Source organism: Bacillus mycoides, from assembly GCF_018742245.1.
GTDB lineage: Bacteria > Bacillota > Bacilli > Bacillales > Bacillaceae_G > Bacillus_A > Bacillus_A cereus_U.
The window spans coordinates 3,186,298-3,301,640 of sequence record NZ_CP036132.1; the positions used below are offsets into that span (position 1 = coordinate 3,186,298).

Consider the following 115,343-nt stretch of genomic DNA (forward strand, 5'->3'; position numbering starts at 1 on the left):
TCATTTGACCCATTTTATTTCTTCCTCTCTTTCATCATATCTACAAGATTACAAAAGATGAAATTATACTTATACTATTCACTTCAGATTAAAATATAATCACCTTAGATACAGTAATCTTATTATATATATCTTTCAATTTCCTTTCGTAAATGTTACAAAAGTCTTTCAACCGACTCATTTTTTTCTGATGTAACAGGAAGAGTAAACCAAAATTCACATCCCTGTTTCCCATCTTGGCGGTCCCGAACACCAATTTGTCCTTTATGCAGTTCAACTAGCGATTTTGCAATAGCTAAACCAAGCCCAGAGCCTCCAGATTGTGAACTTCTTGATGGATCCGTTCTAAAAAAACGGTCAAATATACGCAATTGATCATCTGGAGAAATCCCTTCCCCTTCATCACACAAAGTGAATTGAACTTGCTGCTTCTGTTTATTTTCCTCTACAATTAATTCGATTGTTCCACATGTAGGAGAGTGCCGAATCGCGTTATGCAACAAATTATTGATAACTCGTGCTATTTTACATGGCATAATCCAAATTCGTGGTAATGTCTCAGAAACATGCAATTGCAAATCAATCTCTTTATCTTGCAATAAGATATCATGTGAATCTATTACTTTTAATAGAATGCTATCTACATGTATTAAACTTGGATGAAAAACTTCTTGTCCAAGTTCTAACTTAGAAAGGTCAAATAAATCATTAATTAATCCACTTAATCGTTGTATATCATTTAGGATTGTCTTTAAATATTGTTGTTTCATATCAGGGTCTTCTATTAATCCATCTTGTAACGCTTCTACCATCAATTGTATGCTAGCCATAGGAGTTCGTAAGTCGTGGGAAATATTCGCAATCAGCTCTGTACGTGCTTTTTCTCCTTTTTCTAACTTAGCAAAGCTTTCGTCTAGTTTTTTGGCCATTTCTTGAAAAGCTTCTGCTAATTCTTTAAATTCTTCCGGTTCTTTTCCTATTATGTACATCGTTCCAAATTGTCTATCACTAAATTGTTTGGTTAAGGCAATTAAATTTTGAATAGACCTCATTATAGGACGTGTCATTAACCAGTAAATAATCGTAGAAATAATCATTGCTACAATTACTATTACTATTAATAATCGTGTCTGTTCTGGTCTAAGTAGCATTTGCCTTTCACTGTACCATATAGAAATCACCATGATACCCGTGCTTAATAGATTCATCAATAACAGTTGATATCGTAACTTCATTTATCGTTTCCTCCATCTGGTTCAAAACAATAACCGATGCCCCAAACCGTATGAACCCAACGATTCTTTGTTGTATGTTTCTCCAATTTCTCACGTAAACGACTCATTAATACAGTTACTGCATTTGTGCAACCTTCATACTCAAATCCCCAAATTTGTTCAAGAAGTTGAGACCGTGAAAACACCTGTTTAGGATGTTTTGCCATGAGATAAAGCACCTCAAACTCTTTCACCGTTAGCTCTATTTCATATTGACAAACAAATACACGTCTTTTCGTTGGATCAATGTTCAAATCTAGAAACTCTATCATTCCTGATTCAGGCTCTATTCCTTGAGGTGTTACTTGATTTCCTCTTCTTAGTATAATTTGTACCCTTAATACTAATTCACGAGGCGAAAAGGGTTTTGTTACATAATCATCTGCCCCCATTGTTAATCCTAAAATCCGCTCCCTTTCTTCTCCTCTCGCGGTTAACATAATAATAGGTACATTGGAATGTTGGCGAATTTCCTCACATAGTTCCCAACCATCTTTTTCTGGCATCATCAAATCTAAAATAATTAGATCTGGTTGAAATTGTTGAAATATATTCCATCCTTCTGCTCCATTCACAGCAGTGTATACCTCATACCCTTCCCTTTCTAAGTACCGTTTACATATCTCCCGTATATTATCTTCATCTTCTATAATTGCAATTCTTGTTTTCATACATTAAATCTCCTCTGTTCCTTCATCAATGGCGAATGATATAAAATCAATATTCTTAAGTTCATATTAGTTTATATACATTACATTTTTCTTTCAAAAATATAACAAAACTCTTTCACAGCCATCATAAAAAATTATCACTCAAGTAAAAAAGTTTCTTTTTCTATAGCTGAGAAAAAGAAACTTTTCACTTTAAAGATATACATGTGACTTAACCTAAATGGTATTTAGAGCAACCTTCTTTTCTCTAAATTAATTTTTCATCTCCCGTTACATTATGAATCTAACCTTTTAAGTGACTTTTGAAAGGAGCCTCTTACTTCTATGCATAAAATATAACGTCTACTGAAACTAGGAGTTGTACTTCAAATTCAAGTTACATTATCTCTATTAAATCCAGTTTTCTTTGCCTGATCAAATCACTTCAGACCACCTATATTTCTACAAGATAATCGTCTGATTTTTCATTTTCAGAGATTTATTTGCTAGTTATGATTACATGCTATTTGGACTAACATCACCAACTGAGTCACCGTTATAAATTGGGAAAAACAGAGTAACAGTAGTTCCTTTCCCAACTTGGCTTTTTATACTTATTTTCCCACCATGACTTTCAATAATTCGATAACTCATCATGAGCCCAACACCCGTCCCTTTTTCTTTTGTACTATAAAAAGGTTCACCTAGTCTTTTAATTCTTTCTGAAGGAATACCTACTCCTTTATCTAAAATACAAATCTTAACCTCGGTACTATTATGTTTTTTCACATTAATGATGATTTCTTGACCATTTTTTATAGCCTCAATAGAATTTTGTAAAATACTATAGAAAACTTGTTTTAATTGAATTTCGCAACACTCAATCAATAAGTTTTCAACATCCATGTTCAATGCAATACGAATATTCTTCATAATTGCTTGTGTACTTATTAAGTCGACTACATTATCTAATATAGTACAAAGGTTTTTCGGTTCAAATACTGTAGCATTCGGTTTTGCAATAGATAAAAATTCTTGAATAATTTTTTCAATACTACTGATTTCAGAAAGTATTAGGCTTAAATATTCTTTATCCTTTCCTACTTCCTGCTGCAATAATTGCATGAAGCCTTTAATTACTGTTAATGGGTTACGAACTTTATGAGCGACCCCAGCTGCCAATTGCCCTACTGCATTAAGGGTATCTGATTTCTTTAATAATTCCGTCGTTATTGTACGCTCTGTAATATCACGTACAATAATCATAATTTCATCCTCAAAAAGCGGTAAAAGTCTTGCTTCAAAATAATAAATTTCATCATCTAGTTGTAGAGAATAATCTATTAATACAGGAGCGGATGAAGTTTTTATTTGATTAATAGCCTTCTCAAATTGCTTTATGATAGGAACCGGTAATATCTCTTGGAATTTCTTCCCTATAAATTCTTCAATTGGAACATAAAATTTGGATACAGAATTAACTTTACAATCCTTAATGGTCCCATCAAGTTCTGACAAAAAATACAAATCAGGAATTGCTTTAAAAATTAATTCTAGTTCAGTCGAGGTTTGTTTAAGTTTCTCTTCCATCCTCTTACGCTTAGTAATATCAATTCCAATTGCTCCGAAACTCCATCCTAAAGTTGGAATACTATGTAATATATTGGACCACATAATAGTTTTTATCTCACCATTTTTACATGTGATATCCATCTCCCAATCTCTAAAATCGTGACGATTAGGTCTATGAGGATGTAGCAATTTCATCGCTTTTGGATTGTTAATTATTTCATCTGCATTATATCCAGTTACTAATTCACATTCCCGATTCCACATAATAATATTTCCTTTTTCATCAATAGCATTAATCATAATCGGCATATTTTGTAATATACTACCTAAACAATTTTCCTCATGATTTGTTATCGCATTCATTTGTGAATCTTTTTCATGAATTTTTTTAAGGTGTAATTGTTGTGTTGCCATCTCTTCAATTAGATTTGCAATGCATTTAAAATGTGTTATATGAGAATCCGCAATAACCTCTTTATTACTACTTGTTCCTATAACAAAGGTTGCTATATGCTCCTGCTCAATAATGATCGGAATATGCATTTCTTGGGACGATTGGATTTTTGGATTATGAAAAAAAGGGTCACCTTTGGAAAATATAACATTTTGATTATTATCAAGGAGACAGAATGGAACTTTAGTTAAATTATAAAATTGCTCTGTTATATTCTTAAACTCGTTTATATTTATAAGATCTTTAAGTGTGTATTTCATTATTTAACCCATCTCCTTTATATTTACTATATCTTTAAGACTCCCAATATAAATTTTCCAACTAGAAACAATAAACAATTCCCTATTACAATGATGGATTCGTTCTGAAATACCCTAGGATCAACCGCATACTTGTATAGAGTAATAATACAAAGGTTTAAACTATAAAAAGGGCCGCAAAGCTTTCTTGTTTCACCTAAATAAAAATCAATTGTATTTCTTTCTGAATTAACGGCACGCTATAAGTAAATCTATTATCTTCTTACTTTTATATAAACTATTTAATTCTAAATCATACTGATAAACCTAGTTTATAATCATTGTACAAACAAAAAATAATCTATATTTCCCTATTACCTTTACTACGTCGCTTACCGCTAACAACATATTACTTAGCTGATAGTATGAGCATTTTCAAACTTGATAAATTCCTTATACCAGCTAAAGTTTTTTATTATCTCATCCGTTGACGGGCGAATAGGACTCCACCTAAAATCAACATCACCATACCTGCAATAATAGAAATCATCTCCATTGATGTTCCGCCTGTTTTAGGAAGCCATGCTGACGTCTTATTATTTTCTTTAGTAGGCGCAACCTCTGTATTAATCTTTGAAGCTGTATTTTCTTTTGTTGGTGGAACTTCTGTATCAACCTTTGGAGGTGCATTTTCTATAGGATCAACAACTGTTCCATCTTTTATTTTTATATTCGTAATGTCGTAACCTTTCACCTCGGATTTATATCCATCTACTGGTTGTTCTTCCACTTCATACTTGTAGGCCTTACCTTCTACATCGTATGCCGCTAAATCTTTAAATGCATACTTCCAGTTATTTGCTTCACTTACTTCTTGTGTCGCAATCACTTGACCATTTTGTAATAAATCTACTTTGATTGTTTTCGGACGATCTGTTGCGTTATCATCTTTCCACGTCTTTGTTCCTTCTACTTCTGTTTGACCTACTTTTGTATTCGTGATGTCATAACCTTTTACTTCTAATTTGTATCCGTCTACTGGCTGTTCTTTCACTTCATACTTGTATGCTTTTCCTTCGGCATCGTATGCCGCTAAATCTTTAAATGCATACTTCCAATCGCTTGCTGCACTTACTTCTTGTGTCGCAATCACTTGGCCATTTTGTAGTAAGTCTACTTTGATTGTTTTCGGACGATCCGTTGCTTTGTTATCTTTCCACGTCTTCGTTCCTTCTACTTTCGTTTCGCCTACTTTTGTATTTGTAATGTCATAACCTTTTACTTCGGATTTGTATCCGTCTACTGCTTGTTCGTTCACTTCATACTTGTACGCTTTTCCTTCCGCATCGTATGCCGCTAAGTCTTTAAATGCATACTTCCAATCGCTTGCTGCACTTACTTCTTGTGTCGTAATCACTTGGCCATTTTGTAGTAAGTCTACTTTGATTGTTTTCGGACGATCTGTTGCGTTATCATCTTTCCACGTTTTTGTTCCTTCTACTTTTGTTTGACCTACTTTTGTATTCGTGATGTCATAACCTTTTACTTCTGATTTGTATCCGTCTACCAATTGTTCTTTCACTTCATACTTGTATGCTTTTCCTTCGGCATCATATGCGGCTAAGTCTTTAAACGCATACTTCCAGTTATTCGCTTCACTTACTTCTTGTGTCGCAATCACTTGGCCATTTTGTAGTAAGTCTACTTTGATTGTTTTCGGACGATCCATTGCTTTGTTATCTTTCCACGTCTTCGTTCCTTCTACTTTCGTTTCGCCTACTTTTGTATTTGTAATGTCATAACCTTTTACTTCGGATTTATATCCATCTACCGGTTGTTCTTTCACTTCATACTTGTATGCCTTACCTTCTACATCGTATGCCGCTAAATCTTTGAATTCATATTTCCAACCTGTTGCTTCACTTACTTCTTGCTTTGTGATGACCTGACCGTTTTGTAGTAAGTCTACTTTGATTGTTTTCGGACGATCTGTTGCGTTATCATCTTCCCACGTTTTTGTTCCTTCTACTTTTGTTTGACCTACTTTTGTATTTGTGATGTCATAACCTTTTACTTCGGATTTGTATCCGTCTACTGCTTGTTCTTTCACTTCATACTTGTACGCTTTTCCTTCCGCATCGTATGCCGCTAAGTCTTTAAATGCATACTTCCAGTCGCTCGCTTCACTTACTTCTTGTGTCGCAATCACTTGGCCATTTTGTAGTAAGTCTACTTTAATCATTGACGGACGATTTGGTGCGTTATCATCTTTCCACGTCTTTGTTCCTTCTACTTTTGTTTGACCTACTTTTGTATTTGTGATGTCATAACCTTTTACTTCGGATTTGTATCCGTCTACTGGTTGTTCTTTCACTGTATAGATGTAAGCTACTCCGTTTGTATCGTATGCTTGCAGTTTTTCAAATGTATACTTCCAGTTTGTTTCTGCTGTTACTTCTTTTGTGTCTACTACTTTACCATTTTGTAGTAATTCTACTTTTACTACGCTTGGTCGATTTGTTGCGTTGTTATCTTTCCAAGTTTTCGTTCCTTCTACTTTCGTTTCGCCTACTTTTGTATTCGTGATGTCATAACCTTTTACTTCGGATTTGTATCCGTCTACTAGCTGTTCTTTCACCGTATAAATGTAAGCTACTCCGTTTGTATCGTATGCTTGGAGTTTTTCAAATGCATACTTCCAGTTTGTTCCCGCTGTTACTTCTTTTGTGTCTACTACTTTACCATTTTGTAGTAAATCTACTTTTACTACGCTTGGTCGATTTGTTGCGTTGTTATCTTTCCACGTCTTCGTTCCTTCTACTTTCGTTTCGCCTACTTTTGTATTCGTGATGTCATAACCTTTTACTTCGGATTTGTATCCGTCTACTAGCTGTTCTTTCACCGTATAAATGTAAGCTACTCCGTTTGTATCGTATGCTTGGAGTTTTTCAAATGCATACTTCCAGTTTGTTCCCGCTGTTACTTCTTTTGTGTCTACTACTTTACCATTTTGTAGTAAATCTACTTTTACTACGCTTGGTCGATTTGTTGCGTTGTTATCTTTCCACGTCTTCGTTCCTTCTACTTTCGTTTCGCCTACTTTTGTATTCGTGATGTCATAACCGCTTACGCTAGATTTATATCCCGCAATCGATTGTTCTTTCACTTCATATTGATAAGCTACTCCATTCGCATCGTATGCTTCCAAATCTGCAAATATATATTTCCAACCCATTACTGCTAGTACGTCTTGTGTTTTGAATACCTTACCGTTTTGTAGTAAGTTTACTTTGATCATTGCTGGACGGTCTGTTGCATTTCCGTCTTTCCATGTCTTCATTCCTTCTACTGTCAATTTTGCTACTTTTGTATTTGTAATGTTGTAGCCATTTACTTCCGATTTATAGCCCGCTACTGGATGCTCTTTTACTGTGTAAGTATAAGGAACACCATTCGCATCATATCGTGCCAAGTCTGCAAATGTATAATTCCAATTTGTTTCCGCTGTTACATCTTGTGTTTGAATTACGTTATCATTTTGTAATAAATCTACTTTGATTGTTGTTGGTCGATCTGATGCATTGTTGTCATTCCAAGTTTTCGTTCCTGCTACTGTTGTTTTCGCATCTTTCGTATTCGTGATGTCATAACCTTTTACTTCAGATTTATATCCATCTACCGGTTGTTCTTTCACTTCATACTTATACGCTACTCCATTCGCATCATATGCCGCTAAATCTTTGAATGTATATTTCCAACCTGTTGCTTCACTTACTTCTTGCGTTGTGATGATCTGACCATCTTGTAATAAGTCTACTTTGATCATTGACGGACGATCCGTCGCATCGCCATCTTTCCACATCTTTGTTCCTTCTACTTTTGTTTGCGCTACTTTTGTATTCGTGATGTCATAACCTTTTACTTCAGATTTATATCCATCTACCGGTTGTTCTTTCACTTCATACTTATACGCTACTCCATTCGCATCATATGCCGCTAAATCTTTGAATGTATATTTCCAACCTGTTGCTTCACTTACTTCTTGCGTTGTGATGATCTGACCATCTTGTAATAAGTCTACTTTGATCATTGACGGACGATCCGTCGCATCGCCATCTTTCCACATCTTTGTTCCTTCTACTTTTGTTTGCGCTACTTTTGTATTCGTGATGTCATAACCTTTTACTTCAGATTTATATCCATCTACCGGTTGTTCTTTCACTTCATACTTATACGCTACTCCATTCGCATCATATGCCGCTAAATCTTTGAATGTATATTTCCAACCTGTTGCTTCACTTACTTCTTGCGTTGTGATGATCTGACCATCTTGTAATAAGTCTACTTTGATCATTGACGGACGATCCGTCGCATCGCCATCTTTCCACATCTTTGTTCCTTCTACTTTTGTTTGCGCTACTTTTGTATTCGTGATGTCATAACCTTTTACTTCAGATTTATATCCATCTACCGGTTGTTCTTTCACTTCATACTTATACGCTACTCCATTCGCATCATATGCCGCTAAATCTTTAAAGGTATATTTCCACCCTGTTGCTTCACTTACTTCTTCTGTTTTGATGACCTGATCATTTTGTAGTAAGTCTACTTTGATTGTTGTTGGTCGATCTGATGCGTTGTTGTCATTCCAAGTTTTCGTTCCTGCAATGAATGTAGTTTTCACCTTATTTGGAATTGGTAACTTAACTCCATTTACAGAACCGGATTTAACTTCAAAACTTATTTTTTCTTGAGGATCGAAATCAACATAGTCTGGCGCTGAAACTTCTTGCACATAATATTTACCTGGCTGTAAATTAAGGATTTCAATTATCCCTTTTTCATTTGTTTTATGTTCATTTCCAACTTGCTCACCTGACTCTTTATACAACTTAAACGAAACATTCGGGATTACTTTTTCTTCATTTCCTGCAAGATGCTTAACAATTCTTAGCGTCCCTTTTGAAGGTAACTCACCTTCAGCACCACCGCCAGCTGCCATGTTTTCGACTTGATAACTACCTGATTCAGAAACTGGATCTTTATACATAACTTGGTAACCAATCGTATAATCATTCTTAAAGAATTCTTGCTTCTTTCCAGCTTCCGTTATAGTAGATGTATAAGAAATCGAAAAAGCGGCAAGACGTGCTTTATCCCTATAAAGCAAAACTTTAAATGCAGTATCGCTAGTAAATGTAATCTTTCCATAACCTTTAGATTCAAAGTCTTGTAGTGATAAACTTTGTCGGCCTAGATAATTATCAACACTTATCCTGAAACTATCTTTATTAAGTATTTGACCTTCTTGCAAACTATCAGACACAACAATATCACGGCTTAACTCTTCTTTATTTAAGTTTATGTTCAAGAACCAACGTACTTCATTGTCCTTACCTGAGAGCATATCACCAGTTTTATAAAAAAACGGCTGCTTTCCAGGATCTGTACCACCGCCACCACTTGGGCCGGTAATCGTTACAGTTTGCTTGTCTAAATTTGTACCTAAATTTGTTTCAAACTCTTTCTTTTCACCCGTTCCTGCATTAGTAGCTTGTACTCTAAAGTTTAAATACCCTCTAATATTTTGATGTATATCTGCTTTATCATTAAATGTACATACCACCGTACCTGAAGTTACTTTACAAGTACCATAATCACCTAAATCAAACGTTGTATTCAAGCCGTTTAATTCTGGGGGTAGTGCTAATGTTAGTGTGTCTCCAGGTTGCAGCTTAATTCCGTTTTTTTCACTGAAGTTTACAGTTATTTTAGTCAGTTCTCCGCTCTGAAGATCTGATTTATCCAACTTAAAACTATCCACAAGTCCTATTGTATTTAACTCTTTTGCACTCGCAATTATAGGCGCCAAACTCTGACCTATAGTCAACATAAAAAGCATTAAAATTAAAAAAACCGAAGTTATTCTTTTTATCATGTCATTCTCCCATCAATTATTATTAGATGGCTTCTAATATGACTATGACTTAATAGGTTGATGGCATTTCTGCTCTTTCAACTGTTATAAACTTAAAAACTTGAAAATTGATTGCTATAAGCCTTCATTTTTCTAATGCAATATTCTCTTTACTAATTTTAATATTTACAAACTAAGCAATTACTGATAACGTTGTAATCAGAATCATTACACTATTTCATCATCCCTATCAAATCTCGAAATCTTATGTTGTATCATATCTGCCATCTTAAAATGAGCATAAATCTCTGATTAATAATGTTTTCATTTAAATGCCATTGATTTACTCATACTATTCCTCTTCATTTATAGATTCATAACATGAGTATGTCCAAGTTTGATACCGCATTTTTAATGATTCACAATTTTTATTTACCAAAATCTTTTGCCCCCTCCTAAAGGCATTTTTCATGCTCTCCTCCGTAATATAAGACTATTTTGATAACAAAAATAGATTTTGTAACTTTTGTAACTGATTTTGTAATTAATGAAACCAAACATAAACCAAACGAAAACGAAACATAAACCAAATATAAACCAAGCATAAACCAAACATAAACCAAACATAAACCAAACATAAACCAAACATAAACCAAACATAAACCAAACATAGAACAAACACAGGCCAATACCAGGTTTTAGATAAAATCTTATATCCCCCCACATGGCAACTATATTCACAATTTATTGTAGATGATAAAAAACAGTTGCTAAAAAATCTCTTGTTTAATAAATAAAATTTGTAAAACTGTAGTACTGAAAATTATCAGCACGAATGATAATTTTTATAAAAAAGAGAGTCTCATTTTTCAATGAGACTCTCTTTTTTATATATTTAAACAGAATTTTCAGCTCTATCATTCAAAATAAATACTCGAGTGAAAACCACCATAATTACTACAATAACTAAAAAATATAGGGGCATGACTACTAAGGAACCTGTATGCAGCTGGCTCATTCCCCAAATTGTCAGCGTGACTATTATATAGTACCCTAAGCTAAATAATGCGCCTGCTGTACCAATGACATTTTGAAAATCTACTAATGCTAGACTGAGACAGTTAGGTAACGCTATCCCAATTCCTAATAGCAATATAAACATCGCTACTAAAAATCCAATCATATATATTATGTTGGGATTTGATCCAACATAAGTAATAACAGATAAAATGACTGCTCCCCCTGTCATTACAATACAACCTATATATATGATTTTCTCCGGTTTATAAATAGGCAGTAACCGTTTTGAAACTTTCGCTCCAATAATAGAAGCAGACGCAACTACAATTCCTAGAAATCCGTACATACTAGGTGATAACTGAAAGTATTCAATAAAGATAAACGGCGCTTCTGCGTAGTAGCTAAATAAAACACCATTCGCTCCTCCAATTAATAGACCGTATGTTACTACTTTCGGATTTGTAATTAATCTTTTTAACACTGAAAAGACATTTATTTTATTCGCTACTGAGTCCATTTTTGTTTCCGGAAGAGAAACAAAAGTATACAGAAAAATCCCCACACTCATAACAACTAAACTTAAAAATACTATTTTAAATCCAAACATTTGATCCAGAAAGCCCCCAATTAGCGGACCTATCGCTGGTGTAAAAGCAATGACTGCCGAAATTTGAGCGAACATAACATGACGTTTATGCCCTTCTACACTTTCACGAAGAATCGTTTGTGTCACAACTGAGCCAGCACTTGCTCCAAACGCTTGAATAAAACGACTTAACAATAAAAATTCAATGGAACTTGCAATATAGCATAAGAAACTTCCAGCGCCATATACTACAATTCCAAGTAGCATCGCCCGGCGACGACCAATTATATCTGATAACCATCCAATAAAAAATACACCTAAAGCAAATCCAGCAAAATAAACACTAAGCGTTAACTGCACCTCATTATTACTTACATGTAGCGCCTTTGAAATGTCTGGTAAAGACGGTGTGTAAATTGTTTCACTAATTTGCGGAAATGCCACAAGAATAATCATTAACCACAGTGATGGTACTGAGACTTTTTTCATTTTTCATACCCTCCTATAACTTTGAAAATCTCAGAAATGAATAGACTTTCCTTAGCTACGGAACAGGAGGGGCCATTATAGAAATTCGATCATAAAACAACAAAGAAAACACCTCAATTACGCATGTTAATACTTATAGGAGGGTAATATTAACATTGATTTTACAATATAGTCTTTCAATTATATGATAGGTTGTATTTGTTTTCTAGTGTTCATGATCTGAATATTTGTTAGTACACGAATGTCCTTTCAATTCTCTCGGAAAATTAATACGATTTAAAAAGCGCAACTAAACAACTGAAACGCCCCTTCAATTGTTAAAATCAGTCTCACAATTGAAGGGGCGTTTTTTTATTGCTAAATTTTCACTGATTGTTCTTTTTGATAGATAATTTCACCATCAATAATTGTTGTTTCTACTTTTAAATCTTTAATTTGGTTTGGATTGACACTTAAAATGCTGTCATTTAATATAACTAAATCCGCCAACTTTCCGGCCTCTATGCTTCCTTTTATCTCTTCTTCAAAACTCGCATAAGCACCATTCCATGTGTATAGTTTAATAGCTTCCATTACGCTTATAGATTGATTAGCACCAACCTCTATTCCAGACTTGGTTTTTCTATTGACAGCAACATGAATTCCTAATAAAGGATTATAGTCAGTAACTGGTGCATCCGATCCACCTGCTGCAATGATGCCACGATCAATAAAATCACGAGCAGCGTACATGTGATTCACACGATCACCATAGTGCTCTACATATATCTCTCCGAATTCATATGGAAATGGAGGATTTGGAATAGGAATCATCTCAAGTTTTTTCATTCTCTCTTGTAAATCTGGTGAAGAAATTCCCGCGTGCTCGATTCGATGACGGTGATTTTTTCTTGGTGATTCCTCTAGCGCCCTTTCTACACAATTTAAATACATTTCAATAGCTTTATCGCCTTGTGCATGTACAGTGATTTGATAACCTTTTTTATGCGCTTCACCTAAAACCCGGTAAATTTCTTCCTCACTATAATAAAGAATGCCATAATTGGTAGGGTCACTCGAGTACGACTTACGGGTTGCAATTGTAGGCCCGGTGCTACTTCCATCTGTAAACAATTTAGCTGGTCCGACTTTGAATCTCTCATCTCCGGTACCAGTTACCACACCAGCTTCGACCATTTTATTAACAAATTCATGGGAGTTATTTATTTGGCATATCATTGCATATATTCGGACACGAATATCCCTACTCTTCACAGCTTGTTGTAGTAAACGATAACTCTCAGCTCCATCTCCACCTGCGTCATGTATACTTGTTATGCCCGCTGCAACGAAATGATCTGATGCAATTTTCACAGCCTTCATCATTTCACTTTCTGTATAACTTGCAACCTCGCTCATCCTCATATTTGCTGCTTCAATTAACTTTCCTGTAAGCCTACCTGCCTGATTCTTTTCAATAACCCCCCCACTCGTGTTCGGTGTGTTCTCGTTAATTTGCGCAATTTCTAATGCTTTGCTGTTCACCACGCTTATGTGGTGGCAAGTACGGGTTACAATAATAGGGTGTTCAACTGAAATTTCATCCAGCTCAGTAATTGTTGGATAACGCTTTTCCTTCACAGCGGTTTCATTAAAGCCCCAAGCACGTATCCATTCACCTTTTGGCGTTTCTAATGCCTTCTTTTTCAGACCATCTAACAAAGCCTCGATAGAATCAATATGTTCAGCTTTACAACTGACAGCCAACTGATTTAGTCCATGAGAAATGATGTGAAGATGGGAATCAATGAATCCAGGAAGAAGCGTTTTTCCTTGCAGGTCAATTACATCCGTTTTTTCTCCTATAAAACTCTTAACCTCCTGATTTGAGCCAACAACTACGATGCGATTATCTTTTATTGCTACAGCTTCGACCACTGTATTCTTTTTGTCTACTGTAATAACTTCTCCATTTATCAATACAACATCAGCTTTCATAAACTCAACCCTTTCGGAATTATTCTTTTCGAGTAATTCATTCAGTATTTAAAGTTATATCTCTCAATAGGCTCTTCCGCTTTTCAACAAGATTTCTCAATAATTAATTAAAGTTGAGCTAAAGTGAAACTTTAATCAGTGGGGGGGGTTTCATCCCCCACTGATTATTAGCCCTCACCAATCGGGTTTTTACGGGCAGTTGATCTCCCACCTAACTTCTTTGCTCCAGCCGCATTTTGAGGTGGGAGTCTTACTGCCCGTTAATGCGGGATAAACATTCTTTCATTGTTTTGACGATAAAAGTAAAGTCTTCCTCTGTGATGCTTAATGGAGGCGCAAGCTGCAAAATATTATTGTAACCTGCAACAGTGTCACCATTTTTACCAATAATTAGACCTTTTTCTTTACAAGCATTGATGACTTTGTTCATCTTTTCAATGGAAGCTGGTTCTTTTGTTTGCTTATCTTCCACTAATTCAATCCCTAAAAGAAGGCCTTTTCCACGAACATCTCCTACGTTTGGATGCTCTTTTACATCCTCTAGTTCATATAACAGTCGTTCACCCAATTCTTTGGAACGTTCAATGAGTTTCTCATTCTCCATAATTTCTAAATTCTTCAAAGCTAAAGCGCAAGCAGCAGGATTTCCTCCGAACGTATTTACATGGCGAAAGCGATCATAATCATCACTGCCTACGAATGCCTCATAAACCTCTCGTCTAACCGCTGTTGCTGACAAAGGAAGATACGCACTTGTAATACCTTTTGCCATTGTAATGATATCTGGTTTGACGCCATAATTCATAAATCCAAACGGCTTCCCCGTCCGGCCAAATCCACATATAACTTCATCACAAATGAGCAACGCACCGTGCTTCTCGCAAATTTCTTTTACTTTTTCCATATATCCATCAGGAGGCATTAAAATTCCGCCCCCGGTAATAATTGGCTCCATAATCACGCCGGCTACTGTTTGGCTTAACTCCCATGTCATGACACGATCGATTTCATCAGCACTTGCCAGTGTATGAACATCATCTGGATTTCGATACGTATCCGGCGGTGCTACATGCAAGAATCCTTGCCCGAGTGGTTCATATTTATACTTTCGCTGTGCTTGACCTGTTGCTGCAAGAGCCCCCATTGTGTTACCGTGGTAAGCACGATAGCGTGAAATAAACTTATAGCGTCCATGATCACCTTTTTGTTGATGATATTGACGAGCAATTTTAAACGCTGTTTCATTTGCTTCCGATCCACTGTTAGAAAAGAAAATGACGTATTCGTCACCAAGCCATTCATTCAATTTTTCTGCTAATTTAATAGCGGGAACATGACTTTGTGTCAGAGGGAAATACGGCATTTCTTCAAGCTGTTCAAAAGCCGCTCTTGCAAGCTCTTTTCGGCCATACCCAACATTCACGCACCAAAGACCGGACATACCGTCTAAATAACGGTTTCCATCAATATCCGTCACCCATGCCCCTTCTGCTTTTGTAATAATTAAATTCGTTGGACTAGGGGCTGCTCCTCTCATTGCGTGCCAAAGGTACTTTTCATCTGTTTTTTTCAAACTTTGTGTTTGCTCTGTCGCTTGCACAATCACCAACTCCATTCTATCTTTTTATGATTTCATATCATTCTTTCAATAACGAGCCGTAAGCATTTTCTTGCGAGTATAGAATTCTACGCCATCTTTTCCATTTGCATGAAGATCACCATAGAAGGATTTCTTATAACCTGAGAATGGGAAGAATGCCATTGGAGCGGGAACTCCAAGATTAACCCCAAGCATACCTGCATCAATTTCTTCACGGAATTCACGAATAGCTTTAGCGCTATTTGTGTACAGGCATGCACCATTTGCGAATGGTGATGCATTAGCAACACGAATCGCTTCCATTAAGTCTTTTACGCGTACAATAGAAAGAACCGGTGCGAAGATTTCATCTTGCCAAATTTTCATTTCCTGTGTCACATTGTCAAAAATCGTTGGGCCAACAAAATAACCTTGGCTGTTTGCTGCATCGTCTTCACGTCCGTCACGAATAAGTGTCGCTCCCTGCTCTACACCGGATTGAATGTATCCGAGTGTCCGCTCTTTATGTCCTTCACGAATAACAGGACCAAGGAAAACACCTTCTTCCAGGCCATTACCAATCGTAATTGCATTAGCCTCTTGAAGCAGTCTATTAACGAGCTCATCTGCAACGTCTTCTTCCACGACAATAACAGCCGCAGCCATGCATCGTTCACCAGCTGAACCGAAAGCAGCATTTATAATTTCTTTCACTGTAGAACTAAGGTCCGCATCTTTTAATACGATCGAATGATTTTTTGCCCCTGCAAGAGCTTGTACACGTTTGCCGTTAGCTGCTGCTGTTTTATATATATACTCAGCCACAGGTTGGGAACCAACGAAAGATACAGCCTTCACATCCTCATTGTCAAGAATGCCGTTAACGACGTCATGTGCACCATGCACAATATTTAGTACTCCATCTGGAAGACCTGCTTCTTTAAACAGTTCAGCTATGCGATTAGCCAATAGCGGTGTTCTTTCAGATGGTTTTAATACAAACGTATTTCCGCATGCAATCGCGAGTGGAAACATCCAGCATGGCACCATCATCGGAAAGTTAAATGGCGTTATTCCTGCGATTACTCCGATCGGGTAACGATACATCCCTGATTCAACACCGGTAGCAATATCGGGAAGTTGTTCTCCCATCATTAAAGTGGGTGCGCCTGCGGCAAATTCGACACATTCAATCCCCCGCTGTACTTCACCGTATGCTTCTTGATAACTTTTTCCGTTTTCCAAGGTTACGAGTTTAGCTAACTCTTCCCAGTTTTCAATCAATAGCTGTTGATAGCGAAATAGAATCCGAGCACGCCGAGGAACAGCGATCTTTCTCCATGTTTTGAATGCTTCTTTAGCAGTTGCTACAGCTCTATCTAAATCTTCTTTAGTCGAAAGCGGCACACGGGCAATAATCTCTCCTGTTGCTGGATTTGGTACATCTTCAACCTGTTTACTTGTGGATTCTATCCATTGTCCACCAATATAATTTTTCAGCGTTTGTACATTTTTCATTACTACCATGGTGAAGCCTCCTATTTTAAGATAACCGTCCTATGTATTTATTACACTCACAAAAGAAAGCGTATTCATTTGACGTTATGTAAGCTTATTTGCATACATTTCTTCAAGATTACTAATTTTAATTTCTTATCTATTGAATACGCAGGAGCAGTCATCTGCTTAGCATTTGTCCACTCCCCAGTTCACATTATTTTAGATTAATCTCATGGTTCATCTTATAATTCTTTTTCAGAAATACTGGGCAATCCCATTCACAAACAAGATCCTTAGCTAAGGAAACGACCCAGTCCTTTGTAATATGATACTTTTTTCCATCAACAGTAATAAACACTTCACCGTCTGTCACATAGAAAACTTCCTGTTCTTCTACATGCCACGTTCCTTTATTCGGTTCGCCTACCCACGGTTCCCATGTGTAAGCACCTAGTTGCTCTGCTTCTTCTGCTGTAAGTTTTTTCGCAAAAAACATGATGATCCTCTCTCTTTCGTATTGGTAATTTTGAAGGAATAAGTCTATAAATCTACTGCCTTAACATTTGTATTTTTTAAACGTTTAAACTCTTTTTTCATAAAGTATATGGCAATGAGAACACCTGGAATTTCTGCAGCAGGAGCAGCGTACCATACACCTTCTACACCCCAGTATTTCGGGAAAATAAATAGAAACGGTAACATGAACAACAATATTTTGCTTACACTAATAAACGTTGCGGACCAATTTCTCTCTTGTGATTCAAAATAACCAGAGATAAGCAAACTAACTGCACTAAGCGTAAACAAACAATTGAATATAACTGTCGTCCAAATACCCAGTTTCTGTAATTCAGGATTACCACCGGAAAAAAATGCCACAATTGGATCTGCAAAAATGATTAGTATTGCTGTCACGATTACAAAGAAGGAAACCGTAAAAATGAGTCCCATCTTAATTGCTTGTTTCACACGATCAAGGTTGCCCGCACCGTAATTATAACTAATAATCGGTTGAAGTCCTGTCATCCCACCGAGCGCTGCTAAGGCGAGGAGATTTGTAATGTAACCGTTTTGAATTGTGAAAGCTGCAACGTGCAAACCACCACCGTAGCTTTGCAGTAAGTTGTTGGTGAAAATAATTGCAATAAACATCATGAACTGACTCGAGAAAGATGCAAAGCCCGTCCAAACCACTTCACCAATCTTCTTGAGATTAATCATCATATCTTTCATTTTCGGCTTAAGTTTTGTTTTACCAAACCAGAAATAAAAGATTAGGAGAGCAGGAATCGATTGCGAAATCGTATTAGCCCATGAAGAACCCATCATCCCCATGTCATACTTCACTACCATAATCCATTCCATAGTCCCAGCAACCACCGCTGCGACTAACCAACTGTTCATTGATAATATAGGTTTTTCATCGATATTAGCTAAAATACTTAATACAACGGCCAATATCGTTAATGGCAACGAAATCCATAGCAGTCGGCTATATTGCACCGCATATGGAAGCGCTTCATCACTTGCTCCGAATAAAATCATAATATCATTTTCAAAGATCAATCCAAGTATGGCTAACAAAGTGGAAAGGAAAAGAGTAAACCATAAAGTTTGTCCCATAATACCTCTAGCTTCCTCTATCTTGCCTTTTCCAAGCCGAAGTGAAATGACCGCTCCTGCTCCCACACCTAAAAGAACACCAATCATACGGGTAATAACCATGACCGTAAATCCAATTCCGATCCCTTCGACTTCCAGCTCCTGAAAGCCACTGACGAAATAGCCATCAACAACCGATACAACTCCTAGAATTACGTTAGCCATAATTCCCGCCAAAGCAAACCGTAAATATAGTAACGGAATACTTTTGGTTCCTAGCACTGAATCATCCACCGGCTTATTCATTACTTCTGGTTGCTCTATTTTTGATGACGGACCGTTGTCCACTATTTTCATGAGCATATCCCCTTATAAATAATTTATATAGCACGTTTTGCTCAATTAATTCGCATACCAACCTACAGGATTGGCATGCTGGTGGATATTGATTTGCTTCGTTTCCATAAAATGCTCTAGCCCAACAGTACCTAACGCTCTGCCGATTCCACTTTGCTTATATCCGCCCCAAGGGCCTTCAACATAAGCGAGATGATAACTATTAATCCAAGTAATTCCCGCACGCAGTTTACTAATAACACGTTTTGCTCGGTCCATATCTTCAGTAAATACAGCACCGGCTAATCCATAAATGGAATCATTCGCTTTTCGGATGGCATCTTCCTCATCTTTAAATTTCTGTACAACAAGGACTGGACCAAAGATCTCTTCCTTAACAATACACATATTCGCATTTACATCAGCAAAGATTGTTGGTGCAATGAAAAATCCTCGATCAAGCCCATTTTCTGTTAAGCGCTTACCACCACAAACTAACTTTGCCCCTTCTTCGATTCCACTCTTTATATAATGTAAAACTTCATTCATATGAGACTCGTTTGTGAGGGCTCCCATTTCGATGTTCTCGCTTTCTCCGTTGCCAACTACAATTTTGCTCGCACGCTCGGCCAATCTTTCAACAAACTTATCGTAAATGGTCTCTTGTACAAACAAACGGGATGCAGCTGAACAAACTTGCCCAGCATTGTGGAAAATACCAAACATCGCATTATCGACTGCGGTTTCAAAATCCACATCGTCGAACACAATAAGTGGAGATTTACCACCTAGTTCAAGTGTGATTTTTTTCATATTTCCCGCAGCTGCGCGCATAATACTTTGACCTGTTTTTGTTCCACCGGTAAAGGCAACTTTGTCAACATCATGGCTCTCTGCAAGCTCATTCCCAACCTTTGAACCAGGTCCCAATACCAAGTTTGCCACTCCGTCCGGAAGTCCAACCTCTTCGATAATTCCAAACAATTTGAATACGCTTACAGGAGTGACGTCAGCAGGCTTAATTACAATTGTATTCCCCGCGGCAAGTGCAGGAGCAATTTGCCAAACAGCTAACATAAGCGGAAAGTTCCAAGGTACAATAAGTCCACAAACACCAATCGGTTCATGAATAATAATTGTTTCCGAAGCATCCTCGCGAGTGTAAGATTCCTTTTTCATACCTTTGATCAAGTCAGCATAATAGCGGAAGCATTGAATCGACACCGGAATATCCACATGGGTTGTTGCACGGATTACCTTACCGTTATTTGCAGTTTCCAAACGGGCAATTTCAGCTGTCTTCTCTTCAAGACGGTCTGCAATCTTATATAGATAGTCAGCTCTTTCATCAGCCGATAAATCCGACCAGATTCCGCTGTCAAATGCGTTACGAGCCGCCTTAATTGCTATCTTCGCATCATCTGCTGATCCATGAGCAGACGTTGCGATAACCTCTCCGGTTGCAGGATTGATAATGTTTCTTCTAGCACCTGATAATGCTTCTACCCATTTCCCGTCAATGAACATGTTAATTTCCATAAACACCTCTCCTTTACGCGATAATATCTACCAGTTTGAAACCAATATGTGCTATATTGACCAGCATCGTTTTCTGATTATAGAATGGAAATGATTTGAGGCGTTCCTTTTCAAATCGGTATCCACCTGCACTCCCCGTAACGATCCATTGTGCCAATAACTTACCAAACAATGTCGAGAGAGACGCGCCATGGCCCGTATAACCCGTTGCGAAATATGCGCCTTCTTTGGATCTACCGATAACCGGGAACGTATCAATTGTAACCCCGATAAATCCACCCCACATGTAATCAATCTTGCTTCCTTCTAGTTTTGGCATTATTTTAACCATAGCATCGTAAACATTTTGATAAACAGCATCACCTAAGTTTGGACGAATATCGCCACCGCCAAATATGATCCGATTATCTGGTGTGCGCCTGAAATAGTAAAGGAAACTGCTTGTATCAAAAACCATGCGATCTTTAGGAATGACGGCATTCACCAGTGATTCTGGAAGCTGTTCAGTAGCAATAATACGTGCCGAAATTGGCAGTACGCCTTTATTCAGTTCAGCCATGATTTTTCCAGAGTAACCATCTGTAGCCACAATAATGTCTTTCGCAGTAACAGCACCTTTTTCTGTTACAACTTTTACACTATTTCGGCCGTACTCAATAGATAGTGCTTTCGAATGCTCAAAGATTTTTGCGCCGATCGATTTAGCTGCTTCTCCCAAACCAATTGCATAGTTCAGTGGTTGGAATGAGTAACTCGAGTTGTCGACTAAACAGCCATAATAATGCGGAGAATCAATCTCTTGATGCAACTGACTTCGATTAAGTACGCTTGATTCGTATCCAAAATTTTTGTTTAAGTATTCACTTTCATGTTTCAATCCTTCAAAATGCTTGGCTTTGTAAGCCGCCACAATGTGACCTGTCTTTCTGAAGTTACAGTTGATTTGATGCTCGTCGATAATGTTTTTCACTAATTCAACACTAAGCAGAGAAAGATCGTTAAGCTGCCTCGCCTCTTCGGCACCATACTTCTTGGCAAGCTCCTGCATCGTTGACTTATAGCCCGGCAATACCATCCCGCCGTTGCGACCGCTTGCGCCATATCCGATTGTTTCCTGCTCAAGGACAATGACACTCTTCCCTAACTTTTGCAAATGATATGCAGAAGAAAGACCTGTGAAACCTGCGCCAATAATGACAACATCCGCCTCTTCATTTCCTTCAAGAGGTTTTCCTTTGTCATAGCTGTTTGCAGTCGCTGTCCATAGTGAGAGAGTATCCATATGATCCATCTTATCCATAGCTAATCCTTCTCCTTTCGTGACATGTATGTTACAATACAGTCAAAAATATTCACAATATTCACACTTATTGAATTAATAATATGACTTGGAGTTTCCTCCAAGTCAATAGCCATTTGAGAGTTTTTTGAAGTCATTTTGCGAAAAAAATGGAGTAACTCCACTTTTTTCATTGGGGGGACATCTATGAAAATTGGTACATTTGCGAAGCTTTTTCATGTTACGACTGATACCGTTCGTTATTACATTGAACTAGGATTATTAATACCAGACAAAAAAAACACCCAGTATCAAATGAACCAATTGTGTTTCGACGACATGGCTTTTATTACTGAGCTGAAAAAATTTCATTTTTCATTGATAGAAATCCAACGAATTTTATCATATCGGCGTGTCACAAACTTCTCAGACCATGAGGATATCGACTACTACAACAACTTGCTCATTGATAAAAAGGACGAGCTAACCAAGAAAAAAGAAGACATATCAAAAGCTATCCAATTGATTGAAAAAGCAGCTCAAACTAGCTCACCTTCATCCAAAGAAGAGAATATTACAGGAATTCCGCTTGACTTTGTAAATTTGCTCTATTGTCCGAAGTGCCGCATTCCACTTGAAATGGAAGATGTAACGATTAAAAAAGTTTACATTCACACGGGGCGTTTAACTTGTACCTGTGGATACGAGGCAGCTATCGAAGAGGGTATTATCATTACCGCGAATTTGTACGAGACGTCTCCTTATCCATCTTATTTTTACGATAAAGAAACGATTAAAGAGATCAATCCCAAAATGATTAACTTATTTGAAAAAATTAATTTTCAGTTTCAAAAAGTTCTACAAAATATAGATTTGAAAAACAAATTAATTGTGGAAACAAACGTTGACGCTTTTGTGTCACTACCCAAATATATCGATGTTCTTGAAACAAGCGCGTCCTATGTATTCAGTGGCTATTCACTTGCGATGCTCAAGAAGGTTAGAAACAGAATTGAGCGTATGAATCCGAAGCCACGCGTCCTTTATATTTTGAATTCCGATTTAAATCTACCATTGAAACCGCTTAGCATCGATGTTTTTGTGGATAGTTTTTCAGTAACTGATTTTTCACTGCTCAATCCGCAGTTCCCAATTCACGTTCTAAAAAACTATTTACATAACAGTTCAACAATTGTCGGCGGATACTCATATTATGATAGTTCGGCCAAATCCTTGAAAAACATTTCAGCCTTATATCCAAATTCTCACGAACATATTTTACATCCAAAATACTTAGAAGAAAATTTATCAGGCCACGAATTTCAAATCACGCAAAGTGAAAATATCGGTTACTGTACAGATCCAGGACCTTATTTCGATTATCATGTAAGAGACGAAAAATTCCACATGCTCATGTATTTGGCTAGTACGAAACAATAGCACAAAAAAGCGCCATCACAAGTGACGGCGCTTTTTATATGTAAGAGATACTAGAAGATATCCTTCTAGCCTACTCCCATTTATAAGTCCAAAATTGTTCAAGTTGCAGCCATTTTAATGTTGCTGCATCTTTGTTTTTTATTTTTGCATGTGTTTCTTCAAGCATTGCTTCTGTTTGTGAACGATGCGCGCCTAGTGCAGCTAATTTATGTTCAAATACTTCACTAATATTATTTACAACATCCGGCTCACCGAGTACTGCTTCGCGATTTCTCGTAATCGCAACTGCATGAATGACTGGACGCTCTTCTTTTGGCATACGTGATACAGCGCGAACTACAGCACGGCCAAATGCATCATGATCTGGATGTACGCCGTGTTCTGGATAAAATGTAATAATTCGAGATGGATTTACTTCTTGAATAATCGCTTCAATTTTATCTGCAACAAAATCAACATCTTCAAATTCTAACGTTTTATCATGGAAACCAAGCATTCTTAAATCTTGAATCCCCATCGCTTCACATGCATCTTTTAATTCTTTTTCACGGATATTTGGAATCGTTTCACGGTTAGCGAATACATTTTTCCCCATGTTACGTCCCATTTGTCCAAGAGTACCGCATGCATATGTTACAGGTACTCCTTGATCTGTTAATAAGCGAATTGTTCCTCCCGCAGCAAATGCTTCATCATCTGGATGCGGAAATACAACAAGTACATGTCTCTCCATAAGTTTCCCTCCTTCTTACTTAAATGGCGTTAAGCTTAACTCAAGCGCTACCGCTAAGCGTCCTTGATTATCATGACCTGCTAGTAATAAACGCTCTTTATCGTCTACTTCCCAGTGCGTAATGCCTTCTGCATATACCCAGCCATGATCCATTTTCAAACCAACTCGGTATGGGTTGGTTCCAGTTATTTTCCCGCGTTCAAAACGGATAATTGCATTTCGAATGAATGCTCCAACTGTCATCAACTTTTCATTAAAGTGTGACGCATACGCTCCGTTTGTTGTTTCTAAATGAATATATACATCTTTATTTACAAAACGTTCAATTTCATTTTGAATAAGAGAACTATCTTTTACTATTTCCATCGGAATTCACCTCTTTAAACCATTTTACGCAAAAATAATGTAAATTGCTATCTCTATATTAGAGGACAACGCTCACTTTTCCTAATAATTTGCACTGTGTTTTTTATATTTTTTATATGATATGTAAAAATCACATTTTTTCCTTCACTTTGTTAAATAGTTTTCTTTCTTTTTTGAATTTGCTACAATATATTTTATCCCGTGTTAATGTAGCGAGATACATTTCGACAATTGAATACATACTTTAAAGAAGGTGACATGCTTGGAACATTCAGCACATGAAGTAGCAAATTGGCAATATTATTTTGCAATTGCCGTATTTTTAGTCACGTACGGTTTTATTATTTCTGAGAAATTGAATCGTGCTGTAATCGCATTATTCGGTGCTGCTATTATGATTATTTTTGGAATTGTAGATTTACATACTGCTTTCACATCACATATTCAATGGGAAACGATCACCCTTTTAATTGGGATGATGATTCTCGTACATATTACGAGTCAATCGGGCGTATTTGAATTTGTAGCTATTAAAGCAGCAAAAGCAGCTGGCGGAAAACCAATCCGCATTTTATTATTACTATCCCTATTAACCGCTGTCGGTTCTGCATTTTTGGACAACGTAACAACCGTATTATTAATCGTACCTGTTACACTATCCATTACACGTATTTTAAAAGTAAATCCTGTTCCTTATTTAATTTCAGAAGTACTATTTTCAAATATAGGCGGAACAGCAACACTAATCGGTGATCCGCCTAACATTATGATTGGATCGGCTAATAAGCATTTAGACTTTAATGCCTTTTTACTTAACTTAGCTCCAATTGTACTTATCATCGCTATCGTTACATTAGGCATTATTTACTTCATGTATCGTAACAAACTAAAAACAACAACTGAGCAAATTAAAATACTGATGGCATTAAATGAAAAAGATTATATTAAAGATCAAAGCCTCCTTTTAAAATCGATTACAATTTTAGGACTAACTATTTTAGGCTTTGTACTTCATTCTATTATTCATGTAGACGCTGCCGTTATTGCGATGACAGGTGCTACACTTCTTATGTTAATTGGCGTGAAAGAACATGATATTGAAGATGTATTTGCCCACGTTGAATGGGTAACCATTTTCTTCTTCGCTGGACTATTCGTTCTCGTTGGCGGGTTAATTGATATCGGACTTATTTCTTCACTCGCAAAAGAAGTAATCGACGTAACAAATGGCGACATCGGTTTCGCTGCTATACTTATCTTATGGGTATCTGGCATCGCATCTGCGACAATCGACAATATCCCATTTGTCGCAACGATGATCCCGCTTATTCAAGATTTAGCTACAGGACTCGGACTATCTGTCGATTCCCCGCAAATCGAAGTACTATGGTGGGCGTTATCTCTTGGAGCTTGCTTAGGAGGAAACGGAACGTTAATTGGAGCATCAGCAAACGTAGTCGTTGCTGGTATTGCAAAACGTGAAGGACATGGATTCTCTTATATGGACTTCTTAAAAATCGGTTTCCCCTTAACGATTATCGCATTATTATTATCACACGCTTATATATATTTACGTTACTTAATGTAAAAATTGTAGTGCATGAAATTATATCGGCGATTTTTAAAATATATCGATCGTTTTTCCGAATATATCAGCGATTTTCTAAATATATCGGCGATTCGATAACGAATATCGACTTACCGACAAATAACGACAGTAAAAAAGGTATGCAGCACTACGCCGCATACCTTTTTTCATCACCAAAATATACCTATAATTGCTAATCCACCTAAAATCATACCACCAATTTGTCCGATGATTGTTGGTGATAATTGAACACCTTTTCTCACTTCAACAACCGGTCTTTCGTGCCTTAGTTGCTGCACTTCACTTTGAAGTTGGTGTACACTTCCGTGCAATTCTTTAATTAGTTCTTTTAATTCAGCGACCTCTTCGTTTACTGGCTTACTTTTTTCTAAGTTCATTTTTCATAACTCCTTATAAATTCAATCAGCACACTGTAAAATTTCGCCAATTACCGCTATATCTCCTGCATACTACATATATAATATGGAATGTACTTTTATTAACAAGACCCTTTTAAGAACAAATTTAGATATTTTAGAAAGACAACTTTCATTAGTCCTTTATTTATAAGACTAATGTATTCAACAATTCTATTCTTTATAGTTTCTTTTTCATACAAAAAGCTTCACTAAAATTTAGCAGGTGTACCTTGATGAAAATACATTTGCCATCTTCCTTCTCTAAATTTCCATATCGAACTACGTAACGAGTGTTGATTATTTATTTCATTGAATATTCGATAAGTAGTTAATGCTACATCTTTGGATAATGGATGTACTTCAAAATCACTCAAAGTCATTTTTACCACACCAATTCCATTTTTATCGATATCCTCATTTTTATATAAAACTTTACCAGAACTTCCAAACTCAAAAAAATCAGCGGCAAGTATCTTTTTAAGCTCCTTTTGCGATGTGCGAACCCCTGGTTTAAGTAATCGTTCCTCTAGCTGATATAAACACTCTCTTAATGAAGATAAACCTTCCATTAGTACACTCCTTCGCTTATTATTACTTGAATATTACAACTTTTCTTCCTACACTACACAATTATTCTGTATGTTTTTGCTAGTTCTGCAGCTCTATCCATTCATCCCGCAATATCCCCATAATCATTCGATCAAAACACTTTCCATCTCGCTGAACTACTTCTCTCATACACCCTTCCATCTGAAAACCCATCTTTTTATACAACGCAATGGCAGCTTTATTATAAGAAATAACATCGAGGCCAACGCGGTGTAAATTCATTTCATAGAACGCATACTTTAAAATAAGATGCAACGCTTCTCTCCCATATCCTTTTCCTCTATCATTTGCATCGCCTATACCAATTGCTAATAAACCTGTTCTGTTATTCCACTCTATGCCGTGAATTGCAACAAAACCAATTAAGCGATCATCTTGAACTGTTCTTAACATGAAAGAAACACTATTGGATCTCCGTCCCTTTAATAGCCCATCACTCGCTATTTCATGTAACGATTGCGGGAATGCTAAGTCTGTATCTACATTTCTTAAATATTCACTATCCTCTTGCCACTTAGCCATCACTTCAGCATCTGCTTCTCTAATAGCTGATAATTTAATAGTTTTATTTTGAAAAAGATTCATCGTCATTTCAAACTCCCCCTTTATTTAAATAGCGGGGACAATTATTCTAGCCTATTTATCCCCTTGTCCTTTGAACTGTTGTATAAACGGGATACTTACAATAAGCGCTGACATTGGCACATCTCCTCTTCGCTAAATTAACTTCATTGTATAATTTTTTGTTTATTCAAACAATAAAAAATACAAAAAGACCCTCCAAATTTAGAGGTCCTTTCCTAAGAGCAAAACTGTATTATTTCGTAAACATTTTCTCCGCTTCATCCATTGCCATTTTGTTACCTAAAGCAGAATAGTCAAGCCATGGTTGGTCATTAATAATGTATACATGCTTGCCTTTAACAGCTTTTAAATCTTTCCAAATTGGTGTTTCTTGTAGTTGTTTAAATGCTTCTTTCGCTTTATCATCCCTATTTACGACAACAAAAATAGCATCTGCATCAAAGTCAGGTAATACTTCTTGTGAAATGACTTCGAAAGGACGGTTTCCATCAATTTTCTCTACACCATTTGCAGGTTGTAATCCTAAGTCTTGGAACAAAATTGGTCCCATCGGTCTTTTCGTACTAAATACACGTAATTCTTTTGCAGTCACGCGAATTGCCATTGTTTTTTCGTTATTACCTAGCTCTTTATCTATTAAACTTTTCACTCGTTTTGATTGTTCTTCATAGTCTTGAATATATTTATCCGCTTCTTTCTCACGGTTTACAAGTTTACCTACTTCTTTTAAATGATCTCTCCACGTACCTTCATCTAAATTGAAAGAATGTGTTGTTGCAATTTTTTCGTATTTCGCTAAATCTTTGCCAGCATATTTTTCATCAACATAAATTTCAGTTGGCTTTAATTGAAGTAACGCTTCCATGTTTGGATCTGTTGCAACGCCAAGTTTCTTCGTATCTTTCAGCTGTTCTTTTGCGTGTGGTAAGAAATCCTTTAAATCTCCGCCAATAACAGAACCTACTGGTGTAATTCCTAATGCAAGTAAATCATTTGTTAAGTGAATAGACATTGAAGCAATTTTTGGGTCATTACTTTTTTCCGTTTTTTTAGTTGCCTCTTCATTAGGTTTCGATTGACCACATGCTGCTAATACTAAAATACACATAATGCTAAATAAAATGGAAAGTTTCTTTTTCATATGTTCTCCTCTTTGAAGTATTTATTTTGTTTTTGTAAGTAAATAAAGAAAATACGGCGCTCCTAAAGCCGCTACTACTACGCCAGCCGGAATAGAGTTTGGCTCGAATACAGAACGACCTATCGTATCTGCGAGTACTAAAATAATCATTCCAATAATGCCAGCTAACGGAAGGAAGTGCTGATATATACTACCTACTAACTTCCTTGCAATATGCGGAGAAACTAAGCCGATAAAGCCAATTCCCCCTGCCATTGATACACTTGCACAAGACAATCCTACCGCTGTAGCTAAAAGCAGTAACCGTTCTTTTTGAACAGATACACCAAGTCCTGCTGCTACACTATCACCTAGTGACAGTGCATTTAACGTTTTAGATTTCAGCCATGCGTACGGAGTTAGTATCAAAATCCAAGGTAATAATGCTAGGACATGAATCCAATCTCTTCCCCACACGTTACCAACTAACCATCTAGAAGCGAATGTATACGTCTCATCATTTAACTTGAGCGAGAAAAATAATGAAAGTGCACTAAAACCAGCTGAAACTGCAATACCAACCAGAATAAGTCTAATGGGAAGTAAACCTTTTGACCGATCACTCGCAAGCAGAACAATAAGAAATGCAGCTAACACTCCTCCGCCAAATGTAAATAATGGTATTAAAATCGATGCACTCTCGTTAATAGAATGAAAGAGAGTAACGAATACAATAAGCCCGAAAGATGCACCCGAATGCAGTCCAAGAATCCCCGGGTCAGCCAGCGCGTTACGAGATAATCCTTGCAAAATCGCACCGGAAACCCCAAGGCCAATGCCAGCTAACATTGTGATTATAATTCTTGGCATACGATAATCGTATAGCACGGTTGCACTCTCAAAATCACCATAACCAAAAAGCGTTTGAATCACTTTGAGCGGTGCAATGCTCAGTGTACCTGTATTTAAACTAATTAAAATTACAGCGATACTTATACATCCGAAAATTGTAGTTATAGTAATAGCTCTCTTTTTATCCGTTTTAAAAAGATCCTTCACTTATAACTCACTCCCAACTTTACGTGCTATATAAAGGAAGAACGGAACTCCAACAAGAGCTACCATAATTCCTATCGCAAGTTCTTTAGGAGGATTTACTGTTCTTGCCCCTAAATCAGCTAATACCAATAACATAGCTCCTAATAATGCTGACATAGGAATAATAAGCCGATAATTAACACCTACTAATTTTCTAGCGATGTGCGGAATGACAAGTCCTACAAATCCAATGGAACCAACAGCTGAAACAGACACACCTGCAAGAATGACTACTATAATCATCCCAAGTATTCTCGTTCGGTTCGTTTTCACACCTAAATTCGTAGCAACATCATCCCCCATTGATATGAGTGAAATAGATCGCCCTAGCACTGTCGCAAAAACAATCGTTATGAGAATAATAGGCACTAAAAGTTTCAAGTGTTCCCACTTAACCCCCGCAACACCACCAGCAAACCAAAACGCTAAATCTTGGCTTAAATCATAATAAATTGCAATACCTGAACTTAATGAGTGTAAAAGCGCTGCCATAACTGCTCCAGCAATCGTTAACCTCATCGGTGTTAACCCTCCTGATGTTGCCGATCCGATAATAAAAATGAGTACGGTACTTAAAACTGCTCCAATAAAGGAAACAATCATTAAGTAGGAATACGGCATATGCGGGAAAAAAGCAAAACTAAGTGCTACTACAAACATCGCACCTGCATTTATTCCGAGCACACCTGCATCAGCTAAAGGATTTCGTGTTACTCCTTGCATAACAGCACCAGCAACTGCAAAAGCAGCCCCTACAACTGCCGCTCCAATTACCCTTGGGAGCCTTAATTCATAAATAATTTGATGCTGCGTTAATTTCGGATTGTAATCAAAAACCGCTGCCCACACCGTTTGCAAATGAATATCCTTTGCACCGAATGCAACAGCTAAAAATATAGACCCCATTAAGCATAAAATTGTTAAGCTCATGAAAGAAATGAACTTAATATGTATCCAGCGATTATTTCCAGCATGTACAGTCGACTTATGTAACATGTTTCATTTCATCCTTTTTATGCAGTTTTTTTATAATTATTTTTTATTTATAATCATTATTGATAATAATTATCATTTTCATTTAGATATTATATCCTCACTTTTTTTAAATAGCAAACTATTTTTTTACTTTGTTACAATATTAAAATGGTTATTACAATTCCCTTCTAAAACTTACAAATACATACAAAGTATTGCGATGTTATATTTTTAAATTTATAGTATACTGAGTTATTATTTCGATTTTTCAAATAAATACATTGAAGGTGAAACGATGTTTTATATAAAACAACTACTCTATTTCACTTACGAACAAGCATTATCTTGTTTGTTCCCAGTCATTATTTTTTTAACACTAGCCCTTTCAAAAATCATTTCTATCCCAGGATTATATCGCTATGATTTCATACTCATCGTATGTCTTCTTATGCAATATATAATGTATAAAACGGGACTTGAAACGAAAGACGAATTAAAAGTAATTACTGTTTTTCACCTTATCGGACTTCTACTAGAAATATATAAAGTACATTTTGGATCATGGAGTTATCCTGAGGAGGCGTATTCAAAAGTTTTAGGTGTTCCGCTATACAGTGGTTTTATGTACGCAAGCGTCGCAAGTTACATATGCCAAGCGTGGAGAAGATTACATTTACAAATGTATCATTGGCCTAAAGCCATTTTTGCCGTGCCGCTAGGAGCTATGATTTACTTCAATTTTTTTACACATCATTTTCTATATGACTTTAGATGGGTATTAACTTTACTTTTATTCATTGTTTTCTTTCGCACATTTGTGGAATTTTCATTACAAGGCGTTACATATAAAATGCCCCTCGTACTCTCATTTTTCCTTATCGGATTCTTTATTTGGATTGCAGAAAACATCGCAACATTTTTCGGAGCATGGCAATATCCAAATCAACGGGAAACATGGAACCTCGTTCACCTAAGCAAAATTAGCTCATGGTTTTTACTCGTTGTCATTAGCATTATGATTGTTACACAACTCAAACATTTGAAGGGGTCGAAAGGATAATAGGGCATTTTTGGATGTATATGAATATCATGTACATCCAAAAATCTGAACACATCCGTTTTCTCAAATGTAACAATAAGGAAAAATACTATTGCAGAAACAAAAATAAAACATCTATACTTTAGGGAGTGAAATTATGGTAAGTGTTCACGATAATATCATTGTTTCGTACCAAGTTAATCTTGAGAAAGAAGAAATTCATATACACACCCTTACTGAATCAGGAAGGAATGTAAATATAATTTTTTCTGGTGTCTTAGCACACTTTTTTGAAACTCATCTAAGTTCTAGCATTATTTTTAATATAGACGAGGGTCGACTTCTAGATTTTTTTCAAGAGAATAAGAAATTATTAGAGGAACAAAAAAACTATTGTTGGCCAATGCTTTATGATAATATTACAGAATTAGAGGAAACATTGATAAAAGAGAATTATGTTTATTACAACATTTGTGCATCTTATGGTCTAAGTGGTTGGGTGTTAGCTAAGAAACTTGAGATATTAGACTCTAATTAAGTTAATATTAGTCTTAACTACCCTTTCAATAACCATTATGTAAATACATATTAGAAACAACTAATCTTCTCTACTTGCTCAATAAAAAAACGAAATCCAATTAGGATTTCGTTTTTTAGCTTTTTCAAATCTATAGAGCTTTAATAATACGTTCCATCGCCTTCATTTGACCAATATGATCTGCTTCATGATAAAGCATCATACCGTAAAGCTCCCCTACTGTTTCCAATCCTAAGAATGGCTCTGGAAGTTTATTTTCAAATGCTTCTGCTGGAATTTCATTAATGCGCTTCGCTTGCTCTTGTAACTGAGACTTTAACACTTCTAATGATGGCCCTTCTGTTTCCCATTTAGATGGTCTTGATCCATATCCAAACATACCTGGATATTCACTTGGTAAATGTTTAAATTCTCTTCCAAACATGAAAGTCTCTGCTGCAGATAACACGTGACCGATATGCCAGCGGATTGTGTTATTAAAGCCCTCCGGCTGCTTATCCGCAGTTTTGTCATCTAAAGTTTCCATAAAGTTAAGTAATGCTCCACGCGTTATTTCAAATTGTTTTAAACCAACTATTCTATTCATTTTATCGTCCCCTTTTTTATGTACAATTTATTATGAGCTAAAAATGTTCAACTTATTAAAGTTTCACCTTGTTTAATCTATCAGAAACAATTAAAAAATACATCTAATATGCTTACTGAAAACAATAAAAAAGGACCTCTCCTCATAAATATAGAAATACTTACTGCACAAATATTACAGTAAACAAAAGAGGAGTGTATTTGCATGTTAGATGTTTTAAGACACCAATATAATCTTATTAGCTCTACAAGAGAAAACCTATTTACGTTTTTGGAAGAACTCCCACTAGAAAAATTACATAGCACAGTGCCGAATTTCGGAAGTGGCAGCATTATAAAAACCCATATTCATGTAGCCGATTGCTATCGATACTGGCTTGGAACATTCGCATTTAACCAAAAACGAGCAGATTTTTCATTTGCTAGCGATTATGAAATTGAACATGCAGATGTCGAAAAAGTTCGTGCTAGATTTAAGTTAGTAGATGAAGTTGTCCAACGTTTTCTAGATGAATACAATGACCGGTGGCTCGAAAATATAGCAAATGAAGTGAAATGGCAAAAAGAACCTTGGAGCACAACTCCGCTATGGCTTTTAACCCATACGGAGACTCATGAGTTTCATCATAAAGGACAAATTGTATCTATGGCTCGCCACCTTGGATATACTCCTCCTGATACAGACCTTAGTTGATTCGCTTTTTCAATTATTATGGCCATACTTAAAAGTGATTATAAAAATATACTATAAAGAACCGATACTTGTTTCATCCAAGTATCGGTTCCCTATATACAAAAGTGCTATTCTTCTTACATATAAAACAAATATTTCTCCACTTAATCCCTCGCAAAAAACTCCCTCGTTACATCAATAAATTGTTGCAGTGGCGATGTCATCCATTTATCTTTATGCCAAGCAATTTGCGTATAAATCGGGGGAATTGTTTCTTTTAAAACTAACTCCTTTACTGTACCTTCTCGTATATCTTTTTCTACTACTATAGCTGGTAACACGGCTACACCTAAATCTGCAATAACACATTGTTTAATTGCCTCTACGCTAACAAACTCAATCTTATTTGCCGGATATACGTCTTCCGCACGAAATAACTCTTCGAATAAAGTCCGATACGAGCAACCGAGTTCTGTTAGTAAAAGTGTTTCACTCTCTAAATCTTTTATAGAAACGGAAGATTGTTCAAGTAAACGATGCGTAGGAGCAGCTACTACTTTTAATTCTTCTTTCATAAGTGGCTCTACATGTAAAACGTCTTCTGTTTTACATTCGTCTAAAATAAATACAAGGTCTACTTTCCCCTCCATCAATTGTTCCTTCGCATCTTTATTGGAATGCGCTGGTTTAAATATAAGTTTTATTTGGGGAAATTGCGCTTTAAACCTTTTTAATATGGAAGGGAGCCTGTATGTACATTGACTTTCTTGCGCACCAATTATTAACGTACCTGCTATTTCCTCATCATCTTTCACAGCCATTTTCGCTTCGTTACTGAGCGCAATCATCTTATCGGCATATAGTTGAAACTTTCTTCCTGCTTCAGTTAAGAAAAGGCGTTTTCCCAATCTCTCAAATAACGGCGTACCAAGCTCAGTTTCTAACGTTTTAATTTGCGCTGTTACGCTCGATTGGGCAAAGTTTAATTTCTTCGCAGTTTGGGTAAAGTTCAAAGTCTCTGCCGCTACTTTAAATGTAATTAATTGTTTTATCTCCATTTGCTATTCCCCCTTTTCAATCGACATTTTCGATTGATTCCATCGAAATAATCTTCTTTTTCTATTGATATTTGTATTGTATGATAAAGAACATCTACAAACAATATAAATGGAGGTATTCCATATGAAAGCACTTTGTTTCGAACAGTTTGGAAATGCTGATGTACTACAATATAAAGAAATAGCTGATCCAATCATAAATCCAAATGAAATTCTTGTTCGCATGCAAGCAATTGGTTTAAATTTCGCTGATATTTATAGACGCCGCGGCGATTATCATCTCGCTGGTAATCCGCCTTATATATTAGGTTATGAAGGGGCTGGTATTGTTGAAAAAGTAGGAGCTGACGTTACTACTATCAATCCTGGAGATCGCATTGCATTTGCTGACGTTCCATTTGCAAATGCAGAATTAGTTGCCGTTCCATCTGAAAAAGCAATTCCACTTCCAGATTCTATTTCTTTTGAAACAGCCGCTTCTATCTTATTACAAGGATTAACAGCACATTATTTAACGAAAGATAGCTATCAAATAAAACAAGGTGATATAGCTTTAGTACATGCCGCAGCTGGTGGTGTTGGTCAGCTTCTCATCCAAATGATTAAACTACAGGGCGGAACAGTAATCGGTCTTACGTCATCAAAAGAAAAAGCACAGATAGCAGCGTTAGCCGGTGCCGATCACGTATTTTTATATAGCGAAGCATGGCATACGAATGTACTTGAAATGACTAATGATGCTGGCGTAAATGTTGTGTATGAATCAGTAGGTTCTACATTAGAAGAAAGCTTTAAAGCGACTAAAATTGGTGGTACTGTCGTATTTTACGGAATGGCCGGTGGTAATCCTGCGCCAGTTGATCCACGTATGCTTATGGATACTTCGAAAACTTTAACTGGCGGAGACCTTTGGAATGTACTTATATCTTACGAAGAGCGAAAAGAACGTTCCTCTCAACTATTCGAATGGATTGCGAATGGAAAATTAAACATCGCGAGTCCTACTACATTCTCTTTACAAGATGGTGCTCTTGCACATGAATTATTAGAGAGCCGAAAAAGTACTGGGAAGATTTTATTAATCCCATGATTCATCTAACTAAAACAGGAAGCTAGATTTTGCTAGCTTCCTGTTCTTATTTCTATTTGAGATATTATTATATTTCCACACTTTCTTTTCCTTTTTCAACATAACTCATATCCCCAACCGATTCGACTGTATACTTCCCATCTTCATATAAAACTTTCGTTACACTTGCATTTTCCACTCCAAGTTTTGTTTTACTACGATCCAGCATTTCTATTAATGCAGTAATCAGAAGTCCATGAGCTACAACTAAAACGTTGCCTCCACCATTTTCAGCAGCTTCTTCACTAATCCTATTAATTTCTTTTTTTATACGAGTAGAAAATACTGCCCAACCTTCTGCCTGTTTTGTAGGGTCTGCTGCTCTAATCAGATTAATAACTTCTTCAATAGAATACTTCATGAGTTCGTCTGGTGATGTAACACCTGCAGCTTTTCCGATAGCATCCCACATAATTTCAACTTTTTCGCCTTCAAAAGTGCCAAAGTTCAATTCACGTAAATCTTTTCTTGTCTCAAGTTTTAACTTTGATTGCTCATTATATTTTAATACTAAATTAGCAGTTTCAATCGCTCGACCGCTATCACTACTATATACACTAGTAAAATGAGTATCTTTTAATCCCATTCCTAGATTCGCGGCAACTTCAACACCTTTTTCTACTAACGGAGAATCCGCCCAACCTTGCACGCGATGATTCGCATTTAATATTGTTTTACCGTGTCTTGTAACATATAACGTAACTAATTTCCCATTACTATCTGTTTCTCGCGTCTTCATCATATTCTCTCCCTTTACATTTCTATATCAATCTTATCATCTCAATTATCCATCGCGCAAAATATACGTAAGTAGATCTGCTTACTAAAAAACGCTATCTTTCTGTACATCCCTACAAAAAGATAGCATTTTTTATGATTACATTTCTTAATCGGTACTTTTATTCAGAAAAAGCTTCCGAATACTGAACAACCCCTTCAACACCTTGAAGAGCATTCTCTCTAAGTTCCATCACCATAAACACTTCATCTGGCACTTCACATGGTGCTTTTATATTCCAATCACTTGCTTTCTTAAAACCCAATTTCGGATAGTACTCTGGATGCCCTAATACTACAACTGATCCATATCCAAGTTCTTTCGCTTTTTCTAGCGCCGCTACGATAAGTTTGCCACCAATTCCTTTTTTCTGATGGCCTGGAGCAACTGATACTGGTGCCAGTGCTAATGAATCTACAGTAGTCCCGTCTTGTTCTATTGTAATTTTGGATAACATAATGTGCCCGACTATTTCCTCATCTACCGCAACGATTGATAACGCTGGAACAAATGCGTCACATTCTCTAATACGTTTTACAAGTTCATGTTCTTTTTTATCACTAAATTCTTCATGTAAAAATGCTTGTTGTACAACTTCTTCTGTTTTTCTATAATCGTTTTTTTGTTCTTGTCTGATCGTTACCATTTTAACTTATCCTCTATTCTTTCTAATTTCTTTTTCAATTTTACGAAGCGCTTTTTTCGATCCGCGCTCAATATCGTGTTGCATTTTTCTTTCTTTATAATCGACAAATAGTGTATTTAAATCATATCCTTCTGGGTATAATTCTTTCGCCGCTACCTCTAAAGTAATACGTTTTACATTCACTTCAACGAATTCACCGTTATAATATACAACGACATTATAGAAATTATCTTTTTCCTTATAGATGATACCAAAATCATCATGATCCAATAAATTCACACGGTCACCGATTTTATATTCATAGTCATTTTCTCTTTTTTCTTGCACGAATTTCGGTTTTCTAATTTTACTTTCATTCACTTTTTCTATAGCGTATTCTTTATTTCCCATATACCCTTTCGCTCTTTGCAGTACATGTTCTTTTACATTCATTTTATTTGCAATCCAAAGTGCATTACTTTCACCAGATTTACCGATTACTAACTTATAAAGCGGTTCTAACGTTTCACTATTAAACTGCATTGCCGCATTCATAAAATCACCATGCATTTCTGAAAACCGTTTAATTTCTCCGTAATGCGTACTCGCAATTGTAATACATCCCGTTAGATAAAATTCTTCTAAAATAGATATCGCAAGCGCCGCACCTTCATTTGGTTCTGTGCCGCTTCCTATTTCGTCAAATAGTAGTAACGTATTATTATTTGACATCCTCATAATTTCAGACAGATTTTTCATATGAGATGAAAATGTACTTAGTGCATTTTCAATACTTTGATTATCACCTATATCTACAAACACATTTTCGAAAATAGCAATTTCCGTTTCTTTATCTCCAGCGATGTGCAAGCCAGACATTGTCGCTAATGTTAAAAGTCCAATTGTTTTTAACACAATCGTTTTCCCGCCCGCATTCGGTCCTGTAATAATTAAACTACGGTACTCTTGACCGATTTCAAAATTTAACGGTACAACTTGCCCTGTTAAAAGCGGATGCTTACAATTCACTAAATGAATGTGACCATGATCGTTTAACTTCGGTTCTATTCCATCGATACTTTTACTAAACTTCGCTTTCGCAAATACCATGTCATATTGACTAATCAGTTCCATATTAATTTTTATATGATAAATATTTTCTAATATCATTCCTGATAAAGTCGCTAAAATTTGATACTCTTCCATCGCTTCTTCTGCTTTCCAACTTGCTAGTTCCGCATTTAATTTTGTAACCGTATGTGGTTCTATAAATACAGTAGAACCTTTTGCAGATGCTTCAACAATACTTCCTGCAACTTGATTTTTATAGGTAGATTTGATTGGAATCGTATATCGATCATCCTTTTTACTAATAAAGAATTCCTGAATATACTTCTTATTTGCACTACTATTTAAAAACTTCGTTAAACGTTCTTTTATTTTTCCATCTACAGAATCAATGTTATTTCGAATTCGTTTTAACTCTTTACTAGCCGCTGCATCAATGCTATTTCCTTTAATTGAAAAGTTAATTTCCTCTTCAATACTTTTAAATTCAGTCATTGAATTTGCATAAGAAGCTAATACTGGCGCAAAAAATTCTTTATCTAGCATAAACTTTTTAATCTTTCGACACCCACGTAAAAAGTCTGAAACGCTCACTAACTCTGCTGGATCTAAAATCATCCCTTTTTCTAATTTTTGAATTGTACTAGCGATATTGGATATTCCGAAAAAAGGCACATGCCCTTCTGCATCTACTATAGCTCGTGCTTCTGTCGTTTCATTTAAGCGATTTCTCACTACTTTTATACTCGTACTCGGCTCTAATTTATTTAATAATTCCTTACCTAAACCACTTACACAATAAGATTTCACTATTTCCATTAATTCGTTATATTGTAACTTTTCAAAAGTCATCGTATTCATTTTGTTTCTCCTCACTATGATTGATTTCTATCATCAATGAAGATACCTACTCATTAGATTCCAATGAATTCTATATTATTTAATTACCATTTTTATACATTAAAAATATATACAAAAAAGCTGCGGGGATACCGCAGCTTTTACATTTACAAGGCAAGTGTAATAACGTATAAGGAAATAAGCCATCTAAAAAGCATATGGCAATCCCTATTATTACAAGCTTTATAAAGTATTGTAGGTATCTTCATAGGTTTCGAAATAAATCCATGACAAAATTAGGGGTATGATGTACATAAAAATCCCCTGGTCTTATCCGATTTATTTCATTAAATTTTTCCTATTTAGTACCTACCGCACTCACAAAAAGCACCTCTCATTAATTTATATTTTAGTCATTGAAATCTAATTTATTGAAATCATCATACTATATGTTTTACAAGAAGTAAAGGTGTCATACTTTAATAACTATGCAGAATGTAAAAAAGAAGAGGAAAACTTATATTTCAGTCTGCCCCTTCTTTTTCATCACAAATTTACTGCTGAATATATATTGAAACAGAGCCTCCATTTACATGGAACTGCCCCCATCCATCTTTATTAATTGTTACAGTATTTGTTTGATTACCCGTAATATCGTACCATACTTCCCCAGCGTTATTCTTTCCAACATCCATCCACTTTGATCCTCCTGGTCCGTCTGAGAGTAATGTCGCTAAACCAGAATTGGCATGTACACCATCACCTTCTCTTGTCCAGCCAATCACATCTGGATGGTCTAAATAATCACGCTGCGTACCATATGCAAAGTTTTTTCGTGCCGTCAAAATCGGATCAATTTTATCTTTTAACGCTGGAATTTCATAACTACTCTTTCCGCTTGTCCCATAGTAATCACCATAAAAAACTGAAGGATAGCCCTCTGCACGTGTTAAAATAAATGCATATGCCAACGGTTTAAACCACGGACTTACTACAGATTCCAATGACTGCCCAGGCTGTGAATCATGATTCTCAACGAGAGTAACTGCGAGTGCAGGGTGATTTTTCATTACTGTCCCATTTAAAATATTTCTCATATCATAATTCCCATTTCCTGTTGAAGCATAATGAAAATTGTAATGAAGCGGTGCATCAAATACAGATTGATTATAATTGACTTTCGCCAAATAATTGTTTAAAGTCTGGATGTCATTTTGCCAATATTCAGCTACTGTAAACATTTCTTTCCCTGTTTGCTGTCTGACATGATTTACCCAATCGCGTAAATATTCATGATCAATATGTTTAACAGCATCTAAACGAAAGCCATCTAAATTTAATTCATTCGCATACCACGTTCCCCAATTTTTCATCTCCTTCACAACATCAGGATGATCAAAATCAAGATCTGCATACATCAAATAATCATAATTCCCATTCTCGCTAGACACTTCCCAGTCCCACACTTTACCTATACCCCTAAATTTATAAATTCGATTTAATTTCCTTCCTTCATCCCAATCCGTTCCGTCAAAATGATACCATTTCCATTTGAAATTAGAATAAGAATCTCCGCGTCCTGGAAAGTTAAACCCCGTCCATGCATTAATTTCATAATCACCTGACACTTCAATATTTCGATTGTTTCGGTCTACCTCTACAGCTGTTACGGTTTCAGTATAATCAGCCCCACCTTTATGGTTCATAACTACATCACCATACACATCTATGCTTTGCTTATGTAAAGCTTCAATTGCAGATTTCAACTGTGCTTTTGTCCCATATTTCGTCCGCACCGTTCCTTTTTGATTGAATTCCCCCAAATCATATAAATCATACGCTCCATATCCTACATCATTTTGTGAAGTCCCTTTATATGCAGGTGGTATCCATACAGATGTAATTCCTTTATGGGCTAAATTTTCAGCATCAGAACGCAAACGATTCCAATGATTCCCATCATTCGGAGCGTACCACTCAAAATACTGCATTAATGTTCCATTGTTTATCGTTGCTGCTTCCGCCTTATTCCCCTCATATATATTAGGAAAAAGTAAAATAAACAATAAACAGACTACCATAATCCTTTTCAACATATTTACACCATCCCCTTCAAGAAAACGTTTGCATAATTTATTAAAATTATTATAATATTCGTTCTACAGTTAGTAAAGTAGTAATCTTTTAATCTCTCACATTATTTTTCATGTAACTTCACATATTCCACAAGTATCTCAACATAGTTTAAAATTCACATCTTACTCAATTTTGTTTACAATTTACTTATAAAAGCATAACGGAGGGATTTCAATGACAAACTTTCAAAAACAATTTTTCGCACGATTAAATATAAAGAATAAAGAAATAGTTTCTTTTAAAGATTTACCTAGTATTATGTATGCAATGTCACAATCTGTCCCTTTTGAAAACTTAAATATTCTCGAAAACAACTTTACAGAAATATCAAAAGAAAATCTTGAGCAGAAAATTTTATTAAACAACCGTGGCGGCCTTTGTTATGAACTCAATCCGACTATGTATTACTTCCTTAAAGACTCTAAATTCGATGTTCATCTCGTTTCAGGAACAGTTTATAACAATGCAAACTCTATATGGGCTGTGGATTCTGGACATATCGCAACAGTTTTAAAATATCATAATGAACTTTACTTAATTGAAGTTGGATTCGGATCATACTTACCTCTTGCACCTGTCCCTTTCTCAGGTGAAGTCGTTCACTCCGTAACAGGAGATTATCGTATTCGCAAAGAAACGACTGAAAAAGGCAATTATATTTTAGAAATGCGTAAAAATAATGAGTTTCTAGATCAATCTTCTACTAATGATTGGACAGTAGGTTATGCATTTCACTTGGAAGAAGTAAATGTGGAAAAAGCAAATGCAGCACAAAAAATTATCGTTGAACATGAGGGTTCCCCTTTTAATAAAGTACCTCTTACTGTAAAACTGACTGAAAATGGGCATGCCTCTTTAACGAAAGATAACCTTACAATAGCGAAAAACGGTAAAAAAACGAAAGAAACAGTTACAGAAGAGCAATATAAAAATCTTTTACATTCAACGTTTGGCATTACATTAAACTTTTAAAGCCTCGCCATTTCCGGCAAGGCTTTTTATTTTCCAGCAGGGATTTTTTGCAATTTGTTGTATTTCATAGTTATATAGGAACATAACTACATATTTAGAAAGGAAATGATTATGACAGAACTTAAAGATCGACTACAAGTAGCTGATAAAGAAAAATGGAATTTAACGGACATTTACCATACAATTGAAGATTGGGAAAGCGACTTTCATAAAATTGAAGTATTAACGAATGAACTACACAAGTTTAACGGAAATATTCACGATGGCAATAGTTTATTAGCTTATTTAACAAAGAGTGAAGAAATATCTAGCATAATATCTTTAATGTTCGCTTATGCAAGACTACAATCTGATCTTGATACACGCGATACTGACGCTCAATCCCTTGTCGATAAAGTATCACAATTACACGTGAAAGTAAGTGCGGCTAAATCTTTCTTTTCCCCATTCTTGCTTAGTGTAGATGAAAACACATTACATTCTTACATAGAAGAAACAGAAGGCTTACACTATTATAAAGAAGACTTATTTGAGCTATACCGTTATAAAAAACACGTTTTGAATAAAGACCAAGAAGAGATTTTATCACAAATGGGTGAAGCACTCTCCTCCCCGCAGCATACATTTGGCATGTTAAATAATGCAGATATAATTTTTGGTGAAGTGACTACTGATGATGGAGAAAAAGTAAACTTAACACGTGGAATGTATTCAAAGTTAATAGAAGATGAGAATCGTGAGAAACGTAAAGAAGCTTATAAAGCTTATTACAAGCCATATGTTCAGTTGAAAAACTCTATTGCTTCTACTTTATCTGCAGCTATTAAAAATAATGTTACTGTTTCAAAGCTAAGAAAATATCCATCTGCTTTAGAAAAATCGTTATTTGGCGACATGGTTCCGAAAGAAGTATATGAAAATTTAATCGATACGACGAAAAAAAACATTCAATCATTACATACGTATAATGAACTTAGAAAAGAAAAATTAAATGTAGATGAACTAAGACAATACGACTTGAGTGTTGATTTAGTAAAAGGTGTAAAACAAGACATTCCATACGACGAAGCATTTGATATAATGATCGCGTCACTAGCTCCTTTAGGTGAAGAATATATCGAAACATTAAAAAGCTTTAAAGATAAACGCTATATAGACGTGAGAGAAACACCAGGAAAACGTTCTGGCGCTTATAATTTTGGTGTATACGGTGTTCATCCTTTCATTCTTTTAAATCATCACGATGATTTAAATAGCCTTTTCACTCTTACTCATGAATGCGGTCACGGTATGCATACGCATTATTCACACGGATACCAACCAAGAATTTCTGCACACTACACTATCTTTGTTGCAGAAGTCGCTTCTACCGTAAATGAAGTGTTATTAATTCACTATTTATTAAAAGAAGCGAAAGAAACGAACGTACGTAATCATTTAATTAACTACTTTATCGATAGCTTTAAAGGTACCTTCTTTACACAAATCATGTTTGCAGAATTTGAAAAAACTACACATGAAATGGCCGAGCAAGGTAAACCATTAAATGCCCAAGTCTTTAGCGAAATTTATGAAAAGTTATTTAGAGAATATAATGGAGACTCCATCGTATTTGACGAAGAAGTAAAATATGGCTGGTCTAGAATCCCTCATTTCTACCGTCCATTTTACGTTTACAAATACGCAACGGGCTTCGCCTCTGCAATCCAAATCGCCGATAAATTATTAAGCGGCGACCCAAATGCCCAGAAAAACTATATTGAATTCCTTAAAGGTGGAAGTTCTGACTATCCATTAAACCTACTGAAAAAAGCTGGTGTTGATTTAACTACACCAGCACCGATTGAAAGTGCGTTGAATCGTTTTGCTCAACTTGTTGAAGAGTTTTCAGCATTATAGAAAGAAGCATGCAGACTTATGCTCTGCATGCTTCTTTCATTTAAATCACTTTATTCTAAATGCTGCTGCGTCACACAATGAATCATACCACCATACGCATACAATTCATTTACATAAACACCAACAACTCTTCTACCTGGAAATTGCCCTTCAATAATTTGAAGCCCTAACTTATCATGTTCATCACCGTATATAGGAACCAATACAACTTCATTGCCAATATAAAAATTCAAATACGAACCTTTACAGTCTGCCTCTTTTACCACTTTTCTTGTTACAGGTACTGGGATGAGTTGAAATGGATTTCCATCTATATTTCTCGCTTGTCGCAATTCTTGATAATGCTTTTCGTGCGCCTCCAAAAGGTACGACTCTCCTTCCCCAAAAGGATCATATTCATAAAGAATCGTATTTTCATTTACAAAACGCGCTGCCCCATCAATATGGTAATCCGTATCTTCATCATAATTATCCTCACCGCGAATACCAGTTATCCATATGAAATTCGTTACTCCCAAGTACTTCGTTAACTCCATTTCAATCTCTTCCTGACTTAGTGTGGGATTTCGATTTTCATTTATAATAGAAGTTTTTGCCGCCATTAAGGTTCCATTTCCGTTTATCTCTATTCCTCCACCTTCTAGACAGACACTTGATTCAACTTTTGGAATGCTATACATTTCACTTATTTTCTCTGGAATAACAGCGTCTTTTTCATGCGGGTATTTATTCCCCCAACCATTGAAAATCCAATGTGTTAATGAAAAATCCCCTTCCTTATTTTTCACAAAAATAGGCCCATTATCTCTGATCCAAATATCATCAGTTTCTTGAATTAAGAAATCAATTTTAACCATATTCACTTTCGCTTCAATTAACTTCGATTGGACATGCACTTTTTCTTCTTCATCATATACAACAATATGCACATTTTCTCCGTAATGAAGCTCCTTTGCCATCGTTACCCAAATATCATCCAACTTAGCTCTGTAACCTTCACCTCTATGGGTTCTGTCATGAGGCCATTGGAGCCATGTCCCCTCATGTTTTCCCCACTCGGCAGGCATATAAAACAAACTATTTTCCATATTTCTCATACGTGTTCACCCCTTCTTCGAATGTAAGTTCAGTCTAAACTTTGACATCGTGTTAAGGTCAACAGAAATATATTCATTTACTTGTGGCAACCAAATAAGATTACTCGCTATTTCTCCTTGTGATACACTACTTCTCCTTGTAAAACCGTCACTAAAACTTTCGCATTCGGAATCTTATCGGCACTCATTTTAGTAATATCTTCATTTAGTAATACCATATCAGCTGATTTCCCTACTTCAATCGAGCCAGTAATGTTATCAAGACCTAATGCTTTGGCTGGCTTAATTGTATAAGCATCAATAGCTGCATGTACATCGGATAAGCCTTTCTCACCAATGCTTAATGCATTCGAAATAGTCACAAGTGGATTTAGTTCATTTACATCCCAATCACTACTAAGCGATACATTTGCTCCTGTTTTCCAAATTCGTCCTAACGGCATAATTCGTTTCATCTGTTGATCTGAAAAATACGTACTTGCCCAGCTTTGTTTTGGATCTTCCGCAAAATCATGACCTACTTGAAAATCAGCGCTAATACCTAATTTAGTAAAACGTTTTATATCACTATCTTCTACCATCTCCACATGCGTGAGCGTATAAGGCTGATTTGCCCCTTCTTTTTTCGCTGCTTCAATTGCATTTAAACTTTCTCTTACCCCGCCGTCTCCAATCGCGTGGATTAATGCACCGTAACCAATTTTATTAAGTTCAGTCAACCACCACTTCATCTTTTCTTCTGGAATATAGTTCAAACCATATGGAGTCCCTTGAAACCACTCAAATTTATATTTTTCTAGTATTTTAGCTGTGCTGTTAATACTAATTCCATCACTATACATTTTCACTTGATTAATAAGCATTCGAGATGATACATCATCACGCTTAATTTTTTTGAAATACTCCATTTGTTCTGCTTCATTTAAATTCGGATACACCCACGGACGAAGTACTACTCGTGACGTTAGCTTTTTCTCATCATTTACTTTATTCCAAACATCTAACCAGCCTCGCTTCCAATAGAGACGTCCATCACCGACTGTAGTAATACCATTCTTCGCAACCTCATCTAATCCGTCCAACAAACCTTCATAGTTTTTTTCAAAGAGGTTCGGCTGGGAATTCCATGCTTTTTCCATCACGATATCTCCAGCTGTATCATAAAGAATCCCAAACGGTTCTCCTGTCTCTGGATCTCGAATGATTCTTCCGCCTTGCGGATCTTTCGTATCTTTATTTATCCCAGCTAACTCCAATGCTTTCGAGTTAACCCATACAGAATGAGAGGTTCTTTCCATAATTAATACTGGATTATTAGGAAATAACTCATTTAGAACTTGTAATGGAGTTTGTTGTTCTGATTTTTCGTCCATATCTTTTAACAGCTCTTCTAAACTAAATCCAGTTCCGCTTATCCATTCCCCTGTCTTTACATCTTTTTTACACGCTTTTAAATACGAGCGTTGTTCTTGCAGCGAAGCATCTGGTGATACACTACAATTCCCTGCTGCTGGTGATTTCGCTTCAAATATATGATTATGATTGTCCACAAAACCAGGGAGGATAAAACGCCCTTGTAAATCCACCACTTTCGTATCTTCATTTATAAATTCCTCTACATCCTTGTTTGAACCAACAAATGTAATTTTCCCTTCTTTAACGGCTACAGCCTCTAGGATGTCTTGCTTTCCATTTGAAGTATAGATTGTACCATTTTTAAATACTACATTCTTCGGCAACTGATTAGGTAGAACAGAGCTACCATTCTCACCTTCTCCTACTTCAGGAGTACACGCTGAGATCCATATCATACTAAGAATTAGACAAATAAGTAAGATTTTTCTTTTCATATTCTTTCCCCTTTTTATTATGATAAATTGCTTACATATATAGAATAAGGATTGACATAATGTTAATGTCAATCCTTATTCTCATTCTATTTTCGTAACTAAAAAACAAATTTGTGTCACATACTCCTCTACTAAACAATCACATTCAGGTCCTTTTATATAGACCTCATATGGCGCATTATTTATTACATAACCATTTCTTTCAACCCATTCTTCTAACGCTATATAAGCGTAACCTATATAGTCATAACTACCATAATGCATAGTAGTAACGATTTGATGCCCATTTAGCTTGTTTACTTCGCACTCTTGTAATACGCCTTTATTATCCTCAGCCATAATCGGAATTCTTAATTCAATATCGCTGTGATTTGGAATATACTCTTCATCATAAAAAACTGTGGATGGAGAACCGACTATTCGTAAGCTGTTTTTTTGTACTTTTTCATATAAGGAATAAAAATAATCATCCATATCATCTATATCTATTTGCAGTCTTTGAGCAATTACCGTCATTTCATTTCTCATTCCAATTAATATATCGTAACTTCTATGACGAGCAATATTTAAACCATTATTCATACTTACCATTTCATTCATTTCTGAAATAACCTGTAAATTTTGTTTCACCTCATGAGACAACTCTATAATTTGCGATTGCATATGTGTAATAAATGAATCTTGATCTGATGATTTAAGAATTGTTTTAATTTTCGGTAAAGGGAATTTGTACTCCCTTAGCTTTTTAATTTTCAACGCTATTTCAAGCTGCCCTTGCTCATAATATCTATATCCATTTACCGGATTCACATATGCTGGTTTCAATATTTCCTCTTTATCATAATGCCTTAACATTCGTGTACTCATTTTACAAATCCGTGAAAATTCAGTAATTGTATACATATAAATACCCCTTGAATACATTTTCTTATATATAAGCTTATTTATTAAAACCAATCAAATATTTTTCTGATTGAAGAACCTTCACTCTGATCGTTCAGTCTTTTCATTTTTGAAGGTAACAAATGACTAGGACAATACCACGTTAAACAATTCATCGCGCCTCCCATTGTCGATATTTCTCCTACATGAATTTGAATAGCTTGTTTCTCAGTACACTGTTGAATATATCGTAAAACTTCCTCATCTTTAGCTAATCCAAACTTAGGAACGTAAAGCGTATCACATGTTTCTAACATATTTATATACAAACCTTTTGCCGATGCTATTTCTTGATCATATTGTCCTTTCTCTGTATATGATGAAGGAACAACTATAAATTCAGCTTCTGGCATTTGCTCTTGAATAATTTCTTGAACATTATATCTAAATTCATGATCCCCTAAAAAGTCACTAATAAACATTGTATGTTCATCAATAAATTTAACCATTCCGTCTGCGTGTGCAAGTACATCTCCCTCTTCAGCAGGAATAATAATAACCCGACTCACATCTAAATCCCATTCCAGTTGCTCTATAATTTCTTCTTCCGTCCAATCATAATTATCATCAAATATGCGTTCCGTTAATATTACAGTATCTTTTTTATTCCAAATAAAATTTCCACCGTCTAATATCAATGGAGATGTCACATATTCAAAGTCGTTCTTTTTCAACCATTTATTAAATTGTTGATCTAAATATCGCCCTTGATCTTTAGGTAAGTAATTTGGTTGATATTTAAATTTAACTAGATGATTTGTTACAACTGGTGCAACATCTCTTAGCCAAATATCATCATACTCAAAAAAGCTTGTATGAAAGTCTTGCTCTTCAACAGATAAAGATATAAGTTGATCGGTAAATGCTTTGTTTTCGTTTAAATATTCATTAAAATAAATCAAGTCTTCATAAAATGGTCGATAATATTCATTCGATTTATCTGGTATTGCAGTAAAAATAATTCCATTATGTTTTTGTTCCATATTATTTACCTCGCTTTTTAATAATGATTGAATAACTGTTTTCAATACGCCAACTATTCCCCAATTCATTTCTCTTTTCATTACAATTTTTAAAACGTGCACATTTCATGAATGGATTATAGCACGGAGAAATATTATATATTTATATAAAAAATATAAAGCCGTCGTTAAGCCGTAAACTGACTCTTGACAAGATTTTTAAATTTTAATCGTCGTACACAATGAAGAATTAGATGATTTTTTTATCAAGATTCAAATCCATTACTTCTGATAGAGCGTTTTGATTATATAAATTCACTAAATGCGTTTCTACCCCTATACAAATTGCTTCAAGCGGAAGATCGTTTGGATCCTGACCAAATGGATCCTCAATTTCAACCCCTATTGCTTCAATCCCTATAAATGCAAAACTTATAAACGTAGTTGCAAGTACTGTAAACCATCCAAGACTATCAACAAGACCAATCGATAAAGTCCCGCAAAATATGAGCAGTAAAATTTTAATATGAGCAAAATATGCAAAAGGAATAGGCGTTGTTTTGATACGATCACATCCACCCACAGCCGTAAGCAGAGTATTCAAATCAGCTTCCATATTAATTATTGCATTTGGATGAATTTGACCCGTTTTCAAACCTTTTGATAGTATAGTTTTTAACATGAAAACTATACTAATCGGTAAATGAATAGACTTAGCCAAGATTTCTCGTTCCTTCTCAGAACAAATATCAAACAAAGATTTTATTTCAGATAAATCTTTTTCATCTCTCAAATGTCCTTTCGCTAACCTTGGAAAAGCAATTAATAAATGTAAAAATTTTAGTTTTTCCTTATCCGTATTTTCCTCTTCAGACTCCCAATAACATAAAAAACTAACTGCTAAATTTCTAGTACAAGCACCAATCGTGCCAAATAACTTTCTACCTTCCCAATATCTATCATACGCAGTGTTAGTACGAAAAACTAACAGTAGACCTAAAGCCCCTCCAACAATTACCCAAGGAGTTTGATTAATTTTTATTTCTACATAATAATAATTAATCACAGTTACTATCGTTGAAACGCATATATATAATAAAATTTGCGGGAAAATATCTCTTATAACTGTCCCCTTTAATGTAAATATTTGATGTAAACTATTTTGATTATTGTAATGTACCATATTTACAAAAGCCTCTTCCCTTTTTAACTTTTTATCCTTTAAAATTATGAAAGTATACAATTAAATAGTAGAATCATAAACCCTATTATTATGAAACTAGTTAAAATTATTTCTTTCAATACCGTTACTCCTTTTTTACCAAAAGATAAAACATCTTTTTTTGATTTAAACAACTAATGTTCACTCTTCTAAATCACGACGCATTATTTTAGAATTTGCAATAAATAAAGCACTAATTAATACAAGAATCGCGCAAGCATATAACAATGAATCCATTGGACTATCATGGTCTATAATAATTAGACGAACAATAGCCGTAATACCTATATATATAAAATAGCGTAATGGAAAATGAAAGTTCATTTGAAAATACTTTATAATCATTACGATGAATTCAAAATATAAAAAGAATACGACGATACTATCAATCAAATGATAACTAGATTCCTCACTATTTAATTTAAGTTCTTGTATAAATTGAATAACTTCTTTCATCAGAAACACACTTAGAACAATCCCTAAGCAAATCAAAGCAACATTTAAAATGTACTGTAGAACGATAGGGAACAACGAAAAAACTCTTTTTATATTCTTTAACACAAACATTTTTCTCCTTTTCCATATAAAACAATAATGACAATATACTTTTATTTAATCATCATTATATTAAAATTATGCATTACAATCTTATTACAGATGTTAAAACAAGACAAAATAAGTAAAGATAGCATTTCACCTATTTTGTCTATAAAGCAACATAACGAAACTATAATCGACTACTTCAATTGAATCGGTTGTTGCTGTGTAACACAATGAATCATTCCGCCATTTTTATAAAGTTCTCTCACGTCAATTCCCACTACTTTGCGATCTGGGTATAACTTCTGAATCGTATCGTTTGCGATTTTATCATTTGGATCATTATAGTTAGGCACCAATACAACTTTATTTCCAATATAATAATTGATATACGATCCTTTATAATCGAGAGTTTTTCCACCTTCTAAAGTAACTTTATCTTTACTAAGCGGTAAGTATTCATACTTATATTTCTGTCCTGAAGCATTTTTTGCATCTAACAATTTATCCATATCTTTGTTTGACAAGCCCCATTCAGCCAAGTCATCTTCTTTCATCGTTACAATGGTAGATTTATCATGGAATTTAGCAAATCCATCAATATGAAAATCAGTAATATCTAAATTAGGCACTCCATCTAACCAAATAAAGTTTGTCACCCCAAGGTCACTTATATATTTTTCAATTTCCTCTTCTGATAAATCAGGATTTCTATTTTTATTCGTTACTGCACTTCGAGTTAATAAAGCAGTCCCATTGCTGTCTAATTCAATTGCGCCACCTTCAAGGACAAATTTCCCCCAATCAATTCTTTCAATCCCTAATTGTTTACTAACATTCTCACGTATACGGGCATCATTTTTATAAGGAGTTTTCTTCCCCCAACCATTAAATGCTGGATCTAATATTTTTAGATTTTTATTATTGTCATAAACAAAAATTGGTCCACTATCTCTTGCCCATACATCATCAGTAGGAGCGATAAAGAAATCAATTTTCTCCATATTTAGCCCTTTATCTATTAAAAGCTTATTGATTCGCTCTTTCTCCTCCTCATCGTATGCAACAATGTGGACTTTTTCACCCTCAGTTAAAGCACTTGCCATCTTAATCCAAATAGGTTCAACTTCCTGCTTATACTCTTGACCATATGTGTATTCATGTGGCCATTGTAGCCATGTACCTTCATGTTTATCTTTTTCATCCGGCATCGTATATTTTCCAACTTTTTTCTGTACCTCTACCTTTTCACTCTCTTTTCCTTTTGCATTTTCATTACCCCCTTCAAAAGAACACCCACTAATAATCGTTGTAGCTAATGTAGCTATTAAACAAAACTTTACTACTTTTTTCATTTTGCAACCTCCTGTTCATGTCTACAATAATGTAAGGCTTAACATAGTGTGAAGCTCAAGCTTTTTCATCAATGTAAAAATTCCCAATTATTCTTCCGCATAATAATCACATAAGTTCAATACAAATAGATGACATTCACAAAACTCATTCCCTATATTTAACATTAATATCATTTAACTTCCTTCATAAATTTATTCTAATATTAATCCCCTCTCATACCTGCTTGTTCACTAAATAAAACATTACTAAATAAAAAAATCGGTATTGATAATTTCATATCAATACCGATTTTTAAATAATTATTTTCCTTCTATTAAATCTTTCGCCATCTTTCTAAACTCCTGATTAAATGTATCGTTCATTCCATTTTGTACGTTAGAGAAAAGAATTACAAAAATTCGTTTATCTCCATTAAAATTATTAAATGTGTTCCATCCAGCTAATACTCCATGATTATGATTATAATCTGCATTAATGTAGAAACTAAATCCATACTTTCTAGCGGGCGATACAGTAAACATATCTGATAAACTTTGTTTAGAAAGCAATTTACCATCTATAATTGCCTCATCTAACCTTTTCATATCTTCAACAGTTGTATACATTTCACCACAACCATATAGCCAACTCATTCTTAAACGAGGCGTAGCTATTAACTCATTATCTTTTTTCGTATATCCTTCTGCTAAAAACATATCTCCTGGGAAAGTGGCACCCATCCCAGATTCATGCATTCCAACAGGAGTAAAAATGTTTTCTTTCACATAGTCAGCAAGTGGTTCATTTGTTATCTTTTCTACAATATATGCAAGCACCATATAATTATAATCTGTATATCTCCATCCCGTTCCTGCAGGAAATTCAAGCTTTTGAGATCCAATCCATGTTACTAACTTTAAACGTGATGCCGCATCAACTCTACCTTGTCCCTGCTCTGGCAATCCAGAAGTATGTGTTAACAAATTTCTTAACGTAATATTTTTATCTGCCGGGAATGACGGAATATATTTATTCACATTATCTTCTATATTCAATTTCCCTTTTTCTCTTAGCTGTAATATAGATATTGCAACTACTGTTTTTGTTATGGAACCGATGCGATATTTTGTTCTTGGCGTTGTTAAAATTTTATCTTTTACATTCGCATACCCGTATCCTTTTCGTAAAACCACATTATCTTTATCCGCCACGAGAACCGTTCCGTTAAACCCTTTATCTTTTAAATACTGATCTAGTTTCGCTGCCGCAACCTCATAACGTTTTTGTTGATTTACATCAACTTTTGGTTTATCATTTTCAACCTTATTCTTAGAATCTGAAAATGCCCTCAAATTATATTTCTTATCTTTATTTGCATATATTAGTGCAGCGACACTCCCACAAAAAATAGCAAAAATAAAAAAAACAATTAACCATTTCTTAAACATATAGGAACCCTCTTTTATCTAATCTCACTTTATACTTTTCCATTCTATTCTATATCTTTTAAATTTCAAACATTTTATAATCTATCTATCATTCATCATATTACACTAGATTCCTTTTTCTCACACTCAAATTTTGACTACTCTCTATTGTATTTCTTTTTTGTAAAATTTCCACCTTACAATCGGATGCATCCAACTTAAATTTCAATTTCTTATGTAACATTCGTTATACATTAGCCAGAATGGAGGTGTTAATTTGAAAAAGACCGATAAACGCAATCGTTTAGACGATATGATGTTTCATTATCGGGTAACAAAAAATATAGTTATAATTGAATATTATAGAAAATAGATTATGATTTTAAAAGGAAATGACGTTGAAAAATTTTTAAACAAAATAACTCGGGCAAATAATGAAAAAGAAAAACAACTTATTATGGCTAAAATTACAGGTAACTTCAAAAGAGGAAATGAACGTTAATGAAAACAAATCTCATTTATAACTTGATTATACAGCATTTAAAAAAGAAATGTCACTCCCACGACATTTCTTTAGATTTTCTTCATAAAAGATTTACATTTTTAATATTCGTTTACTTTTACATAAACTCACCGCTGAAACGCTTAGTAATGCAGCTATACCCACCCATGCATATGTGTAGCCTTTTCCATCTACTATATAACCAAACAAAGCAGGTGCAAAGATAATAGCAATTTGATTTAATGTAAGCGCAAAACCCACTGTCATCCCTACTGATTCCTCACTTGCAGACTCAGCAACTTCGACCATAAAAAGACTAAACCAACCAATCGCAAATGTAATTGAAGCTAAGAAGAGTTTTGATTTTACAACAATTAATAGTTTACTGTTTGTATGCAAAAGTTTAGGAGCCGGCCGGCAATATAGAGTATAAAAAAACATTTACCCCAAAACATAGCCTGTATTCCTTATACATTTGATACAAACTTTGATGGTGAATTTGTTATTAATAGATATAATTGGATGGAAAATAAAAAAAGTCGTTCTATGATTTTGGAGAGTACTTAAGAAATGTTTGCTACGGCCAAAAAGGTGGTATTGAGCCACCTGAGAAAGAGATTGAAGGATTAGAAAAATACGTATCATATTACCGACATCTTGCATAATATTTTTCAACATAAAAAAATATCGGGAAGCCAATATAAAGGCTTCCCGAACATTCTAATGATGCATAAATAACACTAAAATCACTTTTCCTTTTTCATTTCCCCACATTTCAGCAAAGAAAAGATACTCTTTTGGGAAATCTTCTAAAGATACTGGTTCATCAGTAAGGCAAATATTATAGTGATATTTTGTATCCCATTCTCCCCTCACATCATCTATTGATTCACGCTCTAAATTACTTTTTTGATCGTCAAAATAATGAGATATAAACACTTCTTCTATTCCACCGTTAAAAACCATTTGTTGCAGTTCTTCTAACGTAGGATTATTAGGATACACTTTATTTGAAACTACTATTTCATTGTTGTATAATCGCTTACTTTCATTGTCTATAAAATAACCTTTTCTTCTCATAACGCTCAGCCCTTTATGTGTAATATAACAAACAATATATTATCATATAGATAGATTACGCTCCAAATTACTTTTATCCTTTAGTACATCTACAAGTCACTTAATTTATGTGTGTATTAAAGGATAAAAAAAAGGGCCTATTTCACTTTGAACTATTCTCTGATGTAGACATCAAAAATAATAAAAACATTATAAGCGGTCGTAACCCTATAAATTATACAAGGTTACGACCGTTTATTTTATTATTAAATGGCTATCCTTTACCCTCCGCAGACAACGCATTGTTAAATCATTTTCTACCTTTTAACTCCATTAATTACAATATAAAAATATTTTTCTATTACCCATAATAAATACTCCATAATTTTCAATACGTAAAAATTGATTCGTCTCGATTTTCTTTCTCAATATTCGTTTTTGTTTATGAAACCAAGCGGAGATCAATTACGTATAATTGCAAACTATATTGAATCTGGACAAATCAAACCTATAATCGATCGTATTTTCCCTTTTGAAGATACTCAAAAAGCAATGGAATATTCAGAGTCTGGAAGAGCAAAAGGAAAGATAATTGTAAAAATCAAATAATAACAAAACTCCATTTTAATCAATCTTTATAAAAATGGAGTTTTTGTATTTGCTGTTAAATAGACACAATGCACTGAAGTCCTTACAATAGATTGCAAGGGGAAATAATAAATTATACTTTTAGTTAACTTTACAAAGAATACATACGTACAAATACATATTCAAAATACAAAAAAGGAGGAGATAAAATGACTAAAAATAAGGAAGCTGGTTGGAATTTAGAAACTAGTTATGCTACATTACCACAATCATTTTATACAGAAATCCCCCCAACTCCTGTACACTCACCGGAGTTAATTAAACTAAATAATTCTTTAGCAATATCTCTTGGCTTTAATCCTGAGGAATTAAAAAAGGACGCTGAAATTGCCATTTTAGCTGGTAACGCAATTCCAGAAGGAGCTCATCCACTCGCTCAAGCGTATGCTGGACACCAATTTGGTCATTTCAACATGTTAGGAGATGGTCGTGCCCTTTTAATTGGAGAACAAATCACCCCTTCAGGCGAACGGTTTGATATTCAATTGAAAGGTTCCGGCCCAACTCCATATTCGCGCCGCGGTGATGGCCGTGCTGCACTCGGTCCGATGCTACGTGAATATATTATTAGCGAAGCGATGTACGCGCTTGATATTCCAACTACTCGCAGTTTAGCAGTAGTCTTAACGGGCGAACCAATCTATCGCGAAACAAAGCTACCTGGAGCTATTTTAACAAGGATTGCAAGCAGTCATATACGCGTTGGAACATTCCAATACGCTGCAGCTCGCGGCTCAATCGAGGATCTCAAAGCGTTAGCTGACTATACGATAAAAAGACATTATCCAGAAATTGAATCTACTGAAAATCCATACGTTTCATTACTACAAGAAGTTATTAAGAAACAAGCCAGCCTCATCGCCAAATGGCAACTCGTCGGCTTCATTCACGGCGTAATGAATACTGACAATATAACGATTAGCGGTGAAACGATTGATTACGGTCCTTGTGCCTTTATGGATAGTTATGACCAAGGAACAGTATTTAGCTCTATTGACACCCAAGGCCGTTATGCATATGGAAATCAACCCTATATGGCTGCATGGGACCTTGCACGATTAGCTGAATCTTTAATGCCAATTCTACACGAAGATGAAGAAGCAGCGCTAAAGATTGCACAAGATGAAATTTCGAAGTTTAGCGTGCAGTACGAAAACAATTGGTTCCTCGGAATGAAGAAGAAATTAGGACTATTTAGCAATGAAGAGCAAGATCAATCACTTATTGAGAAACTTTTAAAAGCAATGGAAAAATATAAAGCAGATTATACAAATACATTCCGTGCATTAACTGACACTACATTAGAAAATGCACCTTTATTTGAAAGTCCTGAATTTAAAGAATGGTACGAGCTATGGCAATCTCGGTTAGAAAGACAAAAAGAATCACAAGATGATGCCTACAAGTTGATGAAAAATAACAACCCAGTAATCATCCCTCGAAACCACAGAGTAGAAGAAGCACTAGAAGCAGCTGTTAAAGATGGAGACTATAGCGTAATGGAGAAACTTCTTCAAGCTTTAGCAAATCCTTATGAATATTCTCAAGAACAAGCGGATTACTGCACGCCTCCTGTGCCGTCTAATCGCCCTTATCGTACTTTTTGTGGGACATGATTGTTTAATACTTTTTTAAAAGGTGTGTTCATACAAATTGTGTGAACACACCTTTTTTATACACTTCCCTTTCAAAAAGATGCACTGAAGCACCCTTTAGCTACCCTTACTGTATTCCACTCCCTGCTTCCTTAAACTAAATATCAAAACTATCTTTATTCCAATTTATTTAATAGTAAATCTACTAAACAAATATTGAGAAATATAAAACTCCATTTCTAAATATTGTTATTTTTGATAATATATTTTATAAGAATATTCAAAAAGTGAGGGGATTTTATGAACGTTCAACTACAAGGTAATGAACAAGTTACAAAACTATTTAATGATTGGTATTTAGCTATATTACAACATCAAACTGTCCATGCAACAAAACTAAAAAAAGAGATTGAGGATAGAATATCTGGTTCAGAAGAAGATACAAACCTGCAATTATATTATTCACTTTTTAACTTTAGATATACTGTTTTAATAGATGGTTTAAATATCAATAAAGATGCTTTTAATAAAATTGATTCTTTCCCAATACCAGAAAATAATTTTCTTTCCTATTATTATAATTTCTTCAAAGCTATTCATAACACGATTATTGCAGACTATAATGAAGCTAAAAAACACTTTGAGAAAGCTGAAAAACTTATAAAATATGTACCTGAAGAATTAGAGCTTGCTGAGTTTAATTATCGCATCTCTTCTTTTTATTACCAAATATACAAACCACTTACAGCTATTAACCACATACAACAAGCAAAAAAACTATTCTCTAAACATACCGGGTATGAAATTAACTTAGCTGCGTGCGACAATGTTTTTGGACTATCTTGTCTAGATTTAAGACAATTTGAACAAGCTGAAGAAAGCTTCAATTCCGCTATCGATTTCTTGAAAAAGAGAGGAGAAAAATCATTACTTTTACGTACTAGAAATAATATTGGCTTGCTATACGCAAATCAAAATCTTTCCTCTTTAGCAATTCGCCATCTATCCGAAGTTACTGAGAGCATGCCAAACCATTTTAAAGCCCTTTATCTCCAAGCAGATGAATATGTAAAATTAAGTGACATAAAATCTGCATCGCAACTAATTGAAAAAGGTTTATCTGTTTGTAACGAATTAGAAATTAAAGAATATCAATATCGTTTTAAAATCTTAGAAGAGCTTAGTAAAGAATCAAATTTAATTAAACTAGAAAAAGTAATTTTAGAAGGGATTTCTTATTTTGAAAAAGAAGAATTATGGGAGTGTATTGAAGAGTACACTGAACGAATAGCAAATAAATTTTATGCAGAAGAGAATCATGCCAAAGCAAGTAAATATTATAATTTAAGTAATCAGGCACGCAAAAAATCATTAGCTAAAGGGGCGCTAAAATAATGAAAAAGATTGGTTTAACACTATCGTCGGTAGCATTAACACTAATTTTGAGTTTTGGATTCAGCCATAATCTAAAAGATGCTGCATTAAACAAAGGTGATACTTGGTCTCCAGCATACGAGTTAACCATCAAATAATTATAAAAAAGTCGTGCTAATTTTTGAAGTGACCCCCGAAAGTTAGACAGGTCGTTTCATTAGGCAGCTTCTAGGGTATGAGCCCGGTATTGTACCGGGCTCATACCCTTTAATTTTGCCTTAATTCTTTTATGATTATAGTATTCTATATACTTTGCTAATTCTTGTTTGAAATGTGTTATACTTTCAAATTCTTTTCGATACAGAAATTCTGATTTCATGATACCAAAGAAATTTTCAATAACGGCATTGTCATAACAGTTTCCTTTGCGAGACATACTTTGAGTAATGCCACAGTTCTTAAGAGAATGACGGTATTGTTTCATTTGATAGTGCCAACCTTGATCAGAATGAATGAGGAGTTTATCCTGATCTGTTATACGTTCAAAAGCTTGATCTAACATCGTTGAAACAAGGGAATAGGTCGGTCTTGAACCAATTGTATAGGTAATAATTTCACTATTAAACAAATCCAACATTGGTGATAAGTATAACTTCTCCCCAAATAACTTAAACTCCGTAATATCTGTAACCCACTTTTCATTTGGTTTTACAGCTTGGAAGTTGCGATTTAAAATATTTGGCGCAATTTTCCCAACTGTCCCTTTGTAAGAGCGATATTTTTTCATACGAACAAGACATTTTAACCCTAATTCTTTCATAAGGCGATACACTTTTTTATGATTTACTTTGTGTCCACGATTCATAAGTTCATCACGAATACGACGATACCCATAACACCCATCGTGTTCATTATAAATAGCTTGAATCAGTTCTTTTACTTCTGCATTTGGATCAGGACGATTGAACTGTTTCATCCAGTAATAGTACGTACTACGTGGAATGTTTGCGAGTTGAAGTAACTCCTTGACAGGAAATTCATGCCTTAACTCATAGATTACTTGCGCTTTGTCTTGTTTGGTGATTTTTCCTTGTTTTGAACTAAGGCATTCAACTTTTTTAAATATGCATTTTCCATCCGTAAACGCTCATTTTCGGCTTGTAGTGCTTCTATTGAACCTTCTACTACTGGTTTTATTTTTTTATCTTTCATGGTTGGACGCCCCTTTTTCTTTGATTGTAGGGCATCCAATCCTCCTGTTTCATAGGCTATTTTCCATTTCCGAAGTGTTTCATAAGACGGAATATTGAAAAGCGCCGCTGTTTCTCTGATAGATGTCCCGTGTTCATTCATATAATAAAGTACATCTAGTTTATACTGAGCTGAGTATAATGTATAGCACTTGTCAAAGGCCCTTTCACCTGAAGATTCATATCGTCTAATCCACTCACGAATTAAAACAGGAGTAACTCCTATAGATTTAGCAATTGTTTTTCCACTCTCTGAACCATCTAAATATCGTTTCACCGCTTGGATTTTTTCTTTTGAAGAAAATTTAGCCATAAAAAATGCACCTCCAATTGTTAGACCGTGTCTAACAATTGGGGTGCACTTCATTTTAGCACGACTTTTTTATAATTATTTGATTTACCGAGCACACTCTATATGTAATCGTTAACCCTCATTATTATACAACTGCTCCTTCATCCATCTCGCAATCCCCCTGCTCCCCTCACTACCAACTTTCTCAAGTTCTTCTACAACTAATTTTCTTCTTTCCATAGAATGATTTTGACTTAACTTCGCTTTTCCTTCTATTTTATTTATCTTTATTTTAAACCCAACTATTCCCCTACTTAATCCTTCCATATAATTCGGATCTACATCATTCAGTGAGTAGGCGCTTTTTGGATTTTCATATTTATGTACTAAATCTTGAAGTGAATCTATTAATTCCTGTTCATCTTCAACGATTTCTAACTCTCCATATACATGCAACGCAACATAGTTCCATGTTGGTACTGCTTTATTTGTTTCATACCATGACGGAGAGATGTAACTATGTGGCCCTTGAAAAACAGCTAACACTTGTTGATTTTCACTATCTTTCCATTGCTCATTTGGACGTGCAAAATGCCCGGATAAAGTAAGTGTTTCCCTATTTAACAATAACGGTAAATGCGTTGCGTACGGTGCTCCGTTATGTTGAGAAAATAAAGTTGCAAAGCTATTTTGTTCAATAATTTCGTACTTCTTCTCTTCATCTTGTATAGTGAAATGTTTTGGTATGTACATAAGCTCCCTCTTTTCTTATCTTCTTATTTCCCATTATATTTACGAGATTTATTATTTGGCAGGGACAGATTGTAATTGTTTTATAAGGTCAGTTCATATAGTAAAACCTCTTCTTCAAAAATAATAGGTGGCATTATATGATTTCTGCCACCTTAGTCTATTTTCTTATTGATACAAACTCCCTTATTCAACTATCCTTCATAGCTTTTTCTAATACATATTCAATGAATTCCGTTTTACCTAAGCTATAACTTGAGCGATTTTCCGCCGTTTCTACTAACTCTTTCTTTAACTTCCCATATTCAATAACAACGTTTGGATTTCCACGAAGATAATCACGAAACGCCACATGTCTTCTTAACTCGTCACTATTCTTATCACATACATATAAATGATGTTCCATCCAAATTGAATTCTTCCCATCCCTTGGAACATATTGATCCTTTCTTCCAAAAGCCTCTCTCCCTTTAGAACTCCACTCTTCCTGATGAAAATATCCTATCTTTTCAAATCTCTTTATTACTTTAGGAAAAACATCATAATCTTCTATTACAACATCGACATCTAATATCGGTTTAGAAGCAAGACCTTTAACAGATGTACTCCCAACATGCTCTATAGAAAAAATAAGTTCTCCCATTACGTTATTAATCAACGTCTGTAATTTACAAAATTCACTTTCCCATTGTGTATTATATTTCTCAACAGTAATAAATTGTTTCAATTGACCCATCCTTCTCAAATCACTTTTATAACCTCTGAATATGAGTATCCTTAAAATCAGTCTCATACTTCAATCCATACCCAAGCATTCGATCCATCCCAATATGTGCTGTCCATATTAAACCAACCATTAAAATCGTATCCATTTTTAAATAGACCCCTATTAAAACAAGTAATATTGATATGATATATGTGTGAAATAGATTATAAATTTGTGCACCGACACGTTTGTTAATAGCGTACGCCACCATCGCTAAATCAGGCGCAAAAAGTAATACGATAAATAATAACCAACTAAATCCACATAATGCATATATATAAACCGCAGCTAATAAGACGACCAATCCTTCAAAGTGTATAATTCGTTTCTCCAAACTCCATCATTCCTTATCTTTTAACTTAAAAATTTTATTCGGATTTAAAATATTTTGCGGATCAAGAGCTTTCTTTATTTTTTCCATTACTAAAAGCGCAGCCCCATGTTCTTCTTCTTGATACTTCTGCTTCCCTATTCCAACGCCGTGCTCTCCTGTGCACGTTCCGCCACGCTTAAGAGCATACAGTACAATACTTTCGTTTATTTCGTCCCCTTTTTTCACTTCATCTTTATCGTTTGGATTAATCATTAAGAGCACATGGAAATTCCCGTCTCCTACATGGCCAAGAATACCACCAACAAGACCAACTTTATCTAATGTCTCTTTCGCATGCTGTATTGCACCAGCTAATTCTGAAATTGGTACACAAACATCCGTACTCATTAGCTTTTTACCAGGATAACTATGAACGTAAGAATATGCTAAGTTATGTCTTGCATCCCATAATTTATTTCTTGCCGCAGTTTCAGTTTCAAAAGCGACTTCTTTACATTTATGATCAAAAACAATTTCCTTCGTAAACTCGATATCTTGCGTTAGCCCTGCTTCATTTCCGTGAAACTCTAAAAACAGTGTTGGTTCTTCTCTGTAATTTGTTTCATTATAATGATTTACTTGTTTCATAGATAGTTCATCAACGAGCTCTATTCTCGCAATTGGAATACCAGCTTGCAGTATATTAATAACAGCTTCTACTGCATCATTTATAGTTGGAAACGATGCTCTCGCAGCCATAACATGTTCTGGTATGCCGTATACTTTTACTGTTAGCTCTGTAAAGCATCCAAGCGTACCTTCTGATCCTACGAAAATACCATTTAAATGATAACCTGATGATGACTTCGCCGCTAAATTGCCAGTATGTATCACTTGTCCATCAGCAAGTACCACTTCTAAATCACGAACTTGATCACGCATTACGCCATACTTAACCGCTGTCGTTCCGCTTGCATTCGTAGCAGCCATCCCTCCTAACGTTGCATCTGCGCCTGGATCTACACTAAAAAATAGACCATACTTTTTCAATTCTTTATTGAGCTGAGAACGAGTCACTCCTGGTTGTACTTTCACAAGAAAATCTTTCTCTCTTATTTCAAGTATTTTGTTCATTAATGAAAAATCAACCGTAATCCCCTTTTCATACGGAATTATATGGCCCTCTAAACTGGAGCCTACTCCAAATGGAACGACAGCCTTTCCATGCAGACTCGCTACTTTCATAATCTCGCTAACTTCTTCAGCCGTTTTTGGATACACAACTACATCCGGCAAACTACTAGTATGGTAAGATTCATCTTTACTATGTAACTCTCTTACTGTCTTATTAACCACTACTTGATCTTCAGGAAGTATATCCTTTAATTCATTTACTAAACGTTCAATTGTTATTTCCATTACGTACTCTCCTTTTATATTATTTACGCCGCATTAATTATACCATTTTTATACAAAATAATCAGAATAGTAAGATTAATGTAATTCTATATATAAAAAAGAACTTGCAGTATTCCCTACAAGTTCTTTTTTATAAAACTACATTTTAGACGATTTCTTCAACAAAATCATAAACCAAACTAAAGTAAATGCCATCATAGAATGAGAGAACCCTACAATATAAGTTAACCCTTTAAAGTCCGCTCCATTTAGTTGAAGAAGTCCTCTCGCTGCCAACGAACCTAACATTAAAGTTAATGCGATATTATGTAAAATAAACCAGTTATTAAATCCTTTCACTTCATGAAAAGCGAATACTTTTGCTAATCCTAAAGCAATTAAAAAGAAGAAAAAGCCAAGTACTAACGTATGCGTATGCAACAGATTTAATAGTGTAGAGCCTAAAATCCCTTTATATTTCCCATACTCCCTAGCAAATATTCCTGACAATAAACCGATAATTAAATACGTAAACGATGCATTATATAATTTCTTCATTATGTACCTCCTTAAGTAGAATGTGTAGTGTGTCATATTTAGTAATAATGATAGTTATATAGTAAAAACTCCTAGTTTCCTAGGAGTCATTGTATATGCATCTCACTCTTTCCAGTTAATCCTAATTATAAAATATTCTTCTATGCAAAACAATCGAACTTTATGTGAACAAGTAACTCTCAATAAAAATAACTTGCACTTTTATTTTGCACAATCCATACTAATTGTTATAACTTTTAAAGGGGGTGCGATAGATTGATAGTTCTTGAAACTGAACGACTCACTCTTCGCTGGTTTGATATAAAGGACGCTCCATTTATTCTCGAATTAGTAAACGATCCTGCATGGATTCAGTTTATCGGTGATAAAGGGGTTAAAAACTTAGAAGATGCAAAAAATTACATCTTAAATGGACCCGTCGATATGTATAATAAAACGGGCTTTGGTCTTTACTTAGTGGAACGAAAAGAAGATCTTACTCCACTTGGTATGTGTGGTCTTATTAAAAGAGATTCATTAGAAGACGTTGATATCGGCTTCGCCTTTTTAGAAAAATTCCGTTCAAAAGGATATGGCTATGAATCAGCTGCTGCGGTAATCGAATACGGTGTACAAAAACTAGGAATGAAACGAATTGTAGCAATTACTTCTATAGATAACACTGTTTCAGGAAAGCTTTTAGAAAAAGTAGGATTACGATTCGAGAAAATAATTTCAGACTCAGAAGAAGATCTAAAATTATTTGGGTATAACGCATAATAAAAAAGTGTCGCCATTCATGGCGACCCTTTTACTATTTCACTTCTACCGTATAATTCCCTGTTCCCCCGCCGTACTGATATACATGTAAATAATACTTCCCTGGATGCGTATAGTAACTACCTACTAACTTATTTCCTTGTTGCTGAGCATACGTAACATAATTATTTAAATCTGCTTCTGAATAAAGAACCCAGTTTACCCCAATATTATTTTCCTTCGTTACGTTAATTTGAAGGTTTTTCGCAGTTTCTACATTTATTTCAAAGTAATCACTTGTATCACCGTTCCCTAAACTTGCACGTAACAATTGATTTAACTGTAGTTTATTCGCTGTTTTAAATGAATTATTCGACTCTTTTTCTACACTGTTATCTTCTTTCTTTTGAATAGTTACACTCGTTGTATTCGTATTAGCTGCTCCTTTATCGTCTGTTACTGTTAATTTCGCTGTATACGTTCCTTCTTTTGTATATACGTGAGTTGGATTTTGTTCACTACTTACAGTATCATCGCCAAACTCCCATTTATAAGAAGCAATTTTTCCATCTTCATCTTTTGACCCATCGCTTTTAAACGAGATTGCTTCATTCACATTTCCGCTATACGGACCATTTATTACCGCAACTGGTGCTTTATTCACTGCACCTTCTTCTGTATTAATACCATGGAACACAACGTCATACTCAAATTGCCCTGATGCATTTACACGGTAATTCACAAAGTAAGCTGTTACTGTTTTATAGCCTGTCCATTCTTTTGCACTTAAACGTTTTAACGTATCATTAACGTTTTGCGTAATTGTTTTCCAGTCTTCATTTTCTCCTTTTGCAGCAGTACCTGTATGCGTTCCTTGCAGTGTAAATGTATTAAAGAACTGTGATTTATTTTTCTTTACTGATACATTACTTAATTTTGCTTCCGCTGTAATTTCTGCGGCAATATCTGAAACTGGTTTCGGTGCATGAGTTGCTAAATAATCATCTGATACTAATGGGATATTATATTTCTCACGATTGTCTACTAACATTTGCATATAGTCTTGATACTCTTTATTTAAATTCGCATCTTTACTTAAAGCAGAGCGGTATGCATCATATGCTGTCACATCATTTTTCCTAATAAGATCATGAATTTTGTCAAACATATCATATCTCTTATTGTACATATATGATTGTAAAGCGAATGAATAATTATAGAAATCCCACGTTCCATACTTTGCATTTAACGTTCGCTCTGCCGTATAACGTTCTGCTGGATTTGAAGATAGTCCTCCTATAATGCTCTTTCTCGGTACAACATTATCCGTTCTCGTTGCCCCTGCAAAGAACTCAGCATTCCCTTCTTCAAACCAAGATAATCTCTCATTTTCATATAATTTACCTTGTCCCCAAAGTCCTGGCACTTCATATCTACCTTGTAAGTAATGCGTGAACTCATGTCGGAATAATTCTTCTAAACTATAAATACTTTCCTGCGGTGTACGTTCATAAGTAAAGAACGTTCCTGTTCCTTCTATATAAATACCACCATTATTTGTTTCATATCCGTATAATTGACGATTAAATTGATATTCAGCTGGGCTATTATAAATAACCATCGTCAACACATCATCAGGATTTCCTTTTTCTAGCGGCTGGTCACTTTCAACTGTACGATGAAATTGTGCCTTTACTTCTTTCGCTGCCCAATATAGACGTTTTACTTTTTCCTCAGTCACTTTATCTCCAGCTTTTAAAACAATTGCTCCATCATCGAATGTATACGTTTTTGGCAAATACTTTTTCTTACCATCTTCTCGTATTTGATCTAAATCAACAACGTTACCATTTGCATCTTTCCCGCCATAATTCGTCGTAATTTGCTCAGCTGCTACGAAATATTGCTCCCCTAAATACGGATAGACTTTCATCGCATCTGTTACAACTTGCAATCCTTTCGTCCCTGTACTATGGAACGTACCGAGTCTGCCTGTATAATAAATGCCATTATTAATAAGCCATCCGTTTTTCGCTGTAACTGTTCCTATTAACGCAAATCTACTTAACTCATTAATATAACTATCTATTTTTTGATACCACATTGTATCTTTCGGTGCTTTATTCGTATCGTACAAATACGACTGAATATCATAATCTACACCTTGCATAATATCGTATACTGCATTACCTGCTGAACGATTATCTATAAATGTAGAAAGATTATCATTATATTGTTTGAAAATGTTCGCAACCGATGAAATCGTTTCCGCATCACTAGAAGCATTTCCTATTAATTTTCCATATGATGATACAACTTTATTTTGTTCTAACGTACCGAGTTTGAAATTTGGGTTTTGGGAAATCGATTTTAATGCAGGTAAGCACTTGTCATGATAGCTTCGTTCATTAAGTTTACTTAGTTCTGTATGATAAAACCCTAAATAAAACCCAGAGCGCAATACCTCTACTAATGTTTCAATCCCTTTTGAATCATCCTTCGTATAAGCTTGTCCTTGCTGCTTCAATTTATCAATAATCGCCTGCATCCTACTATCATTTTGATAGAATGCAAGGCTGTCCTTATTAAACTGAAATAGCCCTGTAATTTGTTCCCAATCAATTGTTACAAGTAAATCTACCAACGCCTGATTGCTTAATTGATTTAATTCAGCAATTGTATAAGTTTTCGCTACAGCTAATTGCTTACTTTCCTTTTTTACTTCAGGCGGTCTTTGCGATAAATCAGCAAATTGTAGCCTTTTCTCAAAAGATTTATTTTCTAGCACTTTCGATGAATGAGCTAATTCTTGCAGTGGCAACTGTACACCAACCGGCTCCATTTTGAGCACATTCCGATAAGAAACTTGCTCTCCCTTAGTATCCTCCGCCAATATGTTCCCCGGAAAACTACTTAACATTAAACTAGCAAAACTTACCCCTACTAACACTTTTTTTGAATAACCTTTCATGTTCTCCCCTACCTTACATTTTTTTAATGTCCCGCTTCGTTATTTTACTATTCTGACTATTTATTATGTATTGAGAAAGGTAAGGAAAACTCTTACAATTTTAGCTATTCAAAGGAAATTTTATTATTGACTTCCTGTGCGATTTATGTCAAAAAAGGATAAAAAATAGCGAAATTTATACTATTTTTATCCCTCTTTTTCACTATTATGATTTTAACTTTATAAACGTAAATTCTGGTAACGATTGTATATGCTGAATGAAGGTATTTTTTTCTTTTGCTGATATATTTTTTAGTTACATTCCTACTTTATAGATTACTCTTTCCTCGTTTAATCGAATTTCCCTTTCAATACCGATCATCGCTCCTAATAAACCAGCAACACCGATTCGTATAATTAGATCAATATGTAAGCTCACGAGCACTTCCCCCTTTCATTCATTATAGAGAGATAAAACAAAAATTATCACATGCATCTATCCATCAAAATAAAAGCATTTCATTAAAATACATTTAATATCCCTATAGATTTATGTTAATATTTTAAATATTAACATAAATAAAATCACCTACTTTTCATACGAAAATCTTTAAACTTTAACGTGTAACTTATTTTCAGTTGAATACGGCATATGAAATGGGGTTGAGAAATTTATAAATCACTTTCTTTTTATACTGAAATTTTGTTGAAATAAAATATAAATAAAGGGAGCCTACAAACGATGAATGTATCTTTAATTACACCTACTACCGATTTACAAGAAGAATACTTAGATTTTTATAACGAATGGAAAAATAGCGGTGAAACGATGATTCCGTGGGTTATCTCAAAAGATCCTTCTAATTTCACGGCAATGATTCAAGAATTACACGAGGCACATAACGGAATAAATATACCTAAAACTTGGGTACCAGATTCTACTTATTGGCTCGTTACAAATGAAAATAAAATTTTGGGAGCAGTTAATATTCGTCATAGTTTGACGGAGCATTTATTTAATGCTGGCGGCCATATCGGTTATGGCATTCGCCCTTCTGAAAGAAGAAAAGGATATGCTACGAAGCTACTCGAGTTGTCATTAGAAAAAACGAAGCAATTAAGCATTACGAAAGCACTTGTCGTTTGCGATGAAGTGAATACAGCTTCAGAGAAAACGATTTTACATAACGGCGGTCTCCGTGATGAAGATTTCACTGAAGAAGATGGTAATGTTGTGAGAAGGTATTGGATTGAGCTCTAAATAATCAAAAACAAGCCAGAAAGTGATTACACACTTTCTGGCTTGTTTTATCCCGCTATTCGCCAGGCAGTATAACTCCCACCTCAAAATTCGGCTGGAACAAAGAAGTTAGGTGGGAGATTAACTGCCCATAAACGCCCGATTGGTGAAGACTAATAATCAGTGGGGGATGAACAAAACCCCCACTGATTAAAGTTTCACTTTATACTACTTCTATTTCAAACTGCACTGTAATACCACTCGGATCTACTACCGTAAATCCATTTGTAGTTTCATTTATCTCATGTTGTTTTTCTATTAATCTTTCTTTTACTTCATTTAAAGCTTCTTTATGAGGTAGTACAATCGTATATACTTTTAGTCCCGTTGCATGTGCTGGTGGATGCGGGTTATTTACCCCGTTCCACGTATTTGCACCGATATGGTGATGATACCCTCCTGCCGAAATGAATAAGCAATCATCTTCACGCTGTTGTACTTCAAAACCTACTGTATCTACATAAAACTCATGTGACTTCTCGACATCAGCTATTCGTAAATGTACGTGTCCAACCACAGTGTCAGCAGGTAAACCATCAAACTCATAATCAACGAGCGTTGCTAGTTCTTTTAAATCAAGTGGCGTACTTCCTCCTGGCCCTTCTCCCCACTGATCTCGAGGACGGTCCGCATAAATCTCAATACCGTTCCCCTCTAAATCTTGTAAATAAAACGCTTCACTATACGTATGATCACTTGCACTATTAAACCTTGAAATTGGTAAAATTTCATTTGAATATGTATAACGTCCTTCTTGTTCAGCTGGACTATCAATTACGTTCTTATTACGAATCACCCCAAATAGTGCCGAAGCAAAAGCCTCACGAGTCGGAACTAAAAAGGCTACATGATATATACCCGTCGTACGTGGTTCTTGAAGCGCTGCATCTTCTAACTTCTCAAGTACAAGTAGCGTATTCTCACCACCTTTTCCTGCTAAATATGCTTTATTCCCCTCTTGCTTAATTACTTCTAGCCCTACTACATTCTCATAAAAAGCAATTTGACTCTCTAAATCTTTTACTTTAAATGCAACATGACCAATACGTGTTTTTGGATGAATTTGTACCATGACTAACTTCCTCTCCAGTTTCCTTTAGTTTTTTATATAAGTTGATAGGCAATAGCCCTATTCAACGAATACACCTTAATTTTGTTTTTTTGTAGCATCAACTTTTAGCCATTTTTTCGATATTTCGCTTAATGTTCCATCTTGTTCTAATTCTTTTAGTGACTTATTTATATCTTCTAACTTTTCACTCTTTTTTGCAAATGGAAATGCGATCTCTCCCCATTCAAGTGGACCAAATCCCACTTTCACATTATCTAGTTTCGCCTTCGTGATTGTTGTTTCCACTTGAACTTTATCATTATAATAAGCATCGACACGCCCCAGCCCTACTTCATTCAATTCCGCTGTTGGATCTTCTGAGAACGTTTTAATTGTAAAGGCATTATCTTTGTTTAATGCTTTTAACTCTTGTTCTCCTGCTGTGCCAAGCCCAACTCCTACCGTCTTTCCTTTTAAATCTTCTAGCGACTTAATTGTTTTATTATCTTTCTTCACCGCGAAAATAGAGCCTGAATACACATATGGAATTGAAAAGTCATATTTCTTTTTTCTTTCCGGAGAAACTGATAGTTCATTTGCAATCGTATCAATACGGCCTGAATCTAATAAACCGAATAATCCTTCAAAATCAGAAACATTCCATTCCACTTTATATCCAGCCTTTTTAGCAGCTGCTTCAATAATTTCAGCGTCAAACCCTTTTACTTTCTCACCTTCTTTAAATATAAATGGGCTACGACCTGCAGAGGTCCCAACTTTCACTACTTTTTCATCTGTCTTTTTACTTGCTGTATCCAAACCACAAGCAGACAAAACTCCAACTGATACTGTTAATGCTAATGTTAGTAATAATGATGATTTCCTCATAACCCTTCCTCCTAAATAACGAAATGATTGCCTTCTTCAGAAGCATTTAATTGTCTTAAAAACTTTTTCGTACGTTCATTTTGTGGGTTTCGGAAAATCTCTTCTGGTGTTCCCTGCTCTACGATAATTCCATCAGCCATAAATATAATACGATCCGCCACCTCTTTTGCAAAATTCATTTCATGTGTAACAATAACCATCGTTATATGTTGTCTTGCCAAATCTTTAATAACTAGCAATACCTCATTCACTAATTCTGGATCAAGCGCTGAAGTCGGTTCATCAAACAATAATACAGCTGGATTTAAAGCCATTGCCCTAGCAATCCCTATCCTTTGCTGTTGCCCACCTGATAACATTGTCGGATAAAAATTTTCTTTATCAGTTAAGCCTACTTGTTTTAATATTTCTCTCGCTATTCTCTTTGCCTCTTCGTCACTCTTTTTCTGCACAACCGTTAATGGTGTTGTAATATTTTGCAATGCTGTTTTATTTTTAAATAAATTATAGTTTTGAAAAACCATTGCTGTTTTTTTGCGTAATTTTATTATTTCTTTTTGATAAAGTTTTTTCGTATGAATCTCTAAATCTTCAATTCTAATACTGCCATCATCCGGTTGTTCTAATAAATTTAAACATCGTAGTAATGTCGATTTCCCTGAACCAGAAGGTCCAATAATTACTACCACTTCCCCTTTTTTGACAGTAAGTGAGATTCCTTTCAGCACTTCATTATGTTTGTAAGACTTATACAAATCTTTTAGCTCAATCACATATATCACCTCATTTCTCTTATAAATACGGTGCATCAAGTTTCTTCTCCAACTTTTTCTGCCCCCAGCTGATTACGATTGTAATAATCCAATACACAATCGCTACCGCTAAATAACTTTCCATATAACGATACGATTGCGCAGCTAGCATTTTCGCTTGTGCTAATATTTCAGCCACTCCAAGTGCAAAAGATAACGAAGATTCTTTTAACAATCCAACAAAATTATTTCCAAGTGCCGGCACTGCTACACGAATAGCCTGCGGAAAGATAATTTGTCGCATCGCTTGTGCCTTTGTCATTCCAACTGATAAACAAGCATCCATTTGTCCTGATTCTACAGCATTTAATGAACCTCGAATGATTTCTGACAAATAAGCAGCATTATTTAAACTGAGACCAATTAAAGTTGCTTGCATAGCTGTAAGCACTGTAAAAGTCGGGAAAATTTGTGGCAATCCGAAATACAGCACAAACAATTGAACTAATAACGGTGTTCCTCTAAAGAAAGAAATATACACCCTGACAATTGGATATAAAAATTTCGTTTTATTTTTTGTAATGATTGCCAAGCCCACTCCTATAACGAAAGAAATAATCATGGAAACAACAGTAATCCCTAAAGTTATGTATACATATTTAAATAATTGCGGAAAACTTTCTAAAAAATACGTTACATCAAATTTCACCCTATCCCCCCCTCTCTAAACAAAAAACTCTTCTTACACATATAAGAAGAGTTGAATGTTAATCCATTTCCCTTCATCTCCCAAACGCCTTTTACGTTTGCTGGAATTAGCACAGTGCTTTTTTAGCCTGTTGCTGAGATTTCACCGGGCCAGTCCCTCCACCTCTCTTGATAAGAAAACTAATAAATTTTTCCATTTATTTAGTTGTTATTATGAAGAATACAGCTAAATTAAAACAATGTCAATAGGAAAACTAAGAATTAAATCCCACTCTTCTTCGGAATTACTATTCTTAATAAACTATACACAAAAAGCCATTATTTCTATCAAACTTAGAAATAATGGCTTCATTTTTATTTTTATAGCTTATAATATTTATTTCATCTTATGTACTTCTGCAACTAACTTTCCGCCCTGAATGCCCATATAAAGCTTAACAGGAGCATCATTCGTATTTTCAAACACTAAATCTAAATATGGGTATGCAATTGTAGCATCTCTTCCCTGCGGGACATAACCTACTGTTTTAGAATGTGTAGTTCTCTCTACCATTTTTAAACCAGCTTGATCTGCTGCATTGTATAGAGTTGATGATGTTTGACAAACGCCACCACCATAACCATCTACTAATTTACCATCTACAATTTCTTTACCTAATTGATATCCTTTATCTGGCGTTGTATCACCGATTAATGCATTAAAAGAGAAACTGTCTCCTTTTGCTAATACAACTCCATTTATGCTCGCTGCTGACAAACGAATATTCTCAATACGGCCACCTGCTGAGCCACCTAAATTCGTTTCATATCTACCAATTACCGTGCCACTTCCTTGCGCATCACTTAATGTTGCGGTAGGCTTTTTCTCAACGATAGGTAACTGATATGAAGAATCCCACATACCTACATTTAATAATTTGTCTACTAATTCTTTTTCCATTAATTCATAAGAAGGCTTTCCTTCTTGCCATGATCCATCAGGCGCTATACGTGAAGGGACCATCTTTTTGTCAACGCTTTTCCCAACTTCACCAGCAACCTTCGTTACCGATTTTTTGAATTTCGCCTCATCTTCAAAATAACCTAAGCTCGATAAGTCTATTTTCTTCACTTCAGTACCAGTACGCCCGTCCACTAAGCTAATTGAATCCTGTACATCAGCCTTGGCCTCTACAACGTTCCCACCAAAATCACTTACTAATGCCACATCACTTACTTTTGTTCCACAACCACTTACTACAGCTACACATAGCACCCCTACTAATATACCCTTTATTTTTCGGAACAATATACTCTCTCCTTTTCCCCAACATTATTTCTTATGTATTATTTCATTTTTATGTATGTTTTGTTACAATCATTTTACAATATATTTAGAAAATGTTACAAGTTATTTTTTACTCTATTAAAATTACTCTTTTCTTTTGTAAATGTCTATACATATTTATATAAATTTTTGAGTTTGATAAGATTGTAACTTTTATGTAACCTATCTCTATCCAGTATATACCATTCAACAGATGAAATACAAATGTAAAACCCTTTCATTTCACCTCTCTAGTCACCTACATACTTCAAAAACCGTAATACCACTTTCTCATATGTGATCATTATTAAACAACTTAAACCGAGCTTTTATAGGTAAAAACAATCATTCACTTCAGCGTATATAGGTATTTGCCGTGCCACTACTCCGCTTTCGCACATACATTATGATGAATTCAACCCACCTTTAAGAAATGGAGGAGTTTTTATGTATCCCTACAATCCTTATGATCCATATAACCAATATGATTACCAACCCCAGTATGATTTACAAGCACAATACCAACAATATATAGATCAAGCAGAGCAAGTTAATCCATATGATCCAAATAGACAATTTCAACTTCCAATCTCTTTTCCTGGCACCGGAAACCGTCAACTAGAACGACGAGTAAATGAGCTTGAGCAAAGAGTACGTCAACTAGAAAACACAGTTGAGCGTCATACTCGTAGACTAAACCGCTTAAATCAGCGTTTACGTACAGTAGAAAATAGACTAAACATTCCATTTTCAGCATTAGAAGACGGATTTTAATTTCGAAAATAACAAATATATAAGGAAGGGACTCCCCCTTCCTTATATAAATTGACGAAAGTTTTTTCCATCTCTATACTGATAAGAGTTAATGAAATGAAACAAGGTGATAAATATGGATTTTGAAATAAATTTTCTTTCCTTTTATGTAGTACAAGTTGAAGGAAAAGGTGAAGCAGTTGATAAACGCTATAAACATTTTCAAACATTAGACGCTGAAGAGTATGAAGATAGCTCTTTAAAAGAATTTTTGAATGGTGAATTATTAAAAATTTCAAAGCGAAAAGTAGAACGTCACGCAAAAACAGAACAAGCCCCAACAAAGATTGGTCGCTTTATTGTAGAAGAAGGGCACGAACTCGATTCAAACCCTCATTACAACTTATTTAATCGTATTCGTTTTGCAGAAACAAAAGAAAACTTCAAAGATATGAGCGAACCTCTCGTTTATACATACCTTGACACAAGCGCTGTACGTGGTGGTGTATTTTTAATCGCTCAAGCAAAACTACGCAAATACTTTGATGATCCATTCGTATTCGTAATGAAATGTGACTTCGAACCAAAGGTTGCTTCCATTTCTGATGAATCAACGCTTATTCGTAACGTTGAAATGGCCATCACAACAAAGAATATGAAATCTATCCAATATCCATACATGCCTGAAGAAGGTATGGTGGAGCCTGGTGAACTAAAAATACACCAAGCATCACATGCCCGCTACTTTGAGGACTTCTTAAAATTCGTCGAGTACGAGCGCTCTATGCCTGAAATTATGAAAACACAAGTAATGGACATGGTATACGATCAAATTGAAGATGTATTTGAAGAAGGTACTGAAGAACGCGAACAATTCGACCAAGCAATGGAAGTTTGGGCTGCCAGTCCAAAACGTGAAATTATGGAACAGTTTTCAACAGAAGAAGTAATGGAAGCTACTGCTCAAATCGTCGAGCACGCCCCTGAAGTGGAATTAAAGCTAAAAGCAGATCATATCTCTGTGAAGGCTTTGCTGGCTGATTTCGGAGACCTAATACATATCGCAAAGGTAAACGACCGATATGTATTAATGATTGAAGCAGACACACTTACGTTCGAAAAAGGATTCTCTCCTATCGAATTCCTGAAGCCAGATGAACTGCAAGATGTGATTGAGCGGATTGAGAATAAGCAGCAGTATAGTTATGGCTCCGGAGAAATCGAATAGAATAATGTAAAAAAGACAATGACGGGTTAAATTCCATCATTGTCTTTTTATTATCGAAAACATACGCTGTAACGTGTCCGTCTTGTATATCTGTTAATGTTATATTGTATGATCCAGCATTTTTTCAAATGAAACATCATCTCTCAATGGATACGAATCTTTTAAACCACTGTCATGTATAATAAACACTTCATCTCAAAAACTGCTAATTTTTAATGATTGTACGGCATTCCGCAAGAACAACGATGCGAACCGAATAATAAGTTATAAGAAGCAGGAAATTCTTGATTTACACGTTGTACTTCTCGTGCAAATTCTTCGTCGTCTTTTGGTACTCGGAAGAGCGCATCTGCTTTTTCTTGTGTATCTATATTGGCTCCAGGCGGCACAAACCTGTTCGTCGAAACACGTACTCCGTTCGTTACTACTGCATTGTATGAAATAAATGTTCCTTCCCCAATAATCGCATTATACACAATTGATTTAAAACCAACGAACACCTTATTTCCTATATAACAAGGACCGTGAATGAGAGCGCCATGCGTAACACTTACTTCGTTCCCAATATAGATTGAATACTCTTTATCACCATCAGAAACATATTTATTCAATAAACCATGTAAGATAACTCCGTCTTGCAGATTTGTGTTTGAACTAATATAAAATGGAGTTCCTTCATCCGCACGAATACTTACATTAGGAGCTACATATACATTATCTTTAATTCTCACATCGCCTATCACACTAGAAAATGGACTTATAAAAGCTGTTTTATCAATTGTTGAATCGGATTAAATGAGGTGATAGGATTGGGGCTGATGAAGGGAGCAAACGAATAATGGTGACTACTACAATTTCTTTCCGTCAAGAAAACATCTCCTTTAAAATCATATATACAGTATTTTATGTACGCCCTACTATTTTGGAGACAAGTTGTTAAAAGATTAATACAGTGTTATAGGGAATTGCTGGCGGATTCGCTTACGTTTGAGAAGGGGTTCTCTCCGATTGAGTTTTTGAAGTCGGATGAGCTGCAGGACGTGATTGAGCGGACTGAGAAGAAGCAGGGATACTAATATGTTTGTGTACTTCAAAGAAACAAGCTATCATTTTATAGATTTAATTTTACCATTCACTACTTTCCTCCCCTCTAAACCCATATACATAAGATGCTATATCTATTTGGGAGGTGTAGGGGTTGTTCTTAAATCAAAATCCACAGCTTGCTTCTTATGAAATAGGAGATTGGTCATATGGTGACCTTAATGTTCGTACTTGGGGGGAAGGAGCTTCGCTTAAATTAGGTAAGTTCTGTTCCATAGCCGACCATGTAACAGTCTTTTTAGGTGGCGAACACAGAACAGATTGGATTAGTACCTATCCATTTAATGTGATAGTTCCCGAGGGTGCGGGGTTTAGCGGTCATCCGAAAACTAAGGGAGATGTAATCATTGGTCATGACGTTTGGATAGGCAGTGGCGCTATGATTATGTCTGGAGTCAAAGTCGGAAACGGAGCTGTTATTGGCGCAAGAAGCGTTGTAACACGAGATATCCCGCCGTATGGAATAGTAGCAGGTAATCCAGCAAAGTTGGTTCGGTATCGTTTCTCACCAGAAGTGATTGAAGAACTTCAACAAATTTCTTGGTGGGACTGGGATATATCTACTATCACGGCGTCTTTACATTTTCTTCTTTCAGATAATGTCAGTGAGTTTATTCGAGAATATAAAGAATAATTAACTCACTTAAAAAGTAAATACTAAAAAACTCCTATATCTATAAATGGAATAGGAGTTTTTACATTTCTCACTAATAAATTCTCCTCATAACAAGTACTAGCCTTAGCTACCTTAATACATTTACGTTACCTTTCCCTCTTCCTGCACCTTCTCCATCTCAGCCAAATACCTAATCTGCCTTTCTGCCTTTCTCACCGCAGTAGGAAAGTGTTTTTTCAAAAGTTCTACTGCAGATTCACTTATATAATATCTTTCCGTTATACTTTCCCACGTGTCACTACTTTCAAATGCACTCCATACAAAAGGACGCTCTGTATTTTTTCTCAGTTCTTTAAACACCCATTTTCGCATCCTTTTTTTCGCTTTTTCTGTTAGTTTTCCGTTCTTTACAAGTTCAAGCTCACCATGTCTCTTGTATCGCTTGTTAATATCTCTCTCGCCACATACTTTCAGAAAGATATTTGCTGTATTCTCAGCATCTGCGAAAGCACGATGTTGCCTACCTTCCCATGTTAAACCGAGCTGCTCCACTGCAAATTGTAAACTTGGTGTATGCTCAAATAATTCTTCATATGCCTGGAAAACAAATTTTTGCACATCAAATCTGCTCTCTTTGTCCATACATGGGCATTCTACACCGTGTAATGTACAATCATGAGAAAGAAAATGATAATCTTCTTTTCCCCATGAAATAAATATAGAATCTTCTCCAATGAACTGAATAAATTTCTCTATAATTTGAGGGAATTTCTCCGCACCAATTAAATCTTTCTTTGTAATTCCAGTTAATTTTGTTGTATGACGAGTTAATGGGGCACTTGGTTTTACTAACTCTGAAAATTCTCCAATAACCTTCATTGTACTCACATCTATTTTTATAGCTCCAATATCAACTATTTCTGACGGATCTTCTGATTTATACGGCCTAAAATTCCTTTCAATATCAAACACAATAAAATGTGTAGCGTTTTTCAATTTGTATACCTCTTTCTAATTCCTATTAATATGAAAAGCCTACTTAACAGCTTCACTTTATTTTCAGTATCTATTTATACATGCAGTTTATACATTTAATACATTTAATACATTTAATACATTTAAATATAAATCGAAAATTCAGTCTTATTATTACATGTAAATAGGAGGACCTTCAATAAAAACGCAAAAAAAAAGAAGGGCAAGCCCTTCTTTTTTCATAATTACTTCTTGTTTACGTTTGTAGCTTGAGGTCCACGGTTACCTTGTTCTACTTCGAAAGTAACTTCTTGACCTTCTTCTAAAGATTTGAAGCCGTCGCCTTGGATAGCTGAGAAATGAACGAATACGTCTTCTCCGCCTTCAACCTCGATGAAACCGAAACCTTTTTCTGCGTTAAACCATTTTACTTTACCGTTTTGCATTTAAAAAATCCTCCTACAATGTACCTATATGTACATATTCATTTTCAACCACTTTACAATAATACCTCATATATTAAAAAACTGCAACCCCCGAGGAGATTTAACATTGCTATCCTCCTCGGAAGTTACAGCTCATTTAAATCTCTATATTATTAAAAGTAAAATGGTTTAAAGTAACTATATCATATCAATATAATAAAAGTAAAGTTTTTTTTAGCTATACAGCTTTTTTCTTCCACTGCATCGCTTTTAATTCACCTGATCCAGCTACAACATAGCCTTCTTTTTCATTAACAATGCGCCAGCCATGCCCTTTAACCGAATCACATACTGTAACAATTCCTTCTTCAAGAAGCACACGGCAAACAGTGCTAATTCCCGCTTTATTTTGCGTTGACGTTGTATATAACACATGCTGATCTACACTTAAGTCTAAATAGCTACTAGCTTTTTGTTCACTTTGACATGTATGCCAAAATATTTTATCACTTTCGATGCTCTCATCTATTTTGCAAAAAGAAATATTCCCGCTAATTCCCCTGCACGATCCACTTGCCGCTACTAAATAGGAATTATGTATAGTCAACGCAGAAATCATCTGATTCATCGCTATTTTAATCCTTTTTAATTTACGTGTCTCTAAATCAAAAAGCCAAACACCACCATATTTAGTATGTATTTTCGTACCGATAAATAAGTAATGTTTATATAAAAATAATGATCGAATGGATGGTGCCTCACTACCGTAATTAAGAAATGGCTGAATAGTCTCCCATGTGGAACCAAAATTATTAGAATGATACAGTGTTTTATCTCCATGAGCAATTACTGTTCCATTCTCATTACTACATACATTCCAGCTCGTTGCTTTCGTTGGAAAGCGCTGGATCGTCCACGTTTCTCCACCATTCATACTACGAATAAAAACTCCTTCGTCTCCTACTCCATAAACTACGTTACCTTCACTATGTAAATCTCGAATTCGTTTTTGGAAACCAGTTAAAGCCTGTTTCCATTCTCCATCTTTTTCAATGAATAAACCATTATATGTAGTAGCTAACAAAAGCTTTCCATCTCTTAACTTTGTAATAGCAGTTGCACTTAACATTGTTTCCACGTTGACACTCCCATTCCTAGAACTTCTCGGCAAAAGCAATTGCAAAATCACTGCATTTTTCAACGTCTTCTTTGTCTTCTGGAGCTAATTCAATTTTCAATCCTTCTTGTACAAGTTCTGCCCCGCATTTTACAAGACGTTCTTCAAATATCGTTACCGCTTCACAAAACAGTTCATACGCCGTATCACCTGATCCAAAAACAGCCACTTTTTTACCCGTTAAATCTATATTTTCTAACTCATCATGGAAATCTTCCGCTTCAAATGGTAATTCACCATCACCCCACGTATAAGATCCTAAAATGATTCCATCATAAGCTAATAATTCTTCAGCATCCATACCTTCCATCTCTTGCAATACTACTTCATGATCAAAGGCATCTAAACTTACTTTAATTAAATCAGCAATACTCTCTGTATTCCCTGACATACTTGCATACGCTATTAAAATTTTCGCCACTTTGACATCCCCCTTTTACAATAAATGATTCTCATTCTCATTATATTAATAATGAGAATCAATTTCAATTATATTTTTTGTTATTTTATTTAATTCCATAAAAAAAGAACAGATGACTATACAATCATCCGTTCTTTTTTATTACTTTTTAAAAATACCAAATGGTTTTCCAACTGGTAATACAACTTTTTCGAAGTGTGTATTTAACACAGCTGCTGCTGAACCATAGAAAGATAATAATGAAATACATAGTTCAGAATACGCTGCTAAATTATGCATTGCATGTGGCATAACACCTAAAGTACTTAATGAAAGACCGATAAATAAGAAATCAATAAGGACGAAAATCATAAATAATACTTTGTGTGTTTCCATTGCACCAATTGTCATAAAGATCGTAAAAATCAAGTATCCGATAAAGGCTACACCAAGCTGTTTTGAATCTGCAGTTTGGGCTAATTTTTCGCCAAATACTCCAAGTTGAATTAACCAAGTCATTCCAACACCTAACCAAAATAGGCCGTACGCACCAAATGCTGTTGTACCGAACGTATTGTTATGCTTTGCATCGTGAATGCATGCAAAGATTTGTGCAAACCCTCCTAAAAAGATTGCCCATGGTAATACAAGTGAAACGCCATCTGTTAAGCCTAATTTTTGAGATGATGCTACAAGTGTTACCATCGCTAATCCAAAGAGACCGATTCCAGATGGATCTGCTGTTGTCATTTTCACATGATGTGTAGTAGTTTGATTGCTCATATAAACCTCCTGATTATAAACATACTCGAATACAATACTTAAATCAGAAGGCTATGTCAATGGTTTTTTTTGTATGTTGTCAGACCTTATTCCCTATAATAATTGAATACATTTTTTGCCACATCATACGGTTTTATATTTACATTTAGCAACTCATTTATCGGCATCCATAAAGGTATATAACTCCCTCTACCTTTCAACTCGAACTCATCGCCTTTACCACTTCCGAAAACTCCACCTGTAGTATGGGCATTATAATAATACTCCGTACCTTTATACTCCACCATTACAATCAAATGCTCCACTTGTATATGTACCCCTAATTCTTCATAAACCTCTCGCTTCTTTGCTTCTTCAGGTGTTTCTCCTTCTTCAATTCCCCCGCCTGGAAAAACAAAATACACCTCACCTTCTCGAACACGTTTTATAAGAGCGATTTTACCGTCCTGTACAATAATAGCTGCACCGCGATTTCTTCTCACTTTATTACCTCAACACCAATCGCAACTGTTCCCCATTCTTTTTCTTGTTCTTTCGTATAGATTTTGTATGTACTTTCTAACATTTCCTCTAAGCTAACATTTTCACGGTCAAATAATTTTTTATCAATTTGTTCGTACATTTCCTTAAAACTCTCGTATCGCTTTACCTCTGTTACCTTTACAATAATTGTTTCTGCCGTCATAAGGTTGGTAAATACAATTTCATCACCATGTTTTATTTGTTGACGCTTTTTATCATACAATCTAACTTCAAATACTTTTTTACCCGAATAAATAGATTGAAAAGGCTCATTATATAGTCCCATTTTATGTCTCATATTTCCCACTCCCTGTCGTTAGTTTAACATGAAGAAGTTATTATACTATTTTCTTCCTTCACAAGAACTTGTATATTTTTGTTTCATACAGGAATATTCATCTTCCTTCCCCCTTCCATATCCATTACTTACTTGAGAAAGAATGCCAAATAATCATGTTATGTTTAAATCAAAAACCTGAATACGCCCAATATGATATTGATGATTATACTTATAGCAAAGTAGGCTCTACTATTTTTTCGTGGAATGATGAAACGAAATTAAAAATAGGTAAATTTTATTCATTATCTACTGTCCAACAAGATCAATGATTTTTTGATCCTCCCGAAAAAGAATCTTCATGAACAATAAAGTGAAACTTTAATCAGCGTGGTCCATCCCCCACTGATTATTAGCTCACACCAATTTGGCTTTTACGGACAGCCCGACTCCCACCTAACTTCTTTTCTTTACAGCCGCATTTTTGGGTGGAAATCTTACTGCCCGTAAATAGTGAGATAAACATAAAAAGAGCATCCTACTCTTTCTTGCAAGATGCTCTTTTTGTATTTATTTTTTATTTATCCGAAAGTGATTACATGGAGAACATTTAAAAGGAATTTTTTCTAAACAATTAAAGTTAGTTGCGCAAATTTGTTCTAGTGTTGGAACAAATGGAATAACAACCATGTTACTCTCTATTATTTGTGTAACAGGTGGTAATACTGTACCTATTTGATATTCAAAACGAATATTTGCTGTATTAATATAATTACCTGAACCAATTGGTGCTTGCTCGACTGCTACTTGAAATGAAACTGTGCGTGCTTCACCAGGATTTAAATTACCTATAATAAATCCTATTGCAGGGCTTACATTTGGCACTGTCGCACCATCGACCACAACACTTCCAGGGACAAATCGAACACTACTATCTAGCATATCTTGAAAACGAATATTTTGTATTGTTGTATCCCCCGTATTTGTAATAACGGTCGTAAACGTAATGACATCTCCTATCGTTGCCGTTTGAAGATCTGCCCTTTTTACAACTGTCGTCGAGACGTTCGGCGTAATAAATGGGATAACAACTGTGTTGCTATCACCTTCAACTAATACTGGCGGCTGATTCGGATTTACAGTTGCAAGCCCATTTGCTGTAGCAGTATTTGTAACTAAGTTATTTATTTGCCCTCCTGTTATTACAACTTGGAAATTAATAATCGCTGCATCATTTGGCTGAAAATCTCCTAACAGGATACCAGTATTCGGATTCGCAAATGGAAAAGGCACATCGTTTACTGTTACCGTCCCATTTATAAACAAAGTATTAGGATCAATAATATCTTTTAAAACAACATTTGTTACAGGAACTGTACTATCATTTATAACGGCAATTCCATACGTGACAACATCTCCTACCATTGCTACTTCAAAATCTGCTCCTTTTGCAACAAATAATATTGCAGTATTTACCGTTACAATAACTGTATTACTCGTGTCCATCACTGTAATTGGCGGCTCTCCTGGTACTAAAATATATTCTGCCAATGCCCCAGCAACGTTCACTACTGTACCACCATCTGGAAAACTTGTAATCGTAGCTTCATATGTTACAATCGCCGTTTCACCAACTGGAATGTCTAAAATCGTAAATCCAACCTGTGGATTCACTCCCGGACGCGCTACTCCATTTACCGTTACACTATTTGGTACAAAAACAGCTTCCGGAGATAAAACATCGATAAATTGAACATTCCTTGCATCGGCCGTGCCAATATTTAATATGCGAACACTGTACGTTACCGTTTCTCCTACTCCAACAATTGAATTATCTACTTCTTTTAGCATATCTAAGCTGCCTCGATTTACCGGCGTTACTGTCGTATTACTTGAATTCGTAATTGTAAACGGCGGTTCTCCTGGAATCAATTCGAAATCACCAGTTACTCTCGCTGTATTCATAATACTACTAGAAGGAGGGACTGTAATAACATTTACTTCAAATGTTATTACTATGCTATCTCCTACTGCAAGATCAGGTAATGAAAAGCCTACAAAAGGATCTAAACCTACTTGTGGAATCCCATTTATCTGTACACTTCCTGGAACGAATTCTAAACTAGGTGATGGAACATCAATAAACTGAACATTTATCGCTGTTACCGTTCCCGTATTTATAACTTGCACACTATAAGTTAACGTATCTCCTAATCGCGTCGCTTCTTTATTTACAGTTTTTATAACACTGAATCTACCTCTATTTACCCTTGTTATTGTCGTATTACTCGGCTCTGTTACTACAACTGGTGGTTCTCCTGGTACTAAAGTAAAGCTTCCAGTTATATTTGCAACGTTCGTAATTGTTCCTGATGACGGGATGGTTGTAACTGTCGCTTGAAACGTCACTATAGTCGTATTGCCAACAAGTATATCACCCATTCCAAACCCAGTAATCGGATTCAAACCAGGTTGCGGAGTTCCATTTACCGTTACACTATTTGGTACAAATGACGCTCCCGCTGAAATCGTATCAATAAACTGAACATTGTTAGCTGTTACTGTTCCTGTATTCGTTATTTGCACTGTATACGTTAATACATCTCCAACTAAGGTAGCGGCTCTATTGGCTTGTTTAATAACATTAAAGCGTCCTCTATTTACAGTTGTGAGCGTTGTGTTACTTGGCTGATTTACTACAACTGGTGGTTCTCCTGGTACTAATATAAAACTTCCCGTAGCATTTGCCGTATTTGCAATTGTTCCGTTTGACGGAACACTAACAACCGTTACTTGGAATGTTACTTCTACACTTTCACCTGGATTTATATCTGGAAGCGGGAATCCATTATTAGGATTGAATCCAGGTTGTAACACACCACCTATCGTTACACTGTTCAGTACGAATGTTATAGAGGATGGTAATACATCACTATATTGAACATTCGTCGCTGGCACTGTTCCCGTATTTTGAACTACTGTTGTATATGTGATTGTATCGCCTACTGCAACAATCGGTTGACTTACTGATTTTAAAACATTCAAACCAGATTCATTTATTTTCGTTAATGTCGTGTTACTTGTCGTCGTCTCAGTAATAGGCGGTTCTGTTTCACTTACCGCAAACGTAGCCGTAACGTCCACAAAGTTAACAACTGTACCACCTTCTGGTATGCTCGTTACCATCTCCTGATATGTGACAAGTACAAAATCACCTACAGGTATATCTGGAACTGTAAAACCGATGAAAGGATCTAATCCCGGTTCTGGTACTCCATTTATGCTCACACTTCCCGGGACAAATGTTACACCAGAAGAAGTAGTATCGATAAATTGAACATTTGTCGCTGCCACTGTTCCAAAATTAAAGATCAATACATCATACGTTAAAATTTCTCCTACAGTCGCTACTTCTTTATCTACTAGTTTTAATGGGAAAATAGACGCTATATTAATTGTCGTAACGACTAAATTTGTTAATATCGTTTGCGTAATCGGTGGTTCCTGTGGATTCGGTTGTGAAGTAAATGTAACATCCGCATCGTTTAATATAACTTCATTATCTGGAATCTCTGTAATCGTCACTTGGAATGTCACCGTAATACTTCCACCAGCATTTAATAACGGAATAACTGTAAAGCCTATTTCTGGATTTAAACCAAGTTGCTGTATTCCACCTATCGTTACACTATTTTCAACAAATGTCGTTCCTTCTGGAATGACATCTTGGAAGAGCACATCTGTAACAGGTATAATTCCTACATTCGTAATTAGCACGCTATACGTTAATACATCTCCAACGGCTCCAGTTGCAACGTCAACTGTTTTTGTTGCTGTTACTTCACCCGGAGGAGGTAACGGTATCGTAACTACTGTTGTATTACTTGAATTTGTCGTTGTTACAGGTGGTTGTAAAGGGTTTAACAAGAAAGTGGCTGTAGCAGATGCTGTGTTTACTACCGCTCCACGTGTAGACGGCGCAACTACTGTCACTTGGAACGTAACCGTCAATGATGTTCCAGCTGCAATATTAGGAAGCGCAAAACCTACATTTGGATCAAATCCAGGTTGAGAAGTTCCATTTATCGTTACACTATTTGCGACAAATGTTGTTTCTGGAGCAACTGTATCAATGAAGGAAACATTCGTTGCTATAACTGTTCCGTTATTTCGAATGACAACAGAATACGTGTAAGTTTCTCCAAGTGCTGCTTGTTGTACAGATGCAGATTTTTGTATATTTAACTGTGCTGTATTTACTTGTGTCACTACAAAATTACTATTCGTAACAGTCGTTATAGGAGGACCTGCTGGATTTATAAGAAAACTTGCCGTCACGTTTGATTGATTCCTTATATTTCCACCACTTGGAACACTAGTCACTGTAACTTGAAACGTAATTGTAACGGTTTGCCCAACTGGAATATTCGAAACTGGAAAACCTACCGCAGGGTCTGCTCCTTGCTGAACAACACCATTTATCGTTACACTATTCGCGACAAATGCAGCTCCGGCAGGTATCGGATCTTGAAAAATAATATTTGCTGCAGGAACAGTTCCTGTATTTTGAATACGAATCGTATATGTTAACGTATCTCCTACACCTGCTTGCGGCGTATTTACACTCTTCATTACATTAATTGAACCTACATTTACTCGTGTCACAACGATATTACTAATCGTTACAATTGTAATCGGTGGCTGCAATGGACTTACTTGAAAATCAGCAGTTACATTTGCATTATTCGGAAGTACCCTGTTCGCTGGCACACTTGTGATTAACACTTGGAAAGTGACAGTTACCATCCCTCCTACTGGAATATTAGCAAGTGGAAATCCAGTTGTTGGGTTTAAACCTGGTTGAGAGATCCCGTTTATTGTTACACTATTCGCAACAAACGTTGTACCAGCTGGAATTGGATCAAGGAATGATACATTTGTCGCTGCTACTGTTCCACTATTTTGTATACGAACTGTATACGTTAACGTATCTCCTAAACCCGCCTCAGTAGCGCTTACACTCTTCATTACATTTAACCCTGAAGAATTCACGACTGTCATAACAGTATTACTCGGCACCGTCACAGTAATTGGTGGCTCTGTTGGATTTACAAGAAAATCTCCGGTGACATTCGCATTATTTACAACATTATTTCCCATCGGGGTTTCATCAATTAATACTTCAAATGTAACAGTCACACTCTCACCAGTAGGCAAATCATTTAATGTAAATCCGAATTCCGGATCTGCCCCTTCTTGTAAAACTCCATTAACAAATACACTATTTTCAATAAATAACGTCCCTTGCGGAATGGCATCTTGGAAAAATACATTTGTAGCTGGCACACTTCCTGCATTTATTATTTCAACTGTATATACTAAAATATCCCCTACAGTTGCAACACCAGTATTCACAGATTTTATAACTTCAAAGCTCCCTGTTTGTACAGCCGTATTCACGACGTTACTCGGAACAGTAATAGTAACCGGTGGTTCATTCGGATCCACTTGAAAATTCGCGGATACAGTTGCACTATTTAAAATATCTTCATTTGGCGGATCCTGCTCAATTAATACATCAAATGTAACTACAACTGTCTGAGCCGCAGGGATATTCGGAAGAGAAAATCCCGAATTCGGATTCAGTCCACTTTGCAGTGCTCCATTAATCGTTACAGAGTTGGCAACGAAAGAAACGGCTGAAGAAGTAGTATCTTGGAAAAACACATTTGTTAACGGAACGTTACCTGTATTTTGGACGGCAATCGTGTATGTTAAAGTATCCCCTACTGCCGCTTGAGTTGTATTTACTTCTTTTATTACATTTAAACCGCCTGTATTAATTTGCGTTACAACTGTATTCGTTTGTCTATTAATCGTTATTGGTGGCTGATTCGGGTTTACGATGAAATTAGCAGATACATTCCCACGATTTGCAACGGTACCACCTGAAGGTGCTGATACAACTCGTACTTGAAATGTCACCGTCCTACTTCCGCCAGGAGATATATTAGCTACTGCAAACCCCGTCGCCGGATTTGCCCCGGGTTGCGAAACTCCGTCTACAGTTACACTATTTGCGATAAAAGTCGTTCCAGTTGGGATTGGATCTTGAAAAATAACGTTCGTCGCAAGTACATTTCCTGTATTTTCAATTGTAACGGTGTACGTAAGAACGTCGTTAACCGTCGCAAAAGCTTTATCCACTGTTTTTCTCGTTCTTATATCAGCTATATTTATTGTAGTAAACACTGTATTACTTGTCGCTTGACCTGAAACTGGTTGTTGACCAGGCACTGGGGTAAAGTTAAATGTTACACTCGCACGATTTGGAATTGGATTTACAAGAGGATTTGATGTTACTCGAACTTGAAAACGCACTATAGTCGTTTGCGAAGCATTAATACTTCCGATATTAATACTACTTGCTGGATTTGCTCCTGGACGCGCTACTCCATTTACCGTAACACTATTTGCGACAAATGTTGTTCCAGCAGGGATACTATCAACAAAAATCACATTATTTGCAGCGACATTCCCATTATTCGTCACATTAACTGTGTACGTTAATACATCATTAAGTGCTGCCGTCTGTAAATCTACAGATTTTTGCAAACTTACATTTGCGCGATTTACCGTCGTCTGTACTGTATTTGAAGAAGCTGTACTTGTGATAGGAGGACTTCCAACAAAAGGACGGAATTGGTATGACACCATTGCACGATTTGAAATTGGATTGGGATTCGGGAATGACGTAACTCTCACTTGAAATGCAACAACTCTTTGAGCATTATTCGGTATCGTTCCTAAATTAATCCCACTAGCTGGATTGGCGCTCGGCTGAGTTACTCCACCTACTGTTACACTACCAGCTATAAATGTTGTTCCGTTCGGAATACTATCTTGTAATACAACGTTTTCTGCACTTCCTGTTCCTGTATTCGGAACAGGAATCGTATAAGTGAGAATATCTCCTATACCTGCAACTGTTTTATCAACAGATTTAACAGGATTTATAATTGGCCCTGTCGCATCAATTTGAACACCAAAGCCAGCTGCAGCATATCCATCTCCATTTGTAACGAAGCGAACAGTTGCTGACGTTTGATTATTTACTAAGGATGACGAAGCATCTACATTCGTAATATCCCATCCTTGTCTTCGGACTGCTAAAGCTATCCCTAACGGCTGATTCAAATTTCCAAAGGTGCCAGTTGTATCTAAATTCCCACTATCATTACAAATTTGTGACTGAAAGAAATTATTTGCGGGATTTCTCGGTCCGAATAAAGCAACTGTAGCATTCGCATTCGGTCCAAAGCGAAGTTGATCTCCAACAATGTTAGAATCACCTTCTTGAGCAGTTACAAGTACTCTTCCTGTAACAGAACCTGTAGATGGAGTTGCGAAACCTGAAATAGTAGCATCAACTGGTGGTGATGAAGCATCAATAATTTCTTGACCTGCATACACAGATAAATTCCGAAGTGGTAAACTCGCATTTTGATAAACAACTTCAAGAGTCCAACCTACCGAACGACTAATTGATGTCTCAGCGGATGTTCTTGTAGCTGGTACGCCCCCCGTTATATATGGACCTGCCCCACCCGCATTAACAAGACTTGTCACATTAGCAGAGCGAACGTAATAAAATTGACTTCCAACAGAACCTTGCTGTGCAGTTGCAGGATCTGGCGTAACTGAAAAGGTCCCTACGGGTGTTCTAAAGGTGATATTATCATTTAAAAATGCAGTAACATCCTCAGTATCAGTCTGGTATGTGCCGGCCCACACAAGTTCTGCGTATAAAACATTACTCCCTGCTGGAAGGTTTAAAATTGCACTTGAAGAATTTAACCGCCAATCATTCGTCGTTCCTACTGGGAACCCCGGAACTTGAAGTGATGTATTTACTGTAGTAAACACATTAATCGTACCGAAGTTATTGCCCGGCGCAGGCGAGGTCGGGCTTAATCCTAATGTGTTCCCAGTGAACGTGACGGCACCAGTTACAGTTGTTGTAAAACGGTTCATAAAAGGCACATAATCATCTCATTTCATCTATAGTAAAAAGTGCTCTATACTATAAATGTAGACAACCTATGCAATGTACGTTGTCCAACAAAATTCCGCACATACGAGAGGGGTTTGTAAAATTATGCGCTATGTAATCGTAACAGGAACTTCACAAGGTTTAGGTGAGGCAATCGCCGTGCAATTGTTAGAAGAAAATACAACCGTTATCTCTATTTCTAGAAGAGAAAATAAACAGCTTGTAAAACTCGCAGAGCAAAACGACAGCAATTGTATTTTCCATTCCATAGATCTTCAAGATGTACATAATTTAGAAACTCATTTTAACGAAGTCTTTTCATCTATTCAAAAAGACAATGTCTCATCGATTCATTTAGTTAATAATGCAGGAACACTTGCACCAATGAAACCTATTGAAAAGTCAGAAAGTGAACAATTCATTATGAACGTTCATATTAATTTAATCGCACCAATGATCCTTACTTCCACTTTCATGAAACATACGAAAGACTGGAAAGTAGAAAAACGCATTATAAATATTTCATCTGGGGCAGGAAAAAATCCTTATTTTGGATGGGGAGCTTATTGTACAACGAAAGCTGGTGTAAATATGTTTACACAATGCGTAGCTACTGAAGAAGTAGAGAAAGAATATCCTGTAAAAACTGTCGCTTTCGCACCGGGTGTTGTTGATACAAATATGCAAGCACAAATTCGTGAAACAAATAAGGAAGACTTTATTAATTTAGAACGCTTCATCTCATTAAAAGAAGAAGGAAAACTGTTATCACCTGAATATGTTGCGAAAGCTATTCGTAACTTATTAGAGACTGAAGACTTTCCGCAAGGCGAGGTTATTCGAATTGATGAATAACAAAAAGGCACGCTAAATTAGCGCGCCTTTTTGTTCTATTCCTCTAAAAATATAAGTACCGACTCCATAATCTTCTCATAACCAATTTCTTGATAGATTTTATTAGATGTTGGATTGGCTAGATCAGTATATAATGTCGTTGTTTTGTAGCCTTCATCTAACATACGTTGACTAAGTCCGGCTACACAAATAGATGCATATCCTTTTTTTCGTTCTTCTTTCGGCGTATAAACGAAATTGACTGTTATATTATTTGTAGTCGGTCTCGTTTTTGCAGCTACAGAGACTAGTTTTCCGCCCACCTCCAGACCAAATAGACGGTTAGTAGTTATTAGTGTATATGCAGTTTGTTTTGCTTCTTCTTTCGTAGTAGGAAGCTTCACATCTTCACAAAATTGATATATCCACTGTTCGATTAATGGCAGCTCATCACTATTTACTGCTCGAAAAATTCCATCTCCGCTCCACTTCTTCTTTACTTGTTTTAATTCATATACACCTTGTTCCATTCCAAGTGTAGTTTTTTTCTGTTCTAATATCGCAATCTCTTCAGCTAATTTCTGTACGATTTTTTTATTACCAATCAATCCAGGAATATCTGGATATACATTCGTTAATTGCTTTGCAAGTTCCACTATAGCCCCTTCCGAAATTTCAGATGTAGCTACAATAACTTGTTTCTCCACTGTTTGAAGAAATACAATCGTAACTTCTTCCCCTTGTTTCGCTGCCGCCATAAACATCGGCTCTTCAGCAACTTGTAATACACCTAATAGCAAATTATTCTCCTGCTCATTCTTTTCTAAAAACGGTATAACATCCTCTTTAAAATGAATAACATTTTCATATACTTGTAATTGAATCATCGACAATCTCTTCCCTCAATTTATATTTAAATAAAGTATTGGCGATTAATTCATTAAATCCTTCTTTTACGATTCAATAATATTTGAAACTAATGTGTTCAAATCATTTTCAGCATGCAACACTCTCTTCTTTTCCTTCTCAAATAGCTCCTCTTCTTTTCGAAACGATTCTTTACGTTTATTAATCATACGCTCCATCTCTTTTTTACTCGGTCCACCATATACATTTCTTTTTTGAATAAAAGCTTCTGGTGATATGATTTCTTTCCACTCTTCTTCTAATAAATTTACTTTCAAATTTTCTTGTAAGTATACATTTATGTCTTTGAAATTTAATTCATGTAACTCCTTTTTCTGCTCCAATGACATATTCGCAATCGCACTTGCTGCATGATGTGCATGCCGAAATGGTATTTCATAGTTTTTTGTTAAAACATCTGCGAAATCTGTAATCGTAATCGCGTGTTTATATGAACGACTTTTTAACGTTTCCTCTTCTACTTTCATCGTTCGAATAACTGCGTTCATAATACAAAAAACACGAATCGCCTTTTCGATTCCTTTATATAAATACGGCTGCAAGTCATCCTCCGTATCGACAATATCGCCAAATGGTGTATTATGAATCATTTGAAATACAGTAAATGCTTCCCCTAAAGCACTACTCGTAATAGCACGGGCATGTTCAATTGAAACAGGATTTCGTTTTTGCGGCATAATACTACTTATTTGCACATATGGCTTTGCTACAGTAATCCCATCATATTCTTTCGTCGCTAATAGTAAAAAATCATGAATCCATCTACTCGTATTCGTCATAATAACCATTAGTAACGAGCTAACTTCTAATAAATAGTCCGCTCCAGCAACAGCGTCATATGAGTTCTCAATTACATTTGTAAACCCAAGTAACTGCGCAACTCGTTCTCTCTTAATAGGAAAACTTGTTGTAGAAAGGGCAGCTGCCCCCATTGGAGAATGATTTAAAAGATGATACGCTTTTTTCATTCTTTCTAAATCTCGTTGCATCGTATCGTAAATTGCTAAAACATAATGACCAAATGTTGTCGGCTGCGCCGGTTGTGTATGTGTATACGCGGGCATAATTGTTTCCATATGTTCACCGGCAAGCTCCAGCATACTTTCTTGCAGCAATAAATGATGTTCCATTAACCGTAATACAAATTGCCGTAAACTCATGCGATACATCGTTACACCCATATCATTTCTACTTCTACCGATATGCATATTACTTACAAATTCACACTTTGCTTCTTGAGAAAGCAAATGTTCAACTAAGAAAAAAAGATCTTCATGTTGCTCTGTATATAGCAACTTCTCCTTTGGAATCCCCTCTACTTTTTTAAGTGCGGTTAATATAACTTTCGCTTCTTCTCTTTTCATCAACTTTTCTTCAGTTAACATAGTAATATGTGCCCTATGCACTTGAAACATATCTTTTAATAAATAATTACGCTGAAAATTAAATACGTGCTGTAATACACAATCTACATATGTTTTCCCAGGGAAATCAGCGCCTTCCTTCTTAATAAACTCTTCTTTACTCTGTTTCATCACCTTTTCCCCTTTCGCCTAAGTGTTACTACCCATCATACCCAGGGATGGTGAAAAAGTGCTTGTACATAAAAATAAACTCGGCGCTCATAGCACCGAGTTTACTTAATAAAAGTCGCATCATACTTATCACTTTGCAACACTTGGAAGTGTAGATTTGCTAAATGTTTACGTATTTCAGCACTGTCATCTTCATTTAAATTATTTGCCAAGAAAACAATTTCTGTACAGTTTCCGCGTTTATCCATTGCATAAACTGCTTTTGTTACCGTCCATGGTGTATAACCATTCTTTTGCCCGGCATGCCTGAATGTTTTACGATATTTCTTTGCACTCATATCTGTTTCGACGATATTCGCCCACACTTTTTCTTCCGCTTCTGTAAGACCACCTTGATGATTTGCCTTTTGAAGCAGTACCATATAATCGTTAGCGGAAGCAGCCGGCAATCTATCCGACCAAATTTTGTCGTAACGTTCCTCTAAATACAGAGGAATTTCCTTCTGTAATAATGGTCCCTTCTTTTTTAAGCGTTCATGAATAATCATAGCATATTCACGATATTGCTCTTGAGACATTTCTTTTAACTTTTTCTCTATTTTATATTTTGGAACATGTAATTCTTTATGCAAATATCCCGGAATGTATAAAGATGAAACGATCGGAAATAGCGGTTGATGTGCAGGAAGCGCTAAACTTTGTAAATTCCGATTAATATTGTCTAATCCTAATACCTCCATTAAATATTCAGTATTTGCATTAGAACTAAACTTAACCATTCCTTTTGCAACTTCTTCTAAAGAAACCGCTCCTTCAGTTATCTTTTCTTTTTTTTGCAAATAATTTTGCCATCTATCTTGTGCACCACCATCTGTACTCGGCACATAATAACGATTCACATCATTAATTGAAACGAAACTAGACGGATCGATTTTCCCCTCTGTAACTTGTTTCGTATATTCAAGCGCCACAATTAACTTCATCGTACTAGCAACTGGCAATACAACATCTGGATTTACAGAATACACAACTTTATCATTTCTCTTTACTAGAAGAGCGCTATTTTTTTCATTTTTATGCTCTTCAATAAAGGATGCGATGTACTGCGCATCATCATTATTTGAACTCCACACTTTTTTCACTAAAAAGTTACCCGATATCAGCAAAACAAAAATACCCACAATCACTGCGCATACTATAGTTTTTTTCAAGTAAAATTCCTCTCCTATTGTGTAACTCTTCTCTATTTATCTCTTAAAAACAAAATAATGGAGATGACTATTTAAATAATCATCTCCATTATTTTAACTTGTATGTTCCTATTATGTCTACGTCATAATTTTCACAAAATCCTCAAGAAACTTTTTATAATGTAATGACCAACCAATTCTCACCCAATTTTTCAATGCTTTCGCTTCAGGCTGCGGGCGAAAATCAGCGATACTTTCCCCTTTCGCAACTCCAATCGTATCAACATCAACACGGCGATACACGTAATCTAAAAGAGATGGATTTGCCGCTACCATCATCGTAACTACATCGTGCACTGGACTCCCTGTTATTTTTGGATTCAGGTTTTTATAAGCTTTATAATAATAATTGAAAATCGGTTCTATTAATTTCTTGAAATTCGTTTTAGAATGTTTCGTAATGTATTTCACCATTTCCGGTGTAATAATCGCTTCTGAAGTAACGTTAAGCGGTATTAATGTCACATTTTTTGCATTTTGCATAACTAATTGTGATGCAATTGGGTCTCCATGAAAATTTGCTTCCGCGACTGGAGTAACATTTCCAGGCATTAAAAAAGCACCGCCCATTATATAATATTCTTTCACATACTTCATCATCGGTTTCTCCAAAATAAATGCTGTCGCTAATGTTGTTGATCGACCAGCATCAACAATAATTAGTTCGCCCTTATATTTTTCAATGATATCGAAAAATGCACAAAATGATTTTATATTTGGAGAAAAGGCTTTCGGAGGCTTAATTGGTCCTAAGCCATCTGCACCGTGAATCTCCGGATAATACGTCACAAAATCTCCGGATAAAGGAATTTTCGCACCATTAATAACAGGTATATCTTCTCGCCCTGCTAACTGTAATAAATATGCCGCATTACTCGTCGCCTTTTCTTGTGTTACATTCCCATATCCCGTTACTACTCCAACAATATCAATATCAGGATGCAACAATCCATACATAATTGCTAAAGAGTCATCAATTCCTGGGTCTCCTAAAAATAATATTTTTTTCATAGACCTCAACTCCATCCCATCAATTGTTATTACTTTATGAATGTATGGCGGAATACAGACTGAAAAAGAAAATTTTGTATAAACAAAAAACGTAGGAACTTCGCATTAGAAGTCCCTACGTTTTTCTATATTTTTATGCTACTTTTTTCATCGTAAACATACTACCAATTATATACGCAATAAATGCAAAGCAAATCGGAAAAACAACTGTATGTATACCGAATGGATTAGGATAGCAAAGGTGAATAAACATATAGGAACCTACTCCAACTAAAATAGATGCGAGAGCTCCAGTTGCATTTCCCTTTTTCCAATATAACCCTAACACAATCGGCCAAATGAACGCTGCTTCTAAACCACCGAAAGAAAATAAATTTAACCAAATTAAAAAATCTGGTGGTTTAATAGCCGCTGCATAAACAAGCAGTCCTACGATACCAGTAATCCACAGACTTCCTTTTTTTATCGTACTAGCCGCTGCATCTTTATTTATGTAGTTCACATATATATCTTTAATAATTGACGAACTTACAAGTAATAATAATGAGTTCACAGTAGACATTATCGCTGCCATTGGTGCAGCTAAGAAAACTCCAGCTAACCAAGGTGGCAACACCTCCATCGCGAGTAGCGGCATTACTTTATCTGGTACCGTTATGCCTGGAAGGACTACTCTTGCAAACACACCTGTTAAATGCATACCAATCATAATTGTACCGACGACAACCGTTCCAATGATTAATGCTTGGTGCATAGCTTTTGAATTTTTATAAGACATAGCACGCACACTAATTTGCGGTAATCCAACGACACCAATTCCAATTAAAATCCAAAATGATGTGACATATGATTTCGTTAAACTTCCATCCGCTCCGAACGGTGTTATTAAATTCGGATTAATTTGAATAAGTTCCTGCATAATCTTTTCAACTCCGCCACCAGCAATGACAGTAGCAATTAAAATGATTGTTGTTCCGGCTAACATAATGATTCCTAATAACGTATCTGATAAAGCGACTGCACGAAATCCACCAATTAACACATACACAAGTACAGAAAATGTAAATAAAAATAGTGCCGTTGTGTAGGAAAGTCCTGTTAGCGACTCAATTAATCGTCCGCCGCCAACCCACTGGGCTACTGTTGCTGAGAACAAAAAGATTATAATACATAACGCAGAAAGAACAACTACCGCTTTATTATTGTATCTGCCCTTTAAATAATCAATAAGCGTAATTGCTTCCATCTTCCTAGCGATAATAGCAAACTTTTTACCGATAACCGTTAAAACGATATATCCTGTTACAACTTGAATCGCTGATAACAGCACCCATCCAAGACCTATATTGTAAGCAATACCAGGCCCGCCGATAAAGCTACTTGCACTACCGTACGTAGCAATCATCGTCATAGCTAATAATAAACCACCAAGTTCACGCCCACCAAGAAAATATTCTTGTAAAAATTTATTATTAGCGGTTGCTTGTACACGTCTTGATGCATATACACCAATTAAAAACACAACGATAAAAGAAATTATCATTGGGATTATTACATACCAATTCATCTATCATTCCTCACTTTTTTCTTCCTCATCGAGTGAAATATCTTGAAATAAAAAACGAACAACTAAAATAAGCAAAATAACCATTACGATAAATCCAACGATACAGCTATAAAAAAACCATGCTGGAAAACCTAATACATATGTATATTCACTCGGATCCTTACTTCCAAGCCCATAAGCAAATCCATACCATATTATAAAATTAATAATAGCTAATCCAAGACCAATTAACGCTTCTCTATGGGCAACTCGAAAGCGCGGATCATCATGATAATTCTTCATTTTCTCCCTCCTCTCACGATGTATAATTGTACCACTGTTTTTCTAGTTTTTCCTACTAGAAAACAAAAACGCGCAGGATTTTTTGTAATTATATAGAATACAATGTTTCATTACATATTTTTTACAATTGTAACGAAAATGAAATTTGAATTTTCAGCATTTTTTATTTATGATTTTAAGTAGAGGCTTTTCATCTAGTTCCCACATCCTTGATTTCGGAATAAACGCTGTCTCGTACTGCGTTTAAATTATATTTTCAAGGGGGTTATACAATGAGTCAACTAGCTGTAAATCTTCATGAAAAGGTAGAGAAATTTCTTCAAGGCACAAAGAAACTATATGTGAACGGAGCGTTCATTGAAAGCGCTTCCGGAAAAACTTTTAAAACTCCTAATCCAGCAACTGGTGAAACACTCGCTATCGTTGCTGAAGCTGGTCGCGAAGACATTCATAAAGCTGTTGTAGCTGCTCGAATGGCTTTCGATGAAGGTCCTTGGTCACGCATGAGCACTGCTGAACGAAGCCGTCTTATGTACAAACTTGCTGATTTAATGGAAGAGCATAAAGAAGAGCTGGCACAGCTTGAAACGTTAGATAACGGAAAGCCAATCCGCGAAACTTTAGCAGCAGACGTTCCTCTTGCAATTGAACATATGCGCTATTATGCTGGCTGGGCTACAAAAATCGTTGGACAAACAATCCCTGTTTCTGGTGAATATTTTAACTATACACGCCATGAAGCTGTTGGTGTTGTCGGTCAAATTATCCCATGGAACTTCCCACTTCTTATGGCAATGTGGAAAATGGGTGCAGCCCTTGCAACAGGATGTACAATCGTTTTAAAACCTGCAGAACAAACTCCACTATCCGCTCTATACTTAGCTGAATTAATTGAAGAAGCTGGATTCCCGAAAGGCGTTATTAACATCGTTCCTGGATTCGGTGAAACAGCTGGACAAGCTCTCGTTAATCATCCACTCGTAGATAAAATTGCATTTACAGGCTCTACTCCAGTCGGCAAACAAATTATGAGACAAGCATCTGAATCGTTAAAACGCGTTACATTAGAGCTTGGTGGTAAGTCGCCAAACATTATTTTACCAGACGCTGACTTATCTCGAGCGATTCCTGCTGCCCTGTCTGGTGTTATGTTTAACCAAGGACAAGTGTGCTGTGCTGGGTCACGCTTATTTATTCCGAAGAAAATGTACGATAATGTCATGGCTGATCTCGTTCTATATTCAAAAAAATTAAATCAAGGCGCTGGTCTAAATCCAGAGACTACAATCGGACCTCTCGTTTCTGAAGAACAGCAAAAACGTGTAATGGGCTATATTGAAAAAGGCATTGCAGAAGGTGCTGAAGTACTTTGCGGAGGAAACAAACCATTCGATCAAGGTTACTTCGTTTCTCCTACAGTATTCGCTGATGTAAATGATGAGATGACAATCGCTAAAGAAGAAATTTTTGGTCCAGTTATTTCTGCATTACCGTTTAACGATATTGATGAAGTAATTGATCGTGCGAATAAATCACAATTCGGCTTAGCGGCTGGTGTATGGACAGAAAACGTAAAAACTGCACATTATATTGCAAGCAAAGTACGTGCAGGTACAGTATGGGTAAACTGTTATAACGTCTTTGATGCAGCATCTCCATTTGGAGGATTTAAACAATCTGGCCTTGGCCGCGAAATGGGATCTTACGCGCTGAACAACTATACAGAAGTGAAGAGCGTTTGGATTAACTTAAATTAACGAGAAAGAACCTGACCCTACTCGGTCAGGTTCTTTTCATTATGTATTCACTTACACTTGCAACCCACCGCTCACATTTAATACCTCTCCTGTAATGTAAGACGCATACTCTGATGCTAAAAAGGCAGCTGCGTTTGCAATATCTTCCGGTGTTCCGATTCTTCCAACTGGAATCGCTCCAACCATTTTCTCTTTTACTTTATCCGGTATTGTTTTTGTCATATCAGTATCCATAAACCCTGGACAAATCGCATTACACGTAATACCAAAACTTCCCACCTCTTTCGCTGCTGTTTTTGTTAAGCCTACAACCCCTGCCTTTGTAGCCGCATAATTTGCTTGTCCAATATTTCCTTCCCTACTAATAGAAGAAATATTAATAATCCGTCCATATTGTTGTTGTCTCATATAAAGAAGTGCTGGCTGCATACAATAAAAAACGCCAGTTAAGTTCACTTGTAATACTTGTTCCCAAGCAGACTTCTCCATCTTATGTAACATTGCATCTTTTGTAATCCCAGCGTTATTCACTAAAATATGTAATGTACCAAATTTTTGCACCGCATATTCAATTAACGACTTCGCTTCATTTTGATTACTCACATCACATCGATATAAGCTCACATCATACCCTTCATCTGATAATTCACGTGTCGTTTCTTGTAGCTTCTCTTCATTTACATCACTAATTAATACTTTAGCCCCTAGTTTTGCAAAAACTCGTGCAATTTCTTTTCCAATCCCCTGCGCAGCACCCGTTACAACAGCTGTTTTCCCATTCAACAAGTCCATCCCTATCCCCCATTTCTATTAGTTATATTGTATATTTCGGCTCTATGCTTTCCAAATCCTCTTTGTATAAAAAAGTCTATTTGTGTCAAACTAACTTTGCAACGCCGCATAAAGTGAAACTTTAATCAGTAGGGAGTTTGTTCATCCCCCACTGATTATTAGCCCTCACCAATCGGGTATTTACGGGCAGTTAATCTCCCACCTAGCTTCTTTGTTCCATCTGAATTTTGAGGTGGGAGTTTTACTACCCGTTTATGCGGGATAAAACACAAGGAGATTGTGTCGAATGAAAAAAAAGAATGTAAATCGAAACAAAACTGCCGATGGCATTGATGTTGAGTTCGCTCGCGAACTCGCTGACCACAATGACTTAGAAGCAAACGCACGTGCAAATGCCGCTGATGCACGTCAAAAACGCCAATCAACAGAAAAATAAGGCACTACAACGTTCCTTATTCTTTTCAACAGGGACCTACTACCCATCAAAATAAACCGAGAGTATCTCTCGGTTTATTTTCTATATTTCTTTACGTAGTGCGCTAAAGCAAGTAACGGATATATATGCCCATAACTATGGTAGCGAATATAAAAGCCACCCGGTAACCCTGTACCAGTAGGATATTTTTCATTCATAGTAGACTGCGCGAGCAAATATGAAATTCCTTTTCGAATAATCGGTGTTTCTTGATCGTAGTAAGAAATAAGTGCATCAAGTGCCCACGCTGTTTGTGACGGCGTGCTAAAGGGTAAAGAAATAATTTTTTTCTCTACACTACTTTGACAGGATTCTCCCCACCCTCCGTCTTCATGCTGTAAATGCTCGAGCCATGAAGCTGCTTTTTTCAACGATGGATGAGTAGAAGGCACTTCTACTGCACGTAAGCCTGTCATCGTTGCCCATGTCCCGTATATATAACATATCCCCCATTTTCCATACCATGATCCATTCTGTTCCTGTACATCCATTAACCATTTGATAGCTTTCTTTTTTCGCTCTTCAGACAATTCATTCGGTGCATACGTTCCGAATAATTCTAACACCCTACCTGTAATATCTGGTGTGGACGGATCGGTTATCATATCACTCGCATTTTCAATCGGCAAATTCGATAGTAACTTGCTCGTTACCCCTCGTTCAAAAGCTCCCCAGCCTCCATCATTGTTTTGCAATCCTTTTACCCATTTCACGCCTCTTCCCCAAGCCTTATCTACTCTATCATTCCCTCTACTTCGCGCTAACGCTCTAAGGACAGCCGTAGTATCGTCTATATCAGGGATCGTCGTATTAACATCTGAAAATCCCCAACCGCCAGCTACAAGTGATGATGCATGTACGCTCCAATCTACCTTTTTAGTTTGTTGTTTTTGCAATAAATACTCTGTCGCCCTTTGAATCATCTTATTTTCATTTGTAACTTTAGCTTCTTGCAATGAATAGCTAAGTAAAGCGGTATCCCATACGGTAGAAGGAGAATTTTGCAAATGACTTCCTCTGTCCATCTTCCATATATAAGATTTTAATCCTGTCACAGCTTTCTCAATAATTGGAGACTGAATAGAGTGCCCTAATGCAAGCAAAGCATAAATCATATAAAACGTAGCACTCGCGTAACTATACAAAGTTCCATTTTCATCTATACGCTCCTTCATAAAGCGCTCTACTTCTTCGTATCCTTTATGATGTAACGATAATGGATACGATATTACCTTTTTCACATCACCTACAAACGATTGAAACAGCGGAGACCGCTCCTCTCGAAACCATTGCCCACCCCCGCCTGCAATATGATTTAAATTTGGCAATAACTTTTTCTCTACACGGAATCTCTTATTCATACAAATCATCATCGGAATTAAATGTATACGCGCTGAGCTGCTTAGCTCAAATATACTGAGGGGGGAGTCATCTTGTAAAAATAAGATTGGCGTTGGAAAGTGAAAAAGCGCAGGAAATTCATATTCTCCATGAATCGCTAATAAAAATTTCGTCATAAAATGAGCACGAGAAACTCCCCCGTGTTCCTTAATAAACATTTCAGCTCGCCTCATATTCATATCTTCTTTCGAATATTTTTCCGAAGCAAGTAAAGCAGCATATGCTTGAATCGTGGCGGATAAATTCCCTCCCCTTTCATCTTCATATAATTTCCAAGTCCCTTCATTTGTTTGAAGAGATGCTAACCTTTTCACAAACGGTTCTATTTCGTCATTTCGCCCTAATAATTTGAGTAAAAAAATCATATGACAATCCGTTAGTAAAGCTCCTTCAAAACAAAATGACCACGTTCCGTCTTGCCTTTGCATCGTTTGAAGTGCAGTCGTTCTCCGCTCTATCTCCTCACGCACTTTGTCATATAGTAGCACACCGCTCACCCACCCTTTCTAAGTCCGTATACGATATTCGAAAACTTAGCTAAATATGTATGAAAACAAAGAAAAGCAGAACGTGTATTACACACATTCTGCTTACAAACAATACCCAACCCCGACAACAATTCCTAATAGTGCACCAACAACAACTTGATAGGGTGTATGTCCAACGAGCTCATTTAACTTTTTATATTCTGTTTGTCTACCATGAAAAAAATCATTCAATATTTTCGCTTGCTTACTAACCGCAAGCCTTACTCCTGAAGCATCGTACATAACAATAATGGCAAAAATAGCGGCAACCGCAAATATTGGACTCTCCACACCTTCCACCACTCCGACACCTGTAGCAAGTGCAGTAACAGTCGACGCATGCGAACTTGGCATTCCACCTGAAGCAAAGAACTTAGCAAAATCAAACTCGCCTGTTTTTATTAATTTAAAAACGACTTTCGTTAACTGTGCTAAAAACCAAGAAATTACAGCTGCTATAAGTGGGTCATTATGTAAAATTGTTTCCATGTTTTTCAGCTCCTCACTGACTATAATGGAATTTCTATATAATATAAGTATAAAGAAAAATGCGTAGAAAATACTACGCATTATGATACTTTTGCTGATTTATTTTTAATAAATTTTGGTTGTTTCTGTAGTAGAAACTTTGTTTTCGCCATTGAAAAGACAAATAAAGCAATCCATATACAGAAAAACGCAATCATATGAGTAGATGTGAAATGTTCACCAAAAACGAACACACCTAAAATTAAACTAATAGTCGGCGCGATGTATTGTAAAAATCCTATCATATAGAGCGGAATAAGTTGTGCTCCTTTAGCAAAATAAAAGAGTGGTAACGCTGTAACAATACCCGCCCCTATTAAAAGAAACGTTGATATTGCCGAAATAGAACCGAACGAACCAAAGCCATGAACTCCTGTCATAAACAAATATATAAGTGCAAATGGCGTCACTAACATCGTTTCCATCGTAAGCCCAATTGTTGCGTCGTAATTTAATAATTTTTTCGTTAATCCATATAATCCAAATGAAAAAGCAAGTGAAAGAGAAACCCATGGAATTGATCCGAAACGTATCGTTAAAATAACAACGCCTAATCCAGCTAAACCAACCGCAACATATTGCCAAAAATTAAGCTTCTCTTTTAAAACAACTGTACCAAGTAAAATACTTATAAGTGGATTAATATAATACCCAAGACTTGCTTCGATTACATGGTTATGATTTACGGCCCATATGTATACAAACCAGTTTCCACTAATAAGTACCGAAGCAATTGTTAATGACATTAATAATTTAGGTCGTTTAAAAAGGGCCACTAACTCCCCACCAAACTGACGAAACCTCTTCGTTACTCCTAAAACTAACAACATAAAAACAAATGCCCAAACGATGCGGTGTGCTAATATTTCATCCGCCGGTACTTCCTCCACCCATTTCCAATAAATCGGAAGAACTCCCCACATCGTATACGCACCCGCCGCATATATAATCCCCTGCTTTTGCTCTGCTGTTTGACTCCCCATCTTCCCTGTTCTCCTCTTCTCTTTTTTTCTTCATTATAAGGTCTCACATACTTACTTTACCAATATTCAATCTGCATTTCTTTCGACATTCCTCTTGCAAATCCGTTATATGTATAAAAACACTCCTACTGTTATAATAACGAGCACTGGAATACCGAAGATAAATTTACTTTTATGTGTCTTATGATGAAACATATACATACCAATCCAAGCTCCAACCGCTCCTCCAGCTGCAGCTGATAAAAACAACGTACTTTCTGGCGTTCTCCACTGCTTTTTCTTTGCTTTTCGCTTATCAAGCCCCATCATGCTAAATGCTATAACGTTGATAACAATAAAATAAATCCATTTCATTTCTTTCTCTCCCTTAAAAAATTCGCTTTATGTTAACACGAAAATAAGGTGTGCACAAATAAAAATGGCTATAGGTAAAAAAAAATTTAGCCTACAACCATCATTGTAATACCTTATACTTTATTTCTAATCTTACTATGTTTTTTCGCGTATATAAAATAAATAAAAATACCTACAATAACCCAAATTGCAAAACTGATTAAAGTGGTTTTAGAAAGATTTAATGCTAAATATAAACAACTTACTATCGCAAGTATAGGTAAGAATGGAACTAACGGAGCACGGAACGGTCTTTTCAAATTAGGATGTGTCTTCCTTAATACAATTACAGCTATAGATACAAATATGAAAGCTGTTATCGTTCCCACATTCACTAAATTTGCCAACAAATTCAAGTCCAACAAACCTGCTAATACAGCCGCAAGAATACCCGTAATCCATGTATTAAAAAATGGTGTTTGATAACGTTTATGAACACTCGAAAATCTTTTTGGTAACAATCCATCTCGGCTCATCGAGTATGATACTCGAACAAATGCGAACATAGCAACTAACAGAACTGTTGTTAAACCAGCTATCGCTCCAACTGATAATAGACCAGCAATTCTATCCTCTCCTACAATACGCAGTGCATATGCTACTGGATCAGCTACATTCAGATCCGTAAATGGAACCATTCCAGTTAACACGAATGAAACACCAACATAAAGAATTGTACAAATGCATAAAGAGACAAGTAATCCAATTGGAACGTTACGTTGTGGGCGTTTCACTTCCTCTGCTGCTGTTGCAACTGCATCGAAACCTAAAAAGGCAAAAAATACAGTAGCAGCTCCTCCAATAACACCATGGTATCCAAAAGGAAGAAACGGCTGCCAATTCTCTGGCTTTACATATTTTGCTCCTACAATAATAAATACTAAAATAACAGCCAGTTTGATAATAACCATTATATTATTTATACGTGCACTTTCTTTCACACCACGACTTAGTAAAAATGTAACAACTAAAATAATAATAACCGCTGGCAAGTCGATAATCCCGCCATTCCCCATCCCTGGTGCAGAAGCAACGATTGCCGGAATATGAATATTAAACCCTAGTAGCAATGACTGAAAATAAGCTGACCATCCCGCCGCCACCGCAGAAGTAGCTAATAAGTACTCTAACATAACACACCAGCCAACTATAAAAGCAAAAATCTCACCTAATGTCATATACGTATACGAATACACACTTCCTGAGACCGGGACTGTAGATGCAAATTCAGCATAACAAAAAGCTACACAAGCACATACAATTGCAGCTAACATGAAAGATAATACAATTGCTGGACCAGCATGTTTCGCTGCTACAATACCTGTTAATACGAAAATGCCTGTACCAATAATTGCTCCAATTCCTAAAAGCGTTAAATCAATTGCTCCTAAAGTTTGCTGTAACACGTTTTTCTTTTCTTCATTCATTGCTTTCTTTATAAATAAACTCATTCGTAGAAACCTCTTTTTCAAAATTATCCCTTACTCATTACAATCTTTATTACTGTTGCTATTACACATTAATAATATTCATACTTTACTTTCACTCCCTATATAAACTCCACAAATTACATGCCTAAAAATCAGAAAAATCAATCTTCTAAAAATACACTTGTTAACAAGCATGTTTTTAGAAGATTGATTGAATTTATCACACGATTAATTATATTGTCAACAATATAATTAATTCACCCACATCGAATAATTATAAATAAAATAGTATTCCAAAATATACGATACCACTTGAAAACACTGTTAATTACCATTTCAATACATTTTATATTATTTCAGAATTCATCTTTATACATCGGACTCAATGAAATCCCCATATACAAACAAGATAAAACCAGTCGATTCGTTATATAGAAATAATTACTCATCTTGTTAGACCGATTAACTTCCCTACAAATTGCAAACAGTATTTTCACCTAAGACAATAAAAAAAGCGCAGATGTTCATCTGCGCTTTATTCTTCCGCTTCAATTTCTGTACTATTATTATCGATATGTTCCTTTTGAGCTTCTTCTTGCAGCTCTGCTGAAATCATCGCATGATAAATTTCTGGATATAATCCAAATATTTGATATACACTTCCTAAAAACGGCATCGGAATCCCTCATTTCTAAAGTTGTATTGCCATTCTTAAGGATTCCCTTTTCACTCATTATACATTCGTTTTTGGCACTTCTTCTTCATCGGGAACATGTAATACATTTTGCCATTTTTTATAAGGCGCACTATTTGGATCCACATACCCTTTCGCATACGAACGATCCCACAATTGTTTCATAAACATCTCTTTTTCTTTCTTTGCAACCATATCTGCACCTGTTCCGTAATAGTTTTGGAAATACAACTCAATTTCATCAAGGAATAGCCTTAACAAATCGTCAGATGTTTCTTCTAACGTCGGGTCATATTTTGCCTCACGATCATACATTAAAATCATATCTAAAATATTATGGACATGCTCTTTACGAAGCCATCTAATATCTTGAGCACCTAATACAAATGCATGTGTATATAAATGTCCACCTTGTATCATTGCCTTTTCTTGCTCTTCTTCAAACCTGGACAAGATATTTTCATAAATAAACGGATTATGAAGCAATGCTCTGTGCAACTTATAACTTTCGCTTGAAATATTTTTCCCCATCGACTGGATTAAAAAGCTACGGCCGACACCGTTATATTGATACACGAATTGCCCATCAACAGCAACTAAGCTAATCCAGCGATACATATACGCGTATAGAAGAGCACGATTACATTTATCGTAATCTAACTTCGTTTGCGTTGCATTCAAGTCTGGCATAAAGGCTGGTAAGTGCCAATATTTATCTAAATGCGGCGTCAAACTAGATTTTTTACTATTTAATTTGTTCACGCGGCGATAATACGATTGAAAATAATCACCTTTATCGTTCATAAAACCATTCGCAATATGTCCAGATGAAAGCTTAGGAAAATCTTGTAGCGATAATCCGTAATGAGCACGATAACAAATCACTTCAAATGGTGAAAACGCCTCGTTTACCGTATCTTTTTCTTTAAACATTTCTTGCAATAACTCTTCTTGCAATTCTTGTTTTAAAGAAGGATGTACGCCCCAATATTGTAACTCTCTATGATGAGAAACTTTCGGAACGAACGGACTTGCTAAATGGAAAAGATCTTCAATTTTTTCACGAACGTATTCATCACGATCACGTTTCTTGAAATCTGCTTCTTTTCGCAATGCTTCAACGATATTAAGCTCTAGTTTGTCACGATAGCGCACTTGAAGTTCGTCATAACAATAACTCAATATATGTTCACGATAGAAGTCTTCCACCTTTTTCGACTGAATTTCTTCGGCTTTTGCATCACGACAATATTCCCCGTACAAGCTCATATAAATTTCAGCCGATATATCTTTCGGTAATACACCTAAATTTAAATGTTGCTGCATATCTTGCCAAATCTTTTCTTGCAATTTCTCTTCAGCTAATACATATACATTCGTCGGGTTCGTTTTCCCCTCAAATTCCTTGCTTCGCTTTTGGATTTCAAACAATAAATTTTCACGTGTTTCGTGTAAATTATCAAAGAATCTTTCCCAATATTGGATCATTTTATCAACTGCTTGGTATAGCGATTGATACACGAGTTCTAACAACATTTCTTTACGATACTCACTTAATTTGTGCACATATTGCGTTACGATATCTTCAAATTCTTTTTTGAACAAACGTTGCTGATTATAAAACATTTTCCCGACCCAGCCTTGTTGCTGAGCAATTTCAACGCGGCGAACAGCCGTTACCGTTCCATCAATATTACTCACATTAAATTTCTTATCGTAGTTTTGAATTAAATTACGCTTTTGTTCATTATTTTCATGCAGTCGATTCATCTTCTCTACTAACTGCTTACGAATTTCATACAGCATAAAACGTGCTGCGACAGGATGAACCGGATCCGTTTTCTTTAAAAACCATGTATTTAATTGATAAGACTGTCCTTCTGAGCCACTCGGTATAAAGCGGTCTGATTCGACCATGTCATATAAAAGTGTAGTCACATGCTCATGTACACGGCTCGGAATCGCATAAGCATATAAACGAACCGCATGATCAACTCTCGCTACTTCACCTTTCATTTGTTCCATCATTTTCAGTTTCGCAGCCGATATTTTACACTCATGCTGCAGGCGGTTTAATTCTTCATCTTTTTGCACTGTACGGTGTACGTAGCTTTCGACAGCATCTAAAAACAACTTAGACTTCGCAACACCGACCTTACCGCCCTCTGCCCCTTCGCGCGTCTCATTGAACATTTGTCTATAAAAAATATGGGCCTGTTCTGGACGAGTAGCAAGATGCTCTAAATCTTCTAAATAACTTTTCCCGCGCTCTGGCTTTTCACGCTGCATACCGCGCTTTACATCTTGATCATATCTTTGCTTCTTCTCTTGAAACAGTTGATCTAAATGAAGCCAAGATTCATCTAAACCTTGCACCGCCCATTTTAAAGCACAGTATTTCAAAACGTGCTCATACGGATAAATGAGCTTCGCCGTTCCTGCTCCGCAATATCTCCCTTTCCCACTCGATTCTGCCAATTGCTGAATTTGATTATCTTCTTGCGCAAAATGATTTGCAGACATTGGACTGAATAACTGTAAATAAATCGTATTTGCCATTTGCTCCATATAATCTGATAAATTGTGCAAATGGTGCCCATGTAAATTTTCATAATCATATAAGAAACAATAATTGTACGGCAAATGATGCTGCTTTATCGTATGATTTGTTCTTCCATCTTCATCCACTTGATCAGGACGATATTCTAATTCAATCGTTACGCCGCCTCGTTTTGATAATTCACCAGTCGACCCGAGCGTAATAGCGTGCAACTCTTTTAACGATGCGTAACCATTCGCTTGCACAGTTTCAAACTCTTTCGCACTAACCGTTCTCGTCTTAACTAAAACATCTGGCATTAAAAACGCACCGCGAATTAAAATGTTGTGATGCTGCAATTTTTTCCGGAGCATTTCACGCAAATATAATGCGATTTGTAAAAACATCCCTGAGCCTGTTCCGCCAGCTAGTGATGTTACAATAATGACACGTACACCATATTCCGTCTGATCACTTGTAACTGGAAAAATCTTCTCGATTTCTTGCCAAAACGATGTGAGTTTATCTTCTTTCATCGCTGCACGCAACGCTAAACGAGAAATGACACGTAACTGTCCGGCCCCTTCTGTTAACGGTTTATCCAGTATAGTCGGATCCATTGGAAACCACTCTGGAATCGTTGGATCTCCCGCAATATACTCTCTCGGTGTTTTACTCGAGCTCGTTTGCGTCTTAAACTTCCGAATATGATCAAATTTACTCAATGTATTCACATCTGTATCAAATACATGCATCGCTACCTTTTTACGACGCTCCTCAGGTAATCTTTCATATATTTGATGTGTGACAGTACTACCGATTCCACCTAAGCCAATTAAAATTGTTGGAACTTGTAATGTCATGTGAACCACCTTCCTATTCTTGCTTGTTTGAAAAGAAGAATAAAGAGAGCCGGGCCTCCTCCGCCCCTCTTACACCCTATCTACTATTCACATTCGTACCGGTAAATCTCCTTACCATATCCTCTATCAATTACTAAAAGTTCATTTGGATACAACGTCTTATGCTCCATTCCTACCTCTTCCTCTGTTATAAACATCCCATCAATAATCATCCCAACCACTTGCGATTCTTTTGCTACAAATATAGATTTCGATCCTTTTTTCGCTATTAATGTTACAGATTGCACAGTCTTTCTTTCTGCTCGGAATGGAATGCCAAAATAGTGCTTCCACCATTTATTTTTAAGTAACTCTGGTTCAGATTGATAAAGCCAATCTTTCGCTACTTCTTGATCCCATTCGTAATATAGTAATGCTTTCCTATGAAATCTCGGACGAACAATACATCCTAAAATAATAATTCCTACTACTAAAAGTAATAAAGTGATGGGAATTACAAATTTAAAAACGAGCGCATACTTCTCAAAAAAAGGCGCATTTTCAATGTGCAGTACGATTTTTTCCTTTACTTCTTGTAATGTTGAATCACTGATCGTGATGGTAGCCTCTACGGTGCCGGTATCTGTAAAATTGAATGTGTCGGAGTAATAAGGTCGAGGATAAACATAAACTTGACTACCATGCTGTTTTAATTCATAGTTGATCGATTGATTCGATGTGACACCAGTAGATTTTAATAGTTTCTTTACAGCCTCTTCTGTCATCGGTTTACCATTTAACTGTGGCTGTAAAATAAATGGTTTACTATTTTCTAAATTTGTTACCTTTTCTTCATAATCTTTCGTAACAGCTTGAAGTGTTAATTTGGGTTTTTCAGCTGGTTCAATCTTGAATTCTTTCGTCTGTCTATAAAATCCCTTTATATTCATATGGACTTTCCCGCGTACTAACTCTTTACCAACTTTTGTCTCGTAATAAAACACATGTCTTTTATCATCCCACTTCATCGGATACTGCTTTCCGTCTATTTCTACTTCTGCTTCGAAATAAGAAATTTGAATTGGTAATTCAGTAGGTTTCGCTTCAATAACAGCTGTCACACCTTCATACATTTTCTCAACATTTTTTCTATCCTTATCATCTTTGTCATACGTAGAAACAGTATAGTTAAGCGCTGGTTCAACAAGTACTTGTAATCCCTCTTTCTCAATGTCCTGATCCACTTCTATCGTATATGTCCCTGGCTTAATCACTTCCTGATTCGCTGTACTTACATGCACTATATTTCCGAATAATTTAGCTTCTCCTGGTGCATGTATGGAAAAAGAAGACTGCAATTGTAACGGTTTGGAAAGTTGCATAACTTTATAATTAGACAAAGAAGGTGATTGTCGTACAAGCGTCATACGCTTTAATGGAAACGGTGTTGTAATCTCTACTCTTTTCCCTACTATTTTCGTTTTGACAATCGATTCAACAGAAGAAAATGGATCACGATTTGCAACTAATGCTGCCACTTGATTCACACTTTGTACAATACCATCCTCACCGCTAGACGGCATGACAACTCCATTCATTTCTGTTTTCCAAATCTCTTTAAACGTATTTAACTGCTCTTTTTCTTGCTGCCCTAAATCCTCTTCCATCGTGATTAAGACTGGGTGCAAAGAGATCTTTTTAGAATCCATCTCTTTCTTAAACTGTGCTAACTTCTGTGTAATTTGTTCTTTTCCACCAACCTTATCTTTCTCCAAATCATTAAATGCCCCGTCAGTTAATACAATAAGCCAAAATTCACGTTTCCCATCTATATCTGCTTCCTTCTTTATAGATTGCATCGCCGTTTCTACTGCGCTAAATGGAGTATTTAAATATGTTTTCCACGCGCCGATTCCATTAATTTCTGTTTGCCTTTGATCCTTTGTTAACGAAATGTTTAACGGATCATTTGGCTTACTCATTGGAACGTAAGAAAATTTATCTTTCTCATCTAATAGCGCAACTAAACTTTGCAAGGCGTAATTGGCATACTTCCAGCGATCGTTATTTCTCATGCTGCCCGAATCATCATATACAAGTGAAACGACCCTTTCCTTTGCCTCCTCTCCTTTTGCAAAAACTGAAAAAGGTAAACATATAAATAGAAACAACATGAACGTGGCACAAATTCGAATTTTCATGATGAGGCTTCGCCACCTTTGTAGACAAATTCCTATGTTTAAATTTATGAGGGGAAACAAGATATATGACTTGTATTTTAGGACAACAGTTCACACCAATTACATTATGTAAACAAAAATGAACTACTCTCATATTTTATTTCGAGTTTTTCCTTATTATATATCTGAAATAACGCATAGCTTTCATACTTTTCCCGCTATAAATTCCACCATTAAAGTTTGATTTTCTTTTCAATACAAAAAATAAAGAGCACGCTATAATTAGCGCACTCTTTACTTCTTCACATATACTTCAACAATCGGATTTTCCTTTTGATCTGCATGTAAACGTATATTCTCTTCACTTGTATTGTAAATACTAGCTAACAGCATAACCGTTAGTAAGTTAGGTATCTTCGCATCGCTTCCGTATTTTCTTTCAAGCGCCTCCTTATATTCAAAATCCAAATCTCCTTGCATATATGTATACACTTCAAAACCATCTTTTAAATTACATACGACCGTATCAATAATATCCGCCCCTACTTGTTTCTTTATTTCCCCCCGCAATGCTTCAATAAATTCTTCCCAAGGAACTTCGTACGTCTGAAATTGGTCTGTAGATTTCATTTCTCTTCCTCCTCGTTATGTATCCTGTTCGTATATTTCCCCTTTCGCGTAAGATATACAACAGTAAAAGAAACTTTAATTAGTGTTTTTTTTCCCTATGAACCTTAATACAGATTCTCTTGAACGTTCAATTTCCTTAATGTTTTCATCATAATATTTTGATGCATATGCATAGAAGATTATGTCAATAGTCAGAAATTGGGCAAATAATGAACTTGTTGCTGCACTACGAAATTGAGCCTCTGGTGCACGAACATGATGTAAGGACATATCAACTTTATTGGTTAATCTGTTATTCCCAAATCGAGACAATCCAATTGTTTGAATACCAGATGCTTTAGCAATATCAACAAGTCGCAGTACTTCTCCAGTTTCTCCACTATTGGATATACTAAAAAACACACAATTTTTTGTTGATGCAGCAAGTGCAGTAGCCATGATATGTGCATCCTGATATGCACTTACAATCTTTCCTAAACGTAACCATTTATGAGTAATATCTTCCGCAACAAGCCATGAAGCCCCTAATCCATAAACATAAATAACATCTGCATTTCTCATAGCTTCAATTATTTGATTGAGAACAACTTCATCTAAATAAAGTGCTGTTTCTTGTATCGCTTGTACAGAGTTGGAAACTATTTTTTCTTTAATAGCCGTTATTGTTTCATTTGGTTCAATGTCATAAAAACCTTTCTTCTCTGGGTATGAGAGATGCGATGATAAAGATACCTTTAACTCTGAAAAACTAGAAATTTCAATAGAACGACAAAGCCTAGTGACCGCAGAGCTACTCGCATTAGCATGAGTAGCTAATTCATGTATAGTCATTCTAATAACTTCTTGTGGATTGGTTAAAATATATTGCGCTATTTTTCTTTCAGATTTTGGTAATTGATATAATAAACTTTCAATTTTTAATAATACATTCACTACATGCATATTGAATTGCCCCTTTAACTTTTAATTAGCTCATATATTTCAGAGCTAAGTAATAACAGCCTAATGTAGATGATACATCTTCTAAAATAAATTGCACTTCCGGTTTTTCTTGTTTAATTTTTTCAATAAAGGAAGTTTGTACAATCTGTATATTAGTTAACACACTTCCTTTAATAGCAATTGTAACATTGTTGTCAAAATTTAATTTTCCACAAACATCAAGCGTAATCTTGGCAAGGTGACAGCCTGCTTGTTTGAGAATATTCTTTGCAAAATCATCACCTGCTTTTGCTTGTTGAACGATTATTGGAACAAAAGAAGCAATCTCTGCCTTAGTTGAGGAATAAATAAATTTTTTTAACTCAAGCACACTCTGATAACCAAGTTTTGTTAGTATCAACTTAGTTAGGTCACTATAATTTAATCCCTCATCTTCTTCTTGCGTCATTTTCATGAAAACCTGCATAGCAATCCAATAGCCACTTCCTTCATCACCAAGAATATGTCCCCAGCCACCTGCCAATTTTTCAGTATCATTTTGAACTCCAATACTAACAGATCCTGTCCCTGAAATTGTTAAGATACCATTTTTCCCCTTTAGTAAAGCAGCATGTGCAATAATTCCATCATTTACAATCATAAATGGAATATTAAACGCATCAGAAAGAGCATCTTTTATACCTTTTGTATTTTTAACCCCTCCATACCCCGCTAACCCTAAGCATATATACTGGCATTCTTCATTTTTCAAAGGAACTAAGCATTTTGCAATAGCATCAATAATGTTAATAAGAGCTTGCTCTTCATTTAAAAGTAAGTTTCCGTATCCTGCTTTACCTTCACTTATTTTTTCACCAGTTAAATCATAAGCCACTGCTTCAGTTTTAGTGCCACCACCGTCTACTCCGATAATATAATTCATATAGATTCCTCCTCATTCATAAAGTAAAACTTCAATCAGTGGGTGTTTTCTTCATCCCCTATTGATTATTCCACCTAACCAAACGAGCTTTTATAGGTAGTTTACCTCCTACCTAACATCTTCGCTTCCACCAAATTTTGAGGTAAAATTATTCCTATCCTCGAATAGTGGGATAAACAAAAAAAGGAAGGAGCGTTCTGTTCCTTCCTTTCCCCTTGGTTTGAGATTTTTTTCGATAAAATCACTTAATTAAAAATTGGAATTTCTCCCAAGGATTTAGGTAATCAAGGAGAAAAATTTCTTCCTCAACTATCCTGCCAACTACATTTGTTTTACCTGAATTCTGCATTTCTTTCAATGCAATTTGCAGTTCACCTTTATATTGTCCGTATAGCTTATTTTCAATTAAAATATCTCCCCTTCTAATATCAGGGGTATATGTTGGTTCAAATTCTTCTCGTTTATATTTTACACGTGATTGAGTCGAGCGAATAAGATATTCTGAAACGTCTCCACGATAGAAGTGAGGTTCTTCTAGCACAATCTTTTTTTCTAACTCTGTAATCGTATCATATAGTTCTATATTAAACGTACATAGCTCACGGTTTAATTTACCGAGCGCTTCTAATTCAACCTCTGATGCATATGCGTTAGCAATAATCACATCATCAATTACTTCTGTTGCAAATAAGTGTTTCGCTTGCGTTACTATTGGTAATTCACGATGCAT

Annotated in this window: 93 protein-coding genes, 9 pseudogenes and 1 riboswitch (1 of these 103 running past the window's edge); of the genes and pseudogenes, 24 read left to right on the forward strand and 78 right to left on the reverse strand. The window is 35.7% G+C overall.

Translation table 11 applies throughout. The annotated features are described in order from the left end of the window. Positions 1–155: 155 nt before the first annotated feature. The 12 genes from EXW56_RS16355 to EXW56_RS16410 form a co-directional block, all read right to left on the reverse strand. A complete protein-coding gene (locus EXW56_RS16355) occupies positions 156–1,235 on the reverse strand; it encodes a sensor histidine kinase (protein WP_088059485.1) in 1,080 nt (359 codons plus the stop codon). Next, the gene (locus EXW56_RS16360; RefSeq protein ID WP_002199785.1) at positions 1,232–1,945 is read right to left on the reverse strand and encodes a response regulator transcription factor; all 714 of its coding nucleotides are present in this window, start codon (positions 1,943–1,945) and stop codon (positions 1,232–1,234) included. The genes EXW56_RS16355 and EXW56_RS16360 overlap by 4 nt, the downstream gene beginning before the upstream one ends. 495 nt (positions 1,946–2,440) lie before the next feature. Then, complete coding sequence (locus EXW56_RS16365; protein WP_002199784.1) at positions 2,441–4,210, reverse strand: ATP-binding protein; 1,770 nt, start codon at positions 4,208–4,210, stop codon at positions 2,441–2,443. A gap of 454 nt (positions 4,211–4,664) precedes the next feature. Continuing rightward, the gene (locus EXW56_RS16370; protein WP_215596776.1) at positions 4,665–10,127 is read right to left on the reverse strand and encodes a Cna B-type domain-containing protein; all 5,463 of its coding nucleotides are present in this window, start codon (positions 10,125–10,127) and stop codon (positions 4,665–4,667) included. An 874-nt stretch (positions 10,128–11,001) separates the two neighbouring features. Then, positions 11,002–12,201, reverse strand: coding sequence for a multidrug effflux MFS transporter (locus tag EXW56_RS16375; protein ID WP_002199783.1), 1,200 nt, complete (start codon positions 12,199–12,201; stop codon positions 11,002–11,004). Positions 12,202–12,558: 357 nt separating this feature from the next. Then, the gene (locus EXW56_RS16380) at positions 12,559–14,178 is read right to left on the reverse strand and encodes an amidohydrolase (protein ID WP_215557266.1); all 1,620 of its coding nucleotides are present in this window, start codon (positions 14,176–14,178) and stop codon (positions 12,559–12,561) included. A 250-nt stretch (positions 14,179–14,428) separates the two neighbouring features. After that, positions 14,429–15,793 (reverse strand): aspartate aminotransferase family protein, encoded by a 1,365-nt coding sequence (locus EXW56_RS16385; RefSeq protein ID WP_176555899.1) that lies wholly within the window; start codon positions 15,791–15,793, stop codon positions 14,429–14,431. Between the two features lie 30 nt (positions 15,794–15,823). Then, positions 15,824–17,284: a CoA-acylating methylmalonate-semialdehyde dehydrogenase gene (locus EXW56_RS16390; RefSeq protein ID WP_286118859.1), complete on the reverse strand. Its 1,461-nt coding sequence runs from the start codon at positions 17,282–17,284 to the stop codon at positions 15,824–15,826. 187 nt (positions 17,285–17,471) lie between these two features. Beyond that, a complete protein-coding gene (locus EXW56_RS16395) occupies positions 17,472–17,753 on the reverse strand; it encodes a cupin domain-containing protein (protein ID WP_215557267.1) in 282 nt (93 codons plus the stop codon). 44 nt (positions 17,754–17,797) lie between these two features. Beyond that, on the reverse strand, positions 17,798–19,216 hold the full coding sequence (locus tag EXW56_RS16400) for an MATE family efflux transporter (RefSeq protein ID WP_215557268.1): 1,419 nt from the start codon (positions 19,214–19,216) through the stop codon (positions 17,798–17,800). Between the two features lie 45 nt (positions 19,217–19,261). Beyond that, positions 19,262–20,734, reverse strand: coding sequence for an aldehyde dehydrogenase family protein (locus EXW56_RS16405; protein ID WP_215557269.1), 1,473 nt, complete (start codon positions 20,732–20,734; stop codon positions 19,262–19,264). 13 nt (positions 20,735–20,747) lie between these two features. Then, positions 20,748–22,034 carry an NAD(P)/FAD-dependent oxidoreductase gene (locus EXW56_RS16410; RefSeq protein ID WP_215557270.1) on the reverse strand — a complete coding sequence of 429 codons (1,287 nt, stop codon included), beginning with the start codon at positions 22,032–22,034 and terminating at the stop codon, positions 20,748–20,750. A gap of 186 nt (positions 22,035–22,220) precedes the next feature. Between EXW56_RS16410 and EXW56_RS16415 the strand changes: the two genes are divergently transcribed. After that, positions 22,221–23,453 (forward strand): MerR family transcriptional regulator, encoded by a 1,233-nt coding sequence (locus tag EXW56_RS16415; protein WP_002199776.1) that lies wholly within the window; start codon positions 22,221–22,223, stop codon positions 23,451–23,453. Between the two features lie 70 nt (positions 23,454–23,523). Here the strand turns inward: EXW56_RS16415 and bshB2 are convergent, their stop codons facing one another. Both bshB2 and EXW56_RS16425 read right to left on the reverse strand, forming a co-directional pair. After that, complete coding sequence (bshB2, locus tag EXW56_RS16420; protein ID WP_000439466.1) at positions 23,524–24,186, reverse strand: bacillithiol biosynthesis deacetylase BshB2; 663 nt, start codon at positions 24,184–24,186, stop codon at positions 23,524–23,526. Positions 24,187–24,201: 15 nt separating this feature from the next. Continuing rightward, the gene (locus tag EXW56_RS16425; RefSeq protein WP_000407037.1) at positions 24,202–24,552 is read right to left on the reverse strand and encodes a YojF family protein; all 351 of its coding nucleotides are present in this window, start codon (positions 24,550–24,552) and stop codon (positions 24,202–24,204) included. A gap of 262 nt (positions 24,553–24,814) precedes the next feature. Here EXW56_RS16425 and EXW56_RS16430 point away from each other — a divergent pair, with 262 nt between their 5' ends. After that, complete coding sequence (locus tag EXW56_RS16430; RefSeq protein WP_002111011.1) at positions 24,815–26,140, forward strand: ArsB/NhaD family transporter; 1,326 nt, start codon at positions 24,815–24,817, stop codon at positions 26,138–26,140. Positions 26,141–26,310: 170 nt separating this feature from the next. Here EXW56_RS16430 and EXW56_RS16435 read toward each other — a convergent pair whose 3' ends face one another. The 6 genes from EXW56_RS16435 to EXW56_RS16460 form a co-directional block, all read right to left on the reverse strand. Continuing rightward, positions 26,311–26,538 carry a coiled-coil domain-containing protein gene (locus EXW56_RS16435; RefSeq protein ID WP_002033458.1) on the reverse strand — a complete coding sequence of 76 codons (228 nt, stop codon included), beginning with the start codon at positions 26,536–26,538 and terminating at the stop codon, positions 26,311–26,313. Between the two features lie 230 nt (positions 26,539–26,768). Continuing rightward, positions 26,769–27,128, reverse strand: coding sequence for a nuclear transport factor 2 family protein (locus tag EXW56_RS16440; protein WP_002199772.1), 360 nt, complete (start codon positions 27,126–27,128; stop codon positions 26,769–26,771). A gap of 79 nt (positions 27,129–27,207) precedes the next feature. Further along, positions 27,208–27,759, reverse strand: coding sequence for a GNAT family N-acetyltransferase (locus EXW56_RS16445; RefSeq protein ID WP_215596777.1), 552 nt, complete (start codon positions 27,757–27,759; stop codon positions 27,208–27,210). Positions 27,760–27,985: 226 nt separating this feature from the next. Further along, the gene (locus EXW56_RS16450) at positions 27,986–28,894 is read right to left on the reverse strand and encodes an iron-hydroxamate ABC transporter substrate-binding protein (protein WP_215557273.1); all 909 of its coding nucleotides are present in this window, start codon (positions 28,892–28,894) and stop codon (positions 27,986–27,988) included. 21 nt (positions 28,895–28,915) lie between these two features. Beyond that, positions 28,916–29,932 carry a FecCD family ABC transporter permease gene (locus tag EXW56_RS16455; RefSeq protein WP_215596778.1) on the reverse strand — a complete coding sequence of 339 codons (1,017 nt, stop codon included), beginning with the start codon at positions 29,930–29,932 and terminating at the stop codon, positions 28,916–28,918. Continuing rightward, the gene (locus EXW56_RS16460) at positions 29,933–30,967 is read right to left on the reverse strand and encodes a FecCD family ABC transporter permease (RefSeq protein ID WP_016105577.1); all 1,035 of its coding nucleotides are present in this window, start codon (positions 30,965–30,967) and stop codon (positions 29,933–29,935) included. 274 nt (positions 30,968–31,241) lie between these two features. Here EXW56_RS16460 and EXW56_RS16465 point away from each other — a divergent pair, with 274 nt between their 5' ends. Beyond that, positions 31,242–32,006, forward strand: coding sequence for a DUF817 domain-containing protein (locus EXW56_RS16465; RefSeq protein WP_002199768.1), 765 nt, complete (start codon positions 31,242–31,244; stop codon positions 32,004–32,006). Positions 32,007–32,142: 136 nt separating this feature from the next. Continuing rightward, positions 32,143–32,523 carry a hypothetical protein gene (locus tag EXW56_RS16470; RefSeq protein WP_215557275.1) on the forward strand — a complete coding sequence of 127 codons (381 nt, stop codon included), beginning with the start codon at positions 32,143–32,145 and terminating at the stop codon, positions 32,521–32,523. Positions 32,524–32,653: 130 nt separating this feature from the next. Here the strand turns inward: EXW56_RS16470 and EXW56_RS16475 are convergent, their stop codons facing one another. Further along, entirely contained in the window at positions 32,654–33,109 is a 456-nt protein-coding gene (locus EXW56_RS16475) for a DinB family protein (RefSeq protein ID WP_215596779.1), read from the reverse strand. 204 nt (positions 33,110–33,313) lie between these two features. Between EXW56_RS16475 and EXW56_RS16480 the strand changes: the two genes are divergently transcribed. Next, on the forward strand, positions 33,314–33,802 hold the full coding sequence (locus tag EXW56_RS16480; RefSeq protein ID WP_215596780.1) for a DinB family protein: 489 nt from the start codon (positions 33,314–33,316) through the stop codon (positions 33,800–33,802). 143 nt (positions 33,803–33,945) lie between these two features. Here the strand turns inward: EXW56_RS16480 and EXW56_RS16485 are convergent, their stop codons facing one another. Beyond that, positions 33,946–34,839, reverse strand: coding sequence for a LysR family transcriptional regulator (locus EXW56_RS16485; protein ID WP_070139762.1), 894 nt, complete (start codon positions 34,837–34,839; stop codon positions 33,946–33,948). 124 nt (positions 34,840–34,963) lie between these two features. On the opposite strand from EXW56_RS16485, the gene EXW56_RS16490 reads away from it, so the two are divergent. Then, on the forward strand, positions 34,964–35,929 hold the full coding sequence (locus EXW56_RS16490; RefSeq protein ID WP_215596781.1) for a quinone oxidoreductase family protein: 966 nt from the start codon (positions 34,964–34,966) through the stop codon (positions 35,927–35,929). Between the two features lie 67 nt (positions 35,930–35,996). Here the strand turns inward: EXW56_RS16490 and EXW56_RS16495 are convergent, their stop codons facing one another. From EXW56_RS16495 to amyS, 4 genes are all read right to left on the reverse strand, one after another. Then, a complete protein-coding gene (locus EXW56_RS16495; protein ID WP_215596782.1) occupies positions 35,997–36,707 on the reverse strand; it encodes a histidine phosphatase family protein in 711 nt (236 codons plus the stop codon). 160 nt (positions 36,708–36,867) lie between these two features. Further along, a complete protein-coding gene (locus EXW56_RS16500; protein ID WP_215596783.1) occupies positions 36,868–37,392 on the reverse strand; it encodes a GNAT family N-acetyltransferase in 525 nt (174 codons plus the stop codon). Between the two features lie 6 nt (positions 37,393–37,398). Beyond that, on the reverse strand, positions 37,399–39,300 hold the full coding sequence (locus EXW56_RS16505; protein ID WP_215596784.1) for an endonuclease MutS2: 1,902 nt from the start codon (positions 39,298–39,300) through the stop codon (positions 37,399–37,401). Positions 39,301–39,833: 533 nt separating this feature from the next. Next, positions 39,834–41,375: an alpha-amylase gene (gene amyS, locus EXW56_RS16510; protein ID WP_070139767.1), complete on the reverse strand. Its 1,542-nt coding sequence runs from the start codon at positions 41,373–41,375 to the stop codon at positions 39,834–39,836. A gap of 214 nt (positions 41,376–41,589) precedes the next feature. On the opposite strand from amyS, the gene EXW56_RS16515 reads away from it, so the two are divergent. Then, positions 41,590–42,387 (forward strand): arylamine N-acetyltransferase family protein, encoded by a 798-nt coding sequence (locus tag EXW56_RS16515; RefSeq protein WP_215596785.1) that lies wholly within the window; start codon positions 41,590–41,592, stop codon positions 42,385–42,387. A 111-nt stretch (positions 42,388–42,498) separates the two neighbouring features. Further along, a complete protein-coding gene (gene pepF, locus EXW56_RS16520) occupies positions 42,499–44,286 on the forward strand; it encodes an oligoendopeptidase F (RefSeq protein ID WP_215596786.1) in 1,788 nt (595 codons plus the stop codon). Positions 44,287–44,336: 50 nt separating this feature from the next. Here the strand turns inward: pepF and EXW56_RS16525 are convergent, their stop codons facing one another. The 8 genes from EXW56_RS16525 to EXW56_RS16560 all read right to left on the reverse strand — a co-directional run bounded on the left by EXW56_RS16525 (position 44,337) and on the right by EXW56_RS16560 (position 53,682). Next, complete coding sequence (locus EXW56_RS16525; protein WP_215596787.1) at positions 44,337–45,383, reverse strand: agmatine deiminase family protein; 1,047 nt, start codon at positions 45,381–45,383, stop codon at positions 44,337–44,339. 107 nt (positions 45,384–45,490) lie between these two features. After that, on the reverse strand, positions 45,491–47,233 hold the full coding sequence (locus tag EXW56_RS16530; RefSeq protein ID WP_215596788.1) for an amidohydrolase: 1,743 nt from the start codon (positions 47,231–47,233) through the stop codon (positions 45,491–45,493). Positions 47,234–47,314: 81 nt separating this feature from the next. Next, positions 47,315–48,136: a MerR family transcriptional regulator gene (locus EXW56_RS16535; protein WP_215596789.1), complete on the reverse strand. Its 822-nt coding sequence runs from the start codon at positions 48,134–48,136 to the stop codon at positions 47,315–47,317. 44 nt (positions 48,137–48,180) lie between these two features. Then, the gene (locus EXW56_RS16540) at positions 48,181–49,158 is read right to left on the reverse strand and encodes an agmatine deiminase family protein (protein ID WP_215596790.1); all 978 of its coding nucleotides are present in this window, start codon (positions 49,156–49,158) and stop codon (positions 48,181–48,183) included. Between the two features lie 229 nt (positions 49,159–49,387). Further along, positions 49,388–50,320 (reverse strand): bestrophin family protein, encoded by a 933-nt coding sequence (locus EXW56_RS16545; protein ID WP_215596791.1) that lies wholly within the window; start codon positions 50,318–50,320, stop codon positions 49,388–49,390. Between the two features lie 180 nt (positions 50,321–50,500). Beyond that, positions 50,501–50,920, reverse strand: a complete 420-nt coding sequence (gene psiE, locus EXW56_RS16550) for a phosphate-starvation-inducible protein PsiE (protein ID WP_002199752.1) — start codon at positions 50,918–50,920, stop codon at positions 50,501–50,503. A gap of 176 nt (positions 50,921–51,096) precedes the next feature. Next, on the reverse strand, positions 51,097–52,254 hold the full coding sequence (locus EXW56_RS16555) for an agmatine deiminase family protein (protein ID WP_002199751.1): 1,158 nt from the start codon (positions 52,252–52,254) through the stop codon (positions 51,097–51,099). Between the two features lie 300 nt (positions 52,255–52,554). Continuing rightward, on the reverse strand, positions 52,555–53,682 hold the full coding sequence (locus EXW56_RS16560) for a serine hydrolase domain-containing protein (protein ID WP_002199750.1): 1,128 nt from the start codon (positions 53,680–53,682) through the stop codon (positions 52,555–52,557). 256 nt (positions 53,683–53,938) lie between these two features. On the opposite strand from EXW56_RS16560, the pseudogene EXW56_RS27715 reads away from it, so the two are divergent. Continuing rightward, a pseudogene (locus tag EXW56_RS27715) lies at positions 53,939–54,163 on the forward strand (hypothetical protein). A gap of 93 nt (positions 54,164–54,256) precedes the next feature. Here the strand turns inward: EXW56_RS27715 and EXW56_RS16570 are convergent. Further along, positions 54,257–54,499: pseudogene (locus EXW56_RS16570) on the reverse strand (hypothetical protein); the annotation flags it as partial. Between EXW56_RS16570 and EXW56_RS27720 the strand changes: the two are divergent. Then, a pseudogene (locus EXW56_RS27720) lies at positions 54,492–54,828 on the forward strand (YdcF family protein); the annotation flags it as partial. The pseudogenes EXW56_RS16570 and EXW56_RS27720 overlap by 8 nt on opposite strands. Positions 54,829–54,883: 55 nt before the next feature. Here the strand turns inward: EXW56_RS27720 and EXW56_RS16575 are convergent. Continuing rightward, positions 54,884–55,243 (reverse strand): hypothetical protein, encoded by a 360-nt coding sequence (locus EXW56_RS16575; RefSeq protein ID WP_215596793.1) that lies wholly within the window; start codon positions 55,241–55,243, stop codon positions 54,884–54,886. 402 nt (positions 55,244–55,645) lie between these two features. On the opposite strand from EXW56_RS16575, the pseudogene EXW56_RS16580 reads away from it, so the two are divergent. The 4 genes and pseudogenes from EXW56_RS16580 to EXW56_RS16595 all read left to right on the forward strand — a co-directional run. Next, a pseudogene (locus EXW56_RS16580) lies at positions 55,646–55,831 on the forward strand (zinc-binding dehydrogenase); the annotation flags it as partial. 188 nt (positions 55,832–56,019) lie between these two features. Beyond that, positions 56,020–57,486, forward strand: a complete 1,467-nt coding sequence (locus tag EXW56_RS16585) for a protein adenylyltransferase SelO (protein WP_002199745.1) — start codon at positions 56,020–56,022, stop codon at positions 57,484–57,486. Between the two features lie 279 nt (positions 57,487–57,765). Further along, positions 57,766–58,860 carry a response regulator aspartate phosphatase gene (locus EXW56_RS16590; RefSeq protein WP_002199744.1) on the forward strand — a complete coding sequence of 365 codons (1,095 nt, stop codon included), beginning with the start codon at positions 57,766–57,768 and terminating at the stop codon, positions 58,858–58,860. Next, the gene (locus tag EXW56_RS16595; RefSeq protein WP_002160981.1) at positions 58,860–58,997 is read left to right on the forward strand and encodes a Phr family secreted Rap phosphatase inhibitor; all 138 of its coding nucleotides are present in this window, start codon (positions 58,860–58,862) and stop codon (positions 58,995–58,997) included. The genes EXW56_RS16590 and EXW56_RS16595 overlap by 1 nt, the downstream gene beginning before the upstream one ends. Positions 58,998–59,056: 59 nt before the next feature. Here the strand turns inward: EXW56_RS16595 and EXW56_RS16600 are convergent. The 6 genes from EXW56_RS16600 to EXW56_RS16625 all read right to left on the reverse strand — a co-directional run bounded on the left by EXW56_RS16600 (position 59,057) and on the right by EXW56_RS16625 (position 64,166). Next, positions 59,057–60,402, reverse strand: a protein-coding gene (locus tag EXW56_RS16600; RefSeq protein WP_215596794.1) for an IS3 family transposase whose coding sequence is annotated in 2 segments (ribosomal slippage) — positions 59,057–59,961 and positions 59,961–60,402 — 1,347 coding nt in all. Because the reading frame shifts where the segments join, the coding sequence is not laid out codon by codon here. A 111-nt stretch (positions 60,403–60,513) separates the two neighbouring features. Continuing rightward, complete coding sequence (locus EXW56_RS16605; RefSeq protein WP_002199743.1) at positions 60,514–61,134, reverse strand: FMN-binding negative transcriptional regulator; 621 nt, start codon at positions 61,132–61,134, stop codon at positions 60,514–60,516. Positions 61,135–61,321: 187 nt separating this feature from the next. Next, entirely contained in the window at positions 61,322–61,858 is a 537-nt protein-coding gene (locus tag EXW56_RS16610) for a GrpB family protein (RefSeq protein ID WP_215596795.1), read from the reverse strand. A gap of 25 nt (positions 61,859–61,883) precedes the next feature. Further along, complete coding sequence (locus EXW56_RS16615; RefSeq protein WP_144503720.1) at positions 61,884–62,231, reverse strand: DUF4260 domain-containing protein; 348 nt, start codon at positions 62,229–62,231, stop codon at positions 61,884–61,886. 6 nt (positions 62,232–62,237) lie between these two features. After that, positions 62,238–63,629, reverse strand: coding sequence for an FAD-binding oxidoreductase (locus EXW56_RS16620; RefSeq protein ID WP_215596796.1), 1,392 nt, complete (start codon positions 63,627–63,629; stop codon positions 62,238–62,240). 138 nt (positions 63,630–63,767) lie between these two features. Continuing rightward, a complete protein-coding gene (locus EXW56_RS16625; RefSeq protein WP_002199739.1) occupies positions 63,768–64,166 on the reverse strand; it encodes a DUF2871 family protein in 399 nt (132 codons plus the stop codon). Between the two features lie 255 nt (positions 64,167–64,421). Here EXW56_RS16625 and EXW56_RS16630 point away from each other — a divergent pair, with 255 nt between their 5' ends. Beyond that, a complete protein-coding gene (locus tag EXW56_RS16630; RefSeq protein WP_098987999.1) occupies positions 64,422–64,925 on the forward strand; it encodes a GNAT family N-acetyltransferase in 504 nt (167 codons plus the stop codon). A gap of 34 nt (positions 64,926–64,959) precedes the next feature. Here the strand turns inward: EXW56_RS16630 and colA are convergent, their stop codons facing one another. From colA to EXW56_RS27860, 3 genes and pseudogenes are all read right to left on the reverse strand, one after another. Next, positions 64,960–67,875, reverse strand: a complete 2,916-nt coding sequence (colA, locus tag EXW56_RS16635; protein WP_098988000.1) for a collagenase ColA — start codon at positions 67,873–67,875, stop codon at positions 64,960–64,962. A gap of 205 nt (positions 67,876–68,080) precedes the next feature. After that, positions 68,081–68,191 (reverse strand): annotated as a pseudogene (locus EXW56_RS27725) (MgtC/SapB family protein); the annotation flags it as partial. A gap of 9 nt (positions 68,192–68,200) precedes the next feature. After that, positions 68,201–68,293 (reverse strand): annotated as a pseudogene (locus EXW56_RS27860) (MgtC/SapB family protein); the annotation flags it as partial. A 303-nt stretch (positions 68,294–68,596) separates the two neighbouring features. On the opposite strand from EXW56_RS27860, the gene EXW56_RS16640 reads away from it, so the two are divergent. Beyond that, positions 68,597–69,115, forward strand: coding sequence for a GNAT family N-acetyltransferase (locus EXW56_RS16640; protein ID WP_002199735.1), 519 nt, complete (start codon positions 68,597–68,599; stop codon positions 69,113–69,115). 202 nt (positions 69,116–69,317) lie between these two features. Here EXW56_RS16640 and EXW56_RS16645 read toward each other — a convergent pair whose 3' ends face one another. From EXW56_RS16645 to EXW56_RS16665, 5 genes are all read right to left on the reverse strand, one after another. Further along, the gene (locus EXW56_RS16645; protein WP_002199734.1) at positions 69,318–70,226 is read right to left on the reverse strand and encodes a VOC family protein; all 909 of its coding nucleotides are present in this window, start codon (positions 70,224–70,226) and stop codon (positions 69,318–69,320) included. Positions 70,227–70,301: 75 nt separating this feature from the next. After that, positions 70,302–71,093, reverse strand: coding sequence for an amino acid ABC transporter substrate-binding protein (locus tag EXW56_RS16650; RefSeq protein WP_215596797.1), 792 nt, complete (start codon positions 71,091–71,093; stop codon positions 70,302–70,304). An 11-nt stretch (positions 71,094–71,104) separates the two neighbouring features. Further along, positions 71,105–71,866 (reverse strand): amino acid ABC transporter ATP-binding protein, encoded by a 762-nt coding sequence (locus tag EXW56_RS16655; RefSeq protein WP_176555900.1) that lies wholly within the window; start codon positions 71,864–71,866, stop codon positions 71,105–71,107. Positions 71,867–71,885: 19 nt separating this feature from the next. After that, entirely contained in the window at positions 71,886–72,554 is a 669-nt protein-coding gene (locus EXW56_RS16660) for an amino acid ABC transporter permease (RefSeq protein WP_002199730.1), read from the reverse strand. 70 nt (positions 72,555–72,624) lie between these two features. After that, positions 72,625–72,731: riboswitch (SAM riboswitch) on the reverse strand. A 198-nt stretch (positions 72,732–72,929) separates the two neighbouring features. Further along, positions 72,930–73,841 (reverse strand): VanW family protein, encoded by a 912-nt coding sequence (locus EXW56_RS16665; protein ID WP_002111070.1) that lies wholly within the window; start codon positions 73,839–73,841, stop codon positions 72,930–72,932. A gap of 465 nt (positions 73,842–74,306) precedes the next feature. On the opposite strand from EXW56_RS16665, the gene EXW56_RS16670 reads away from it, so the two are divergent. Further along, the gene (locus EXW56_RS16670; RefSeq protein WP_215596798.1) at positions 74,307–74,633 is read left to right on the forward strand and encodes a hypothetical protein; all 327 of its coding nucleotides are present in this window, start codon (positions 74,307–74,309) and stop codon (positions 74,631–74,633) included. A gap of 115 nt (positions 74,634–74,748) precedes the next feature. Further along, a complete protein-coding gene (locus EXW56_RS16675) occupies positions 74,749–75,840 on the forward strand; it encodes a DUF3900 domain-containing protein (RefSeq protein WP_002033604.1) in 1,092 nt (363 codons plus the stop codon). A 212-nt stretch (positions 75,841–76,052) separates the two neighbouring features. Here EXW56_RS16675 and EXW56_RS16680 read toward each other — a convergent pair. After that, positions 76,053–76,708, reverse strand: a pseudogene (locus tag EXW56_RS16680) (carbonate dehydratase). A 103-nt stretch (positions 76,709–76,811) separates the two neighbouring features. On the opposite strand from EXW56_RS16680, the pseudogene EXW56_RS28125 reads away from it, so the two are divergent. Continuing rightward, positions 76,812–76,916: pseudogene (locus tag EXW56_RS28125) on the forward strand (DUF3898 domain-containing protein); the annotation flags it as partial. 122 nt (positions 76,917–77,038) lie between these two features. Beyond that, positions 77,039–77,578 (forward strand): CatB-related O-acetyltransferase, encoded by a 540-nt coding sequence (locus EXW56_RS16690; RefSeq protein WP_002199728.1) that lies wholly within the window; start codon positions 77,039–77,041, stop codon positions 77,576–77,578. A 123-nt stretch (positions 77,579–77,701) separates the two neighbouring features. Here the strand turns inward: EXW56_RS16690 and EXW56_RS16695 are convergent, their stop codons facing one another. The 7 genes from EXW56_RS16695 to EXW56_RS16725 all read right to left on the reverse strand — a co-directional run bounded on the left by EXW56_RS16695 (position 77,702) and on the right by EXW56_RS16725 (position 82,140). Beyond that, positions 77,702–78,556 (reverse strand): exonuclease, encoded by an 855-nt coding sequence (locus tag EXW56_RS16695; RefSeq protein WP_002199727.1) that lies wholly within the window; start codon positions 78,554–78,556, stop codon positions 77,702–77,704. Between the two features lie 224 nt (positions 78,557–78,780). Next, the gene (cspB, locus tag EXW56_RS16700) at positions 78,781–78,981 is read right to left on the reverse strand and encodes a cold shock-like protein CspB (protein WP_001179147.1); all 201 of its coding nucleotides are present in this window, start codon (positions 78,979–78,981) and stop codon (positions 78,781–78,783) included. Positions 78,982–79,198: 217 nt separating this feature from the next. Then, positions 79,199–80,098, reverse strand: a complete 900-nt coding sequence (locus EXW56_RS16705) for a WD40/YVTN/BNR-like repeat-containing protein (protein ID WP_215557301.1) — start codon at positions 80,096–80,098, stop codon at positions 79,199–79,201. 16 nt (positions 80,099–80,114) lie between these two features. Continuing rightward, positions 80,115–80,558 carry a flavodoxin gene (locus EXW56_RS16710; RefSeq protein ID WP_001062757.1) on the reverse strand — a complete coding sequence of 148 codons (444 nt, stop codon included), beginning with the start codon at positions 80,556–80,558 and terminating at the stop codon, positions 80,115–80,117. Between the two features lie 141 nt (positions 80,559–80,699). Continuing rightward, a complete protein-coding gene (locus EXW56_RS16715; protein WP_002111076.1) occupies positions 80,700–81,320 on the reverse strand; it encodes an acetate uptake transporter in 621 nt (206 codons plus the stop codon). Positions 81,321–81,406: 86 nt separating this feature from the next. Continuing rightward, a complete protein-coding gene (locus tag EXW56_RS16720; RefSeq protein WP_215596799.1) occupies positions 81,407–81,802 on the reverse strand; it encodes an NUDIX hydrolase in 396 nt (131 codons plus the stop codon). Then, positions 81,799–82,140 (reverse strand): ASCH domain-containing protein, encoded by a 342-nt coding sequence (locus tag EXW56_RS16725; protein ID WP_016105802.1) that lies wholly within the window; start codon positions 82,138–82,140, stop codon positions 81,799–81,801. Before EXW56_RS16725 ends, EXW56_RS16720 begins: the two co-directional genes overlap by 4 nt. A gap of 155 nt (positions 82,141–82,295) precedes the next feature. On the opposite strand from EXW56_RS16725, the pseudogene EXW56_RS16730 reads away from it, so the two are divergent. Further along, positions 82,296–82,427: pseudogene (locus EXW56_RS16730) on the forward strand (CatB-related O-acetyltransferase); the annotation flags it as partial. Positions 82,428–82,689: 262 nt separating this feature from the next. Here the strand turns inward: EXW56_RS16730 and EXW56_RS16735 are convergent. Continuing rightward, on the reverse strand, positions 82,690–90,162 hold the full coding sequence (locus EXW56_RS16735) for a DUF7507 domain-containing protein (protein WP_215596800.1): 7,473 nt from the start codon (positions 90,160–90,162) through the stop codon (positions 82,690–82,692). Between the two features lie 115 nt (positions 90,163–90,277). On the opposite strand from EXW56_RS16735, the gene EXW56_RS16740 reads away from it, so the two are divergent. After that, on the forward strand, positions 90,278–91,027 hold the full coding sequence (locus EXW56_RS16740; protein ID WP_002199721.1) for a (S)-benzoin forming benzil reductase: 750 nt from the start codon (positions 90,278–90,280) through the stop codon (positions 91,025–91,027). A gap of 35 nt (positions 91,028–91,062) precedes the next feature. On the opposite strand, the gene EXW56_RS16745 is transcribed toward EXW56_RS16740, so the two are convergent. The 6 genes from EXW56_RS16745 to EXW56_RS16770 form a co-directional block, all read right to left on the reverse strand. After that, on the reverse strand, positions 91,063–91,899 hold the full coding sequence (locus EXW56_RS16745) for a GNAT family N-acetyltransferase (protein ID WP_002199720.1): 837 nt from the start codon (positions 91,897–91,899) through the stop codon (positions 91,063–91,065). 60 nt (positions 91,900–91,959) lie between these two features. Continuing rightward, positions 91,960–93,468: an argininosuccinate lyase gene (gene argH / locus EXW56_RS16750; protein ID WP_002199719.1), complete on the reverse strand. Its 1,509-nt coding sequence runs from the start codon at positions 93,466–93,468 to the stop codon at positions 91,960–91,962. 101 nt (positions 93,469–93,569) lie between these two features. Then, positions 93,570–94,679: a serine hydrolase gene (locus EXW56_RS16755; protein WP_002111085.1), complete on the reverse strand. Its 1,110-nt coding sequence runs from the start codon at positions 94,677–94,679 to the stop codon at positions 93,570–93,572. A 117-nt stretch (positions 94,680–94,796) separates the two neighbouring features. After that, positions 94,797–95,729 (reverse strand): nucleoside hydrolase, encoded by a 933-nt coding sequence (locus tag EXW56_RS16760; protein WP_002199718.1) that lies wholly within the window; start codon positions 95,727–95,729, stop codon positions 94,797–94,799. Positions 95,730–95,862: 133 nt separating this feature from the next. Beyond that, positions 95,863–97,296, reverse strand: coding sequence for a sodium/pantothenate symporter (panF, locus tag EXW56_RS16765; protein ID WP_002199717.1), 1,434 nt, complete (start codon positions 97,294–97,296; stop codon positions 95,863–95,865). Positions 97,297–97,299: 3 nt separating this feature from the next. Next, positions 97,300–97,578, reverse strand: a complete 279-nt coding sequence (locus tag EXW56_RS16770; protein WP_002014357.1) for a YhdT family protein — start codon at positions 97,576–97,578, stop codon at positions 97,300–97,302. Positions 97,579–97,850: 272 nt separating this feature from the next. On the opposite strand from EXW56_RS16770, the gene dhaS reads away from it, so the two are divergent. Continuing rightward, positions 97,851–99,335 (forward strand): aldehyde dehydrogenase DhaS, encoded by a 1,485-nt coding sequence (dhaS, locus tag EXW56_RS16775; RefSeq protein ID WP_002111089.1) that lies wholly within the window; start codon positions 97,851–97,853, stop codon positions 99,333–99,335. Positions 99,336–99,386: 51 nt separating this feature from the next. Here the strand turns inward: dhaS and fabG are convergent, their stop codons facing one another. Continuing rightward, on the reverse strand, positions 99,387–100,127 hold the full coding sequence (gene fabG, locus EXW56_RS16780; RefSeq protein ID WP_002111090.1) for a 3-oxoacyl-ACP reductase FabG: 741 nt from the start codon (positions 100,125–100,127) through the stop codon (positions 99,387–99,389). 286 nt (positions 100,128–100,413) lie between these two features. Here fabG and EXW56_RS16785 point away from each other — a divergent pair, with 286 nt between their 5' ends. Then, the gene (locus tag EXW56_RS16785; RefSeq protein ID WP_002199716.1) at positions 100,414–100,563 is read left to right on the forward strand and encodes a YfhD family protein; all 150 of its coding nucleotides are present in this window, start codon (positions 100,414–100,416) and stop codon (positions 100,561–100,563) included. A 74-nt stretch (positions 100,564–100,637) separates the two neighbouring features. On the opposite strand, the gene EXW56_RS16790 is transcribed toward EXW56_RS16785, so the two are convergent. The 12 genes from EXW56_RS16790 to EXW56_RS16845 all read right to left on the reverse strand — a co-directional run. Next, entirely contained in the window at positions 100,638–102,491 is a 1,854-nt protein-coding gene (locus tag EXW56_RS16790; protein ID WP_002199715.1) for a terpene cyclase/mutase family protein, read from the reverse strand. A 102-nt stretch (positions 102,492–102,593) separates the two neighbouring features. Further along, complete coding sequence (locus tag EXW56_RS16795) at positions 102,594–103,019, reverse strand: divergent PAP2 family protein (protein WP_002111092.1); 426 nt, start codon at positions 103,017–103,019, stop codon at positions 102,594–102,596. Positions 103,020–103,099: 80 nt separating this feature from the next. Beyond that, on the reverse strand, positions 103,100–104,041 hold the full coding sequence (gene rarD / locus EXW56_RS16800) for an EamA family transporter RarD (protein ID WP_002014350.1): 942 nt from the start codon (positions 104,039–104,041) through the stop codon (positions 103,100–103,102). 105 nt (positions 104,042–104,146) lie between these two features. Beyond that, positions 104,147–104,395 carry a DUF1294 domain-containing protein gene (locus EXW56_RS16805; protein ID WP_199660862.1) on the reverse strand — a complete coding sequence of 83 codons (249 nt, stop codon included), beginning with the start codon at positions 104,393–104,395 and terminating at the stop codon, positions 104,147–104,149. Positions 104,396–104,508: 113 nt separating this feature from the next. After that, positions 104,509–105,885, reverse strand: coding sequence for a branched-chain amino acid transporter BcaP (locus EXW56_RS16810; protein WP_215596801.1), 1,377 nt, complete (start codon positions 105,883–105,885; stop codon positions 104,509–104,511). 514 nt (positions 105,886–106,399) lie between these two features. After that, positions 106,400–106,540: a phosphonate ABC transporter permease gene (locus tag EXW56_RS16815; RefSeq protein WP_002111095.1), complete on the reverse strand. Its 141-nt coding sequence runs from the start codon at positions 106,538–106,540 to the stop codon at positions 106,400–106,402. A gap of 57 nt (positions 106,541–106,597) precedes the next feature. Next, a complete protein-coding gene (locus tag EXW56_RS16820; protein ID WP_078174157.1) occupies positions 106,598–109,960 on the reverse strand; it encodes a tubulin-like doman-containing protein in 3,363 nt (1,120 codons plus the stop codon). 83 nt (positions 109,961–110,043) lie between these two features. Next, positions 110,044–112,140 carry a vWA domain-containing protein gene (locus tag EXW56_RS16825; protein ID WP_215596802.1) on the reverse strand — a complete coding sequence of 699 codons (2,097 nt, stop codon included), beginning with the start codon at positions 112,138–112,140 and terminating at the stop codon, positions 110,044–110,046. Positions 112,141–112,413: 273 nt separating this feature from the next. Beyond that, positions 112,414–112,749 (reverse strand): hypothetical protein, encoded by a 336-nt coding sequence (locus EXW56_RS16830; protein ID WP_002199710.1) that lies wholly within the window; start codon positions 112,747–112,749, stop codon positions 112,414–112,416. A gap of 75 nt (positions 112,750–112,824) precedes the next feature. Continuing rightward, positions 112,825–113,691, reverse strand: a complete 867-nt coding sequence (locus EXW56_RS16835) for a MurR/RpiR family transcriptional regulator (RefSeq protein WP_002199709.1) — start codon at positions 113,689–113,691, stop codon at positions 112,825–112,827. Between the two features lie 25 nt (positions 113,692–113,716). Beyond that, positions 113,717–114,613: a BadF/BadG/BcrA/BcrD ATPase family protein gene (locus tag EXW56_RS16840; protein WP_002199708.1), complete on the reverse strand. Its 897-nt coding sequence runs from the start codon at positions 114,611–114,613 to the stop codon at positions 113,717–113,719. A gap of 241 nt (positions 114,614–114,854) precedes the next feature. Then, on the reverse strand, positions 114,855–115,343 hold the 3' end of the coding sequence (locus tag EXW56_RS16845) for a DUF871 domain-containing protein (RefSeq protein ID WP_002111101.1). Its footprint extends 597 nt past the window's final position; 489 of the gene's 1,086 nt are visible here — the last part of the coding sequence; the start codon falls outside the window, past its right edge; its stop codon occupies positions 114,855–114,857.

Bases quoted from the DNA above. Each gene is read 5' to 3' on its own strand.
- EXW56_RS16355 (WP_088059485.1), bottom strand. From the start codon at position 1,235: ATGAAGTTACGATATCAACTGTTATTGATGAATCTATTAAGCACGGGT.
- EXW56_RS16360 (WP_002199785.1), bottom strand. From the start codon at position 1,945: ATGAAAACAAGAATTGCAATTATAGAAGATGAAGATAATATACGGGAG.
- EXW56_RS16365 (WP_002199784.1), bottom strand. From the start codon at position 4,210: ATGAAATACACACTTAAAGATCTTATAAATATAAACGAGTTTAAGAAT.
- EXW56_RS16370 (WP_215596776.1), bottom strand. From the start codon at position 10,127: ATGATAAAAAGAATAACTTCGGTTTTTTTAATTTTAATGCTTTTTATG.
- EXW56_RS16375 (WP_002199783.1), bottom strand. From the start codon at position 12,201: ATGAAAAAAGTCTCAGTACCATCACTGTGGTTAATGATTATTCTTGTG.
- EXW56_RS16380 (WP_215557266.1), bottom strand. From the start codon at position 14,178: ATGAAAGCTGATGTTGTATTGATAAATGGAGAAGTTATTACAGTAGAC.
- EXW56_RS16385 (WP_176555899.1), bottom strand. From the start codon at position 15,793: ATGGAGTTGGTGATTGTGCAAGCGACAGAGCAAACACAAAGTTTGAAA.
- EXW56_RS16390 (WP_286118859.1), bottom strand. From the start codon at position 17,284: ATGGTAGTAATGAAAAATGTACAAACGCTGAAAAATTATATTGGTGGA.
- EXW56_RS16395 (WP_215557267.1), bottom strand. From the start codon at position 17,753: ATGTTTTTTGCGAAAAAACTTACAGCAGAAGAAGCAGAGCAACTAGGT.
- EXW56_RS16400 (WP_215557268.1), bottom strand. From the start codon at position 19,216: ATGAAAATAGTGGACAACGGTCCGTCATCAAAAATAGAGCAACCAGAA.
- EXW56_RS16405 (WP_215557269.1), bottom strand. From the start codon at position 20,734: ATGGAAATTAACATGTTCATTGACGGGAAATGGGTAGAAGCATTATCA.
- EXW56_RS16410 (WP_215557270.1), bottom strand. From the start codon at position 22,034: ATGGATAAGATGGATCATATGGATACTCTCTCACTATGGACAGCGACT.
- EXW56_RS16415 (WP_002199776.1), top strand. From the start codon at position 22,221: ATGAAAATTGGTACATTTGCGAAGCTTTTTCATGTTACGACTGATACC.
- bshB2 (WP_000439466.1), bottom strand. From the start codon at position 24,186: ATGGAGAGACATGTACTTGTTGTATTTCCGCATCCAGATGATGAAGCA.
- EXW56_RS16425 (WP_000407037.1), bottom strand. From the start codon at position 24,552: ATGGAAATAGTAAAAGATAGTTCTCTTATTCAAAATGAAATTGAACGT.
- EXW56_RS16435 (WP_002033458.1), bottom strand. From the start codon at position 26,538: ATGAACTTAGAAAAAAGTAAGCCAGTAAACGAAGAGGTCGCTGAATTA.
- EXW56_RS16440 (WP_002199772.1), bottom strand. From the start codon at position 27,128: ATGGAAGGTTTATCTTCATTAAGAGAGTGTTTATATCAGCTAGAGGAA.
- EXW56_RS16445 (WP_215596777.1), bottom strand. From the start codon at position 27,759: ATGACGATGAATCTTTTTCAAAATAAAACTATTAAATTATCAGCTATT.
- EXW56_RS16450 (WP_215557273.1), bottom strand. From the start codon at position 28,894: ATGAAAAAGAAACTTTCCATTTTATTTAGCATTATGTGTATTTTAGTA.
- EXW56_RS16460 (WP_016105577.1), bottom strand. From the start codon at position 30,967: ATGTTACATAAGTCGACTGTACATGCTGGAAATAATCGCTGGATACAT.
- EXW56_RS16465 (WP_002199768.1), top strand. From the start codon at position 31,242: ATGTTTTATATAAAACAACTACTCTATTTCACTTACGAACAAGCATTA.
- EXW56_RS16470 (WP_215557275.1), top strand. From the start codon at position 32,143: ATGGTAAGTGTTCACGATAATATCATTGTTTCGTACCAAGTTAATCTT.
- EXW56_RS16475 (WP_215596779.1), bottom strand. From the start codon at position 33,109: ATGAATAGAATAGTTGGTTTAAAACAATTTGAAATAACGCGTGGAGCA.
- EXW56_RS16480 (WP_215596780.1), top strand. From the start codon at position 33,314: ATGTTAGATGTTTTAAGACACCAATATAATCTTATTAGCTCTACAAGA.
- EXW56_RS16485 (WP_070139762.1), bottom strand. From the start codon at position 34,839: ATGGAGATAAAACAATTAATTACATTTAAAGTAGCGGCAGAGACTTTG.
- EXW56_RS16490 (WP_215596781.1), top strand. From the start codon at position 34,964: ATGAAAGCACTTTGTTTCGAACAGTTTGGAAATGCTGATGTACTACAA.
- EXW56_RS16495 (WP_215596782.1), bottom strand. From the start codon at position 36,707: ATGAAGACGCGAGAAACAGATAGTAATGGGAAATTAGTTACGTTATAT.
- EXW56_RS16500 (WP_215596783.1), bottom strand. From the start codon at position 37,392: ATGGTAACGATCAGACAAGAACAAAAAAACGATTATAGAAAAACAGAA.
- EXW56_RS16505 (WP_215596784.1), bottom strand. From the start codon at position 39,300: ATGAATACGATGACTTTTGAAAAGTTACAATATAACGAATTAATGGAA.
- amyS (WP_070139767.1), bottom strand. From the start codon at position 41,375: ATGTTGAAAAGGATTATGGTAGTCTGTTTATTGTTTATTTTACTTTTT.
- EXW56_RS16515 (WP_215596785.1), top strand. From the start codon at position 41,590: ATGACAAACTTTCAAAAACAATTTTTCGCACGATTAAATATAAAGAAT.
- pepF (WP_215596786.1), top strand. From the start codon at position 42,499: ATGACAGAACTTAAAGATCGACTACAAGTAGCTGATAAAGAAAAATGG.
- EXW56_RS16525 (WP_215596787.1), bottom strand. From the start codon at position 45,383: ATGAGAAATATGGAAAATAGTTTGTTTTATATGCCTGCCGAGTGGGGA.
- EXW56_RS16530 (WP_215596788.1), bottom strand. From the start codon at position 47,233: ATGAAAAGAAAAATCTTACTTATTTGTCTAATTCTTAGTATGATATGG.
- EXW56_RS16535 (WP_215596789.1), bottom strand. From the start codon at position 48,136: ATGTATACAATTACTGAATTTTCACGGATTTGTAAAATGAGTACACGA.
- EXW56_RS16540 (WP_215596790.1), bottom strand. From the start codon at position 49,158: ATGGAACAAAAACATAATGGAATTATTTTTACTGCAATACCAGATAAA.
- EXW56_RS16545 (WP_215596791.1), bottom strand. From the start codon at position 50,320: ATGGTACATTACAATAATCAAAATAGTTTACATCAAATATTTACATTA.
- EXW56_RS16555 (WP_002199751.1), bottom strand. From the start codon at position 52,254: ATGAAAAAAGTAGTAAAGTTTTGTTTAATAGCTACATTAGCTACAACG.
- EXW56_RS16560 (WP_002199750.1), bottom strand. From the start codon at position 53,682: ATGTTTAAGAAATGGTTAATTGTTTTTTTTATTTTTGCTATTTTTTGT.
- EXW56_RS16575 (WP_215596793.1), bottom strand. From the start codon at position 55,243: ATGAGAAGAAAAGGTTATTTTATAGACAATGAAAGTAAGCGATTATAC.
- EXW56_RS16585 (WP_002199745.1), top strand. From the start codon at position 56,020: ATGACTAAAAATAAGGAAGCTGGTTGGAATTTAGAAACTAGTTATGCT.
- EXW56_RS16590 (WP_002199744.1), top strand. From the start codon at position 57,766: ATGAACGTTCAACTACAAGGTAATGAACAAGTTACAAAACTATTTAAT.
- EXW56_RS16595 (WP_002160981.1), top strand. From the start codon at position 58,860: ATGAAAAAGATTGGTTTAACACTATCGTCGGTAGCATTAACACTAATT.
- EXW56_RS16605 (WP_002199743.1), bottom strand. From the start codon at position 61,134: ATGTACATACCAAAACATTTCACTATACAAGATGAAGAGAAGAAGTAC.
- EXW56_RS16620 (WP_215596796.1), bottom strand. From the start codon at position 63,629: ATGGAAATAACAATTGAACGTTTAGTAAATGAATTAAAGGATATACTT.
- EXW56_RS16625 (WP_002199739.1), bottom strand. From the start codon at position 64,166: ATGAAGAAATTATATAATGCATCGTTTACGTATTTAATTATCGGTTTA.
- colA (WP_098988000.1), bottom strand. From the start codon at position 67,875: ATGAAAGGTTATTCAAAAAAAGTGTTAGTAGGGGTAAGTTTTGCTAGT.
- EXW56_RS16640 (WP_002199735.1), top strand. From the start codon at position 68,597: ATGAATGTATCTTTAATTACACCTACTACCGATTTACAAGAAGAATAC.
- EXW56_RS16645 (WP_002199734.1), bottom strand. From the start codon at position 70,226: ATGGTACAAATTCATCCAAAAACACGTATTGGTCATGTTGCATTTAAA.
- EXW56_RS16650 (WP_215596797.1), bottom strand. From the start codon at position 71,093: ATGAGGAAATCATCATTATTACTAACATTAGCATTAACAGTATCAGTT.
- EXW56_RS16670 (WP_215596798.1), top strand. From the start codon at position 74,307: ATGTATCCCTACAATCCTTATGATCCATATAACCAATATGATTACCAA.
- EXW56_RS16675 (WP_002033604.1), top strand. From the start codon at position 74,749: ATGGATTTTGAAATAAATTTTCTTTCCTTTTATGTAGTACAAGTTGAA.
- cspB (WP_001179147.1), bottom strand. From the start codon at position 78,981: ATGCAAAACGGTAAAGTAAAATGGTTTAACGCAGAAAAAGGTTTCGGT.
- EXW56_RS16715 (WP_002111076.1), bottom strand. From the start codon at position 81,320: ATGAGCAATCAAACTACTACACATCATGTGAAAATGACAACAGCAGAT.
- EXW56_RS16725 (WP_016105802.1), bottom strand. From the start codon at position 82,140: ATGAGACATAAAATGGGACTATATAATGAGCCTTTTCAATCTATTTAT.
- EXW56_RS16740 (WP_002199721.1), top strand. From the start codon at position 90,278: ATGCGCTATGTAATCGTAACAGGAACTTCACAAGGTTTAGGTGAGGCA.
- argH (WP_002199719.1), bottom strand. From the start codon at position 93,468: ATGAAACAGAGTAAAGAAGAGTTTATTAAGAAGGAAGGCGCTGATTTC.
- EXW56_RS16760 (WP_002199718.1), bottom strand. From the start codon at position 95,729: ATGAAAAAAATATTATTTTTAGGAGACCCAGGAATTGATGACTCTTTA.
- panF (WP_002199717.1), bottom strand. From the start codon at position 97,296: ATGAATTGGTATGTAATAATCCCAATGATAATTTCTTTTATCGTTGTG.
- EXW56_RS16770 (WP_002014357.1), bottom strand. From the start codon at position 97,578: ATGAAGAATTATCATGATGATCCGCGCTTTCGAGTTGCCCATAGAGAA.
- dhaS (WP_002111089.1), top strand. From the start codon at position 97,851: ATGAGTCAACTAGCTGTAAATCTTCATGAAAAGGTAGAGAAATTTCTT.
- fabG (WP_002111090.1), bottom strand. From the start codon at position 100,127: ATGGACTTGTTGAATGGGAAAACAGCTGTTGTAACGGGTGCTGCGCAG.
- EXW56_RS16785 (WP_002199716.1), top strand. From the start codon at position 100,414: ATGAAAAAAAAGAATGTAAATCGAAACAAAACTGCCGATGGCATTGAT.
- EXW56_RS16795 (WP_002111092.1), bottom strand. From the start codon at position 103,019: ATGGAAACAATTTTACATAATGACCCACTTATAGCAGCTGTAATTTCT.
- rarD (WP_002014350.1), bottom strand. From the start codon at position 104,041: ATGGGGAGTCAAACAGCAGAGCAAAAGCAGGGGATTATATATGCGGCG.
- EXW56_RS16805 (WP_199660862.1), bottom strand. From the start codon at position 104,395: ATGAAATGGATTTATTTTATTGTTATCAACGTTATAGCATTTAGCATG.
- EXW56_RS16810 (WP_215596801.1), bottom strand. From the start codon at position 105,885: ATGAGTTTATTTATAAAGAAAGCAATGAATGAAGAAAAGAAAAACGTG.
- EXW56_RS16815 (WP_002111095.1), bottom strand. From the start codon at position 106,540: ATGCCGTTTTTAGGAAGTGTATATCAAATATTTGGATTATATCCAGAA.
- EXW56_RS16820 (WP_078174157.1), bottom strand. From the start codon at position 109,960: ATGACATTACAAGTTCCAACAATTTTAATTGGCTTAGGTGGAATCGGT.
- EXW56_RS16825 (WP_215596802.1), bottom strand. From the start codon at position 112,140: ATGAAAATTCGAATTTGTGCCACGTTCATGTTGTTTCTATTTATATGT.
- EXW56_RS16830 (WP_002199710.1), bottom strand. From the start codon at position 112,749: ATGAAATCTACAGACCAATTTCAGACGTACGAAGTTCCTTGGGAAGAA.
- EXW56_RS16835 (WP_002199709.1), bottom strand. From the start codon at position 113,691: ATGCATGTAGTGAATGTATTATTAAAAATTGAAAGTTTATTATATCAA.
- EXW56_RS16840 (WP_002199708.1), bottom strand. From the start codon at position 114,613: ATGAATTATATTATCGGAGTAGACGGTGGTGGCACTAAAACTGAAGCA.